Origin of the sequence: Acetoanaerobium noterae, assembly GCF_900168025.1 — a bacterium.
Classification (GTDB): domain Bacteria; phylum Bacillota; class Clostridia; order Peptostreptococcales; family Filifactoraceae; genus Acetoanaerobium; species Acetoanaerobium noterae.
In genome coordinates this window covers 150343-265685 of record NZ_FUYN01000002.1, presented here as the reverse complement: position 1 = coordinate 265685, position 115343 = coordinate 150343, and the positions used below count along the sequence as shown (strand labels likewise).

Sequence of the window (115343 nt, the reverse complement as noted above, 5' to 3'; positions counted from 1 at the left end):
TCTGCTGGAGCTGCTGATGTATTCTGATGCCTTCCTGCATTCTAGCTGGCGAAAAGCTACTGCTCGCTCCCAAATCTCCGCTTCTAAGTACAAACTCCACCAAAGAGCGCACAGAAATTTCAATTCTACTAGGCATACTATCCCACGCCCTATCCAATAAATACTGTATCGTCTATGATAAAAAGGTCCTCGCACTTTCTGTCTTCTTCTATTTCATACATATCCACTATCTTTAGAAAGCTCCCTGAAAATTTATCCTTGCTCTTAATTACCCCTATCACTAGGTATCTATGGTTGAATAAATCGTAGAAATATTCCTTTGCCTCTATATCAGATACATCCTTTTCATACTCAAAAGAGAAGCTGTCTCCTCTTGAGGATGCTATTTTAACCTTTTCATCGTCCTCTTCTATCTCATATACAGTTTCATCCTCAAATGCAAGCAGGCTCTTATCTCCTAGCTCCATTATCTTTGAAATGTTGAGAGTTTCTTTATCTATAGAGAAAATTTCTTCTTTGCCCTTTAGTCTTCTCTCATTAAAATCACGGCTTGATTTCAGAACATGCTCATGCTTGTTTTTCTTATAGTAAAGCATGTTTGGAGTTTCTCCCACTATTCTGATTACCCCATCCATAAATATGCTATCTAGCACCTTGTATTCATAATATCTGCTACCTGATTTTACTAGGTTTAAAAAGTTTTGAAACGGCAATATTCTAAGGCTGTTTTTGAATACAAAATCCTCAGTCATCTCTTCTGGTATATCTATAGCAAGCTCTACATCATCTGATAAAAGAAGCTCTAGCTCCTCTTCCTCTGATAGATAGACCTCTTCAACCAGCAGGTATTTTACTTCCTTGCCTATTACTTCTCTTTTTCCAGCTGTGAGCTTAAATAACAGGTCGTGAATCTCATAAATTCTTCTTTCATCTACATCCACTAGGTATACCTTGTCATATTGGTTGCTTTCAAAAGGCGTCTTGGCATCTGAAAGCGTAAATATAAAATAGCCCTCAGTCAATATCTCAAGTCCCTTATAAACATATTCATCCTTTGAAAAGCTAAAGTTCAGTATATCATCTTGGGTATCTGCCTCAAGATTAAGCCTAAAGAAATTCAGTATCTGCTCTTTCTCAGCTTCAGAAGATACACAGTAGTAGATATAATCCATATCCTTTATCGCCAGTACATCTTCATATGAGCCTGGCACCTCTATATCATACATGGACGGATTATTTGAATGCTCTCCTGTATCCACCCTTGTCAGCTTTTGCTCAGCTATATCATATCTGTATATACCTTCCGTCCACTGCTCCTCTAAAGTGCCCTGAACCTTTTCAAAATATATTCTATCTTCTAGAGACTTAACAGGTCTGTATGCTATTTTAGGCACATCCTGACCTTTTATTATCCCTTTCATATCTATAATTCTCAAATATTTGTCCTCCATTTAAACTTCATAATAAATCATCTCATTAGATTATGACATAACGCGGCTAATTTTTAAAGAAAGATTGGATAATTATCTTTCTCTTCTTTAAATAGTGTATAATAAAATTATCTATTTACAAAAAGGTGATGAAAAATGAGTAGAAAAGAAAAGCTTGAAAAAATCAAAAAAAAGCTAACCAAACGAAGAATTTCCTTCATAATAATAGTTATGTTTGTGATTTACAGCTTGGCAATGTACGGCAATATTCAGCTTCAAAAAGATAAAAAGGATGAGGTTTCATATATTCCATACACTCAGTTTCAGCAGATGATTGAAAAAAATCAAGTAGAATATGTATTTCTAAGCTCAAGCAACAGCAATATGCAATTTCTCCCTACTTTAGAATATCTAAATTCTCAAAAGATAACTCCTGATGAGGATTACAAAATTCTGCTTGAGGACCTTGATAAAACCAAAGAAACTTCTGTGGATGCTAAAATACTTCCTAAGGATGGGAAATTTAAGTTCATAACAGAAAATCCTGCCTATCCAGAGTTTCGCTCAGAGCTTCTTGCAAAGGGCATAAGAGTATTTAGCTTTAATCCTCCAAATGATTTGGTTTATTTTCTTTTATCCACCTTCCAGATTATGCTCCCAGTAGCTTTAATTATGGGCTTTTTAGTATTTTATCAAAGAGGTATGGACCCAAAAGAAAATGAAATCACAACCAAGGTGCCTGATACGAATTTTAGCAATATAGCAGGCTATAGCTCACTTAAAAACGATTCAAAATACATTTTGGACTTCTTAGAAAATCCAAAAAAATATAACGATATAGGCGCACGGCTTCCTAATGGGGTAATTTTTTACGGTCCTCCAGGAACAGGTAAAACTTTAATGGCAAAAGCTATAGCCGGAGAAGCTGGAGTTCCATTCTTCAAGGTTAACGGTTCAGACTTTGTGGAGCTATACGTAGGTCTAGGTGCTCGAAGGGTTAGAAAGCTTTACAAGACAGCTAGAAAAAATGCACCCTGCATAGTGTTTATAGACGAGATAGACTCAGTAGGTGGTGCTAGAGGTCAAAACAGAGGAACCTCTGAGGATGACAAAACTCTAACCGCACTGCTAAATGAGCTCGACGGTTTTAGTGGCAAGGAAGCTGTAATTACTATAGCAGCTACTAATAGACTTCAAGATTTAGACCCTGCTCTTACCCGTCCAGGTAGATTTGACAGACAGCTTGCTGTTCCTCTTCCTGATAGAAATGAGCGTATGAGTATACTTGAGCTTTATGTAAAAAGTAAAAAAATATCTGAAAGTGTAATAATAGAAAACCTCGCTAAAAAAACCATAGGTTTTAGTCCTTCTGAGCTTGAAAATCTCATGAATGAGGCCGCTATAAAGGCTGTAATTAACGGCCATGAGGTAATCGAGCAGACTGATATCGATGAAGCCTACCTTAGAATCCTAATCAAGGGAGATAAAAAAGACAAGCCTTTAGAATCAGATAGCCAGCGTAAAATCGTAGCCTATCATGAGGCAGGTCATGCCATAGTGGGTCACCTTCTAGGACAGCCTGTACTCGAAGTCAGTATCATACCTACTACTTCAGGTGCTGGAGGCTATACTCTAAATGAACCTAAAGAAGGTCTAGCTAGCAAAGCCGATATGAAAAACAGAGTAAAAATGCTATATGGCGGAAGAGCCGCAGAGACTATCATTGCTAAGAGCGAAGACGATATAACAACTGGCGCAGTAAACGACATCGAACAAGCCACTATGATTATATCCTCAATAATTAAGTCTTGGGGAATGCACGATAGCGTTATAAATCTAGATGTGCTAGGCATGTCTAGACCAAATGATGATTATATAAAGGACGCTAAAGCATTAGCTGAGGAGCTGTTTAATGAAACCAAGCAGATGCTAAATAAAAATAGAGAAAAGCTTGACCTTATAGCCGAAACTCTCCTTGAGGTGTCAATAATAGATGGGGAGCACTTTATTAAAATAATGCACGAGAATAAAATAGAACATGAAAAAATCACAATAGAAGAAGAGACTATTGAATTTAATATCTCAGAAGCTTAAAATAGTAACCGTATACAATAGAGAACTTTTGTTTTACCCACAATTATACTATTAATAAAAGAGTCAGTACGAATGTTCCTCCAACTAATTTTTTGTGGAGATATCATTCATACTGACTCTTTTTAAACTTTTTTAATTTCATCATTTTATTTTAAACTCTTATCACTAACTTAAAATATCTAGTTTGAATGTGACTTTCTTCCATGGCTATTTATTATTACAGCAAGCAGTACAAATATTGCCACTCCTGCCACATAACCTACTGGCATAAGATTTCCATCCAAATATCTGGCATATACTATTCCTGCTAGTGCCCAGATTCCCACGAATCCAAACGCCTTATCTTTTCTCATAGTTATGAAGAACAGATTTACAAGCACAGCCACTGCTATTCCTATAGATACCCATAGAGCCTCAGGAAGATTAAACAGGTTCCAGTTCATATACTTAACAAAGGCCGCAAAGTTTGCTATTGTTGCAACTGAAATCCACCCTGTATATAGAGAAAACGGAAGTAAAAATCCTTTTTTCTCGTCATTGTAAAGATAGGCTTCTACTGTATATACTCTAAAGTAGATGAGATAAAGCACTAAAAGCAAAGCTATCATAGCTATCATACTAAGACCTATCATATCAAAAGCCCAGAAAAACAACCACAGTCCGTTCAATATACAAGATACTATAAACCAGAGACCTATTTTTTCAGTTGCTTCTTTTCTAGCTCCATATCCGTTTTTCCCTAGCTGATAAAGCACAAAATAGCCTAGCATAATATATATAACGCCCCAAATGGCAAAGGTTATGCCTGCTGGAGTAAATAGATTGCTGTATTTTGCTGATATTTCTTCAGTAGTAGCTTGCCCGAATATATTTGTGTTTGCTAAGGCATTGGCTCCTATCATCAATAAATAAAATAATAAATTAAGGATTTTTAGACCTTTTTTTTCTCTGGAATAGTGCTGCATGTGATCCTCCTTGCAATTATTTGGAAAATTTCTTATATATTAAATATACCCCACCTTCTATTAATATGCAATAAAGAAGCCACACTTTTCTGATAACTATACCAGTTTAGTTTAGTATTTTACTTTCTTTCCTTCCTCTAGCTGAGCATCATTAGGATCTAATATTATAAGGTCGCCCTCACTTAAGCCCTGAGTTATTTCGTAGTCAAAATCAGATTCATAACCAGTTTCTACCTCTTGTTTTTTTAGAGTTTGCTCATCTATTTTCCATACGTATTTTTTGTCATCTATTTCAAAAACAGTAGTTTTCGGAAGAGCTATGACAGAATTTTTTCTCATAGTTTCTATAGTTAGGCTCAAATCATATCCCAAAAACAGCTTCTCTTCGCTTTGAAAAGCCACATCTACCTCTACCCTTTGTTCTTCAAGTCCAAGTGGAGACTGCATGGTATTTGCATAGTCGCTTATTTTTACTATAGTTCCAGGATAATGCTTTTCTTCATTTCTAATTTTTTGAGTCACTGTGACATTTTGACCTAGTTTTAGAGCAGCTGCATCTTGAACCAAAACATTTGCCCTAGCAACAGTTTGTGTGGCTGAGGAAAGCTCGATTATAGGAGTCATAGTGGATACAAAAGCCCCTGATTTTGCATTTGATTTTGTAATTACTCCACTAGCAGGTGCATAGATTTTTGTTTTAGCTAGCTTTTCATCGATTGAACGTATCTGAGCTTGTAGTGCTTCCTTTTGTCCTGAATAATAAGTGCTTGTTCCTGGCTTTTCTACCGCTGATTCATATATGAGGGCTAGCTCGCTTTCTTTTAGCTTCACTTGATTTTTTGCATCGTGAAGAGCATTTTCAGCAGCTTCAAACTCCACCTTCGGTATAGCTCCACTGTCATAAAGCGCCTTTGCTCTTTCATAGCTCGTCTCTAGCCTTGCTATTTGGTCTTTTCCCATTGCTATAGCTATATTTAGACTCTCAACTTGAGAATCATAGACTGGAGATTTTGACATTGCCTGCTGACCACCTACAGATTTTAGCTGGGCGCTGAGCTGACTTTTCTGATTTTTTAAATCAACATCATCCATACTCGCAATAAGCTCTCCTGCATTCACATTCATGCCTTGCTCTACTATGAAGGTGAGCTTTGCATCATATGGTGGACTTATCGTATAGCTATCCTCAGATACTACTATAGCATCCTCTTTGAAATCACTGATTAAATCAGCCTTTTCAACTTTAGTAGCTTTCACCTCTAATGGCTTTGTCATTGAGTAAACTGTATAGCCTATAGCTAGCACTGCTATTATGCCTATTAGTATAAATTTAATGGATTTTTTCATAAGTCACCTCGTTATTCATTGGATTTTAGAGCATCTACTATATTCAAATGCTTAATTTTTCTAGATGCCATGACCTGAGCGAGTACTATGGCAATAATAGTTACTACAAATGCTATAATTAAAGAGTTTAGGTCCAGCTTCACAGCTAGAGAAAACATATCCGTACTAGCTGATTTTCCCATGGCAGTTACAGCACTTTGTGATAATGGTATTCCAAACAGCATCGCAAATATAGCTATGAACCACTGCTCAAAAGTAACTATAGAAAGCACTTCCTTTTCACTCATCCCAAGCACCATAAGCGAGGAAAGCTCTCTTTTTCTCTCTGATAATATTATTACATAGGAGTTGTAAATTATCGCCACTCCCATAACTATAGCTATAAGAGCTACATAATACATACTGCCCATAAAGCTGCCCATAAATTTTTTCAGCTTTTCAATCATTTCATTTGCGTCATTTATGCCTGTAATTTTAGGGCTCTCTTCATAAATATCTTTTAGCACAGCCGCTGTATTTGGCTTTGCTCTTAATAAAACTGAATTTGCCGCAGGTGAGTAGCCTAAAACCGCTGATAGATACTCAATATCCATATAGCCGTTTATTCCTACATTTTGCTTTACAGTGGATATCACCCTCACGCTTTCCTTCTTATCCTTGTCTCTCATGTAAGGGCTTTCCATGGTGAGATAGTCTCCTGTTTTTACTCTTAGCTTGTCTGCTAGTCGTTCTGATAGGACTACTCCACCTTTATATATATTTACTGGATTTTTATCGTCATCTATCACTGTATATAAATTGCTGTTTTCTCTTAGCCCTATAACCGATACCGGCTCTTTGATATGCTCATTTGTAAAAAAAACTGGAATCTCGAGCATTCCTTCTGCCCTGTAAACTTCGTTATGTCTAGTAAGCTCTGTTTCTACGCTCTCCAAAGCATTTAAATCAGACAAAGCTACCTTTACATCGTATTTTTCCACATCGTCATAACGCTCAAAAAGCATGGAATCGACTTGCCCCATAAAGGTCCACGGAATAACTGAAAGCGTAAAAGTAAATGCTATCCCTACAAATACAAAAAAGCTTCTTGCTGGATTTCTAGATATATTTCTAAGAGCCATTTTGCCCTTTGTCGTCAAAGCCTTATATAATAGAGGTATTTTTTCAAATAACGAGCGACTTCCAAGCACAGGCTCTTTCTCTCTCATAGCCTCACTAGGTGATAAAAGCAGAGCCTGAGTACTCCCTCTATAACCAGCAAATATAGCAAATACAACTGAAATAGCTATACTTCTAAACAAATAAGAAACTAATATCTGTCCCTCTAAGATAGGCATATTAAAAAACATCATGTAAAGAGACATCAGTGGCTGATAAAATATTAGGCCAAACAGTCCTCCAATTATACCTCCTAGTAGTCCTATCACTATGCAGTAGCTAGTATAGTGCATCCTAATGCTAAGTGAAGAATATCCAAAGGCCTTTAATATTCCTATCTGTCCTCTTTGCTGCTCAACTATCCTCTTTATCATGATATACAAAATCATAGAGGAAACACTTAGAAATACTAGAGGAAGCATAGTTGATGAGACCTCAAGCTGTTTCATTTCATTTGTAAGAAGCAGATTGCTTTCTTGATCCTTCTTTTCTACTATAGATATAAATCCATAGGGTCTTAGCTCTCTTTCTATCGTTCTTTTTATATAGTCAAAATCTGCATCGTCCTTTATAGTAAACACTACATTTGTATAGTGTCCTTTTCCTGTTAATTTTTCTAAGGACGTGATATCCATAAATCCTACCCCAAATATTATTGGATCTGGATAAATTTCTGATGAATTCCTAAGTGCATAGACATTTTCTGCGCTTCTTCCTATAGCACTGATAGTTAAGTCTACATTTTTTCCATAGGCGATAACTGGAATCTTGTCTCCCACCTTTAAATCATTTGCATCTGCAAACATAGGGTCAACTACAGTTTCCATATAGCCTAGTCTAGGAGCTTTTCCTTCTTCTATTATATAGGTTCCTACAGAGGTATTTGAACTCACTAGCCTTAAATACTTGGTTTCAGTTGAAAAAGTACCAAAATTATCAGCTATTCTTATATCCTCTCTTAGCCTTCCTTCAGCCTGATTGATTCCTTCTATATCCTTGATATCAGCTATCTTGGATTTTGGCATAGTAAGCACAGTCACAAATCCATCAGGAAATTTACTATCTGAATAGAATTTATCTATAGAAAGCTCTAGAGTCTGCATTACCATAGCAAAAGCAGCGTACATCATCAGTCCTATAGCTATTACCACTATAGCCGCTAGATTAGCGCCCTTATGCTCCATCAAATCCCTAAATAGCTTTTTGTATAGAGTCATAGCACTATCTCCTCTACAGGTATAGGATTTTCATTTACCTCCACCTTTTCTATCTTTCCATCCTTTATATACATAACCCTATCAGCCGTCTGAGCTATGGATGCATTGTGAGTGATAACTATAACTGTTTTTTCAAAGCTTCTGGAAAATTCCTTAAGTATGCGAATGACCTCTCTGCTAGAAACTGAATCAAGAGCTCCTGTAGGCTCATCACAAAGCAAGATTTCAGGATTCTTTGCTAGAGCCCTCGCTATAGCAACTCTTTGCTGCTGCCCGCCTGATAACTGAGATGGAAAATGGTCTTTTCTATCCAGTAACCCTACTTTTTCAAGCATATCCTTTGCATCTAGTGGACTTGAGGAAATCTCTCTTGCAAGATCTACATTCTCAAGCGCAGTTAAGTTTGGCATGAGGTTATAGAACTGAAATACAAATCCAACTGCATCTCTTCTATACTCAGTAAGAAGCTTCTTGCCTCCGTTGTGAATAGGCTTTCCTTTGTAATACAGCTCTCCTGAAGTAAGAGAGTCCATTCCTCCTACGATATTCAGTAATGTACTTTTTCCCGAACCAGAGGGTCCAAGCAGAACGAGAAATTCACAGTCATAAATTTCAAAATCAATTTCTGACAGCGCCCTTATATCCACTTCTCCCATTTTATAAATCTTAGAGACATTTACACCCTTGATAAGCGTATTCATAGCCTCACCCCATTTCAAATTAATCCTTATCAATATATATGCTATTTAAATAAGCTTAAAACAATATATACATAGTAATATTATTTAATTTTACTCTCCACTAGTATATGTGACTATATAGTCATATTATACTTTGTGCTTTAAGCCGTCAATATAAAATTATATATTTTAATATATTTACCCCTTTTCAAATAGGTTTATAACTATAAACAGAGGGTATGTAAAGTATATGGGATATTTTTCTAAATTATCTCATAATTAAGCTACAGGAGGTAACATTTATGGAAGTAATGAAAATTCAAGACCTGCGTTATCTACTTGAAAATGCCGAGCACCCTAGTATAACAATTTACTTACCTACCATACCTGGAGACAAGGATACCAATAGAATCCTAATTAAGAATTCGATTTCAAAAGCTAGGGATGCAATTAAAGAAAAAGATTACGATGCAAGAGATATAGAGGAGAATTTAAAAGCCTTCACCCTGATGGGAGAAGATTTAAGTTTCTTGAATGCGCAAAAAGAAGGCCTAGCTGTATTTATAAACAAGCACGAGCTAAAAACCTACAGACTTCCTCATGCATTTGAAGAAACAGTTATTGCTGATAATATCTTCCATATCAAGCCACTGCTTCCAGTTCTTACAGAAAATATAGACTACTATATACTAGCTATCAGCAAAAATACCCTTGCGCTTTACAGTGCAAATAGATTTGAAATAAATCCTATAGACATCCCTGATATGCCAAAAAATATGGATGAGGCTCTTCAGTATGATATAGATGAATCTCATCTAGGCAGAAGACCTGCAAAGGTAAGTGGTGGAAGTCTAGGCGCTGCTACTCATGGCGAAAATATAGGAGATGAAACAGAAAAGGAATTTGTTCTTAGATATTGCCAGATAGTAGAAAAATATATATCAACATTTTTAAATAGCAAAAATAAAACCTTAGTTCTAGCTGGGGTTGATTATATTTCTTCTATATATAAGGAAGCTAGCTCATACAAAAATATAAGCGAAAAAACCATCTCAGGAAATCCTGAGACTATGACTGCTTCTTCTCTAAGAGACCATGCATGGCATATAGTAAAGCCTCAGCTTCTCATTGATTCTGAAAAGGCTGTAGCTCAATATGGAAATCTTTCAAATACAGATAGAACTGTAGACTCCATAAGCCAAATAGTAAAAGCATCTCATGTGCAAAGAATAGATACTCTGTTCTTGTCAAAATCAGCTGAGCCTATTCCTGGAGTGTATGACAAGGAAAACGATAGAGTAAACACTGACTACGCTGACCCTCATGAAGTTCAGGATCTAATAGGCATAAGTGTAAGACAGACCTTGCTTGCTGGTGGAAAGATTTATTATCTAGACCATGCTCATATGCCAGAGCATAAACCTATAGCAGCTATACTTCGCTATTAGATTTAATTGAATTGTAATTTTATTTATCAATTTGCATGATACAATTAAAATATTAGTAAAGCGCCAAAAGCACTCAGCTTTATGGCGCTTTTTTAAATTAATTTAATGCTTCTTCTATTTATGACGAAATACTTATATGAGCTAGAAATAGCAGATTGTTTTTTACAAAAGGAGGTAATTATTATAAAAAAGCTATTAACCCTTTCACTTATCATGACTCTAGCTATGGGAAGCTTAGCATTTTCAAATCCCATCACAGAAGATGAATACAGCTATCTAAGAGAAGTTCTATTATCTCTTAATGATACACAAGCTACTAATCCTATAGCTGAGGCTCCTGCTCAAAACGTAGTGCCTTACTATCAGACAGTGCTTGGAAATGAAAGACTTCTCAGTGAATACTCCCATCTAATAGATGGCAAACGTGTAGGTATAGTCACAAATCATACAGGCGTGAACTCAAAGCTAGAAAGAACTGTAGATGTACTAAGTGCCTATCCAAAGATTAGCCTTACTTCCATCTACTCACCAGAACACGGCTTAGATGGCACTGTAGCCGCTGGCAAGTACGTAGAGTCATATACGGATACAAAATTAAACCTTCCTGTATATAGCCTCTATGGCAAAACTAGAAAGCCTAGCCCTGAAATGCTTACTAATGTAGATGTGCTAGTATTTGATATGCAAGACATCGGTTCTAGAACCTATACTTACATGTCTACACTTAATTACTGCATGATAGCAGCTAAGGAAAACAATAAAACCCTAATAGTACTCGACAGACCTAACCCAGTTGGTGGACTTAATGTCGAAGGCTATGTGCTAGAAGATAAATACAAAACCTTTGTAGGTGTCGACAATATGCCTATGGCTCATGGAATGACTGCCGCAGAGCTAGCTCAGTTTTTCAACAGAAACATTGGCTGCAAGCTAGAAATAGTGCCTATGAAAAATTACACTAGAGCTATGGTATGGCAAGATACTGGACTTCCGTTTGTACAGACCTCACCAAACATCCCGAATATAGAATCAGCTTTTGCCTACATGGCTACAGGCATAGGAGATGGAACTGGGCTCGGTCAAGGCGATAAATTTACCTGGGTAGGTGGCAAGGGCTTTAATAGTCAGACTCTAGCAAATGCACTGAATGCTTATAAGCTTCCAGGAATAGTATTTGTTCCAGAAGATAAAGGCGATAAAGGCGGAGTAAATCTGCAGGTAACTGATTACCATAGCTTCAATCCAGCAAAAACTGGAGTATATATCCTAGCAACTGCAAACCTTCAAAAGAAACTGACTGTTCCAGTAGAAAAAAATGGAGTTATACCTATGTTTGAAAAAAATATGGGTGGAAGTAGATTTGGGCAGGATCTACTAAACAATAGAACTCCTGACCAGATAGTAAAAAGCTATTCTAACGAAGTTGAGAACTTTAAAAATCTAAGAAAACAATATCTAATTTATAACTAAATTTAATATTTCATTAAACCGAGTAGTGCTGATTGTAAAATCGGCACTATTTTTTTCGAAAAAAGTTACAACTTGTATCCAATGAAGAATGTGCATTTCATGGGATTTACAGGGAAATGTTGTAAATATTCTGTTACTTCTTTGTAACTTTTTTGCTCAAAAAGGTTGATAAACTGTTTTCTTTGCACTATAATAAACAAATACTTGGCTAAGCAATTTAGAAATAATAAAAAATAGAGGAGTGAAAGAATGAGAAAGCTTATCGTAGTTTTCGCTTTCATCCTAGCATTGTTAGGTTCAAATCTTACATATGCAGAAGTACAGGATGATAGCATCAAAAGTGACGACGCCCTAAAAACTTTCATGTCGAGCAAAAATTCTAAGCTTAGCGACCAGGCATTAAACAATCTTATGAAATCGATAAACAAGGCAAGTGCTAATTACAACGTAGATAAAGAGCTAATTGCTGCAGTAATATGGCAAGAAAGTAACTTCAACCCAAGCCTTACTTACAACAGATGTATCGGCGCAATGCAAATCCATGTCAACACAGGAAAAGCATACGGCTATACTAGCGAAGACTTATACAACTCAGATATAAATATCGATTTTGGTACGCGTTATCTTAGCGGACATATTCAGTCATATGGTGGAGATGTGCTTAAAGCACTTAGCGCATACAACCAAGGTACAACTAGAGTAAACAAAGGAAACTACTCTACGAAATACCAAAGCCAAGTATCTGCAAAAATGGAAACCATAAAAACTTATGTTGCAACTTATGTAGCAAGTCACTAAAAATCGTGTAAAAAGTTTTTTGTTTTTAATTGATTGTTTTAATTTTTAAAGGGCAAAAAAAGACGCTGTGGATTCAGCGTCTTTTTTAATTTAAGCGTAAAATACAGCACCTATATAACAAAGTTCAACTATAGTCGGAAGCCCTCGGTACTCTAGGCATGGAGTATACCCTACAAAAAAATAATATCAATATTTATTCGATTATAATCGAAAAACTTTTAAATAATTTATTTTTTAAGATTATAAAAGACGATGCATCGGCATCGTCTTTATTTATACCTCTAAATAATTATTTATAGTTCTTCTACTCGCTATATTCAGATGCTTCTTCTTCTCCTTTAAGCACCCTTTGTATTCCCATAGCAAGGGACTCCATTTCATTTTCTCCAGGCATTATCTCAACTGGAGCAATAAACTCTACTCTTTTTTTAATCAAAGCTGTGATTCTCTTAGAATAAGCGATTCCTCCTGTAAGTACAATAGCATCGACTTTACCTTCAACAACTGTCGAAAGGTCACCAATACCTTTTGCAACTTGATAAGCCATCGCTTCTAAAACAAGCTTTGCCTTTTCATCATTTCTTTCAATCATTTCTTCAACTTCTCTTACATCAACTGTATTTAGATAAGCTTTAAGTCCGCCATTTCCTCTTAATTTTTTGTTCATAGTTTTTTTATCAAATTCCCCTGAGTAACATAAATCTATTAGCTCTTTACAGGGCACTCTTCCTGCACGTTCAGGCGAAAATGGGCCTTCGTCATCTGCTAAAATATCCACCATTCTTCCTTTTTCATGAACACTTACAGATATTCCTCCACCAAGATGAGCAACTACAAAATTCATATCAGAATATTTCTTGCCATTCATTTTAGCTACTTTCATAGCCATGGCTCTTGAATTTAAAGCATGACTTGTACTTGTTCTAGGAATTTCAGGCATACCAGAAATTCTTGCGACATCCTTAAGCTCATCCACCCTGACAGAATCGTATATATAAGCAGAAATATTGACCTCATTTGCAATTTCATAAGCTATTAAAGCTCCTAAATTCGATGCATGTTCTATGACAGGATTAAACTTAAGTCTATCCACCATAGTTTCATTGACTTTATAGGCTCCAGATTTTACTTTCGGAACCATGCCCCCTCTTCCGACTACTGCAGATAAGCTTTTAATGTCATATCCTTTCTCAAGGAGAGAAGAAATTACTAGATTTTTTCTCATTTCAAATTGATCTTGTATTTTATCGTACTTCTCAATTTCCTCTGCAGAATGCTCCAAGGTATTACAAAAAATTTCTTTATCATTCTCATACAAAGCTAACTTTGTAGATGTTGAACCAGGGTTTATAGCTAAAATATTATACTTCATTATGACTCTCCTTTTTCGCAAAAGCAAGCAACAAGCCAAGAGCTATTGATAAAAATGCTGATACAATAACTCTATAATGTGATGGAAGTAAAAAAACTATAGTATGAGCAGGTATCCAAAAGAACGGACAGGTTTTAAGCCAACTAAATTCAACTAAAGAATTCCAATCATTCTTTTCAATAAGCTCTCTCATAGTAACTTTAGCTTCTTTATTATCGCATTTGCTATCTATATACATATCTGTGAACCTGTGAAATACCATCATCATAGGGCCAAAAGTGACATTCATAATACTGCTTCCAAAAAAAGCCTGTGCCAAAATTGAACCATTAAAAGGCAATTTTCCTGATGCTTGAGCTGCTGCAGCTCCACCCATAAAAACTGTAAACACAAGAGTTACCATTAATCCAATAATTCCCCATACCAAGGCTTTATACATAAGGCCTTTCGGAGCAGTCCACTCACCCTTTATAACTCTAATTCCCAGCATGTCTCCCATGCTTGCTAAGATAGCAAACTTTATAAATCCTCCTGCATAAGGATGAGCATCAGTTACACTTATAAACAAAGCTCTAGAGGAAGGTACTACTAAAATAAGCACCCAAACCAATAAAGCTGCTATCCATACAAAATCACCTTTTTTCATCTTTCACCTCTTATAATAAATTCATTCCTACTTCAATTGCTTTTAAATTTACTTCTACAAATTGAGGCTTCACATTATCTCTAACTATCTTTTCCCAATTTATAGCTTCAAGCTCCATAGCTTTAATTATGCTTCCAAGCAAAATTACATTCATTACCTTTGAATTTCCAAGTTGCAGAGCATATTTTTGAGCATCTATAACTATAGTCGAAGCTCTACTTGAAATTTCATCTATTATTCCTTGAGAATACTCTTCTTTTCCTGAAAGAATAGGCATAGAGTCAATTTCATAATCATTTACAATTACTTTTCCATTTGGTTTTAAATATTTAAACCATCTCAAGGCTTCCATCTTTTCAAATGACACAAGTATATCTGCTCCTCCAATTTCTATCACTGGTGACTGAATCTCATCTCCATATCTAACCTGAGAGGATACAGAGCCTCCCCTTTGTGACATACCATGAATTTCGCTCATTTTCACATCATAGCCTGCTTCCATAAGTCCAGTAGTCAGTAATTTACTCGCAAGAATTGTGCCTTGGCCACCTACTCCTACCAACAAAATGCTCTTTACCATTTTATGCTTCCACCTTTCCAATAGCTTTAACTGGGCATACTTGAAGACATACCTCGCATCCTACACAAGAATCTGGGCTTATGCTGGATTTCTTTTTATCCTTGTCAAATGATATAGCTGGACACCCAGTTCTGATACACGCTTTACATCCAATGCATTTATCTGTATCTACTTTGCACTTGCTCTTAAAAACTCCCTCAAATTCTTTTTCATCTTCAATTGAAAGCTTTTTGAGTACACATGGCCATCTTGTAATAATTACTGAAGGCTCATCTAAGCTAAGCGCCCAATCAAGAGCATTTTTGACTGCCGTTAAATCATTAGGATTTATCACTACTACATTTTCCATACCAAATGCTCTTACTACCTTTTCTATATCAACTTCTTTAGTCTTTTTACCTTGTAAGGTATAGCCTGTTCCAGGATTCTCCTGATGCCCAGTCATTCCAGTAATTCTATTATCTAGTATTACATTGACAGTGTTGCTAGAATTATAAACTACATCCAAAAGCGAATTCATTCCTGTGTGAAAGAATGTTGAATCTCCAAGCATTGAAACAACTCTAGTATTTGAGTTTTCTTTCATATTGAAAACTTGCTGTGCTCCGTGACCCATGCTTAGGCTTGCTCCCATAGCTATGCACCAGTCTCCTACATTATATGGGTCAGCATGGCCTAGACCATAGCAACCTATATCTCCTGACACTACAACATTTTTCTTCTTTTTTAGTTCTAAGAAGAAACCTCTATGAGGACATCCTGCACATAGTGTAGGTGGTCTTGGAACTACCTTGGCACTATCGTAATCTAAAGTATCATTTGTCTTGCCATAAACAGTATTTCTGATTACATCTGGAGTCATCTCGCCTGTATATGGAAAGAAATTATTTCCTAAGCAATCAAAGCCTAATATTCTAACTTGGTCCTCTATATATGAATCATTTTCCTCAATAACATATATTTTTTCTACTTCACTGCAAAATTCTACAAGCTTTTCGTTAGGAAGAGGATTTGTAAAGCCCAATTTCAAATAAGAAACTGAATCCCCAAAAACTTCCTTTGCATATCTATAGCAAGCTCCTGATGCAATTACTCCAATCTTTTTATTATTCCACTCAATAAAGTTAAGCTTTGTATTATTCGAATAATCTTGTAGCTTTGTCAGTCTTTCTTCTACTCTTTTTCTCATCCCGCCAACATTTGATGGTACTGGATATCTATTTAAATCCTTAGAATATTCCTTTATTCCTGCTTCTTGTCTATCACTACACTTAACTATGCTCTTTGAATGACATACTCTAGTAGTTACTCTAAGCATAACAGGAGTGTTATAATCTTCACTTATCTCAAAAGCCAGCTTCATCATATCTTTTGATTCTTGACTATCTGATGGCTCTAGCATAGGAATTTTTGCAAATTTTGCATAGTTTCTATTGTCTTGTTCATTTTGAGAAGAATGATAACCTGGTTCATCAGCAGAAATTAAAACCATCCCTCCATTTACTCCTGTATAGGAAAATGTAAACAATGGATCTGCTGCTACATTCACTCCCACATGCTTCATAGCGGCAAAAGTTCTTGCTCCAGCAAAAGATGCTCCTATCACTGCTTCTAGTGCGACTTTTTCATTTGGTGCCCATTCAGCTAAAATATCTTCTTTATATAATGCTGTATTTTCAAGTATTTCTGTACTTGGAGTTCCTGGATATGCAGATGCAAATTTCACTCCAGCTTCCCAGGCTCCACGAGCAATAGCTTCATTTCCTGTTAGTAATTTTTTCATATATCTCTACCTTTCCTTCCATCTTATTTTACTGCTGATGCAGATAGTGCTAGTGACAAGTATTTTTCCTCTGAAGTAGAACCTCTCGAGGTTAAAACTATTGGAACCTTTGCTCCAACTATAAAGCCTGCCATTTTTGCTCCAGCAGAATACACTAAAGACTTTCCTAGAATATTTCCTACTGTTATATTTGGAACCATAATAATATCAGCTTCACCAGTTACAGGGCTCACAAAGCCTTTAATACTTGCTGATTCCTTGCTCATTGTCAAGTCATAGGATATCGGTCCTTCTACTATGCAGTTTATTATTTCACCTTTTATATTCATTTTTTTAAGCAGATCTGCATCCACAGATTCTTGCATTTTAGGATTCACAGTTTCAACAGCTGCCAATACAGCTACTTTGGGATTTTCATAACCAAGTGCTAAAAATGTACTTACAGCGTTTTCTAAAATCTGCTTTTTCTCATCAAGGTTTGGATACATCATCATTCCACCATCTGTGACTGCAAGAAGCTTGTGATATGTAGGAATTTCATGAATAACTATATGTGACATAACCTTTCCAGTTCTTAGTCCATTTTCTTTATTTACAACTGCTCTTAATAAATCCGCTGTTTGAATTTTACCCTTCATAATAAAATCAGCTTTATTTTCATTTATCAGCTCTACTGCTTTTTCTGCCGCTTCTGAATCACTTTCTACATTTATAATAGATTCCTCTAGCACACTTTCATGTAACCTACTTAGAATCTCTATTATTTTTTTCTTGTTTCCTATTAGAATAGGCTCTACTATATTATCTTTTTTAGCCTTAAAAACTGCTTCTAAAGTGTGTTCATCTTGAGCTGAAACTACTGCTACTTTTTTCTTTGATCCTAAGTTTTGAACTTTTTTAATTAAGTCATCAAAGCTTTTATATTCCATTTATATTTTTACCCTCCATAAAAAAGACGGTTATGTTCCAAATTTTATATTCTAGAACATAACCTTCTTATCATTTTTAATTTAAGAAATCATTTTTGAATCTGACTTATTTTCCTTTGACAGATAAATCATAAATCCAATAAATGCTGCTAGAAAACCACTTATTAAGCCGCTTATTAAATTACCAAATCCATTTTGCAGTGCGTTTTGTGGTACAGGTACTAGAAAATAGTTAATAACAAAAGATATTATCCCACCGATAGCTCCACCGATTATTCCGTTAGTAATAGATATTTTTAGCTTCATAATATCGTACCCCCATATAATATTTATTTAGCGCATAGTAATATAACCACGGTACTGACTATAATTGTCACTTTCTGCAATATCAGTTAAAAATAAGCTTGCAATTTCAAACTTCGGTTTTAAATATGGAAAAACATCATATTTTGCCCATGAAGGTTTTTTGATTTCTTTTGCTTTTTCTACAGCTGATCTATACCAAGCTGATGGACAGTTAAACCACATCTCAACCACTCTATGGTATGGACATCCATTTACTTGCTGAATGATTTTACTTGATAAAATCCTAAGTACATCTGGCATATCTTTGAACTTAGGAATCATTTCCTCATAAAACCACTTATCTCCTTCTTTCATAGTAACTCCCTCTGGATATTTCATAACAAACTGCCAACGGTAATTTGGACCATCTTCTACAGTTCGCTGAGAGCCTTTAAAATCTTCTTCCCAGCAAATAGGTACAAATGCAAAGATAAATGGAGGGCAACCATTGTCACCACCGCTTGCTCTAGCATCATCGCCTTCTAGTTTGACTACTTCTTCTCCTTCCAAAGCCGCCACCTTGCTGTCATCAGGAATATTGCCTTGCCATTTTAAAATGTCTATAGGAAAAAACTCTGTAAAGGCCTTATTTTTAAAGTTACTAGTAAATGGATTGACCGTCCAGTAATGCTCTGTTAGCTGCATTCTTATAGTTCCAAATCTGTCACCCTCTGGTGGAGTTGGAAGTGCTGGATAAAATGCATACTTCGTTACATAGGGCCCAAATTGCGAAATGCTATCTGGAATATGATGACGATATAACCAATGCTTTAACATGTGCCTATAGTCTTCTTTTACTACATCTACATAAATAAGACTCCTCATAGGATTAAATTCAATTGACATAAGTGCACTCTCTCTTTCTATTTTTGATTTAACTTATAGGTCTTGAAGGAGTTAAATAGGTTTTATATTTTTCTAACCTTTGAGGTAGTTCATGCACATTTGGTGCTGGTTTTAGTGAAACATTTTTTAGTTCATCGCAATGCACAAATTTACCAGAAAGTCTAATATGTGAATGAGCTTTGTCTTCCTCTTTAACTTCAAACTTAACCTTATTATCAACAACGCTAAGTGTTCCTTTAACTCCACAAATTCCACATATAATAGGATAATTACTATCCCCATTTCTAACTTCTAGTAATTTTGAATGACAAAGTGGACATATACCTTCTTCACCTATATATTCAGCTTCCTCTATAGGCTTCATCAAGCTGTGTGCAACATGACGTCCAGATTTTCTAGCTCTTGCTAGCTCATCATCCTTAAGCGCTACCATACCTGGAAGAGCTACCCAGTTTACTAGCATCTTGTCTACAACTTCCATTTGCATTGATAAAGTAAACAAATGAAGCATTGGCAAGGCTAAATTATCCCATTCACTTCCTCCCACTGCTATTAGAGATGCAGCTCTAGTTTTAAAAGATCTTTCGTCTGGACCATTTCCTGTAGTTATATTTTTTTGTTCACGGATTTTTTTAGCTATCATTCTCATAGCCACATCGTGAGAAGGTCCCATTCTGTCATTTAATATTTTCAACTGTCCACTTGGAGTTTTTTCATATATTGGCGAGCCAACAATTATTCCGTCACAATCCATAATTTTTTCATCTATGAACTTGAAATCATCATCTCTTATGATACAATCTCCTGTTCCACCTTTCTCCATAAGGCTTACTACACAGGCATTACATCCTGTACAAGGTTTGAGCTTTAAATCCTGTAGACGTACAAACTCTACTTCTGCGCCTAACTCTTCTGCGCCCATCAAGGCTTCTTTTACAAGAATCTCGGTATTACTCATTTTTCTTCCACAGCTTATTCCTAATATCTTCATATGAATCCTCCTATGTAAATTTCTAATTTCTTATAGTTTGTATAAAGCAACTTATATGCCAAACTGTTAAAGTTTTATCTACAAATTCTAAGCCTCTGTATTTTCCTTGAAATTACAATACAAACAAAAAATTACTTATTAAATAAAAAAAATCGCAACTCTGTAAACCATACAGAATTGCGATTTAAAATGCAAAAACGCATTAAAAAAATGCATCTTTGCATTACCATTCAGTTATTCCTAACGCCTTTGCTTTTCTTACTACCGTAGACTGAGTTATTCCTAATATTTTGGCAGCCTTATACGTGCTTCCGCAACTTTTTAGAGTCTTTTCTAGAATATTTCTTTCAAATTTATCAACTGCTTCTTTCAAAGTACCATCAATAGTTTCAGTGGATGCCTCGTAAAATTTATCCTGACCTAGTACACTCAAAATAGTATTTCTAGTTATAAGGTGTTCATCCCCTATTACAACCAATCTTTCAATTGAGTTTTCTAACTCTCTTACATTTCCTGGCCAACTGTAGTTTTCCAAAATTTCTAAAGCAGTAATATCAAAGTCTTTAGTTTTGCCATAGGCTTTATTGAATTTCCCTAAAAAATTATAAACTAACAAGGATATATCTTCTTTTCTTTCCCTAAGTGGAGGAAGCTCGATGGGAATTACATTGAGTCTATAATATAAATCCTCCCTAAAATTGCCTTTTTTAACTTCATCTTCTAAATTCAAATTTGTGGCAGCTATTACACGCACATCTATTTTTATATTGCTTGTCCCACCTATGCGCTTTATTTCTCTCTCTTGAAGTACTCTTAGCAGTTTGGGTTGAAGCTTAACAGGAATTTCTCCTATTTCATCAAGCAAAATAGTTCCATTGTTTGCCATTTCAAAAAGTCCTAGCTTCCCATTTTGAGAAGCTCCTGTAAATGAACCTTTTTCATAACCAAATAACTCTGATTCCAATAGATTTTCTGGTATAGCGGCACAATTCACTCTAATGTAGGGACCATTTGCTCTCTTGCTGTTTTTAAAAATGGTTCTAGCTACCACTTCTTTTCCTACTCCAGTTTCTCCAGTAATCAGTATGGTTGCATCCGTTTTGGATACATTTTCTATTAGCTTTATCACCTTGTCCATAGAGCTACTTTTAGAAATCAAATCTTTATACAATTGTCTTTCCTTGATATCTTTCTTCAGATTCTTTATTTCACTAAGGTATTTAGCTTTTTCCTTTTCGACCTCTTCTAGCTTTTCTCTCAAAACGAACAGCTCCGTCAAATCCTTTATAATAGTAAGCACTTGAACTACATTTTTGTCTTCATCTAAAAATGGCGTGCCTGTAATTAACACTCTTTTATTCATTCTATCTATAGTGGTCAAAACAGAAATGGGCTTTTTCTCTTTCAAAACCAGTAAAGCTATAGAGCATGGCTTCCTAGTTTTCAAAGTCTTTTTCTTTCCGTTATTAAACATATCAAATGCATTCGCTTTGTCTTCTGGCTTAATTTCTATAAAAGCAGGATCTGAATTTAAAACTACGTTATTCCACACCTGCTGCATATTCTTGCCTACAATATCTGCAGCCTTGATTCCCGTAATTTCTGTAAAAGCTTTATTAATAGCTGTTACTACTCCATTTTTATCTGTTATATAAATTCCGTCTGAAATTGAGTCAGCTATAGCAAGAGCATCTGCTTCTCTTTTCTTAAACAAATCCTGTTCATCTGACTTATAACCGATTTCATTCATATTTACATTATCCATATGCTTCCCCTAACTTTAACTTATAACGAATTATTGATTAGTATTTTAAGCACAATTATAACATATACTTCTGTACACATAGCAAAAAAGACTGATAAAATCACCAGCCTTTTTTATTAGTTCATATTACTCTGCTATTTTATATACTTATAGTTCAAATCTTTACCTTTGCCTTCAACGGTTAGGTCTGCATACAAATTATAATCTGTGTTTGTAACAACTTGATATAAGTTGTATAGCTGAGGCAAAAATTCTCCCCAGTTTCCAATTTCTTCAGCACAATGCTCAGACCAAGTAATCCCTTGCTCAGGAGTTTCCTTCTTTTTCATACCTATAGCTGAAGATTTCCCTACAACACCATAGTCAGTTTTTTCCCACTGGTGTATGCGATACCCCATAACCTCTTCTACTTCTAGGCTCTCTGGTCCAAATCCCAGTCCTGCAACAACAACGCAGTGCTCATAAACAATATATTCCTTTACATTGGCTGGCACTGTAGCTAAATCCTCAAATCTTATATAAAGATTTTGGCGTGTTCCATCATTCCAGGTTTGTGGCGCTATATGTACAGACCCTATGGGATTGCCATGTTTAGGTGCTACAGCCCACTCTAAAGTTTCATGTTGAGATGGATGCCATAAAATAAAACCTTTTTCCATATTGCTCCAAAACCAGTCTATCATCTTTGGAGTAATTCCCTCATGTTTCCAATCTAAATGCGTTCCCATTGAGTCTTGCGTTACTTTCATTTCCATAACATTTTCCTCCGAATTATATTTAAGTCTATTTCAATCCCAATATCTGTCTAGCTTCATCTGGAGAAGCAATTTCCTTATTAAGCTCTTTAACTATTCTCTTAGTTCTTTCTACAAACTCTACATTGGATTTTGCCAGTACTCCCTTAGAATAAAAAACATTGTCTTCCATTCCTACTCTGACATGTCCTCCTAATGCAAGAGCTGCATACATTATAGGAAGATGTCCTTTTCCTATACCAAGTGCACCCCAGGTACAGTTTTCAGGCAGAAGACTTTTTAAAAATACAAGATTTTCAACAGTAGCATCCATTCCACCTGCAGCTCCTAGCACAAATTGAAAATGTAGAGGAGCTTTTAATATGCCTTTTTTAAGATAATAAAGAGCATTGTAAATCATTCCTGCATCAAAAATTTCTATTTCGGGCTTCACATTATTTTCCTGCATAGCAAGTCCTAGCTTTTCTAAAAATCTAGGGCTGTTTTCAAATACTGAACTGTGCATCCAGTTCATTGAGCCACAATCATAAGAAGCAATATCTGGTTTTAGCTCTATTACATGCTTCATTCTTGCTTCATCATCTAAACCTAGCTGTCCTGATGTGGTAAGATTTATAACTATATCACAATCAGTTTCTCTTATATATCTAACAGTCTCTTCAAACTTTTCAAAGCTCATTGAGGATTTATCTTCATCATCCCTAACATGTATATGAGCTATAGATGCTCCAGCTTTCCAGCAAGCATAGATTTCATCTGCTATTTCTCTAGGCTGTAGTGGCACGTATGGAGTTTCTTTTTTTGTCGGCCAAGCTCCAGTAGGAGCAACAGTTAAGATAACCTTATTGTCTAAATTACTCATTATTTTCTTCCTTTCAATATCGTATATTAGAATCCACCATAGTTGTATACTCTGTCTGGAACATCATTTACATCGTCTTCATCAATTTCCGCTACGCAGCGAACCATTGAACCATCACCTAGCCACCAGCGAATAGGAAATGCCATGAACTTAAATCTTTTATTAACTACCTTGTCCAAATCTCCACCTAGGTTCTCAACCCCTACAATACCATTGCCCATCATAAGCTTGTGGCAAGGCTCCCAGGTTCCTTCTAATCCATGATTTTCTAACATTCCGTAAGCTTCCATATATTTATCTTTTCCAAATACATCTATAAATGTATCCTTATTAAACTCCGCGTAAGCCTCAATGCCAAATTTTTCTATATATTCATCTGTTATTGGCTTTCCAGAGTTTCCAATAAGATTCATTCCTACATATCCACCGTTTTTACCCATAGTAGTATGAAGAGGATGGTCTAGAGCTTGCATATCCATAGCTACACATTTAGGCTTGTACTTTGCAAACCATTCTCCAGCTTCTCTTCCTGTTCCACAAGAATAGTGATAGTACTCTCTAGTATCATCAAACTTAAGATGCATACCTGTTCTAAGGCATATAACCATTCCTTCTAATTCCTCTGGCTTGATATTTGCACGCTTACACGCATCATAAAGATGGTCTGCCGTGATAAGCCCCCATCTATCTACCTTGATATCTAGGCAAACAGCATCACCATAATAAGCATCTAGTGGCATTTCATGAGTATATCTTGCACGCTTTCCATCGAACTCATACTCCATGACATGACGAGGAGCATCGGCATGAGTACCACAGTGCATTACTACATCAATTTTCTGAGTCAAAACTCCACTTTTTGCTAAATTGTGCATAGTGTCAATCTTCGGCTTTGCAAAATAAGGCCATACTGGAATATCTGCATGAAACGGATGTGTCAAATCAACTAATACTTTCTTTGCCATTATAAAAACCTCCTAAGTTTTATCCAAATTATTTATTATAAAGTACCTTAATCAAGTATTCAGACAGTCTTTCTCTAGAGCTGTTTGCTTCTTCTTTAGTCCAGCTTTGAAAGCCTTGACCTGTCTTGAAGCCTAGTTCTTCTTTTTCCACTAGCTCCTTTAAAAGCTTTGATGGCTCATGGGAATCTTCCAAGTATTTCAATATATAGCTATGAATAGATAAGGTAAGATCTAATCCCACCATGTCAGCATTTTCTATAGGTGCAAGTATCGGCAGTCTAAGTCCAGGTCCAAACTTCAAAGCCTCATCTACTGTCTTAGCATCTGCTATTCCTCTTTCTACAATAGATATAGATTCTCTCCATAAAGCGTGCTGTAGTCTATTTGCTACAAATCCAGGCACATCCTTGTTTACATATATAGGATGCTTTCCAGCTTTTTTTAGTAGCTTCATGGTGAGGTCCATAGTTTCCTCTGATGTTTCATCACCTTTTACAACTTCTACTAGAGGAATCAGATATGGTGGATTCCAAAAATGAGCACCTACCACCCTATCTTTCTTCTTAGTTTTCATTGCAATCTCAGAAATACTCATCACTGAGGTATTTGTAGCTAATATAGTATCTTCGCTACAATAGCTCTCAAGCTCTTCAAATAAATTTTGCTTTAGCTCCATGTTTTCTGGTATGCATTCGATAATAAAATCTGCATTCTTTGCAGATGCTTCCCTATCATCGCTTATTCTTACTCTAGATATAAGATTAATGGCATAATCCTCAATGTAAATACCTTTATCTATAAATGGCTTTAGATTTTGGCTCATGCTGTCATGAATTTTTGAATTAGCTATATTTCTAGTGCAAATAGTAACATTTAGATTTTCATCAGATGCAAATACTTGAGCCAAACCACTTCCCATAAGTCCAGAACCATAAATAGTAATGTTTTTAATCTCTTTTTTAACTTTTTCTTTTATTTCTTCGCTCATGCTTTCTCACCTTTCTAGGATTTAGCCTGCTGTACAGCCACCATCTACATAAATTATCTGGCCAGTTATAAAATCTGATGCTGCAGATGAAAGATATACAGTAGTTCCTACCATGTCTTGAACTAGCGCTGCTCTTCCCATAGGAATTCTATCTAAAAATATTTTCTTAAGCTTTTCATCTTCTAATACCTCTTGAGTAAGTGGTGTCCAGAAAATAGTAGGAGCTACTGAATTTACATTAATATTGTATTTAGCCCACTCTGTAGCAAGCTGCTTTGTAAGTAGTGCTACTGCTCCCTTGCTAGTTCCATAAGCAGCATATCCTCCAGGATGCCCTGCAAAAGCTCTTACCGAAGATACGGTAATTATCTTTCCATGTCCTTGCTCCTTCATCACATTTCCTATTACCTTACAAGGAATAAAAGTCCCAGTAACGTTAATATCCATCACCTGCTCAAAAGCTTCTACTGGAAATTCTTCAGCCGGAAATCTCTTTGCTATACCTGCAACAGTTACTAAAATATCTATTTTGCCAAATGCATCCACAGCTTGCTTTGCCATAGCCTTTACTTGGTCTTCATTTGTAACATCACAAGCTATAGCAAGTGCTCTTTTACCTAGTTCCTCAACTTTTTTCACTGTACTTTGAAGCGTTTCTATTGTTCTTCCTGTAACTACTACATCTGCACCATGAAGTGCTAAGCCTGTAGCTACCCCTTCACCTAGTGAGCCTGCTCCACCAGTTACTACTGCTACCTTGCCTTCAAGACTAAACATATTCTTCATCTCTTGATTACTCATTTCCTTCATATACTTTCCCTCCTTATGCTTCTGGATAATTGACAACCACAAGCATAGTGGCTGGCATGTTAGTTTTATTAATTATTTCTCTGCCTTCATTAGGTCCTATAAATATAGAGTCCATCTTCTTAAGTAAAAATTCCTCAGTTTTTGACTTAACTAGCACCTCCCCTTCCAAAACTATGTATACTTTTTCAGTAGGAGAATCTTCATATGCATACTCAGCCCCTCCACCTGGAAGAAAGTGAGTAACTCCCATCCAAAACTTAGATGCTCCAGTTTCTTCTAGTCCTTGAAGCTTAAGAGTCGCACAATCAAAATGAAGCGGTGCTTTGTAAGGCATAACATCTTTAAAATCAACTTTTTTCATTTCATACACCTCCATTTAACTTATTGAGTTTCCAAAATCCTTAAATCATAAATTATTATCAATTCTTTAGCTGTAAATCCTCTTATGTCTTAAAAATATTTTTTGATGTTAATTTCTTAACCAATGCAATTCTATACAGCAAGTCTCATGCCAAATCTAAAATTAAAATTATTTTTCAGCATTTCCATTGATATTTCAGGCTTTTTCTCAGTATTTTCATACTTCTAAATCTTCTAGAAAAATAAAAAAAGTATAAATTTAAGTCATTTTTGACTTACATATAAATCAAAAAAAGAAAAAAAGTGCAGACTGCACTCTTTACTTCTCGATTCAAATATAAATCATGGGATTTAATTGTGAATTATATAAACATATCAAAAAAGACGATGCATCGGCATCGTCTTTTCCCTAATCTACTTCATAATATGCTACTTTTAATTCATCAAAAGATAGCTTTGCATTTTTTGTACTAGTATCAGAATTATCTCTTACAAATACATTTTTAACTGTAAGTGGATAAGTAATACTTTCTGGAAGCACTCCTCTTAGCTCTTTTTGATTTGTCCAGTCGATTTTATTAGCTAAAAATACTCTGTAGTCCATACCTTTGGCGTCAGTAACAATAAGTCCGAGTATATTATCTAGCTTTTTATCAGCATTTACAAATAAAGAAAGGTACTGAGGTTGCTTATCTATAGTTAGTTTTTTACTTTGTAAATCAAGATATACTTCTGTTTCAGCTTCTTCACCGTCAAAGGTGTAAGTAATGCTATAAAGATTTTCTTCAGACTCTAAATCCTTCTCTAGCTTGCCTGAAATAGTATTTCCTTTATCTAAAGCAAATGTCTTTAGAATCTTATCTTCAAAGCTGTAAAGTAGCTTTTCATCAAATATATTAAGAGCTAACGGAATAGGATTCTGTGCCCCTAGCTCCATAGTCTTTTCCATACTTATAGGATCTTCCTTTGTTTGCTCAGGAAGATAATACATGCCTAGCTCACTAGGTCCCACTATTATTCCTTGCTGACTAACTGGAGATGTATAAACACCAGGAATTGTAGTAATCTTGTATGACCATGAATACGCTTCAAAAGGATTGTCTTTTGATGAACGAGGAATAAAGTTATATTCCAAAATACTTGGATCTTGAGGAACATATTTATCAACGCTGTCTATACAATAAAAGTTCATAAATATAGTACCTGTAAGAGGCTTTCCTTGTTCGGATTTAAGTTGCATAGAATATGAAGAAATACGTTTATAATAGCTTCCTACCTCAACTAAATAATCCATAAGTTTATCATAATTGCCCTCAAATTCTACTTCTGCAGCCCTAGCTGTAATGTTGTCTGGTTCAACTGTCTCTTCTTTAGCAGGTTCACCTTCTGATGTAGCTTCGGCTGGTTTTTCTGCTGGTTTGTTTTCTTGATTTTTAGAAGCTACACTTTCTTTTAGCTCAGTCAAACTCTTTGCAATAGGCTCTACAAATCTGATACCTTTGATATCCAAATCAGCTTTTTGAGCAAAGTCATCTAAAATAACTATAGTTTCTTCCTGGTCTATATCTCCAAAATAAGTTCTAGCTACAGGAAGAAGCTCGTTTTTTATAGTTTCTATTTCTAAATCCAAATTACCTTCAGAATTTATAAGTGCTTGCATCTGAGCATACTCGTTTTGTTTAGCTTGCTCTTGTTGCTTTAGGGTTTCTAGCTTTTCAGTCTGAGGCGTATATACAAAGGTAAAGAACAAATATCCACCTACAGCTATAAAAAGGAGAAGTAAGAGATTTTTCTCTCTGTTACTAATTTTCATCAGTCTCATCCCCCTTTGCCTCAAGCATGATGCTAAAATTATAATATGCTTCTTCTTTAACCATTTCAGATACGAAAAGGTTATCAAATTCTTCTGTCTGTCTTAGATTGTGCTGAAACTGTGCTACAGCAACTTTGTTGTACGACTTGCCTTTAATGTCTATCTTGTCTTCAACTATAGATAAATCTGTAAGGTGAAGATTATCAGGTACCTGCTCAGCTATGAGTCTAACTGCAGCTTCATTTACCTTGTTTTGCTTATCCATAACTATATCTAGAGCTTCAAAGAAAACTTGGTCAGTTTTTAAAGAATTAAGCTCAGCTTGCTTTGCCTGAACATTTGCAACCTTTGCTTTAAAATCTGGCTCATTCATCTTCGAATCTAGATTGGTAATAGACTTTTCAAGAGACATAAGGGTCATGGTATTAAATATCACTAAAGCCAAGCATAAAGCAAGTAATCCAGCTGCCACTATCATAAGGACATTACTGCCTGAAGCTTTTTTCTTAGGCTCCTGCTCATAGGGTGCAAAAAAGTTAAAATCTCTCATATTATGTCCACCCCCTACAGCCTGATAATCGCACTAATAGCATTTAAGCTCTGTGCCAAAGTATATTCATTGCCAGCTACTATCTCTACGTTATCTATGGATTTGATTAGCTCTACAGGGATATTTACTCTTTCATGGATATATGTATCTAAGCCCTCCATCACAGAAATCCCTCCATAGATAAAAATCTTATCTATAGTATTATCTACGCTTCTACTAGTGTAGTACTTAAATACCTTGTCGATTTCCTCTATCCATCTGTCTACTACATCAAGATGCTGAGAAATCTCATCGATAGTTTTGAACTCAAACTCAGTAGTAAGCTGTTCAAAATCTCTTGTTCCATTTTTTATAAGTCTATTAAACTTATATTGGCCTTTTTCAACTATAATAACGTTGATATTTTCATGGCCTAAATCCAAAAATGCTGCTGTATTTTCTTTGATACTAGCTTCGTTAAATAGTTCATACTCAGCTGCTATCTTGTCAACTGCATTTGAGTGAATATCAAGTGCATATGGATCTAATCCCATCTCGATAAGCATAGAGTAAATGTTGTGAACTATTTCTTTTGGAAGGGCAGCTACAAGGAGTTCATATTTCTTTACATTTTCCTCCTCAAACTCTCTCACAATCTTGTACTGCAGTACATAGCTATTGATATCAATAGGCAGGTACTGACCGATTTCATAGCTTACCATCTCTGATAAGTCTTCAGCTGCAACAGCAGGAACTACTAGCTCTCTTTTGATTGCATCTGTAGATTCAAGGGTGCAAATAACGTCTTTTAGCTTTACAGAATTTGCATTTAATGCACCTTGAATTATGGATTTCATTTCTTGGATATTGTGCATATGTCCATTTTCATATACACCAGCTGGCAGTCTTGCTTTAAATGTCTTGTCAACCTTAAGGCGCCTGCCCATCTTTTGTCCTACAGCAAACTTTATATAGCTGCTTCCTATATCAATGGACAGGCATTTAACATCTTTTTTCTTGGATGATAAGCCTAGCTTACTCTTGTTTTGCTTCAAATAAGCCCTCCCCCTTTGCTAGATTATTGTTTTTTATAGAAACCTTTGTCAAACACGAAATCAGTTACAGTGTTTCCAAAAGAGTCTTTCCTATAAGAATATAGCTACATTAACTTGAAAAAATTAATTAACTACCAATTTATATGTTTCTGTTTTTTCATTTGGAGCTAAAACTCCACCTATCTCAATATGGCTGTCCTTTACTGTCACAATAATATCATATTCTTCTTGTATATTTAGTTCTGAGCTAGTATATGGAATTGTCCCACTAAGTAGCCCGTCTTCTGTTAGCGTTACTCCTACAGGTAGCTGTGATGAAGTTGTGAACTTGTATCCTGGGTTACCTCCTGTTACAAGTATCTGATGACTAAATGGTTGATTAAAGTTCACATACATTGCACTTGGGTATATTGGCTCATTAATATCAAAATTCAATTCTTTTAACTTTTCAACTTTCACTTTAAATGGAGTTAAAGTAGCTGATTCAACTCCAAACTTAACTGTTGGAGTTAAATTTACAATAACATCGTTATCAAGAAAACCTGGCCTATATACTTTACCCGTACTGTCAATATTCCCTGGCGAGTTTGACCAAGTTATAGTTGAACCATTAAGCCCTTTTGTTGGGAGAGTAATTTGATTAGGAGCTGATGTTGGCTCTTTTAAAACCATATTGTTAGGATCACCTAAAAATTTATTTACATCGTATAAATCTAATAATAAACTATCCAGTCTAACTATCTCTTTAGCATCGGCTATTGGATTTGAGTATCTTATAGCTACATATGTTCCTGTAGCTATGTCTGGCTTTATCTGATCAGTAGAAATAATGTTAAGGGCTTCAACTCCTGAATCAATTTGATATTGATTTTCTTTGACTTTCATGTCTATTGTAAAATTGACCCCAGTTCTTCCTTCTTTTGAAAAAATCAAACTTAAATCATAGACATCATCAGAATGAAATAGCTCTCTTATAACATTATTAGAATCTCTATACATAATTTTATTTCCATCAATATATATATAATTAAATTTATCTCCCGAACTTATAGGCAGTGATGGTTTTGTTGTTAATAATTCAGCAGTTTTCGCGGTTCTTAGTTCTTCACTTATCTGTATGGAAGCGAGTCTCGCACTGGCTTGGACATCTGCTCTATTGCCGCCTTTTGAAAATATCTTAGTTCCAAAAGAAAAATAAGATGATGCTATCGATAATACTACTCCTAGAATCGCTATTACTATAACTAGTTCCATCAAAGTAAATCCAGATTTATTTTTGTTATCAATCATGTCATCACCACCTATGGGTTTGGAATTGCAATAAATGTTGTTATTTCTGTCTTGTATTTAGTATCTCCATTATAATTTTCTGTGATTACTATCTCTCTTCCCAATCTTTGAATTGTTCTTGTAGTTCCAGGAAAAGTTATTGTTGGACTATTCTTTTGTGTTACTACAGGATTATCAATTATTTCTTTCTCAACTAGTTGCTGAGCCTTGTATGCAGTTTTAGTGTGTTTCCCTCCTGATACAATTCCAATATATCCTGAGCCAAACACATTCAAAAATGTTACTCCTATTATTGCTAGAATTGCCATTGCAATAATAATTTCTATAAGGGTCATTCCTTTATTATTTTTTTTTCTTTTACTAATTTTCATATACATCGCTCCAAATTTTATGACTCATTAAAAATTATTACTATACATTATAATTATAATTTTAATCTAGCCAATTCACTGTTTTGTAGATTTGTACAGGCAAATCTCCAAGGTCGATTCCTCCGACTGATGAAGTTTCATCAGTTAATTGAAAATTTCCATTCACTGAGAATGTTTTAATAATTACTCCTCCAGAAATATTTTCTCCCCCATTAATATTGAGTGTCGCTCCAGGTCCATATATAAATCCCTCAAAAGAATTATTTCCTTGCCCAAATTGAAGCGATGCTCCATCAGCCATGAATAAGAAGAGTTTATTGGAAGACCCTGGAGAATTTACGACACTTAATGTAGCTTCTTTCTTTACATAAATATATAAAGGATTCGTTCCATTAACAATAATCTCTGATTTAGGAAAATTTAATGTTCCTACCACTAGAACAGCAGGTTTTGCTGGATTGTTCGAACCTGTATTTATTGTTAATTCAGTATTCTGTCCTGCAGATAATTCATTATATGTTCTAATTTTATTAACACTCATATTATAGCTTACATTAGAATTATTCCCATAAGATTGATTTGAAGCAGTATCTGGATCTGTAGGGAATACAGGTGGCGGATACTGTTTATTTAAATTAGAATCAGTATCTCCATTAAATCTATTCTGTCCATTACTTTGGCCTATGCTCCCATTTGACCCAGTATCTCCAGCAATATTGGCACTACCACTTAAATAGATATTTCCCATAGCAAATAATCCATATTCAAACGCTGGACCTCCAGGAACTCCCTGGATATTCACTTCTAAAGTCGCATTTTCGGATACTCCATTTACAGTTCCTGTGCCTTTTACGATAATGGAATGGCTACCTGCAGTTGGGTCTTTTATTAATTCTACATTAAAAGTACCTTTTCCGTAAGAAATCTCATCAGATTTTTTGTCAACTATTTGATTTATATCTGCCTCTGGTGTAGCATTATCTATTAGATAAGCAGCTGTTGTTTCTACTCCAGCTCTAGCAAGATAATATGCCTCGATTCTATTTTTATCTCTTATTGCCATTTTATTTTCTGCTAAACTTATTTGAAGAAGAGTAGTACCTAGTATCGTCATAATGAGCATTACAAGTAGTGTAAATACTAATGCTCCACCTTTACGTTTTTTTAGGTTAAGTTTTTTCATAACATTCCCTTCTTTCTACAAAACATAATAAAATTCAAATATAAAACAAAACTAATTACATTTATATATTTTGCATCAAATTTATTGATGCCATTGCATAATGAATTTATAAATTGATAAAAAATATATAAACATAAGCTCTAATTAAAAATTACAATAGTTTACATTATAATTTCATAAAGATATACGAAAAAAGAATGTTAATATTCTTTTAAAGTCTGTACCTACCTAAAACAGTTAATAACTAACTTAGTATTGCTAACGGCCATTCCTAAAAAAATAAAATAGTAGGGTGAAGTGTAAAACATTGTATTCCCAAAAAAAGATGAAAATAGATATGTTGCCACTACTAAATTCAAAGATATTAATTCTATATCAAAATGTTTTATATTTTTAGTAACTAGTCTAAAATGTTTGTATAATGCAGTTATATAAAAAAATAAAGCTGGAATTCCTAAGCTAGCTGCTATTTGAATAAACTCGTTATGAGGTCTATCTTGCTGTATTTTATCCATAGCATATCTATAACCAAGATTATCAGGCCCATATCCAAAAATAGGTTTTTCAAGCATATATTTTATTCCATTTTTCCAAAGAATCCATCTACCAGAACCAGCTTGCTCTGATAAATTATCATTTGTTACTATCTCTTGAACATCTCCAAAAAGCTTTAATACCTCTACTATTAGAAAACTGGAGAACATATTTATAACTAAAGATATAACTAAAAATAGTATAAAAATAAGTGACATATCTTTAAAATAATCTCTAAAATTATAGTAAATAATGACTAACTGTACAGATAAACCAACTAAAGTTGCTAAATAAGGTCCAAATGAGTTATTTTTTACTAATACAGCTACCAATAGGACATAGCATAAAAGATATTTATGCTTATTTTTTTTATTTGATTTATTTGTTAGAACCAGAAATACAGAACTTATTACAGCCATGCATAAATAATAGCCATAATGATTAATATTGTAAAAAATTGCACTATTCGTGTTGAAACTAAAAATATTATTTAAATAGTTTATATCTAGAAGTACTAATCCAGCTACAATTGTAGATGATAAAACAAATATACTAATAATTTTCTTTATACTTGATTTCGTATTTATATAGTACCCACAAGTAAAAAAACCAGCATAAGTAATATAAGTGTTTAGTCCATCGTGTCTATACGATGTCCCAGTAAAAGAAAGATTCATGTCACTAGATACAAGTGTTGAAATTATTGACCATACAAGCATAAATATTAGTAATATTTCTACTTGGTTAATTTTAATGAGATTTTTATAATTAAACTTATGGATCTTCAAATCATTATAATTTTTAATTATAACAAAAATAAAAATTATAAATGCAATATATCCTAATTGTTGCAAAAATACATACCATATAATATCAATTTCTACTCGTTTCATAAAAGAGCTTAAATTTTTAAATTTATTACTTAATAAAGAGCTATTTATAATTATCCATATTGGCGAAATAACCCATGCTAATAATATACACAATGAAATTTTGGTAAAAAAAGATGATGATAAATATTCTGTAAAATCTCCTAATGATTTCAAGCTTTTTAAATCTTGTCTAACTCTAACTATTTTATAAAAAAACTCTTTATATACTCGCATTTTTCACCTTATTACTATTTTAGTAAAATTACCTATTAATGATTATTTCTAAGAGGCATTATAAAATTATCACCTCTTAGAAACATCACAAATATTGTCCTATTTTTAATTAGATGTAGTCCATTAAGACCCAGTAATTCCAGTAATTTCACTATTTACAACTGTAGCAGTTCTGCCACCTATTGTATAAGTAAAAGAAACTCCTCCATTAGCGGCTATTGTTACTGTGCCTAATGTGCCATCCAAATTACCTGTTAGCGCTTCGATTTGAGTTTCAGTCGGTGTACTAGCAACATTATTATCTGCATAAATGGTAGATGCAGCTGTTATTATAGTTCTTGCATCTGCTTCAGCCTTAGACGCATTAGCTCTGCCAGTGAATCCACTTAGCCTTGGTATTGCTATCGCTGCCAAAATACCAATAATAACGATTACAACAACAAGTTCAACAAGTGTAAATCCTTTTTTCTTTTTGTTTCTCATTTTTTCCATCATGTAAATCTTCCTCCTTTAAAATATAAGTATAATATTGCAATATATTCTAACGCTACTTCCTATTTACTGCACTGTAGATGATAAATCAAATATAGGCAGCATCATGGAAATAACGATAAAACCAACTATTCCTCCCATAACTATGATTAGGGCTGGTTCTAATAAAGCTAACATTCTTTGAATCGAAGCATCTAGTTCTTCATCATAGTAATCCGCAGTTTTTGAAAGCATATCTTCTAGGGAACCTGATTCTTCTCCTATTCCTACCATGGATATAACCATAGGTGGGAAGAAGTGCATGGTCTTTAGAAGATAGCTGATACTTAGACCTTTTTTTACATCTTCTACTACTTTTTTCATACCATCTATTACTATCTGGTTATTTGTTACATTTGCCGCAGCTTCCATAGCTGGTACTATCGGAATCCCACTAGCCATAAGAGTTGATAATGTCCTAGTAAATCTAGATGTTGCTATCTTAGTAACTGAGGATCCTACTACAGGAATTCTAAGCTTGAGATTATCAAACTGTCTTTTTCCTGTTTCTGTTTTTCCATATCTATTTATAGAAAATATTATGGTTCCTATGACTGCTATAAATATATACCAATAGTTCTTTATAGCATCACTGATGCCCATAAGTATCCTAGTAGGAAGCGGTAGCTCTACCCCTGAGGATGTAAACATCCCTGTAAATGTCGGCATGATGAAAGTAAGTAGAAATATTACTACTGCTACAGCTGCCACGCTCAGCACAGCTGGGTATACCATAGCACCTTTTATCTTTGAGTTTATTTTGTTTTCTTTTTCATAGTGCTCTGACATTTTTGCAAGCACGTTATCTAGATTACCTGTCATCTCTCCTGCTTCCACCATAGTTATGAGAAGATTCGGAAAGATTTTTTTGTGCTTTTTCATAGCCTGAGATAGTACTGCTCCTGTTTGTACCTGAGAGTAGACATCTTTGGTCGTAAGTCTTAGAACTTTATTTTCAGTCTGGTCTGCAAGTACATCAAGTGCATTTGAAAGTGGCATACCTGCGTTTAGCATAGTGTAGAGCTGTTTACAAAACACAGAGATATCCTTGATTTTCACTTTCTTTTGGAATAGCCCTATATCACCTACGTCTTTTGACTTTTGCTCCTGAAGTTCTATTTTTACAGGTGTATAGCCTTTTTCTCTAAGCATAGACAATACTTCATCTTTGGTATTTGCATGAAATTCTGCCTCTATAGGTCGTCCTGTGTTATCTATGGCTTTGTATTTATAGACAGCAACCAATATACTTCCCCCCTTAGTAGTAGCCTACCTGCTTGTTTATCATATCTATATCAACTGCGTATTTTCTAAGGTTTTCATTGTCTATTACACCATCTCTATATAGCTTGATAAGGGCTGCGTCCATGGTGTTCATTCCAAATTTCGAACCAGTTTCTAGAGATGTCATAAGCTGATGGGTTTTACCCTCTCTGATTAAGTTTCTAACAGCTGGCGTAGCTATGAGTAGTTCAAATGCCGCTACCCTTCCATGTCCGTCTGCTCTAGGAATAATCTGCTGAGATATGATTCCTTCTAATACTGATGCTAGCTGAGTACGTATCTGCTGTTGCTGATATGGTGGAAATACGTCGATGATACGGTCAGTGGTTTTTGTTGCTCCTACTGTATGTAGAGTCGATAATACCAAGTGACCTGTTTCTGCAGCAGTTATAGCTGTAGATATGGTCTCTAGGTCTCTCATCTCACCTACTAGGATTACATCTGGGTCTTGTCTTAGAGCTGCTCTTAGTGCATTTGAAAATGTTCTTGTATCATTTCCTATTTCTCTTTGATTTATCATGCATTTGTTATGCTTATGAAGGTACTCTATCGGATCTTCTATAGTTATTACATGAGAATTTCTATTTTGGTTCATGTGGTTTATCATAGCTGCTAATGTAGTTGATTTACCACTTCCTGTAGGTCCAGTAACTAGGATTAATCCTCTTTGCTTCATGGATAAATCCTTTAGTATAGGCGGAAGGTTAAGACCATCTATCGTAGGCACATACATAGGAACTACCCTAAGTGCTACTCCATAGCTTCCTCTTTGCTTGTATATATTTGCCCTGAATCTACCTATGCTTTGCTCTGAGAAAGAAAAGTCAATTTCCCCTTTTTCTTCTAATTCATCTCTTTGCTTGGTTTTTAGCATTTGATTGACAATTTCTAGACTGTCTTTTGGACTGCAGATTTTTTCAGAAATCTTTATTAATGCTCCATCTACTCTCATAACAGGTGGAAGCCCTACTGTAATATGGATGTCTGATGCATTCTGCTGTATAGCTTTGTCCAATAATTCTAAAATATTCACAATTTATCCCCTCTTTTTTTGTCTCTAGTAATTTTTACAACCCATTAACCTTAACTCTATATAAATATATTAACTAATACCCACCCAATATAAATCTTAACTACTATATTTGTTTATTTCTTGAATACTTTTGTATTCTATATATCGACACTATAGGTAATTTTGATTAGCTGCTCCATAGTGGTGATTCCAGAAAGCACTAGCTCTCTACAGGATTCGTTTAAGGTTTTTAGTCCCTTGCTTCTAGCTTTATCCTTTATTTCATCTACGCTCTTCTTTTCATTGATTAGATTTCTTATTTCTCTATCCATTACTAACACTTCGTGAATGGCGGTTCTTCCTGAGTATCCAGTACCCGAGCAAGCATTGCATCCTCTTCCTTTATGAAGAGTTACTTTTTCATTTATTCCTAGAAAATGGAGTTCTTCATCTGTTGCCTCATAGGATTCCTTACATTTAGTACAGATTTTTTTTACTAGTCTTTGAGCTATGATTCCCATAACTGATGAGGATACCATGTAGGTTTCTATCCCCATGTCTATCAGTCTTGATATAGAGCTAGCTGTGTCATTGGTATGCAAAGTAGAAAGTACTAGATGCCCTGTTATAGCTGCTCTAGTAGCTATTTGTGCAGTCTCCGCATCTCTTATCTCTCCTACCATTACTATATCTGGATCCTGTCTTAAGATAGATCTAAGACCTGATGCAAAGGTAAGTCCTGCTTTTATGTTGACCTGTACTTGATTTACTCCATTTAGTCTATATTCTACTGGGTCTTCCACTGTTATGATGTTTTTGTTTATTTGGTTTAGTTCCTTTAATATGGTATAAAGGGTAGTGGTTTTACCGCTTCCTGTAGGTCCTGTAAGTAATATAATTCCTTCTGGAGCTTTGATTATCTTGTCAAAAAGCTCTAGGTTATGAGCTGTAAATCCTAGCTCCTCTTTTCCAACTATGATTGCATTTCTATCTAGAAGTCTTATTACTATTTTTTCTCCATAAACTGTAGGTAGTACAGATATTCTCATATCTATTGCATGGTTTTCGATTATGGTCTCTACTCTCCCGTCCTGTGGGATACGCTTTTCCGAGATGTCCATTTTTCCCATGATTTTTATTCTAGTAACTAGAGCTGAGTGTGTAGATTTTGCTGGAGCCATTACTTCTTTTAGCTCTCCATCTACTCTGTATCTTATTCTTACGTTTTTTTCAAACGGCTCTATGTGTATGTCACTTGCTTTTGAACGCACTGCTTGACTTATAATGGTGTTTACCAGTCTAACCATAGGTGCATTTACTATGTCTTCATCCTCTACATCATCTTCTACCTCTTGGATGTTTGACTGAGATTTAAACTCCTCTACTGCTCTTTCTGCTAGTTCTGTAGAGTCGTAATATATATTTATGGCTTTTTTGATATCATTTTTAGAACTGATTACTAAATCCAGCTCAAGCCCAGTAGTTATACGGATATCATCTGTAGCTATCATATCCAGTGGATCTGACATGGCTAGCATAAGCTTTCCTCTATTCATTCCTATAGGTATGAGGTTGTGTTTTTTTGCTAGTGACTCTGTTATTATCTTTGGTGCTTTTGGGTCTATATAATATTTATTTAAATCCACATATGGAATTCCTAGCTGATATTCAAGTACTCCTAGAATCTGCTCTTCAGTAAGTATTTTTTCATCTATTAAAAGCTCTCCGAGCTTTTTGTTTTTTTGTTTTTGAAGTACTAGAGCATCCTCTAGCTGGTCAAAAGTTATTATTCCAGCCTCTATTAAAATATCTCCTAGTCTCATTTTTTTATTGGGCATATTGTCCTCCTTGCTGATTTTAAATCAGTTAATTAACAAGAATTAATTTATAGTTTTTTAGTGTTTAATTATAAAGATTTTGATAAAACTTATTAATTAGGCATAAAAAAAACCGTACTGATTTATAATTCAGCCGGTTACGCCACTACATCCCTATAGCGTAAGGCGTCCATATCTAGCTATAGTTCATCTGTTCTTGTTATGGATATAAGGCTAAAGCCCTATATTCTAGTTTTGATGTCTTTATTATATTATAAAATTGTCAAAGAATAAAGAATTAAATATAAATTTTATATTATTATTTTTTGGTATAATAATTCTATCACTTAAAAAACGAGGTAGATTCAATGAAAAAAAGATTATTTTTGTTTGTATTATTATTTGTTTTTTCTATACTAGCAACAGGATGCCAAATGAAACCCGAGCAAAAGCTCATATCTACTGGTCCTAATTTCTTTCTCAATTCTGTTCTAGATATAAAGATTTTGGATGAAGGAAAGGATATAGAGAAGATAAACGAAGAGATAACAATGAGAGTTCAGAGCCTTGAAAATGCTCTTACTTCAAAAACTTCAAGCAGTGAGGTTTCTAAAATAAATCAAAACGCTGGCATCGCTCCTGTTTCCGTATCAGATGAAACTTTTTTAGTTATATCAGAGGGTATCAAGTATAGCGTGCTATCTCATGGAAGCTTTGACATCACTGTAGGTCCACTTGCTAACCTCTGGGGTATAGGAACTGAGGCTGCAAAGGTTCCAACTGAAGATGAATTAAAAAATGCCCTTTCACTTGTTGGATATGAAAAGGTAGTTTTGGATAAAAATGCAAAAACTGTATACCTGACAGAAAAAGGTATGGCTCTTGATGTAGGCGCTATAGCAAAGGGCTATGTAACTGATGAAATAAATAGTACCTTGGCAAAATATAAGGTGAAATCTGCGATTATCAATCTAGGCGGCAATATCTATGCTAGAGGAGATAAAAACGGCAGTCCATTTAGTATAGGTATTCAGAACCCTTACTCTGAGCACGGAGATTATTTAGGTATCTACAGAGATACTGATTTTTCTATGGTTACGTCTGGAACCTATGAGAGATATTTCGAGCAGGATGGTAAAAAATATCACCATATTCTATCCACTGCTGACGGCTACCCTGTGGAGAATGAAATAGCCGCTGTTACAATAATTTCTAAAAACTCCATGATGGCAGATGCATTATCGACTTCTGTTTTTGCTTTAGGAATAGAAAAAGGCTTTGAGCTTATCGACTCTCTGCCTGATTCAGATGCTATAGTTATAACCAAGGATAAGAAAATAATTCTTTCAAAATCAATGGCTGATTCATTTGAATTAAAAAATACTGAGTTTACTATAGAGTATAGGGACTAATCTTCAACCAGAGAGCCTTCTTCTTCAAAACCATGATAATCTAGCACTGGAAGTACAAACATAAAGCCTTTGCCTGTTTCACTTTCTAAATGAAGCTCAGTTTTTATCATGGCAACTGCTTCATCTAGTACGTTCTTTGTTCTTATCACACTAAAAACTGTTTTGTTATATGGTCTGTTGCCCTCTACCATTTGCTGGATGGTTCCAAAAAATGGAATCTTAATATCTGACTCTAAGAGAAATTTTCCCATTCCCATACTGTCTACCGAGGTCGCACCTATACCCATATCAAACAGTTTTTTTAATATCGTTTCATATTTTGCTATATCATTTATCACTAGTACCATGCAATATGCACTATTCATAACGATTCCCTCCTTTAAAAAAGCAGCAAGGCTATCCCTGCTGCTTTTAATTATACACCCTTTTTATTTAGTTTGACCATACTGCGCATAGCCACATATATTTCAATTAATATCATAATAGCTTTTTATAATTACAATATTCCAAGTGCTCCTATAGCAAGTGCAACCACAGTTATAAGGAAGATTATAACCATGAATTTTCCTACAAATTTCAGCCACTTATCATACGGCACTCTTCCTATAGCAAGACCACCCATAACAACAGCACTAGTAGGAGTAATGAGGTTTACTATACCAGATGCTGACTGATAAGCTGTTATTACTACATCTCTTGCTACTCCTGCAAAGTCTCCTAAAGGAGCCATGATAGGCATAGAAAGTGTAGCAAGTCCTGAAGTCGATGGAATAAGGAATGACATAGGAATATAGAATAAATATGTCAATATAGTAAAGGCTACGCTTCCTGTGCTAGCAAGAGTTCTTTCCCCTAGATTAAGCACTGTAGCAGTCATATTCCCTGCGTTCATAACTACTGTGATACCTCTTGATAGACCAACTATAAGAGCAACTCCTAGTAAATCTCTAGAGCCATCTACAAAAGCTCCAATCAATTCCTTTTCACTTAGTCCAGCTACTAGCCCTATAATTATAGACATAATTAAGAATAATGAAGCTAGCTCAGTAAACCACCACCAAAGAGTAGGAATCGCTGTGATTCCCATATCTTCAAACGGAATAACTCCGTAAATCATAATTGCAAAAGTGAGAGCAAATAATCCAAGAATCAGTTTACGTTTTCCTGTAAGCTCTGGGAAAGAAGCTCCTTCTTGCTGAGCTCCAAAATGCTTTATATCTTCTTCTCTAGTAGCATAAGTTATAGATTTGGTTGGATCTTTTCTTACTTTTTCTGCATATCTCATAACATAAAGTATAGCCGCTATTTCTCCTACTACTAGAATTAATAATCTAAGAACTATACCCTGCCCTAGAGAAACTCCTGCAAATCCAGATGCTATACCTGTAGCAAAAGGGTTTACTGTAGAGCCTAAAACTCCAACACCTGCTCCAAGAAGTATTACAGCAACTGCAGTCACTGTATCATAACCTGCCGCTACAAACACTGGTATAAGTAGCGGATAAAAGGCTATGGTTTCCTCTGCCATACCATAGGAAGTACCACCAACTCCAAAGAGGACCATCAATATAGGAATCATGATTTTCTCTTTACCTTTTAGCTTGTTTGTAACCTGAGCAATTCCTGCATCGATAGCTCCAGTTTTCATTACTACTCCTAGGAATCCTCCTATGATTAGAATAAATAATGCAACGTCAACAGCATCCTGATAACCTTTTGCTGGAGACGTTATTATGTCAAATATACCTTGAGGCGTTCTTTCCACCTGCTGATATGTTCCTGGTACTGGTACTTCTTTGCCGTTTAGCTCTGTCATTTCGTACTGTCCAGCCGGCACTATCCATGTTAAGATGGCTACAACTACAATAATTGCAAATAAAATAGTGTAGGCTGAAGGCATAGAAAATTTCTTCTTATTTTGTTCCATACGTCTTACCTCCTTTAAAATAAAAACGATTTCACACATATAGCAATAAGACCACTCATAGGCATTTTAAATAAATTAAAAGCTCACCTCATAATAATTACCCATAACAAAACACTAACCACATCAGTAGTCATTAAAGCTACATAATAATTATACCTCTCTTAACTGGTCTATAAAACTTTTTTTGCATAAATTGATATATTTTAACTTTTGCAAATATTTCCAATTTTATGTTAATTTATATTAATTTCATATATTTCTTTGTTTTAAATTAAAGCTTAATAAATTTAATTTAAAAGCTTAATTGTAAAATACAAAAGAGACTATCTAAAAAGAAGAATATAATATGTTTAAATTTGCAATAGACAAACCAACATATTATATTAAATTTTCTTTTCGTAATAGTCTCTTTATTTTTTTACTTTTTTTATTTTAGAAAATAGCTTTTTTAAAATTTAAGCAATTTCTTTTTTAATAATTAGCTAATACCTTATTTAATCATTATATTCTATCTAATTTAACTTTAAGATAGAATTCAATTTTTCGTTTTTATGAGCTTTTACTGAAGCTCATAAACTGCATTACTAATCCATCTATACAGATATTGAGTATGAAGTCTATTTGTTAGGTTTCCAGCATATAGAACTGTTTTTTGTCCATTCACCATTCCTACTGCTGACATAACCTTGCCTTTAACCTGTTCATGTCCTGGCCACCATCCTGCTACGAAGTAATCTCCCGTATTTTTAACAGTTGATAATGCTGTAAAGCCTGCTGGTAATTTTTCTATCCATGTTCCAGAAGAGCTGTACATAGTATCATCTGAAGCATAACCTAAGCTATACATACTAGAAGCGTTATTTGTAGATTTTAGTAGACCTTCGTGATAGAAATCTGTAGTTTTAACTTCTAAGCCTGCTATCTTTCCACTTTCACCTATAGCTGCCATAGCAGAGCCACCGATAGCTACCATCGGCTTTGTTCCGATTAATTCAGGATCTAATGAGCCTGAATCTGTAACTAAAACATCAGCCTTGCTTGCATCAGTTACTACATCAAAGCCCATAGCCTCTAGAGCAAAATAAGCTGTACTCATAGCTGGTGCATATACTGTTTTTGAAGTTATTTCTTTGCCTTCAGGCATTTTATCAAGTGCTTCAAATTTAAGTGCATGCTTATCAACTAGCATCTCTAGGCAAGCTTTATCAACTGCAAAGCCTTCTTTTCCCTGTCCTAAATCTGCTCTTACAACTTTATGTCCCATTTCAATTGCATGGTTTACAGCCTTTACTGTTTCCAGTGAATTGTTGTGAATCAAGTAAAACTTAGCATCTGTAATACTGCTTGATGGAGCTTTACTAATAGTTACATCTCCTAGTTTTCCTGTAAATAAATTTGCATCTCTAACTTCCATCACATCAAAGCCTCTTTGCGCAGGGAAATTAGTTACTATTTCTGCATACATCTCAGCCCATTCTGATTCATCTACTCCAGAATAAAGCACATGATTTGCATAGCCACGTTTAGCTTGAGCCATATCTATTACTATGTCGCCTTTTTTGTAAGCTCCAGCATCTGATTTTAGCTCATGAACCTTAACTCCATTTCTTTCAAGATATGCTACCATATCAAATGCAGCTACTGCATTTTTCTGAGCATCTAATCCCATAGGAATTACATAGTAATCCGGGAAGAAGCTTTCGTTATTTCCTCTTGGACGACCTTTTATTTCGTTTTGAGCATTAACGATTGCTTTATCAGCTTCTCTTGAATCTAGTTTTTCTACTCCACGCTTATAGTATTCTAATTTATTTAGCATAAGCATGTCTTTGTTATTAATTGCATAATCTGCCGCTGCATATCCTGTATGGATAGCTGCTTTAAAGGAATCCTCATTCATTTCTGGAACTTCTATAGTATGTCCTAGAGCTCCATGATGCATAGCGTAAGTTGCTGTATAGGCTGAAGTTGCATCATCCCATCCAGTTCCATAGTCTATCATAGGGATAAGATAATCTTCGTATTTAGAGTTTTCAACTCCTGCTCTACCCATGATATGAGCAAGCTCTAGCATAGTAGAGTAAAGTAAATCTGTCTCATAGTTAGGATCATGAGGAGGTGTGCAAGGCTCAATTAAAAACTCCTGTACAAATCCGTGATAGTCTAGGAATATTAGAGGATTGTACTTAGAAATCTGCGCTGCCATAGCCTGAGTTTCCGGTTGAGTTTGGAAGCCATTATCTCTATTTAAATCCAAGTTATTAGCATTTGTACGAGTATTTGCTACTCTACCATCTGGATTTTGAGTAAAGCTAAATACAAGTATAAAATCCTCAAGTAATTTATCTACGTTTATTCTCTTATTTACTTTCTTACCATTTTCGTCAGTAGTTGCATAATCAATGAAATCTTCCTTAGCATAGTCGTTAAATAGCTTCACCACTGCATCTACTCCAGGCTGCTCGTCTGGGTGGATATTGTTCATAAAGATAACTGTTTTGTAATCAGCTTTATTTGCTTTGATATCAGCTATCATTTTTTCAGGGTTTTCAAGCATCATAGGTGTAGTTTCATTAAGATACTCATCTACAGCTTCTTTATCTTTTGCTATAATACCTAAATCCATAGGTCTTCCCTGAACAGTAGTACCATAAACTTCTAGATTTACAAATCTATCTGCTTTAGCAGAATTTTTTATATCAGCTACAGCCGCTTTCATCTGGTCATAGCTCATATAGCTTTCATAAGGAACTAGGGAAACATCGAGTTTCGCTTGCTGCTGTCCTGTTTCATTTACAGCTTTAAGCTCGTAGGTTCCTATGAACTCAGGATATTTAAGTCTGATGTTATATGGTCTTCTTTGACTTAAATCCGTAGTGTCAAATAATCTGTCAAAGCTAATAGTTGCCTTAAGTAAACCATTCTCAATAACTGGCTCTTTAGTAAATGTAATAAATGGTCCTGCTGTGAAATCACCAGTTTCCATACTCCATTTCTTCCAAGCTGACAGCTCCTTGTCTCCAAAATACCATTTTAAATCTGAAACCTTTGTATCTGCTGACATTCTTGCCTCAAAAACCACTTCCTTTGGCTCAGTCATAGAAACTACAGGTCCAGATGCCGTCTTGGTATCCTGTGCAAATGCAGGAACTGCAAGAGATACTACCATAAGTAATGCTACGATAAGTGCTACAGCTTTTCCAAGCTTACCAACCTTCTTACTCTTCATGTTCTACCTCCTTGTTATTTAAATATTGCCGTGAATATCACGGCGAGTTACCATAATTGTAACCCAAAATATTCCAATATAAAAGATATTCTGAATAATTAGTCAATCTTTTATGAATATTTTGAATTATAGAAGCGGAATTTAAGTAAGTACACCACTTAGCTTCCACATTTCCTCTTCCTTCACAAATAATATATTTGCAAAGCTCTCATGGTCAGATTTCGACTCCTGCTTCACTCTTAGCATCATTTTTTCATCGCTCGCTTCATATATATGCACAAGGCAAAGGGGTAAACTCAAATTAAGCCTATATTTTTCAAGTCTTAAATAATGGTCCATGCCTACTCTAGATTTAAAATCATGAGTCATAAGGTCATATATAGCTTTTCTATCGTCCTGTTTTAATAGGTCTTCTAAATGATGTAGTACTTTTAAGGCTTCACTGTTTTCCATAGCTTACTATTATGATTAACCTCTCGGCTAAGTCATACTCTCCTTTCTCCTTATTTTTAGATTTCTAATATAATTTGGCAAGGTTGCCTTTTATTTTTATATCCCAGTTATGATTTTCGAACCAAAAATTGTATAATTAAAGAAAGAAGTCTGCTAATTAACGTAGTGAATATTACTTATCAAGTCCAAAGACCTTGATATAATAAACAACGATGTACTAAATTATGCATTAAATATACTAGCAAATAAAAAAATAATTTATTGGAGAATAACTATATGAAAAAAAGAAAAAGAAGAAAGAAAAAACTTCCTAAAAACTTTTATCTTTTTTTAAGATTTGCATCTACAGGCTTAATCACCATATCTATAATGATGATAATTATATTTGCAGGAAGAGAAATCGCGAGCCTTCCTGAAAAAAAACGTATCCACGACGATGCGATAAGAAAAGAGAATTTTATTGAGGCTATGCTTCCCTATGCTGAGGAAAATGAGGAGAAGTACAAAATATTTCCTAGCATAACCATAGCTCAAGCAATACTAGAAAGCAATTGGGGGGAATCTACTCTTTCGAAGGACTACAGTAACTATTTTGGAATAAAAAGCATCAGAGAAACTGATCAGAGGGTTGTATTTCAAACGAACGAGTATATCGACGGAAAATTAGTTCAAATACCAGGTGCCTTTAGAGCCTATGATAATCTTGCCGCATCCATGGCTCATCATGGACTGCTAGTTGGAACTGCTGATAGGTATAAACCTGTAGTTGAATCCCTCACTTATCAAGAAGCGGCGAAAGCTCTTTATGCTTGTGGCTACTCCACAGACCCAAATTATCCCGATAAGCTCATAGAGCTTATCGAGAAGTATAAATTATATGAGTATGATAGCTAATTTACTTAGCTATCTCATGTATTTTTTGAGATGATTTTTTATTTCTCCAGCTGTTTCTAACGCCATTACCTCCTCGGATATGGTCTTTAGAAGCTTCAGTTGGAACTCTCCTACTTTTTTTCTAAGAGGCAGAATTTCTCCTGCGCTCATACTTAAGCTATTTATTCCCATAGCAAGAAATAGAGGAAGAAGAGCTTCCTCTGAGGCTGCTTCTCCACATATAGATACAGGTATATTATTTTTGCGAGCATTTTCAGCTGTTAGCTTTATCAGTCTAAGTACAGCAGGATCATAAGGGCTATATAGATTCAAAAGCTGTTCATTCATTCTGTCAACTGCTACCGTGTACTGAATCAGGTCATTTGTTCCTATACTGAAAAAATCCGTATGCTTTGCAAGTATATCTGAATTTATAGCCGCAGATGGAACTTCCACCATCATACCTACCTTTATGTTTCTCTTATATGGTATGTTCTCTTCATCTAGCTCTAGCATGCATTCTTCGAGAATATAATTTGCAGTTTGAAGCTCTTCTAACGACGAAATCATAGGATACATAATTTTCATTTCCCCATGCATACTCGCTCTTAGAAGCGCTCTTAAATGAGTTTTGAACATTTCCTTGTTCGCAAGACACAGCCTTATGCCTCTTAATCCTAAAAAAGGATTGTCCTCTTTTGGGATATCTATGTAATCTAGCTGCTTGTCAGCTCCGATATCAACCGTTCTTATTACTACCTCCTTACCTTTCATGAGCTTTAAAACCGATTTGTAAATTTCATACTGGTAGTTTTCACTAGGAAGCTCTGATTGGTTTAGATAAATAAACTCTGTCCTAAAAAGCCCTATCCCTTCAGCTTTATTTTCAGCCGCATATTTTGCATCCTCTATGCTTCCTATGTTTGCATATAGACCTATGTGGTGGCTATCTTTTGTTGCCGTGACATCAGGTAGCATCCTAAGCAGCTCTCTTTGAAGCCTCATAGCTTCCATCTGCTTTTCAAAGTCAGTTATCAGGGCTTCATTTGGATTTACATAAACCATGCCCTTTGCTCCGTCTATCGCTAGCATATCATCGGTTTTTAGCTGAGTAACCACATCCTTAAGCCCTATTATCATAGGCTTTTGCATGCTTCTAGCTATTATAGAGCTATGCGAATTCACTCCACCCTTGCTAGAAATAAAACCAACTACTTTTGTCTGATCGAGCTGGGTCATATACGATGGCAATATTTCATCAGCCACTATGATACAGTCGTGGTCTAGCTCAATTGCATCCATTCTAGTTCGCCTAGTCATAGTAAGCAGAACTCTAGTTTTTATATCCTTTATATCCACAGCTCTTTGGCTCATGTACTCATCTGGCATCTGCTCAAACATAGCTATATACACATCCAAAATCTTATCTATAGCTGATTCTGCATTTACAGAGTTTTCTTTAATATAATTATCTATTTCCTTCAAAAGCTCTGGGTCTTCTAGCATCATAAGCTGAGTGTTTATTATGTTTTTCTCTTCTTCGTTTGTAAGTGTGCTTATAAACTCTTCTATTTCCAGCTTGGCTTTATGAAAAGCCAAGGTCACTCTTTGCGATTCAGATTTTATATCTTCTACCTCGTAGGTTTTTACTGATATTTCTTGATTGGATATAACCAGTGCTCTTGCTATAGCAAGCCCTCTAGAGACTCCAGTTCCTTTGTACATATCCATCCTCCAATCAGAGCATTAATGTTAAGCTTATGTTACTAATGATAAAATAAAAAATATAGTATTGTAAATACATATATTCACTAATATAATGGAATTTGTGATATTTTTTTTACTTAACAATATATAAAAATAAAAAGTAAATGGGGGATGATTTTGAAAAGTATAAAAAATAGAATAATAGCAATAATGCTAGGGTTAGTAATTGTTTCTTTAGTATCAGCTCTTACGCTGAGCCTGCTAAGTAGCTTCAAGGTGACCGAAGACATAATAAATTCTCAGTTTGAAGAAAAGCTTCTTGCTGCAGACACTATGCTCGAGATATATCTCAAGGAGCAATTTGGAGAATTAAAGACAAGTTCAAATGGAAATCTCGTAGACAGTAGTGGACTTCCTATAGCTGGAAAATACGATTATATAGATGAATTGTCCGATGGCATGAGCATAGTTGCTACAGTGTTCGAAAAGCAAGGAAATGAATATGTAAGAGTTTTGACCACTGTTAAAGATGAGGCTGGAAAGCGCGCTGTAGGAACTACCCTAGATTCAAATGGCAAAGCGTATGAAGCCATTTCAAAGGGCGAATCTTACTTTGGAGAAGCTGATATTCTAGGTGTTCAGTATATGACCCATTATTCACCTATTTTAGGCGAAAATAAAGAAGTAATAGGCATATATTTTACTGGAAAAACAATAGCTGATGTTGAAAAAATTGCACAAGACGGCAAAATGGATACAATAAAATCTGTAGCTATGATAGTCGCACTTATTCTGCTTATAATAGCTGCTCTTAGCTACTACATAGGTAATTCTATTTCAAAGCCTATAATAGCTTTGACTACGGCTCTTGACACTCAGGCTGAGCTAGATTTTAGGTCAAATGAAAATAATCAGCTTAATAAATTTACAGCTAGAAGAGACGAGCTAGGAAAAATGTGTAAAGCTCTCCTAGTAATGCAAGAAAATGTGGCTGAATTCATCAGAAAAACCTCTGAATCTGCCCAAAGCGTAGCTTCAGCTTCCGATGATATGACTGCAAAAACTCAGCAAGCTGCCACAACCTCTGAGGAAATAGCAAATACTATAGAGCAAATAGCTAGAGGAGCTAGCGACCAAGCTAAAGATACAGAAATAACTGCTCAAAATATCGACGATTTAGGAAACCTTTTAGATGAAGATAGTCGTAAGCTTATGCAGCTTAACGATGCAGCAAAAAGTATAGAAGCTCAAAAAGAAGAAGGCTTTGTAATAATCCATGAGCTAATAGACAAGACCATGCAAAACAATGAAGCTACTGAAACAGTTTATAGCATCATAATGAGCAATAATGAAAGTGCCCAGAAAATCCAAGAAGCAAGCGAAATGATTCAAAGCATAGCTGACCAAACCAATCTTCTAGCTCTAAACGCAGCTATAGAGGCTGCTAGAGCTGGAGAGGCAGGACGAGGCTTTGCCGTGGTAGCTGATGAAATACGAAAGCTCGCTGAGCAATCAAATTCCTTCACAAATGATATCAAGCTCGTAATAGAAGAGCTACGTTCTAAATCTCAAGCTGCTGTTACTACTATGCAGGGAGTAAGGGTAATGTTTGATGAGCAGTCTAAAAGCGTAAATCAAACTGGTGATAAGTTCGAAATGATAGCAAAAGCTATAGACTCCATAAAGCTTATAATAGATAGCTTAAATGAATCATCAATGCAAATGACTGATAACAAAAACTCTATTATAGATTTGGTCTCTAATCTTTCTGCTATTTCCGAAGAAAATGCAGCTGGCACTCAGGAGGTCGCAGCCTCTACTCAGCAACAAGCCGCAACTATAGCAGAGCTAGCAAATGCTGGCGATAGCTTGGCAAGCGTTGCGGAAGAGCTAAGAGCTTTAGTTTACAAATTCAAAGTATAAATCATGGCAAGTTTAAAATAAATAAATCCCTGTCAGAAATAATGTTTTTTTATAAATAGCTTTTAAAATTTAGAAATCCTAGATTACTCAATGCTTACATCAATGTATGCATTTTAAGTAATCTAGGATTTTTTAGTATTAATGCTTATTGTTTAATATAGTTTTTTTAATAACGTTTCTTTAATATCCTTTCTTTAATCTCTTATTATTTACCTATTCTTTAATCTAATGTCCTTTTGGATTTTCTTGAGAGCTTTTTTCGAGCCCCTTTTTATGTCATGCTCTAGCTTTCTAGCAGAATAATCAGTAAAAAGAGTGTCTAAGTCATAGTCATTTGGATAAAGGTTTTGGGCTTTTTCCATAAGTGAAAGTCTTTTTCTTAAGACTTTTTTATAATTATTTGAAAGGTAGACAGTGACATTGTCGTTTTTATCTGCCTCTTCATAAACTAGCCCTATCTCGTCTGTATCTAGAAGTCTTACTCTATCACCCTTTGAGTAGTCTACTTTTCTTTCTTTTATGCTACTTAGTCTTTCTTCTTTTAGGATCTGCTTTTCAAGCTGTCTTTGTTTGTTTTTTTCAAATTCACTCTGCAGTTTTTCCTTGTCTTTTTCAGTAATATAGGATGCCGCTTTATTTTTTTCATTTGTCATAAGGTAGCGCTTTGCGTTATTAATTACTCCAGATGGAAATGCAAATTTTTCCACTATCCAAAAGGCATTGCTCTCTCCACTTTCACCCATAATAAGCTCATACAAGGGTGACAGAGTTTCTTTATCAAATAGTACAGATGCATTTCTAAACAGAGGATGCCTCACAGCAAATTCCTTTATTTCTCCATAGTGAGTAGTTGCTATGGTAAGGCTTCCTTTTCTGCTGAGCTCTTCAAGTATAGCCGCCGCTATAGCCGCTCCCTCTGCCGGATCTGTTCCTGTTCCTATTTCATCTATTAGAACCAAGGTGTTGTTTGATGATTTTTTGAGTATGATTCCGAGATTTTGCATATGGGATGAAAAAGTACTAAGGGCATTTTCTATGCTTTGATTGTCTCCTATGTCTACTAGCACATCATCTAAAACTGGTATCTGACTACTCTCATCTGCTGGTATAAATAATCCGCACTGAGTCATGAGGATAAGAAGGCCAACTGTTTTTAGCGTCACTGTCTTTCCTCCTGCGTTTGGTCCTGTTATCACTAGGGTATTAAAATCAGGTCCTACCTCTATATTAAGCGGCACCACTCTTCCCTCTAGCAGAGGATGTCTTCCATTTACTATTTTTATATGCCTTTTTAGATTTATTTCAGGCATTGCTGCATTTATGCTGATTGCATATCTCGCCTTTGCAAATATTAAATCATAAGTCGCCATAAGCTCCATGTTTTGCTTGATACTGCTTATATTTTCATATATAAGTCCAGTGAGCCCTGCTAGTATCTGATACTGCTCTGCCAATTCTTCGGCTTCCAGCATCTGCATCTCTCCTGAGAGCTTTGCTATTGCTTTTGGCTCTATAAACACTGTAGAGCCTGTAGATGAGGTCTCAATTATGCTCCCCTCTACATGATTTTTATATGCTGATTTTATAGGTATGGTGTAATGACCATTTTTTTCGCTTATAAAAAACTCCTGAATAAGAGATTTGTTTGAGTTAGATGATAAAAATGCCTGAAGGGTCTTTTCAATCTTCTCTTTTTGATTTTCCTTTAGCCTTCTTATTCTTCCTAGGTTTTTGGACGCTTGAGAGAGAACTATTGCTCCGCTTACACTGTAGGAAATCTCCTCTTCTATATCCTTATAGCTTTTCATAGAAAGTATATACTCAGATATGAGGGGTATCAGCTCTTTATGCTTATTCATAAATTGCTCTAGGTTTCTGCAGGCTCTTAGAAAATCATTGATGGCAGTTAGCTCACTAGCCTCTAATATCATGCCTTTTTCAGTTTTTTCAAGTAGCATGGATATATTGCTGAGCCCTCCAAGAGGTGGTATCATTCCAGCTTTTAGAAGCCTCACTGCTTCTTTTGTTTCTTTGAGTCTAGTTTCTACTGCTTTTATATTTACAGCAGGATATAGGTTATCTACTAGCTGCTTACCTAATGAGCTTTGGCAAAATTCACTTAGTCGTTCTTTTATTTTATTAAATTCTAATGTTTGTATCGCTTTATTCATGTTAATCTCCTCAAAAATAAAATTATGGGTTATTTCAAAAACAAAAAAACTGCAGACTAAATAGCTGCAGTTAATAACCATCTAAAAGTAAAGGCAATGTAGCCTTTTGCTTTACAAGGTTCATACAGTTAGTATCGTCTTTTATCAGTGAAATCCAAGCAAGTCAAATAGACATATAGCAAATGCTCATATGACCTCGTACCTGTTAGATTTTATTTAATTCACTATAAAAGAACAATCACACTCATAAAACACCTCATAATTTTATCCTGAGTATCTATAGTAACTCTAGTTTTATCTGAAAATATTATATACCAATTTTCCAATTTATTCAAGAACCTGATTTTTCTTATTGCGAATGCAATAAGATCCCAGCAATTTATAAGCAGTCTTTATCCCTCTAATTAGCTTAGTACCTACTTCAATGAAATTACCAATGTAGAATATCCACTGAGCTGAACCTTGCTGAGATTTTTGTCCATGACATCATGATTTGATGTGGAATGAATTATATTCTTTTCATCATAGGATTTAAGCTCTCTTATATAGGCTGACTGAGTATCATCAGAAAGATTATGTATCACTAAAAGATTCTCTTTTTCTTTTGAATCGTATCTGATATACGAAAGTACATGTACATTGTCATCTGAGGTTTCAATTAGACTTCCTGTTTTTAATGCAGGATGAAGCTGTCTTAGCCTTATCAAATCAGTGTAGTGATTGTATATAGTAGAGTCTGGGTTTTGGATTTTTTCATCATTCATTCCTAGCTCATCGCCATAGTAGATAAATGGATTTCCAGGTAGCGTCATCATTATGCTAGCTGCCAGCTTAGATTTTTTAGCATGATTTCCTACCTTGCTCATTATAGTTCCTGATTCATCAGATAAGTAAATTCCGTCTATAGGATTTTTGCCATATTTTTTATATGACGAGCTTATATTATCCATCTGCTTTGCAAACATACCATTATCTGCTGACATATCCTTGCCAGATTTAATCATGTATGGAATAGCTCTTTCACCTGCGAAGACATTCATAACTGTGTTAAATTCTTTGAAATATGGCGCTATAACTGCAGCTCTATCATTTACATCAGCTATTAAATAAACATCTGGGTCTACTTCTTTACAAGCTAATCTAAAGGACTGCCACCAGTCCAAATTTTTCTCCAGTCTAGAATCTTCATTAGGCTCTTCATAATAGGTATAGATGTTGTTGGCATTTTTCAGCTTAAGTCCATTTAGTCCAGTTTCAAGGTAAAATATAGCTATTTCCTTGATATCATTTCTAAGTTCAGCACTTTCATAATTTAAATCAGCTGTCATATAATCTTTGTAGCTAAAGTACTTTAAGCCGTTTAATCTGTGCCATAGAGACTCTTCATTGACAAGCCTTGACTCAGTTCTAGGCTGATAATCTAAGCCTTTTAGATTGTAATAGCTTCTAAATGGGCTTTTTGCGCTTGATAAAGCCTGCCTAAACCACTCATGATCTATGCTAGTATGGTTAAACTCCATTTCCATGATGACCTTCATACCACGCTTATTCGCCTCTGAAATAAGCTCTTCTAGATCGATTAGGTTCCCATATTCAGGGTCGATTTTATAATAATCTAAAGGCTCGCTTTTATTTGGACCTTTTGCTAGGTATACTGGGCTAATTACTATTCCATTTACACCAAGGTCCGTACTGGTATTTGGATTGGAATCATTTAGGCTGTCTAGGTTTCTGATTATTCCTTGGATATCTCCTACTCCATCTCCATTTGAATCAATGTAATCTCCTACAGGTATGTAGTAGTACACGCCCTCTTTACTAAGAAGCTTTTCAGGGCGCGTATATCCAAATATTCCAACAAGTACAGCAAGAGCTACCATTCCTATGCTAATAAAACGAGCTTTTTTTTCATTCATGGCTTTTTACTATACTTACCTGTGCATTTAGCATGATTGCTGATATTGAGTCTTTATCCAGAATCTCTTTACGCAAGTATAGCTCCGATATTTCATCTTCAATATATCTTTGTATCACTCGTCTTAGAGGTCTTGCTCCATATTTGTCATCATAGCCTTTTTCTAGTAAGAATTCTTTTACTTCATCGCTCACATGAAGACTGATTCCTTTTTCTGCTAGCTCAGTTTGAACTTCCTTTATCATAAGGTCTACTATTTCTCTTAGCTGAGGCTTTGAAAGTCTAGTAAACACAACTATATCGTCTACACGATTTAAAAATTCAGGTCTGAAGACTTCCTTAAGGGCATCCTTGATATGCTCGCTCTCTTCTAGAGTGTTTGCATTTCCAAAGCCCATGCTCTTACTTTTATATGAAGTTCCAGCATTTGAGGTCATAACTATAATGGTATTTTCAAAGAATACTGTTCTGCCTTGTGCATCAGTAAGTCTTCCATCCTCTAAAATCTGAAGCAGCATGTTAAATACATCTGCATGAGCTTTTTCTATCTCATCAAATAAAATTACAGAGTAAGGTCTTCTTCTTACTTTTTCTGTCAGCTGTCCACCCTCATCATAGCCTACATATCCAGGAGGTGAGCCTATGAGCTTTGATACTGTATGTCTTTCCATATACTCACTCATATCGATTCTTATCATATCATCTTCGCTTCCAAACATCTCTTTTGCTAAAGCTCTTACTACCTCTGTCTTTCCTACTCCTGTAGGGCCTACAAATATAAAGGATGCTGGCTTTCTTCTTTTTCTAAAGCCAGAACGATTTCTTCTTACTGTTCTTGAGATGCTAGATATAGCTTCATCTTGACCTATTACTCTTTGGTGAAGTCTTTGCTCTAGATTCAGAAGCTTTATAGCCTCTTCCTCGGTTATGGATTTAAGAGGAATCTTAGTCCATGCTTCTATGATATGAGCTACATCTTCTATCGTAAGAGGTGTCTTTGAACTCTTTTCAAGCAGTTCAATTTTTTGAGTAAGACGAATTTCTTCAGCCTTGTAATAAGCTGCTCCTTCAAAATCACCTTTTTCTGAAGCTTGATCTTTTAGGTAGGTGCTTTGCATCAGCTGAGTTTTGTAATCCTCGATGCTAGTTAGCACTTCATTTACAAGATTGGCTCTAGAGCCTGCCTCATCTATTACATCTATGGCTTTATCAGGCAAAAATCTATCTGTGATATATCTATTAGACATCTTTACAGCCGCTTCTATTACTTCATCAGAAATACTCACTTGATGATAATCCTCGTAGTAGACTTTTATTCCTTTTAGTATTTCTATGCTTTCTTCTTCACTAGGTTCATCTACGATTACAGGTTGAAAGCGTCTTTCAAGCGCAGAGTCCTTTTCGATATGCTTTCTATACTCTGATAAAGTAGTTGCTCCGATGATTTGGACATCTCCTCTTGCAAGAGCTGGCTTTAGGATATTGGCAGCATTCATAGTTCCACCATGAACCTCTCCTGCACCCATGATATTGTGAAGCTCATCTATTACTAAAATGATATTGCCGTAGCTTTGAGCTTCAGTGATTATAGACTTCATTCTTCCCTCGAACTGGCCTCTAAACTGAGTTCCAGCAACAACAGCAGTCATATCCAGCAGATATACCTCTGCGTTTAGTAGCTTTGATGGCACTTGCTTTTCAGCTATCCTAACAGCTAGTCCTTCTGCAATAGCAGTTTTTCCTACTCCTGGCTCTCCTACTAGTACTGGATTGTTTTTTGCTCTTCTATTTAATATCTGTATTACCCTTTGAATTTCTTTATCTCTTCCTATAACCTTATCTATTTGATTTTTTGAAGCTTTGTCAGTAAGGTTAGTTCCAAAGGTATCTAGGTATTTCTTTTTCTTCTTCTTTTTCTTAGACGGCTCTTTATCTTCTACTTCATCTTGATGAGCCTCAGCTTCTTCATTTTCTTCTATTTGAACCTCGTCTTCCTTATCAGCATCCTTAAAATTTGATAAAAAATCCATCTCGCTATCCTCATCAAACATACTCATAGAATCATTCATCTGGTCAGTGATTGCAGATAGCTCTTCCTCTGACATACCTGTCTGCTTTATAAGATCATCTATCCCTGGGATATTCATCTTCTTAGCACAGTTAAGGCATAGCCCTTTCATTTCTGGTTTACCATTTTCATATGTCGAAGCAAAAAGCATAGCTATATTCTTCTTACATACTGAACATTTTTTCATCAAGTTTCATCTCCATTGTTTCATATCAATTTATAAATTTTTAACTGAATATATTTTATACCCATAAATTCCTCATTCAACTCTAGATTATACCATTTTTGGATATTTTTTAAAATTTTTTTAAAAACCTATTGCTATTTTTTTAACCAGTGATATAATAAATTCAAATTGTAATCAATACTGTTTTAGTATACTTTTTAATTTTAAAATATAATCATTTTTAACTTTAGTTTTAACTAATTTTAATTCTTAATTGTTTTTAATTTGAGAGGAGAGTTAACATGAACAAAATCGTAATCGTAGGTGCTAATCACGCTGGAACTGCTGCTGCTAACACTATTATGGGGAACTACAAGGATGCCAAGGTAACTATATTTGATGCCAATTCAAATATAAGCTTTTTAGGTTGTGGTATGGCTCTTTGGATAGGCGAGCAGATAGCTGGAGCTGAAGGCTTATTTTATTCAAACAAAGAAAAGTTAGAAGCTCAAGGTGCTGTAGTTCACATGGAAGCTCCAGTTGAAAGCATCGACTTTGATAAAAAAATAGTTTACGCTACCCTAAAAGACGGCTCTAAGGTAGAAGAAAGCTACGATAAAATTATCTTAGCAACTGGTTCTATGCCTATCATCCCAGATATCCCTGGCAGAGATTTAGAAAATGTTCAAAAAGTAAAGCTGTACCAACACGCTGACGAGGTAATCCAAAAACTTAAAACAGAAGATATAAAGGATGTCGTAGTAGTAGGCGCTGGATATATAGGCGTAGAGCTTGCTGAAGCTTTTGAAAGACATGGAAAAAATGTTACTCTAATAGATATCGCAGATACTTGTCTTCCTGCATATTACGATGAAGAATTTACTGAGCTTATGAAGCAGAACCTAAAAGACCACGGTATTAAACTTGCTTTTGGAGAAAAAGTGCTTGAGCTAAAGGGCGATACAAAGGTTAAAGAGGTAGTTACTGATAAAGGCACTCATAAAGCAGATATGGTAGTTCTTTCTATAGGCTTTAGACCAAATAACGAGCTAGGAAAAGACAAGCTTGAGCTATTTAGAAATGGTGCCTATGTTGTAAATAAAAATCAAGAAACAAGCATCAAGGACGTTTACGCTATAGGTGACTGCGCTACTGTTTACGACAACAGCATCCAAGATACTAACTATATAGCTCTAGCAACAAATGCTGTACGTTCAGGTATAGTTGCTGCTCACAATGCAGGAGGCACTGCTTTAGAATCTGCTGGTGTTCAAGGCTCAAACGGCATATGCATCTACGATTTAAAAATGGTATCTACTGGACTTACTCTTGCAAAAGCAAAGTCACTAGGAATCGATGCTCTAGCTACTGATTACGATGACCTTCAAAAACCAGAGTTTATAGAGTCAGAAAATCCATCAGTAAAAATCAGAATAGTATATGATAAAAACACAAGAGTTATAATAGGTGCTCAGATGGCATCAACTTATGATATGTCTATGGGTATCCATATGTTCTCACTTGCTATTCAGGAAAAAGTGACTATCGATAAGCTTGCTCTTACTGACATTTTCTTCCTTCCTCACTTTAACAAGCCATATAACTATATAACTATGGCAGCTATATCAGCAAAATAATAAAATCAACTTTAGTAATCAAATAAAGCTTTAGCTTGGTTTTATAATCTAAAGTTTTACCATTATCTTATAAGGGATTGTCTTTAAAATACGAGACAATCTCTTTTTTGATTGAAAAAACTTTAGGAAATTGTATTTCTAATTATTTTGAATATTCTAATCTTTAGGCAAACGTTTTTTCTATGCTATAATATATTTAATGATATTAAATTTGAAGGAGGGATAATCTATGCAAATTGAGAACATAGATTGGGGCAAACTAGGTTTTAGCTACATGAAAACTGACTTTAGCTACATATCATACTACAAGGACGGCCAATGGGACGAGGGTAAGCTTATAGAAGAAAATACTCTAACTATCAGCCAGTCTGCTGCAGCATTACATTACGGACAGCAAACATTTGAAGGCTTAAAAGCATATAGAACAAAAAACGGTGAGATTCAATTATTCAGACCAGACGAAAATGCTAAGCGTATGATTAAAAGCTGTAATCGTATCATGATGCCTGAGTTTCCTGTAGAGAGATTCGTAGATGCCTGTAAAAAGGTTGTAAAGGCTAATGAAAGATTTATGCCTCCATACGGAAGCGGCGCTACTATGTATCTACGTCCTTTCCTAATCGGTGTAGGCGACAACATAGGTGTTAAGCCAGCTCCAGAATATATCTTCTGTATTTTCTGTATGCCAGTTGGTCCATACTTCAAGGGTGGAATGACTCCTGTAAACTTTATTACTTCTGAGTATGACCGTGCAGCTCCTTATGGAACTGGCGCAGCAAAAGTTGGTGGAAACTATGCAGGAAGCCTTTATCCTCATGAACTAGCTGTAAAAGCAGGCTTTGCTGACTGTATCTACCTAGATCCAGCTACTCATACTAAAATAGAAGAGGTAGGCGCTGCTAACTTCTTTGGTATAACTAAAGACGATAAGTTTGTAACTCCTATATCTCCATCTATTCTTCCAAGTATCACTAAATATTCTCTGCTACACATTGCTAAGGAATATCTAGGTATGGAAGTAGAAGAAAGAGATTGCTTAATCGACAATATAGATGAGTTCAAAGAGGCTGGTGCTTGTGGTACTGCAGCTGTTATCACTCCAATCGGAGGCATCTCACACAATGGCAAGCTTCATGTATTCCACAGTGAAACTGAAGTAGGTCCTGTGACTAAAAAATTATATGATACTCTTTACGGCATCCAATTCGGAGACGTTGAGGGCCCAGAAGGCTGGGTAGTAAAGGTTGACTAAATAAATGCATTTAAAAAGCGAGCCAAACGGCTCGCTTTAGTTTTGTACATAATATAAGATTTCTAAATTCCAAGAGCAATCCGCATTACTCTAGTGGATTAGTTTATTATTTTACTATTACTCTACTAGAGGTACTTCTGCTGCTTCACCCTCTACAGGCTCTGCTTCTACTCTAGGATGAGCTATAGATGCAACCAGCATATCCATATCCTCTAAAACATCTACATAATCTGGCACTTTAACATCTGATACCTTAAGAGTATCCCCATCTTTAAAATCAGCAATATCGACCTCTATAGACTCAAGTCCTTTTCCTACTTGGTATTTTACATCTATATCATTTAAACTCTGCTGGACAATCAGCCCTTGTCTTTCGATATTCTCTCTTCCTAAAAGAACTATCGGCAATCTGGTATGGATTTTGTCAGATGCTGATACTTTTAAAAGATCAAAGTGAGTAATTTTTTCTGGATTAAGTACATCTCTTTGAACATCTTTGATATACACTTGATGAGGACTTTGATCTATCTCACAATTGAAGGTTTTTGTCTGTCTGAATTTCTCATAGGATTTTACAAACTCTTTCCTTGGAACTTTAACGCTAATTGCATCGATTCCATGTCCATAAACTACCCCTGGTATCATATCCTGTTTTCTCAGTGCACCAGCTTTTTCGTCTCTTTTCATTAGTTTCATTTGTATTGCTCCTTTCAAAATTTTAGACTCCTATATATTACTACCCATTAGTTTCTAAAATTTAACATTTTTAATTTTTATTATATTAATCTTTGTGGTGGGTGATTGTTTCTTGGGGTATAATTTAGGTATGTGAAAAACACATTATATGTATTACTTATATTATTAGGAGGGGAAACTATGGATATTAGAATTTCCAAGCACGGCGAATCCACTGTACTTTGTGATACAGCTATAATCCCATTTACTGAGGGAATAGAAATATCAGAAGGTCTGCTCTATTTAGATTCAGATGTCGAGGCTATGATTAGCTATCTAGTTAAGGACAAGATATTTACAGGAAAAAAAGAACAGATAGAATCCTTTAGACTTGCAAGAGAAGAAAACCCTCGAAACATAATTTTGGTAGGCCTTGGCGATGACCAGTGCATAGACCAAGAAACAGTAAAGCTAGCTATAAGCTCAGCTATAAGAAAAGCTAAACAATTAAAATCAAAGGTTATAGAAATTCACCAGATTTTCAATTCCTGCAGTACCTCTTCTAAGGAAATGGTGAGCCTAGTTGCCAAGTACACCATACTTTCAAATTATGACTTTGGAGACTACAAAGCTCCTAAAGAAGACAGTGTAGATATACTAGAAGTAAATATTCTAGTTGGTCCTGATGAGGATATGAGTATTTTAGAAAAAGCTCTAGACGAAGGTGTAATGGAAGGTCAAAGCATCTGTGTGGCAAGAGCTCTAGTAAATGAACCTGCCAATATCATGACTCCTACTATGCTTGCTGAAGAAGCTCAAAAATACGGCAAGGAATATGGATTTGATGTTAAGGTGATGGACGAAGCAGATATAAAGGCGCTGGATATGCAAGCCTTTCTTTCTGTTGGCAAAGGCTCAGCTGCGCCAATGAAGCTCATCACTATGAAGTACCACGGCAACCCTAACGACCCTGAAATCTACGGTCTTATAGGCAAGGGTCTGACTTATGACAGTGGTGGTTACTCAATCAAGCCTACTGATGGAATGCACACTATGAAATCAGATATGGGCGGAGCTGCTGCAGTTATAGGTGCTATGATAATGGTAGCTTCTCAGAAATTAAAAATTAACGTTACAGCAGTAGTTGCAAGCTGTGAAAATATGATTTCTGGTCATGCATACAAACCAGGAGACATAATAGGCTCTATGGCTGGAAAATATATAGAAATCACTAATACAGATGCAGAAGGAAGACTTACTCTTGCTGATGCATTGACTTATGCTGTAAAAGAGGAAAAAGCGACTAAGCTCATAGACATAGCTACGCTTACGGGAGCAGCTATAGTTGCACTTGGAGAAAAAGTAATAGCTACACTTTCTTCTGATGACGATATGTTTGCCCAGTTTGACACCGCATCAAAGCTAGCAAGCGAAAAAATCTGGAGACTTCCTCTTGAAAAGGAATACAAAAAAATGCTTAAATCTGAAGTTGCTGACCTTAAAAACTCTCCTGGAAGACCAGCTGGTACTATTACAGCTTCCCTATTTTTAGAAGAGTTTACAAGTGGGCTTCCTTGGGTTCACTTAGATATAGCAGGGCCTTCATGGACAGACAAAGCAAGTAGCCTATGCCCATACGGTGGAACTGGTGCTGGGGTTTCTCTCCTTTATCATTTCTTCAAAAAATCTAGCTATTAATTAAAAGCTATCTATTACTAATTAAAGCATTTATAGCTTAAATATAGTAAATTCAAGCTTAATAGTGTTATATTCTATATATTAGAAAAGATGGGCTAAGCCCATCTTTTTTAATATATACTACTTCCTCTATCCGAAAGCAAGGTATAGCGTTCATTTAAAGTTTTTAGCTTGAGCGATAGCTTCGCATTTAGCATCTGAAGTATTCTAATACCTAGCATTGGCTGAGACTCTATGAGGCTCACAAGGTCCGCATGCTCTATTTCTATAAGCTCGCAATCCTCTTCAGCTATTATATCCACATAGGAAGTGAAGTTCTTATCAAAGCTCTCTCCAAAATAATCTCCCTTTTCAAGTATAGCAAGGTCTACAGAATCTCCTGACAAGGTTTCCTTCTGAATCCTAACCACACCTTTATATATTATTCTCATTCTGACAACTTTTTCATTGGCCTTGCCTATGAAAGTATTTTCAGGATATTCCTTCATTTTTGCTATTGCCGCAAGGGTATCTATTTCATCTTCTTCTAAATTATTAAAGAAATCCATGGATTTAAGAATAATTTCCATCTCATCTCTAGACATAGATACCAGCTCAGATTTTTTATCGTATTTTTTGACATAACCAAACTCTGCCATATCCATAATAGCTCTTATATCAATCATGTACTGCTTTGTAAAACTCAACAGACTTTTCCAGTCTTTTTGAAGTTCTATAAAGGCATCAAAAACATTGAATTTTGGCATAGCATCGTATTTTGAAAGATAGATATTGTTCATAGTTTGCTTTGCTGATTCTATATCTCCATTGCTAAGATAATCCATAGCCAACATGATATTTGCTTTAAATATCATATCCTCTAGTTCATTTGTAAGGAAATTTCCTGGATATGGGTCAAAATCGTGACTCGTTACCTTGTTCATATTCGGAAGGTCTCTTTGTGAATCTATCTTGGCTTTTTCATAGAGGAATCTGTATATGTCCTCTCTAAATCTCTTCCAAACTGGATGAGTTTTCTTAGGTGGCAAATGCTTGATAGAAAGCTCTCTATCTAAGAAAAAGTGAAAGCCAAACATCTTTGCATTTATAAGATAATCTATATCCTCTCCTCTAGTTACATTCGGATCAAATGGCACTGTTTTAAAAAGATTTCTATGAATTATCATTGCTCCACCAAATGCAAACGGAGTAAGCTTTATTCTAGGCTCTTGCCCGATTATTTTATCAAAGGCTTTTCCTTTAAAACCAAATCTATCCCAGTAAGTCATCCATGGCTCTATATCTACATCATCATAGTAATTGCCATATTTGTTGAGATAGTATCCAGCTACTCCATCTATAGTCTTTCCGTAAAGCCTTCCACCTATATACTGAGATGCCAAATCCACAAAATCCTCTTTTTCAAATAGCTCATCGTCATCAATGAGCATAGCCATTTCTGCGCCTAGTATATATGCAGTATAAATGCACATGTTTCTAACATTTGCATACCCTCTTATATTCATAAGCTTAATAACGCTCTGGTCTACATCTTGCTCTGCCGCTAGAGCTTTAATTTTTTCAAGCTCTGCAGGAGTAAAGATAAAAGTCTGAATGTCTAGATTCACTTCAGATAGAATTTTGTTTACTTTCTCCTTTGCTCTATCTGTAAGCTCTTCACTTGTAGGCGAAACTAATATCACCAGCTGAAAATCTTGATTTTTAATGATTCTAATACTTTCTAAGGTCCGCTTTAAGGTACCATCTTCATCTATAGGTGTGGGGTGGTCATATACCGAGTCTCCGTCTTGATGCCCTTCTGATTTAGGTCTAGAATAATAAACAGGTATCACCATTACTCGTCTCATAGAAGTTCTCCTTTCGCAAAATTCTACTATCCTTTTATAGCCTTCTCATATACGTCAATCACTTCATCTATGACTCTGTTCCATGAAAACTCTTTCATAGCAAACTCATGAGCTCGTTTTCTTTTGGCTTTTTTGTCAGGGTTTTTTATTTCTGAAATTATGGATTTTGCTAGAGCTTCATAGTCCTCTTCATCTATTACGCTTCCTATAGTATCATCTACAAAATCCACTAGTCCGCCTCCATTTGTAACTACGACTGGAGTTCCGCAGGCTAATGCCTCTATAGCCACAAGTCCAAAAGGTTCCTTTCTAGAAGGGACTGTCGATACATCAGCTATGTTATAGATATCAGCTACCTTTTCTTGATGCTGATGCCCTAGCATATATACGTGTTTTAGCCCTAGGCTTCTTCTTAAATTATTAAGCTCATCATAAAGCTCTCCATGACCTACAATAAGTGTCATTACATCTTCCACTTCTTCCTCGTAAATCTTTGCGGCTTTTAGAAGTAGGTCTACCCCTTTGAAATGAGCTAGCTTGCCTACAAAAGAAACTACATGCCTTGCATCAGGCAGTCCAAAGCTAGCAAGAACTTCTTTTCTGCTTACAGGCTTTAGATTGAATATGCTCTCATCAAATCCATTTAAAATCAGTCTTCTAAGAGAATCAGGGACTGAGTATTTTTCGCCTACCTCATAATCCACTTGCTTGGAGATAGTTATTATTTTTTTAGATTTTTGAGCTCCTTCAAGGGCATAAGGCACATATCTTGAGTCGAGTACAAGACCTTTTAAATCTGTCCCGTGAGCTGTAGCTACATAGGGAACTCCTGTCTTGCTAGCGCAATAAGGCGCTATCCACAGATGCTGACAATGTATGATATCGGGCTTAAAGATAGCTACAGCTTCATCTATAGCTATCTGCATCAAATCTATATAATGGTGCATCTGCTCATCTGTAAGCTGATAAAAGGTGTTATTGCTTTTAGGATGCGTCGTAAAGCAAGGGAAATTGAACTCTGCATCTACCTTTTCACCTTTATTTGCTTCGCTTCGAAACAGTATGCTCTTGGTTATATAAGGCTTACTGATATTTGTATGTTCTGGAAGAATCACCATTACCTCATGACCTAGCTCAGTAAGTTTAGAAGCTATATTCTTGGTATAAATACCACTTCCTGAACCCTCAAGAGGAAAATGATTTACAAGTAATACCTTCATTTTTAGAATCCTCCTTTTTAAATAAGCTTCATTTTGATGTGATCAAAGCCTTCCATAGAAAGCTCATATTCATCTAATACCCTGTTAAAGCTTTTCATAGCACTGTCTATTGCAGTTGGCATAATCAAAAACCTTCTGTCCTTTAGGTATCTAGCTGTATGGACACTACTTTTTACAAGGAATTCTTTTTGTTTTTCATAAAGAGCCTTGTAGTCATTTCCATTTATATAGTTCATAAATGGATTCCTGCCTATCCAGCCTAGAGATGCATAATAGAATCTATCCTTTATAGCCACACTGTTTACAATGTCAGGCACTTTCGGAAAATCCGAATAGGTGTTGTGAAATATCAAAGTATCTATATCCACAGCTTTTAGCTGATTGTTTTTTGCAAATGTTCCCATAAGGGTATCCTCGCCTCTAGTTAGTACAAGCTCATCTCCTGCCATATAGGTAGTGGAGAAAAATGGCGGAAGCTCCTTAAATGCTTTGAGCTTTATTGCCATATTTCCACCTAAGAACTTATCTGTGCTATATGGCTTTTCTTCCTTAGAAGCAAAATTTATGCAGCCAGTTCCACTACAGCTCTTTACAAAATCTATAGCCGATTCCTTTTGAAGTCCTCCTAGATACTCATCTAGATATGAATACTCCATAGGTGGAATGATGTAATAGCCCGAGTAGTCGCTAGTTGTGACCATTACATCGTTTTGATTCAGATATTTAAAATGTCTTTCGAAGAAATCAATTTCTTCAAGTTCATAGTCTTCGAGTTCTTTGGTATCTTTTAGTGATATATAATCTGGAAGATTTGACTTTCTATGACTTGGTTTTAAAAGCAGGGGATAAACGTCCGTATCTACGAAGAATAATGCGTCCATTTCTAAGAGCATTGCTTTGATTAGAACTGTATTTCTATATGTGCTATATGGCAAAAGTCCATAGTTTTCCAAGGTTTCTGCATAGATAAGAGGCATAAAATCCTTGGCTCTTATTCCTCTTTTTCTAAGGTCTCTTTCCATATCATAGCTATGGTTTACCTTGATTAAATGGGTCTTTGGAAATTCTCTTTCTAGTTTTTCAACAAAGGGTCTGTCATACCCATGAGAATAGCAGATAATAAGAGCATCGATTTCATGCCCAAATTTATTGGCGTTCTTAACAAAGTCTAAAATAGAAATGTCGGCATTTATATATTTTGTAATTAATCCTAATGCTACTTTCATACTTTCTCCTTTCCACTAAAAAAACTTCTATCGCTCTTGATAGAAGTTTTTACCCAAAATTAACAAAAATTAACATATTATGTTTTGATTTAAAGTTGGATGGAGTCTAGACTTGGCTAAGTAGCCTCTTCATAACATCAGGAAGTTTTCTTCTTCCATTTGAAATATGCATGATTCCGCTTACAAGGAGGATTTCGTTTTTTACCTCATCGTACGTATAGGCATAGCTTTTTTGAACTGCAAATTTAAGCCCTAAATTTTCCATTTGAGAGTTGCTCATCTCGTCTGCAAGTACCATTAGATGATTGATTTCTGTATCGTCCTCAATATAATCCTTTGCTGTAGGATCTAATTTTTTCACTGGTATGCTCAGCTTAAATGCAAGTGCATCATCGCGCTTTGTTCTCTTGCTCATATCTTCTCTTACTGTAAAGCTAGTGTACTGCTCAATCTTCTTTGCTATATCCTGGCTGTCATAGACTTCATCGCCTAAAATTTGATACATAGCTTATACCTCCTTTTCACAAAATATATTTAAATAACTGTTTTATAATGGTATTATACACTATATATCAGTAGTTTTGAAAATTAGGTTTAGATTTTATTTAAAATGGCTATTTGTAGTAGGTTTGGAGGAAATAATATGGTAGTACGTTCAAGCTTAATCAGAAGTTTTGATATAAAAGAAAAATCCAGCAAATGGCTTATAGGCATTTTGATAGCTTCTCTAATAAGCTTTTATATTTGGAGTATATATAGTGGAAATGGTATTCTTGAGGCTGTAAAACACAGCCTAGTAAAAACTATGGGATTTTATCTTAGCTGGTGCTTTGCAAGAGAGCTAGACCCTGATGCAAAAGTGGAAGCTTTTTATGGACTTGCTCCTCTTTTTATAATATTTATTTTTGTAGATGAGGTTCTCATACTGCCAGGAATATTTTTTTTGCTTCTCACTAGAATTCTAACTAGAAGCTCAGGAAGTATGGTCACAAATTTTGATTTGATTTTCGTCTTGTTTTTTTCAGTGTATCTCTATTTTTTTTATAGCTTTATTTTTCCTCTTAGCGCCTCTATATTTATATTTGCTGATTACAAGCTAAAGGGAGGTCAAAAAAGAAATATTCCTTATGCTAGCTTCATGCTTATTATTTCATTGCTTTCTTTTTTGAATCTGTATACTATAGAAAAAACAGAAACCTCTATAATAGATATACTTATGGTGTCTTTAATCACACCTATGTTTGCATTTAGACTATCTACTTTAAAAAATATCCTCTCTACCTCTGATAGAGATAAGTATTTTCTAAGTCCAAAAAGAATAAAGCTAGCAGGAATACTGCTACTTATGTCATCGACTGCACTAGCTATTAATTACGGCTATATATTTCAGATGGGCTTCTTGTGGATGGCAATGCTTGGAATATCTATCCCTCATATCAAAAACTTAAAAACCCTCCAAAAACCATTGGAGGGCTAAGTTAACTTTATTTTGGCTTTGCAAATATCATACGACCTGCTGCTGTCTGAAGAACTGAGGTAACAAGAACTTGGAAAGTCTGGCCGATGAGCTTTCTAGCTCCTTCAACTACTATCATCGTTCCATCATCTAGATATGCTATACCTTGATTTTGCTCTTTACCTTCTTTTACAATAGTAACTAGCATCTCTTCTCCAGGAATTACAAGTGGCTTGATAGAGTTTGCCAGCTCATTGATATTTAGAACCTTTACGCCTTGAAATTGAGCTACTTTATTTAGGTTATAATCGTTTGTAAGTACCTTTCCATCTAGTACCTGTCCTAATTTTAAAAGCTTCATATCGACTTCAGCTATATCGTCAAAATCCATTTCACAAATTTCTACATCTAGCTTAAGCTCTGTCTGCATCATGTTTAATATATCGAGGCCTCTACGTCCTCTAGCTCTTTTTAAATCATCTGCAGAGTCAGCTATATGTCTTAGCTCCTCTAAAACGAAAGTCGGTACCACTAGCTTGCCTTCTACAAATCCCGTTTGAGCAATATCAGCTATTCTTCCATCGATTACCACGCTAGTATCTAAAATCTTAGGTGGTATAGCATGACTGCTTTTCTTGCTGCTACCTTTTTCTTTGCCCCCAATTGGTTTAACTGCATTTATTAAATTGGCTAAATCCTCTTTTCTTCTGCTTGCTATATTATAGCCTATATATCCGAAGAATATATAAATAAGAGTGGCTATAGGAGTTCCAACAAGTGGAATATTAATAACCAAACCGCTTATAAAATACGCTATTATAAGTCCTATTATAAGTCCTATACTCGAGGTTAGAATTTCACCCGTGGGCATTGATGAAACCTCATTCTCAATTTTGTTTGCTGCTTTTTGGCCTAGATTCATGATATAAGGAGAGAAAAAATAAAATATAAGTCCGAATGAAAGTGAAATAATAGAGGCTAATCCTATTTTTAATACTAAACTTTCAGGCGCATATTGTGGAACAATACGTTCCAAATAAATATAAAATGCTGCACCTATAGTTACTCCAACTAAAGATACGATTATTCTTAAAATCTTCTTTACCATGTGTTCACCTACCTTTCTAATTTTTTTGCCTAGACCCTAGTACATTATAGCACAATTTAATCCAATCTTCGCAGTTGACCTTTTACAGCATCTTTAAGTATAATAATATATAAATACAAGGAGGTAAAAAGATGGAGCTAAATGAATTTACCCAAAAAGTTGAAGAGGTTCTAATAAGACATAAAAGTATACTCGACATAATGACAAAGCTTCAAGAAACTGATGCCAGAACAACTAGAGCTGTAGCAAAAGCCGTTACAGAGTGTGGCTGTATCAGTATCAAGGCCTCCAAACAGCAACTATCTACAGAAGTGGATTACTCTGAGCTTGATAAATTTACAAGTAATCATATAGATGGAGAGCTTTGCCCTAGATGCAAAGAACAGCTAGTTCATGAAATAGGCGATCATATTTTTTATATATCTGCACTGTGCAACACATTGAATTTAAGCCCTGGCGATATCTTAAGCAAAAAACATGACGAAATAACAACCCTAGGCAAGTTCAGTCTTTTTTAAACATCTTCACAGTACTATTTTACAATATATTAACCCTGTTATGATTTACAAATGACTTACAATACTGTGGAAATTCTGAGGAAAATAATATGTAAATTTAGGTAAAAGTCTATTTTAACTAGACTTTTACCTTTTTTATTGTAAATAAATGAAGATTTCTAGAGCTTATTACAATTCATATTTAAATTATTGATAATCCTTTTATTTAAATGCTTCAGCAAGAGCCATCTTTACATCTTTCACTCCTGTAATCTTAATTGAATTTATATTTTTTAGGTCCTTTGCAGTGCTATAAGGCACTATAACCTCTTCAAATCCAAGCTTTAAGGCTTCATTAATACGCTTTTCTCCAAAGCTCACTGAGCGAATCTCACCTGTTAAGCCTATCTCTCCAAAAAATGCCACATTGTTTTTGATTTCTCTGTTTGAAAAGCTCGATGCCACTGCACAGGCTATCCCTAAATCAAGTGAAGGCTCGTAAATTTTTATGCCTCCAGTCAAATTCACATAAACATCCTGACTCTGAATTCTAAGCCCAGCTCTTCTTTCTAATACAGCCAGAAGCATGTTTAGCCTATTAAAATCAATCCCTGTAGCTGTTCTTCTAGGCACTGCAAATGTAGTTGGAGCAACAAGAGCTTGGATTTCCACTAGCATAGGTCTTGTGCCTTCCATAGTACAAACTATAGCAGTTCCTGGAGCTCCCACACTGTGCTCAGATAATAGAATTTTGGATGGATTGCTTACCTCTATCAAGCCTTTATCCGTCATTTCAAAAACTCCAAGCTCATTTGTAGAGCCAAAACGATTTTTTACAGCTCTTATCATTCTATAGGTATTGAATCTCTCGCCTTCAAAATAAAGCACAGTATCCACTAGATGCTCTAGAACTCTAGGTCCTGCAATAGCTCCTTCTTTTGTTACATGGCCTACTAGAAAACAGCTGATGTTATTTGCCTTTGCTATATTCATAAGCCTTCCAGTTGCTTCTCTAACCTGAGAAACACTTCCTGGAAGAGATGTAAGCTCTGGCGATGATACCGTCTGAACAGAGTCTATTACTACTACGTCAGGCATAACTGCAAGTATCTCTCCTTCTATAGTATCTAGATTCGTCTCTGCCAGTATGAGCATATTCATATCACCAGAAAAAAGGCGAGAAGCCCTTAGCTTAATCTGCTGAGCTGACTCCTCACCTGAGATATACAGCACCTTTTTTTCCTTTGAAATATGGTGGGCTAATTGAAGCAGCAAAGTGGACTTTCCTATTCCTGGATCTCCTCCTATAAGAACAAGAGAGCCTCTTACTATACCTCCACCAAGCACTCTGTCAAATTCAGAAATATGAGTAGTGAATCTATCAGCCTCAGTTCCCTCTACAGATTTTAAATCCACAGATTTTTGCAAATGTGAGCTTTGTTTTTTTGCTCTAGCAGTTTCCTTTTGGGTATAAGCTTCCTCTACCATAGAGCCCCCACTATTGCACTCTGGACAGATCCCCCACCATTTTGCGGATTCATAGCCGCACTGCTGACAGATATATTTGGTCTTTACCTTTGCCATATTTTAACCCTAGCCTTTCATTCTAAACTGTTTTTGTCTTTACTACGAAATCTAGCTTGTCATCCACTGCTGTAACTTTTATATTGTCAGAATCATTTATTTCTCCTCTTAAAAGCTTTTCAGAGATTTCATCTTCAAGCAGTCTTTGAATAGCTCTCTTTAGAGGTCTTGCTCCAAACTCTAAATCATAGCCATTTTTAGTGATGAGCTTCATTGCAGCCTCATCTAGCTCTATAGTAATATTTTTATCCATAAGACGTTTTTCCAGATTTGATATCATTAGATATACGATTTTTTCAAGCTCTCTATCTGTAAGCGCATGGAATACTATAATATCGTCTACACGATTTAGAAACTCTGGTTTAAAGCTTCTCTTAAGCTCAACCATAACATTGTCCTTCATCTTTTCGTAAGCCGCTTTTTCTTTCTTTTCCTCATCTGTTACAGTGCTAAATCCAAGAGTCTTTTGCTTTTGGATAGTAGTTGCACCTACGTTTGAAGTCATGATGAGCACTGTATTTTTGAAATCGACAGTACGTCCTTTAGAATCTGTAAGTCTTCCATCGTCTAGAATCTGAAGCAGCATATTAAATACATCTGGATGAGCTTTTTCTATCTCATCAAATAATACCACAGAATATGGCTTTCTTCTGATTTTTTCTGTAAGCTGTCCGCCTTCATCATAGCCTACATATCCTGGAGGAGAGCCTATGAGTTTTGATACAGAATGCTTTTCCATATACTCACTCATATCTATTCTAACTATAGAATCCTCATCTTCAAACATTGCTTCTGCTAAAGCCTTTGAAAGCTCAGTTTTTCCTACTCCTGTAGGTCCTAGGAATATAAATGAGCCTATAGGTCTCTTTGGATCCTTCAAACCTGTTCTAGCTCTTCTTATGGCTCTAGATATAGCTTCTACTGCTTCCTCTTGCCCTATAACTCTTTTGTGAAGTATGTTTTCTAAATCTAAAAGCTTAGTAGATTCTTCCATTTGAAGTCTAGTAACTGGAACACCTGTCCATGAAGATACTATTTCTGCTATATCCTTTTCTAATACTACCTCAGTGCTAGTATAATTTTTCTTAGTCCACTGCTCTTTATTTTCGCCTAGCTGTTCTTTGATTTGCTTTTCTTCATCTCTAATTTTAGCAGCCTTTTCAAAATCCTGAGTAGCTATTGCTTCTTCTTTTTCCATAGAAAGCTTAGATAGTTTATCCTCTAGCTCCTTGATATTATCAGGCTCCATATATTTTCTAAGCATTACTCTAGAAGCCGCTTCATCTATTAAATCTATAGCTTTGTCAGGCAAAAATCTATCTGTGATATATCTATGTGATAAATCAACGGCCGCCTTTATTGCTTCATCAGTAATCTTTACCTTATGGTGAGCTTCATATCTATCTCTAAGGCCGTGAAGTATTTTTATAGAATCCTCAGTGTTAGGCTCATCTACCATTACTGTCTGGAATCTTCTCTCTAGAGCAGAATCCTTTTCTATATGCTTTCTGTATTCATCTATAGTAGTAGCTCCCATAACCTGGATTTCTCCTCTAGCTAGTGCAGGCTTCATGATATTTGATGCATCTATAGCGCCTTCAGCTCCACCAGCTCCTGCTAAATTATGGATTTCATCTATAAATATAATCACATCTTTGTTTGCTTTCAATTCCTCGACTATTTTTTTAACTCTCTCTTCAAACTCTCCTCTGTACTTAGCTCCTGCCAAAAGAGTCCCCATCTCTAGAGTCATAATACGCTTATTTTTAAGAGTAGATGGTATATCTCCTGAGTTTATTTTTTGAGCTAGCCCTTCTATTATAGCTGTCTTTCCTACACCAGGGTCGCCTATAAGCACAGGGTTGTTTTTAGTTCTTCTGCTTAGGATTTGAATTATTCTTTCTATTTCCTTGCTTCTACCTATTACAGGGTCAAGTCTGTTTTCGTCAGCTTCTTTGGTCAAATCCACACCGTACTGATTAAGTGTTGGTGTATTTGGATTTTGGCTATTCATAGAGCTTGTATTTCCAGCTTGATTAGGCTCTTTGCCTGCACTGCTTCCTCCAAGAAGATTTATAATCTCTTTAAATACCAGATTATAGTCTATACCTTTTTCCATAAGAAGCCTGCATCCTATGCACTCTTTTTCCTTTAGTAAGGCTAGAAGTAAATGCTCAGTACCTATATAGCTATGGCCTAGCATCTTTGCTTCCATTATACTCAGCTCAAAAATCCCCTTGGTTCTAGGGCTAAAGCCTTGAAAATGAGTATTTGGAAGTCCAATACCCTCTAAATCTATTATTTCTCTTACTAGCGATTCTAAGGTAAGACCAAATTTATATAGTACTTGATAAGCTATTCCTTGACCTTCAGCCATCAGTCCTAAAAGAATATGCTCACTGCCAGCAATATTATGGCCTAGCTTGCTAGCTTCCCTCTTTGCAAGCTCTATGGCTTGCTTTGCTCTTTCTGTAAAATTTTCCATCATTTTTGTAATCCTCCTTATCCTACAAAGTCAACATCTTTAAAAATCGTCCTGAGCAGATTTGCTCTACCTGTATCTATTTGTTCTTGGCTTTTTGCTTTGTAATCTATGATTTGATTTCCTGGCTGTACCTTTATCATGAGTCTGTTTATTTCTTCATCTGATATTCCTGTAATCCAGCCTAATCGTATTCCTAGCTTGATTTTAGAAAGATAGTTCATAGATTCATTTATCTTCATGACCCTGCTAGTCGCTAATATCCCAAGGCATCTAGAAATTCTGTCTTGTAATCCTATACCCAGCTTTGAAACTAATATTCGTTCTGCCTCTATTTCCTTTTCAATTATTTGCCTAGTTATACCCATGATGCTGTTTACTATTTCTTCTTCCTTGAAGCCTAAAGTAAGCTGATTTGAAACCTGAAAAAGCGAACCTATAAACTTTGTTCCCTCTCCATAAAGCCCTCTAACTGCAAGGCCTATCTGAGTAGCATTTTCAAGTATTGGAGTTATAAAGCCCATCTCAACTAGCGCTGGCAGATGAACCATTACAGAGGCTCTCATTCCTGTGCCTAGATTTGTAGGACAAGAAGTCAAATACCCTAGGTTCTCCCTAAATGCGTATCTTAAGTTTTTTTCCAGTAAATCATCCAGTTTATCGCACATCTCATAAGCATTATCCATATGGAGTCCTGGAAGAAGAGCTTGAATTCTCAGATGGTCTTCTTCATTTACCATTATCGACAGGGTATTTTGCTCATTTATAAATACTGCTCCTTTTGCTTCTTCTGACATTTCCTTGCTTATCAAATGATTTTCAAGCAGATATTCCTTGTAAAGCATATCTGCCTCAGCCATTATTACAGCGTCAAAGTTTATATCATAGCCATCCAGGCTTTTTTTCACCTTTGAGATAATGTCCTTTGCTTCGTTTGTTTCTAATTTATTTGGAAAATTATAGTCCTCCAAATTTCTAGCTAGTCTTACTCTAGAGCTCACAACTATGCTTTTTCTCATGTCCTCAAGCTTGCTTGCTTCTACATTTTCGTTCATTATCCCACCTCTTTCTCAAGGAGCTTGATTTTATCTCTTAGCTCAGCTGCTTTTTCAAATTCTTCTGCCTGTATAGCATGAGAGAGCTCCGTTTTGAGCTTAGTGATTTCTCTTTTTCGCTTTATGTCAAAGGCCGCATGCTCAGGTATTTTTCCTATATGCTCTCCTTTTATTTGCACTCTTCTTATTAGAGGACTCAGCTCATCCTTAAAGGTTTCATAGCAAGCTTCACAGCCCACTTTTCCAAGAGATTGAAATCTGCTGTAGGTAGAGCGGCATTTTGGGCAGGCCTTTTCTTTTTCAGCCTCATAGGTACTGCTCTTGTCCATATCCATTAGACTTGCAAACAAATCCTTGACTGAAAAAGGTATATTTATATCTATAGGCTTTATTTTTTTCTCCTTTGCACAGTCTTCACACAGCGATACCTTTGTAACTGCACCATTTATAACCTGCATATATGAAATAGATGCTTCGTTTTGCTTACAATTTTGACAAAGCATGAAATCGCCTCACTTTCTATCCTAATTATTGCCTATTTTTTCATTTCTAAACTGGCTTGCTAAGTTTTTTTGAATTCAAAAGAGTGCCCCCATATTTTTATATGAGGACACCCTGGTATTTTACCCTATTGATTTATCTCTTATCTGTTTTGAGGCAATATCTCTAGCCAATAATTGTCTGGGTCTGCTATAAAATAAATACCCATTGATGGATTTTCAAATACTATGCAGTCCATCTGCTTGTGATGCTCATGAGCCTTTTCATAATCATCCACAGTAAAGGCTATATGAAACTCATTGTCTCCAAGATTATAAGGTCTGTCCCAGTCTCTAAGCCAAGTAAGCTCTAGCTGATGAGCTGAGCTTCCATCTCCTAGATATACGAGTATAAAGCTTCCGTCAGAAGCTTCCTTTCTTCTTACTTCTTTAAGCCCTAGTGCTTTTTCATAAAAAGCCATGCTTTTTTCTAAATCTAGTACGTTTATATTGTTATGTGCAAATTTAAATTCCATTGTGCCCTCCTTATATTTATGTTTACAACCGGATTAGTTCTAAATTGTCTGTTTTGAATCTGTTTTGAAATTGTTGGCTTTTAACAATCCTCATAAATATTATATACCACAAAAAAACTTATTCAAAAAAATTTTTTTAAAAAGATGTTTAAACTTATTTTAATTGGCTATAATTGTATTATAGACAACTTTGAAATGATTACAATTTAGTTTAATTAAATCATTTTTGGGTAAACTAATTAATATGATAAAAATAAATTTTATATAATTTTAAGGAGGAATTTTATTATGGCTAACAAGAAAAACGCTAACACTGTAACTCAGTTTCTAAATGTTCATCTATCAGATCTTCACGTTATGTATACTAAGCTTCACAACTATCACTGGAACGTAGAAGGAAGAGGTTTCTTCCAGCTACATGCAAAACTAGAGGAGCTATATGATGGCGTAGCAGGAGAGCTTGATGAAGTTGCTGAAAGAATCCTACAGTTAGGTGAGCGTCCATTTGCAACTATGAAGGACTATCTAGCAAATGCAAAAATTAAGGAAGTTGAAAGCAAAGGCATAAGCCCAGACGAAGTGCTATCTGCTCTTCAAAAGGATTATGAGTATGTAATAGAATCTCTTAAAAACGGTATTGATATAGCTGGAGAAGCAGATGACCCTGTAACAGAAGATATGCTGACAGGAATGCTAGCTGGCTATGAAAAGAATTTATGGATGATTAAAGCGTATCTAGCATAAATAAATTCTAAGCTAATAAATAATCAAACCCTCCTTGAAGTTTAAGAATCAGCTTAAGCTTCAAGGAGGGTTTTTTAATTGCTTATATAGATTTTTTTATTTCGTCTAAATATCTAAACACCTCGGCTGAGTGCTTATCCATTTCCTCTAGATAATTATTTGCAAGCTTTAGATCTCCTCTAGTATATGCATCCGCAGCCTTTGAAGCAGCTTCATGCAAAGCTATATGTGGCTTTTCTAGAGATTTAAAGGCAGAAATGTGTTCTAAATCCTTGCATTCTATACCATAATACCATTGACCTAGCCTGCATCCTTTGTAGCTTGCTACTTTTTCTTTATCCACCACCTCATAGTGAAGAATCATGTTATATACCTTCCATCTCCAAATCAAGTGGTCTACCTTGTAGATTTCTATCTTTTCTCTATTGTCTAGACATGAACTTTCTGCAACCATTTCAATCCTAAGCTTGTCTATATCCTTACTAACTTCAAAGATTTTTTCCCCTACCTGATTACAGCTATTCACTATGTCATCAGAACGCCCTGCTATTTCGCTAGTCCCACTTGCAAAGGTATCAATAGCCGCTGTTTGCTCCTGAGTATTGGCAGCAACTTGAGTCACTATATCACTTAAGTTTCCAACAGCTGAGCCTATTTGCCCCATGGATTCTAGAGATTCATCTACTAGCTTTGAGCCTGAATGAAGCTGCGCTGTAGTATTATTTATACTTACAACAGAAGAATCTATAGATACCTGAAGCTCTCCAACATTTTTTTGGATATCATCTACAGAGTTTTTAGTATGCTCTGCAAGCTTTCTAACCTCATCAGCAACTACTGCGAATCCTCTTCCTGATTCTCCTGCTCTAGCTGCTTCTATAGCTGCGTTTAGAGCTAAAAGGTTCGTCTGATCTGCTATTCCCTTTACTATATCTACTATTTGATTTATCGTTTCTGTTTTCTTCTTTACTTCGCTCATCATTAGGTTTACTGATTCAATATCTTCGAATGAAGTTTTTACAAAATCCATTGCCTTTGATATATTTTCAGAGCCTTTTTGTGAGGTATCATAAAGCTCTGACGCCATTTCTGATGCCTTAAGAGTCATCTGGGCTACATCCTCAACAGAAGCTGAAAGCTGCTCACTGCTAGCTGACATAGACTGAAGGGTGTCTGACTGAGTTTCTATACCTTCGACCATGGTTTTTACTTCTACCATCTTTACTACTTCATTTAATATTGAGTTAAGATGTAGAATCTCATCTTTTTTCGATATATTTCTGCTCATAATAGTGTTCAAAAGCTCAGCAATCTCTTTGTCCTTAATCTCATCTGCCGATACTTTGCACAGCTCTCCAATGGATATTCTTCTAAGTACCTCTTTAATCGCACCTATATCAGCTTTTTGCTCTATAGTGCTATGTTCTTTTACTTGCTTTTGCCCTGAAGAAAATAAACCCATAATCATCTTCCTTCCTAAGATATTAATCCAATATCGCTCTTCCATGAGTATAGCCTTTAACTTCAAAGTCCTTTGAGAGCCTTTCTAAAAGCTCCTGATATCCTGAGTAGCGTCTTCTAAGACAACTCGAAAGATGAACTGCTTCAACTTTATTTTTCTTTAATTTTTCTATTTTATGCTCCAAATCTCCGCCCACATGAGTAAAGCCTAGAATCTGAGCCTCTGGTCCATAGTCTGAAAACGAATCAAGCCTATTGAAAAACGCATTGAAGCAACCTTTTCCTGTACATCTTTTCATAGTATCTTCATTTACTAATATAGCTATTTTCATTTATTACCCTCCAGATGATTTGATAATCTCGTATTAAATAATTAAGTCCAATCAGGTTAATAGGCGATTGGACTTTGAACCTTAATATATTCACAGTAAAGAAATTAAGCTGATTCGTCTGTGATTTTTATCAAGGCTTAATATATAATTGCGAAATTATTCTCTCATCTACTGTGATATTTCTCTCTTAATCATCTTCACAGGTGGCTTGTTCATTGCTCCTATAGACACCAGTATTATGGCTACACCTATAAGATTGCCCAGTCTTACAGGTTCTTTTAAGAATACTGCAGCTATTGCAATCGATACTATTAGCTCAACAGATGCAATAACTCCTAGCTTTGAAACCTGTACATTGTGAAGTGACGGTATGTAAAGGCAGTAAGGCATAGCTGCTACAAATATACTAAAGGCTATAAGCAATACTACAAGTCTTAAATCTTGAAGCATATATAGCTCGTTCATCGGCTTTGCAAATGGAAGCAGCATAAGGCTTCCAAACATAAAGCTGTAGATTATAATAGTAAAAGGATTATACGAGGATGCTGTTTTCTTGCTAAGTGCTGGCATAAGTGAATAGCTAAGAGATGCAATAAGTCCTAGAGCTATTCCAGGAAAATCTGCTTTCAGTGCTGAAAAGTCTCCACCAGTTACTCCAAATATACAGCCTGCAAAACATATCAGCACTGAAATTATTTTTCTTTTATCAGCTTTTTCCTTGTACATAAAGGTTCCTAGCAAAAACATAAACACAGGTGAAAAATAAAGCAAAACTACCGCTGTAAAGGTTCCTACTCTTTGAATAGACGCAAAATAAGTAAGATTAAATAATCCCTGCGAAATCACACCTATAACGCAAGCAGAAATCAGTCCTTTTAGGTCTATTTTTAAAATGCTCGGATCTTTTATTAAAAACCATACTGCAAGCAAAGCAAATCCCAGAAAAACTCTAGAAAATGCTACAAATTCTGCACTTAATCCAAATCCTCTAAGTGTCTGAACGAAAATACCAATCATGCCCCATAAACTGCCTGCTAGGGCAATCTTTAAATAGCTTTTTGTCTCTTTGTCCATTTTGACTACCTCATAGACTTTTTATCAAGTCTGTCCTTTGCATGTATTTTAATAAAGCTTTTTGTCTAAAATGTCGGGTTAAGATATTTATACTTATTATTTACAGGCTCTATGGATTTTATAATACTGCTTCCTAAACAGATATCTGCATCATAAAGTACAGCTACCTGTCCTGGAGTAACTGCTTTTACTGGATTGTCATACACTATATGAAGGTTTCCATCTTCCATCTTGTGTACAGTAACAGGAATATCTTGCTGTCTGTATCTGAATTTTGCAGTGCAGTGAATTGGAAATACTGGCTCCTCATCTAAAGTCCACGCTGGAGCTTCTCCTATTAAGGAAGTAGAATAAAGCGCCTCATGCTGCTCTCCTTGAGCTACATATAGAAGATTCTTCTTAAGATCCTTTCCAACTACAAACCATGGCTCTCCGCTTCCTACTCCACCTATTCCTATGCCTTTTCTTTGTCCTAGCGTGTAGTGGTAAAGTCCATGATGCTGGGATATCTTTTTGCCTGTATCTACATTTATCATATCGCCTTTTTTCGAAAGCAGGTATTTGTCAAGGAAGGCATCAAAATCACGCTCACCTATAAAGCAAACTCCTGTAGAGTCTTTTTTCTTTGCAGTGTAAAGCTCATTTTTTTCAGCTATTTCTCTCACTTTAGATTTTTCAAGTTCGCCTATTGGAAAAAGTGATTTAGAAAGAGCTTTTTGGCCTATTCTAGACAAGAAATAGGTCTGGTCTTTATTATTATCAACGCCTCTTAGCAAGTAAAATTTACCATCTCTTTCTTCTACTCTAGCGTAATGTCCCATAGCTATGTAATCAGCGTCAAGCTTAAGCGCGTAATCTAAAAATGCATTAAATTTAATCTCTTGATTGCACATTACATCTGGATTTGGTGTTCTTCCTTTATTGTATTCATCCAGAAAATAGCTGAACACTCTATCCCAGTATTCCTTTTCAAAATTCACTGTATAATATGGGATTCCAAGCTGGTCTGCAACTCTTCTTACATCTTCATAATCCTCTGTAGCTGTACAAACTCCATCTTCATCCTTTTCATCCCAATTTTTCATAAAAATACCGACTACATCGTAGCCAGCTTCTTTTAAAATTACTGCTGATACAGAGGAATCTACTCCTCCGCTCATACCTAAAACAACTCTTTTTTTCATAATATCATCCTTTATTTTATACTTAATAAATTTAATTTAAAATGCAATATATTATTATATCATAGCTATTAATTTGAAAACCAGTATCTTAGCTTCTAGTTTTTCTTAATACCTCTTAATTATATTATCCTCTTATTTTTATAAAACTCAATCCCTTTCACAAAACTAAAGTTTTTATAGTAAATCTTATACGGCTTTTAAGAGGCTCTCTTACAGCTATATCCTTTACTAAAGCTATAGCATTATTAATTATTTATTCGAATCTATATATCAATTGATTTAAATTATCGTTTACATCTCTTAGATTTTATCGTATAATAATAATCGGCTGCTGGACGTAATTTTATTATGTTTAGTATTTTTGAGGAGGAAACATATTGGCAAGACCAATGGGACCTAGATTTAAAGTGGCAAGAAGTCTGGGCGTAAATGTATTTGATCACCCTAAAGCGTTAAATAGAGGGGTAAAGCCACAAAAGAAAATATCAGAATATGGAAAACAGCTAAGAGAAAAACAAAAACTAAAAGCCTATTATGGCGTACTGGAAAAACAATTTAAAATCTATGTGGAAGCTGCTATGCATTCAAAGGGAAACTCTGGTGAAAAGCTAGTTCAAAGACTAGAGCAAAGACTGGACAATATGACATATAGACTGGGCTTTGCATCTACCTTAAGGCAAGCTAGGCAGATGGTAGTTCATGGTCATATCCTAGTGAATGGAAAAAAAGTAGACAGACCATCTTATAAAGTAGAAGTGGAAGATACCATTTCTCTAAAAGAAAAATCAAAAAGCATAGCTATTTTCAAAGATAGCTTTACAAGCACAACAACCAATTTACCTTATCTAGAGAAAAATCTAAATGATTTTTCTGGAAAGCTAATTGCTGAGCCAAAACGAGACCAGGTACCTATAGAGGTGACTGATTCATATATCATAGAGTTTTACTCTAAGTAGTATAATTAATAGCAAAAGCCTAAATCTCACTAAATGGTTTCATTTGAAACTTAGTTGGATTTAGGCTTTTTAAGTTCTATAAAAATTCTACTATTTCTAATTTAGCGTTTTCTTTATTTCCTAAATCTATCAGTTTATCGCCCTGAGTAGTTTTAATAACTGGTCTTGACAACTTATGTACAGATAAGAACACTATCTCACCTATCGTATCATCATTTAGCTTTACAGGATTTCCTATGTAGTTTTCCGCTATTCGCTTCAAGAATTCAGTAAGTATGGTCACGTCTAGCTTATCCATGAAATCTCTTTCCATGATTTTAAGAGCTTCAAAAGGAGTGAGCTTCTCTCTTTGTGGTCTTTTTGAAGTCAGTGCTGTATACACGTCTGCTATAGCTATAATCTTGGCATAGTAAGGTATCTTATCCCCTTTTAATCCCTCTGGGTAGCCCGAACCATCTTCTCTCTCATGATGGTAGCGTATAGCATCCTTAACCTTTTTGCTTATAGGATAATTGTCTAGCATATCATATGAATACTGAACGTGCTTTTTCATTTCACTCAGCTCTTGCTCTGTCAAAAATCCTTTTTTCATAAGGATTTCCTTTGGAACTGAGGCCTTGCCAGCATCAGCTAAAATTGCACTTAAAGTCAATTCCTTTAGCTCTTCTTCAGAAAGCTTAAGCCATTTTCCTATAGCATAGGCGGATAATGATACACTGTAGCAATGTGAATAGGTAACATCATCGCTGTCCTTTACCTTTTGCATCATCTGAAAAATATTCAAGGTAGTTCCTGATTGCATATTAAGACTGGACTCCACAAGATTGTTTAATTTTTCTTCCTCAATTTCACCACTTAATATGCTTGAAATTTCATTTTCTATAGTGCTTACTGTGTCGTGAAACTCCAATTTAAAGTCCACTATTTCCTGCTCAATTTTCTCTTGAGGTGATGGCTGTGCTACTTCCTCAGATAAAGTCAATACTTTTACTTTGTCCACCTTATGCTGCCTTAGAAGATTTTTTAGTATCATAGCATTGGAAACAGAGAAACCCCTGCCTACTATGAGGTTTCCCTGATTACTATATACATCCTCGTCGATAATCATATCCTTTTGAATATCTTCAATCTGAATTCTCATTCCTACTTAAGTCCCCCTCTGTAGTTTTCCATAATCTGCGAGAATAGCTCTCCACTGCTAGGTGGAGTATAGGTTATAGCGTTTGCTCCAGCATTTATAGTTTCAAGTATGCTCTCTGGCGTAGGTCCTCCCGTAGCTATAATTGGCATTTCTGGAAATTCATTTCTTATCTTTGAAACTATGGAAGCAGTTTTAGCTCCTCCAGATACGTTAAATATGGACACTCCAGCTTTTATTCGAGCTGCTATATCTTCTTTTTCAGATACCACAGTTATAACTATTGGTATATCTATACGTTTTTTCATTTCCATAATAAGAGCATTTGGTGTAGGTGCATTAAGTACTACTCCAAAAGCACCGTTTAGCTCTGCATGAAGAGCAATATCTATAGAGCGCTGTCCTGTTGTAAGCCCTCCTCCTACTCCGCAAAATACAGGGCTAGGAGAAACCTCTATTATAGCCTGAGTTATTGATAGCTGAGGTGTAAAAGGGTATACCGCAATAACCCCATCTGCATTTGAATTCTTTATAAGTGCTACATCGGTAGAAAACATAAGCGACTTAATACGTTTGGCAAAAATATTAATCCCACTTGCTTGATATATTTCCTTTGGAACCTCTACTATTTTTTTTCTGAGCTTTGACTCTATAACAGGAACAAACTTTTTATCCTTTGGAACACAATTATTTTCCATAATCTGTCTCCTCTCTTTTTCTTAAATTTCGAATTTATGTCTGGAGTTTTTTTCTAAGATATAGCCTATACACTAAATAGGCATCCACTAAGCCAAGAGCCGCTCCTCCTAGTACATCAGTGAAATAATGCACTCCTAGGTACAGCCTAGAAAAAGCAATTAGAAAGGCTAGAATAAAACAACTAACTCTATATTTCTTTATACCAAATAAAAAGATTCCTAAAACGGTAAATGATGAAGCTGTATGTCCAGAAGGAAATGAATAGCTTATAGGATGATTAATAATCACATCAAAGCTGTGCTTTATAAAAGGTCTATCTCTTTGTACTATATTTTTTATTATTCCTTCTCCTAAAACCAAGGTGAGCAGCAAAGCCATAATTATAGCGATGCCATAGGTCCTTGTTTGTTTGTAATATAGCATTATTAGTGCTAATAAAATCCAAATCAGGCCCTTGTCTCCTAGCTTTGTTATAAAAGGCATGACATTGTCAAATAAAGGATTCGAAATACTATTCATAAATTCTAAAACAAATATATCTATCATTTTTCTTCACAGGCTTTCGCATATAGTATTTTTAATATAACATATTATACCCTTTTAGTGGGAACTAATTTTGGTAAAAAAAATACCCATTAAAGGGTATTTTTAAAGTTTATGAATTCATTTGCAAATTCAATAAATTTATCTTTGGATGCAAAATCTGCTCTTACATCACTGTTTTTATGGAAATCCTCCTCGTACTTAGCAAGGTTCTCCATTCTATTGCTCACTTCTCTTAGTACATTTTCATCTAGAGTAATCCTTCTGCGAGTTCTAAGACAAGCTCTCACACTGCTATCTACCATCTCCATACGGTGAAGAAGTGCTACTGCTTGATATAAAACTCCTGGCTCCTGAAATCTCTGTACAGAGTCTAAAACCTTAGATACAGCTTCACATAAAGCTTTAGGTTCGTTAGGGATTTTAGTTATCGCCTTTATTGCATATTCCGTATGAACTGAACTCTTTAAGTCTTCTAGTAGATTGACTAGACTATAGAATAAGCTTTCGTGGGATAACCACTCTGCAAACCTATAGAGTCTTATTGCCTTCGGATCATTTTTTTCCGACATTTCTTCAAGGTCCTCAAAAAATTCTCCTAGGGTTTCATAGCCTCCTAGATTCCTAAATTCTGCCATCAAAAGTCGTTGATCTTTTTCGTCTTTTTCTGCGATGATGTCTTCCAGGTTCATTTCCATAACATACATATAAATGCGCCCCCTATTAAGTTTTAAAAAATACTAAAAAATTTCTACTATATGTTTATCCTTATACTCAGGGCTTTGAAGGTTGACTACATGTCCATCCTCTAGCTTGATATAAGGCATAGAAACCTCATTTTCTGGCACAAAAACTATCTCTCCTACAGTTCCGTCGCTTAATCTCACAGAGCTTCCTATAAACTTGCTTCCAACTCTGTGTAAAAATACATATAATGACTTTACATCTAGCTTTGTAATATATTCTCTTTCCATTATTCTTACAGCCTCAAAAACTGAAAGCTTTTCTGCAAGCTCTCCTCCAGTTGTAAGGTTTTGGAATACATCTGCAACAGCTATCACCTTTGCATATGGATGAATCTGAGTTCTAGTGAGTCCTTTTGGATAGCCTGAGCCGTCCATTCTCTCTTGAATCTGAAATGCTGCCTTTAATATATCTGCTGATACTGAATTTGCTCCCTTTACACTTGCAGGGTCTTGGTTAAAATCAAAATGAGCATACTCCATTATCTGACTAAGAAGTGCAGTCTCAGAAATTTCCTTAAGTTCTTTTTCGCTAAGATACAGCCACTTTCCAATAGAATATGCAAGAAGTGAAGTTTCTACTATCTGAGCATAATCATCTTGGTTTTCTAGCTTAATTTTTTCTATCATCTGGAATAGAGTAAAAATTGAGTTTTCATACTCATGAGCTAGCTCTAATCCTTTATCTAAATCCTTAATCTCAGATATGTCATTTGTTTCTTCAAAACGTTTTACATCTTCTTTTACTTCATTCATAATCTGAGCAAATTCTTCTTTAAATAGTCTTACTTCATGAGCAATCCTTTGCTTTACATCCTCTGATTCTACTACCTTTACAACTTCAGAAGGCACCTCATTTTTCACTAAAATTTCATCTATTCCATTTCTGTGTAAAACGATTGCAACAAGATCAGGATTCTCTATTTTGAAGCCCTTATATAACAATAATGCTCCTTTTTTACTAAAAATATCGCTGTCAATAATCATGCCTTTTTCTAATTCTTTAATAGATACCTTCATATATTTCCCACTCCCGTCACATACTTTTCCTAATTTATCGGCAACAATAGTATATTTATCCATAGAACTTAAGTATCATATTTATGTTTATGTATCCTTATTATATCTTATAACTACATAAATATTACTACCCTTTTTTTATTATAACTATCAAATCTCATAATTTATCAGAATTATTTTAAATTATTTAATTTTGTTAATATTCTCTTTTTAGCTTGTGTTAAAATTCTTTAACTAATATAATAGTTATTAATACCTATCATATTAAATTTACATTTTGTATAAATTTTCTAATAAGGATGTGAATCAATGCTTAATCTCATGAATTTGAAAATCAGAACAAAAATCCTCGTTATTCCTCTAGCTATCTTAATAATATCAAACATTCTTCTGGCTGGGGTATCTACTTATGTAGCTCAGATGTATCTAAATCAGCAGATGGTCCAAGATGGAGAGCTCTTTGCAAATAATGCTCTTGAAAACTACAGGCGTATGAAATTTGTAAACGACAAGGAAATTAATAAATACCTGAGAGAGATTAGCGAATCAGAATACCTAATATATGCTAGTTTTTCTAGAAGCGATGGCACTATAACCTATCACAGCAACGAAGAAATGCGCGACCAAAAATACACAGACAAAACCATACTAGGATTGATGGAGACAAAAAAAGGTGGCTCTGCTAATTATTATTATCCAGCAATAAAAAAAGAGGTACTAAATATATCTATTCCTCTTAATGCTCAGGCAGGCTCATTTTTTCACATAGGTCTTTCTCTTGATAATGTACATAACAGCGTAAGAACCTTGATGATGGCTTTTTTAGTAGTTACAGCTGCTATACTTGCTGTTTCTTTTATAATTTTACTAACTATTTCTAAAAAAATAATTAGTCCTATACAAAGCTTATCCCTATCGTGCAATGAGCTTGCTAACGGAGATTTAACCAATGAAACTCCTGCCTTTGGAACTGATGAGCTCGGCGAAATGAGTCTAGGCTTTAATACCATGAAAGAAAATCTAAAATCCATGGTAAGAAGCATAGTAGATATATCAAACACAGTAAAGGATTCTTCTTCGCAGATAAATGTATCCTCTGAACAACTGACTCAGACATCTGAGCACATAGCCTCTGCTATAGGTGTTCTAACTGAAGGCTCAGAAAAGCAAGTTGATTTCATGGAAGAAATCATGGAAAATGCAAATGACATAGGACAGCAAGTTGATCAAGTTGATGGAGAAATGCAAAAGCTTTCTAGCAGCTCAAAGATTATGAACAAGGATTTAGATGAGGTTCTTACAAGTATGCAAAGCATGGAAATGCAAATGGATATAATTTCAGACAGCACTGAAAAATCCCTTCATACAATTAAGGATATGGACCTGATATCAAACCAAATCGGAAATATAGTTGAGGTTATAAACGACATTGCTAATCAAACTAACCTTCTTGCTCTAAATGCCGCTATAGAATCAGCTAGAGCTGGAGAAGCAGGAAGAGGCTTTGCCGTTGTTGCCGATGAAATTAGAAAGCTAGCTCAAAAATCCATAGAATCTGCTAACGATATATCCCAGCTTATTAAAACTACTCAGCAGACTATAGGAAAATCTAGAGATTCTATAGCTCAAGGTCAACAAGAAAGCAGTAAAGGTAAAGAAGTAGTACATCAAGTGGCTTCATCAGTAAAAAATGTCCAGTCCACTTTTAAAATGAACATAGATAATATGAGCAATCTCGGAAACAGCTTGCAACTTCTTACTAACAGCAAAGAAAATATCATAAAAAACCTAACAGAAATAAATGCTATAATATCAGACTACGCTGCCTCTGCCGAGCAGGTATCAGCATCTACTGAGGAGCAAACGGCTTCTATGCAAGAAATGAGCTCTCTAGCTGAGGAATTGTTTACAAAGGCTGAAGAGCTAGATGGCCAAATCACAAAATTTAAAATTTAAATTTTTCAGTTTTTCATGCATGCCCAGGTCTTACAAGCATAGCAATTTTCTCCTCTGCACAGTCCTATGCCTTTTGGATAATTCCTAAGCTCAGGAGTAGATGAGATTCCAACTATTGCAGTTATGCTCTTTTGAGGTACAAGCATGGACCCGTTGTAGCTTATAGGGCAGGCATAATCTAGCTTTATAATCCTTTCAGATTCATCTAGAGCAATATCTCCATACCCAGGACTATATCTAAGAGTTAGAAATTTTCTCTTTTTGATATAGTCCTGTTTTAATCTCAAGTAAAGCTTTTCTATCAAAAAATCCACTGCAAATGAAGCTAATTCATCGAGGAGTGTCGCCTTGTATATTTTATCTTCGCTTAGCAAGTCATGAATTTTATCGTCTAGCTCTTTTCCTAGAGTAGCCCACAAAAATATTGCCTCAGTAGAATTTTCAAGACCTTTCGCAAGATAATGTGACTTTATATCATGTCCACCAAGCTCTATCTTGCCATCTATAATAGATACAGGCAAAACCTTGTAACCTAGACTAGGTTTGATTTCCGATGTAAGCTCAGATACCTCTGCTACATCATAGGGTCTATCTATATATTTTAGTAGCTCTTTTGCATCTAGGTTAAGATTTATACGCATTATTTTTCATCCACTTCCGTCAAAGATTTTACTAGACCTATAGCTTTTATAGCGTCTTTAGAATATCCATCAGCTCCTACCTTTCTTGCATAATCTTCAGTTACAACTGCTCCACCTACTATTATTTTTACATTCGGAAGCTCTGATTTAATATACTCTATAGTTGGCTCTAGATTTACCATGGTAGTAGTCATAAGAGCACTGATGCCTATAATATCAGCATTTACTTCCTTTGCTTTTATCGCAAAAGCTTCTTTTGTAACGCTTTTTCCAAGGTCTATAATATTGTAGCCAAAAGGCTTTAGCACTGATTTTACTATATTTTTACCTATATCGTGAATATCCCCATATACCGTTCCAAAAACTAAGGTATGACTAGATTTTGCTTTGTTTTCAAGCCTGTCAAATAATCCCTGAACTTTTTCAACTACCTGCATCATATCTGGCAAAAATATTATCTTTTCATCGTAAAGCCTACCTGCCTTGTCAAGTGCTATTAGCATTGTATTTATGACTTCTTGCTCTGTTTTTTCTGCTAGCAAGCTATCAAATGCAGTTGGCTCTTCTTTATTAATAAGCTGATAGATCAGCTCTCCTTCTATTGTCAATTTATTTATATCCTCTAGCTCTATATAGGTTTTATTTGATAGTTTTTCTTTTCCCATAAGTATCTGGGCTGACTCTATGGTTTCCACTATACCTTTTGAACTAGCACTTGCAATTACCATGGAAAGTCCACTTCCTATTAGCATAGAAAGCAAGGTTTGATTTAATCTATCTCTATTTTTCATGCCATAAGAAACATTGCTAAGCCCAAGAGAGGTCTTTATTCCTTTATTTGATAACTGCCTTACAATCTCTACTGTATCAAGTGGCGATATGCTGTAGGTTTTATTTGTAAAAAGCAGTGGGTCTATATAGATATCCTCAGCCTTTATTCCTTCACTTAGGAGTCTGCTCTGAAGCTTTTCTGCTATTTCTACAGTTTCAGCTATGGTAGTTGGCAGGATTTCATTTTCTATGCATAGTCCTATCACACTAGCACCATATTTTTTTGCAAGAAGAAGGATTTCTCTTAATTCCTTTTCGTCCAAAGCAACTGAGTTTATAAGAGCCTTTCCTGCATAATTTTTAAGGGCCTCTTCTATTATTTCAGGCTCCTTTGAATCTATGCAAAGTACAAAATCAGAATTTAACTGTCCACTTATAACTAGCTCCCTTGCTAATGCTTTTTTATCTGCTCCCTCTGCATTGACATTGATATCAATTACATCTGCACCTTTTAAGCACTGCTCTGATATAACGCTTGTAAGTCCTTTTATATCAAACTCTTCCATATACTGCTTTACAGATTTTCTTGCATGAGGATTAATGGCTTCTCCAATTAAAATAAATGCTTCTGAAGAAACTACCTTGCCCTTTGAAGCAAGATATCCATGAGAATTAGTTTTATTCTCCTTATTATTTTTTACTTCTATGCTATCCGCTAACCTTCTTAGCTCTTTAGTAAACTCAGGAGTAGACCCACAGCAAGAGCCTATATATCCCATATTAAGCTCAAAATATGGCTTCATTTGATTTGCAAATTCACTAGCTGACATGCTATAAACTACATCTTCTCCTACAATCTCAGGCATCCCTGCATTTGGCTGAGCAATAAGCTTTACACTGGTATACTTTTCTATCTCTGCAAGTAGCTCAAGTATATCCTTTGGTCCTTTTGAGCAGTTTATTCCTATGGCATCCACTCCTAGAGCATCTAAAATAACTCCTTGGGCAGCTGGTGATACTCCAGTCAAGGTATAGATGCTGTCATAGGTCATAGAGGCGAGTATAGGAATTTTTATAGTGTGCTTCTTAAAAATATCCTTTAAGGCTATTATTCCTGCTCTTAGCTCTGCTATATCACTAAAGGTTTCAAAGATTATATAATCAGGCTGAGATATCGTTATAGCTTCAAGCTGTCTGTAAAATATCTCGTACATTTCTTCAAAGCTCACATCCCCTACAGGCTTTACAAATTCACCTGTAGGTCCTACAGAAAAAGCTGTCTCTTTGCCTGTAGTTTTAGCTAAATTTATTCCTGCAACGTTAATCTCAATTACTTTATCCTCAAGGTCATAGCTTTTTAGCTTAAGAGGATTTGCTCCAAAGGTATTGGTTGTAATTATATCTGCTCCATTATCTGCATATTCTTTATGTATTTGCTTGATTACTTCGGCTTGAGTTAGGTTTAGCTCCTCAGGGCATTCAAAACATATACTTTTGCTAATAAGCTGACTTCCAAATCCACCATCGAATATTTTTATCATTGCTCTCTCCTTCTTTAACTAAATAATAAACTATCCATTAAAGCATTCTAGATTTCTAATGGGGAACCATTGTCATATTCACAATAAAATCTAGCCCATTATTAAGAATATGGATATCTCATAGTTCAATAAAATATTTTTTGCTTTTTAAAAACAAAAAAGCTTTCTCAAAGAGAAAGCCTAAGTTATAAGTTTTCTCTTATCTTCCTGCTACGCAGTTGGATTTAGCACCTTTTCAGTCTGGGCTGAAGGTTGCTGAGACTTCACAGGGCCATATCCCTCCGTCTCTCTCGATAAGAATCATACTATTGAGTTTTTAATTAATGCTTCTTTTTGAAGCTTTGAGAGTTTTTTTATACTGCACTCTCTTTTCATTGCACTGCTTTTTGTATCGTGCCTTTCCACATAAACCAAGCTAACTGGAAGCCTTGCTCTAGTGTACTTTGATGCTGTTCCTTCACAGTGAAGTTTAAACCTCATATCGATATCCACCGTGTATCCAGTGTACAAGCTGTTATCTTTACATCTTAGCATATATACATAAAACTGCCTAATATTTTTTTGTAGTAATTCTTCTTGTTTTTTCATTTAATCCCAGCTTTACTTTTTTTCTGAGTCTGCAAATCTCTTTAAATCAGCTTTGATATCGTCTGCCAGATCATGCCATCTTATCCCTTGTATAGCTCCTTCTAATGCATACAGGGTGTTAATGCAGGCATCTATATCATGCTCTTTTAATATCACATATGCAGATTTTGAACCTAGCTTTCTCAACTCCATAGGAGTAGTTATCCCTGCATTTATTAATCGTTGCTCTAGTGTTGGTCCTATGTTTTCCATATCTGATAGCTTGCTCATATTACTCTCCCCTTTTAATATATACTCTATTCATTCTATATATTTATTAATCTACCAAAATTTAATACCTCATATAATAAATCATCTACTTACTAAAAATATATATAATTTAAATTATATTAAACAAAATTTGCTCAATTGTAAACAAAAACTTTAACTTTTGTAAAAATATTTTAAAAAATTTTTAAGCTTTAGGAAAATGTTTTTCATAATAATTTCATGGTTATTCCCCGATTATTTATATATAAAAATAATTTTTTAAAACATAAAAATATATTTTTTGATGTTGACAAGTAAAAATTAAATCCCTATAATCAGAAAAAAACAAGTATATGCATATCCAGTGATGGGAAAAGTAAGCTAAGAGATGACTCCAGCGAGTCGGCACAGAGTGGAAGGCCGACAGTCTCACCTTAACCGAACAAGGGACCCTGAGGATGCCTTTTGAAATCAAAGTATGAAGGCACGGCTGTCGCCGTTAACGATATCGAGTGAATTGTATTAGTGCACAAATACAATTAATTAGAGTGGTACCGCGGATATAAATCCGTCTCTTTGTAATACGAAGAGGCGGATTTTTTTAATTTCTAAAATAATGGAGGAAAATATAATGAAAACAAATAATATAACTAAAAAAGATAAAATAGTACTTGCTTACTCTGGTGGACTTGACACTTCTATAATCATTCCATGGCTAAAAGAAAACTACAATGCAGATATAATAGCTGCTTGCATAAACGTAGGACAAGATGAAGATATGCAAAAGGTTCAGGAAAAAGCTATAAAATCAGGAGCATCAAAGGTATATATAGCTGATGTAGTGGATGAATTTGTAAAAGACTATGTATATAAATCGATTAAAGCAAATGCTCTTTATGAAGGTAAATATCTTCTAGGAACAGCTCTAGCTAGACCTTTAATAGCTAAGAAGCTAGTAGAAATAGCTCATATAGAAGGCGCTCCTTATATCTGCCACGGATGTACTGGAAAAGGAAATGACCAGGTTCGTTTCGAAGTAGGAATAGCAGCTTTTGACCCAGATATAAAAGTAATTGCTCCATGGAGAATCTGGGACATCAAATCCCGTGAAGATGCAATAGATTATGCAAATGAAAAAGGAATAGAAATCGCTTGTACTAAAGAAAAAATTTACTCAAGAGATCAAAATCTTCTTCATATCAGCCATGAAGGCGGAGATTTGGAAGATACTAAAAACGAACACAAAGCAGATATCCTTTATATGATGACAAAAACTCTAGAAAAGGCTTCAGATGAAGCAGAATATGTAGAGCTTACCTTTGATAAAGGCGAGGCTGTAATGCTAAACGGAGTATCACTTGAGCCACACGAAATGCTAGCTCAGCTTAACCAAATAGGTTCAAATCACGGTATTGGGGTACTAGATATGATAGAAAATCGTCTAGTAGGAATGAAATCAAGAGGTGTATATGAAACTCCTGGTGGAAGTATTTTAGTTCAGGCTCACTGCTTGCTTGAAAGCCTTACTCTAGACAGAAATACAACTCATACTAAAAGCATCCTAGCTCTTGAATATGCAAAGCTAATCTACGATGGCTTATGGTTTAGTCCACTTCGTGAATCGCTAGATGCTTTCTTTGAAAAGACTCAAGAGATGGTAAGTGGCACAGTAAAAATCAAGCTTTACAAAGGCAATATAATGCCAGCATCAATAGACAGTCCTTTCGCACTTTACGATGAAGCTATTTCATCATTTGGAGAGAGCCCTCTTTATGACCACAAGGATGCAGAAGGCTTTATAAATCTATATTCACTGCCTACTAAGATACAAAGCATGATGAAGAAAAAAGTTCAGCAACAAGAAGCTCTTAAAAACAATATAAAAGCAGTAGGATAAGCTAAAAATAGGAGGAAGTATGAAACTTTGGGGCGGCAGATTTAAAACAGAAGAAGACAGTTTTATGGATAAGTTCAACAGCTCGTTTAATATAGACCAAAGACTTTGGGAGCAGGACATAAAGGGCTCTATAGCCCATGTGTCCATGCTCAGCAAGTGTCACATATTAAGTAGTGATGAGGCTGAAAAAATAATAAAGGCACTTGAACAAATACACTCAGAAATTCTAGATGGTAGTCTTTTACTTGAAGGTGAGTTTGAAGATATTCACAGCTTTTTAGAATATCAAGTAACTCAAAAAGCTGGAGCAGTAGGAAAGAAAATGCATACTGCAAGAAGCAGAAACGATCAAGTTGCCCTTGATATGAAGCTATATGTAAAGCTTTCTGGTCAGGAAGTAATAAAAAGCTTAAAAAAGCTCATATCATCTATAGAAAAAAAATCAAATGAATCTAGCTTTCCTATGCCAGGCTACACTCATTTGCAAAGAGCTCAGATAGTTACCTTTAAGTATCATCTTATGGCTTATTACGAAATGCTAACTAGAGATATGAAGCGTATAGAAAACGCCCTATCCATAATGGATACTTGTCCTCTTGGAAGCTGCGCCCTAGCAGGAACTACCTACCCTATAGACAGAGAGTTCACAGCAGCTATGCTCGAATTTGAAGCTGTACAAAAAAACACTATGGACTCAGTAAGCGACAGAGATTATATAATAGAGATGATTTCTGCATTTAGCATCATCATGATGCATCTTAGCAGACTATCAGAGGAATTTATAATTTTTTCAACCAAAGAGTTTGACTTTATAGCTTTATCTGATGCCTACAGTACTGGAAGTAGTATAATGCCTCAAAAGAAAAACCCAGATTCGCTAGAGCTAGTAAGAGGCAAAACCGGCAGACTTTATGGCAATCTCATGGGAATCCTAACTACTATGAAAGCTCTTCCTCTAACCTACAACAAGGACATGCAAGAGGATAAGCAGTATTACTTTGAAAGCCTAGACACAGTTATAGACTGCATAACCATCATAGAAGGAGTAGTAAGTACTCTAACAGTAAAATCTGAAAATATGGAAAAATCTACAAAGGGAGGTTTTTTAAATGCTACAGAGCTTGCAGACTACTTAGTAAAGCAAGGAATAGCATTTAGAGATGCTCATAGCATAGTGGGGCAGGTAGTAAAGCACTGCGAAGCAAAAGCTATGGAAATAGACCAGCTTTCACTTGAAGAATTAAAAGCTTTTAGCCCTCATATAAAGGAAGATGTGTACAGCTATATAGAGCCTTCTTCTATACTAAAGCAAGGCACTAAACCAGATATGCTTTAATTACAATTTCAAAACATCATATAGGACTTCATAAAATCTTGGAATGGTAGGTGATACTATTGCTCCTTGATTTTTTTTACCCAAAATCCGGAAGAAAGGTGTGAACTTATGATAAAAATCGGAATATTAGGCTCAACTGGATATGCAGGAAGTGAACTCGTAAGGCTACTTAGCTCTCACCCTTATGCAGAAATTGTATTTCTGGATTCTAGAAGCTATGAAAATAAATCCTACACAGACATCTATCCACATCTTGAGTCAAAGCTAGATAAAAACTGCTCATCTATAGACCTTATGGATGATTCTCATTTCAAAAACCTAGATCTTTTATTTTGCGCTCTGCCTCATGGGCTGTCCCAAATAGCAGTAAAGCAGGGACTAAAAAATAAAGTTAAAGTGATTGATTTATCCGCTGACTTTCGAATATCTGATATAGCTTCATATGAACATTGGTATCAGGTTGAGCATTTGGCAAAAGAAGAAGTAAAGCTTGCTGTGTACGGTCTATGTGAGATAAATAGAGAAAAAATTAAAGCTGCAAATCTAGTTGCAAACCCTGGGTGCTATCCTACAAGCATTCTGCTGGCTCTTTATCCCCTTCTTAAGGAAAGTGTAATAAAAGCCCAAGGCATAATAGCAGATTCAAAATCCGGCATCTCAGGCGCAGGCAGAAATCTTTCAGATGCCAACCTTTTTTCACAGTGCAATGAAAACATAAGAGCCTATAGCCTCTGCAAGCATAGACACATACCAGAAATAGAAGAGCAGCTAAGCTTATATGCCGATACCTCTCTTGCTTTGCAGTTCACCCCTCATTTGATTCCTATGAATAGAGGTATCCTAAGCACTATATATGCAGATATGAATAAAAATCTTTCCTGCAGTGAGGTTTATGACCTATACAGCACCTACTACTCAGATGAATATTTTGTAAGACTGCTTTCAGGCGGTAAGCTTCCTCAGACAAAAGCTGTATCTGGTTCAAACTACTGCGATATAGGATTTGATATAGATAAAAGAACTGGAAAAATAATAATCGTAAGTGCAATAGATAATTTAATCAAAGGCGCATCTGGACAAGCTGTCCAAAATATGAACCTTATGTTTGGCTTAGGTGAGCATACAGGTATCAATCAGCTTCCTATGTGGCCATAGAAAAGGAGGAGATACCTATGAATAAATATATAGTAATAGATGGAGGAGTAAGCTCTCCAAAAGGCTTTCTTTCCAGCGGAATTCACAGTGGAGTCAAAAAAAGTGGAAAAAACGACCTTAGCCTAGTATATAGCGAGGTTCCTGCATATAGCTGGGCAATGTTTACTACCAATAAAGCCTGCGCCGCTCCTGTAACTTTATCAAAATCTCATATCCAAGACCAAAATATCCAAGCAATAGTAATAAATAGTGGCAATGCAAATGCCTGTACCGGTCAAAAAGGGCTAAGTGATGCCTACGAAATGGCTACGGTGACAGCAAGTGCTCTAAATATTGCTCCTCAAAATGTAATTGTATCTTCAACTGGACTGATTGGCCTACCTCTTGAGATGGATAAAATAAAATCAGGAATAACTAAAGCCGCAGAGGCTCTATCAGCAAACGGAAGCAAGGAAGCTGCCAAAGGCATAATAACTACAGATGCACACCTCAAAACCATAGCTGTGCAAGTAACTATAGACAATAAAGTCGTAACTATAGGTGGCATGGCAAAAGGCTCTAGAATGATACATCCTCAAATGGCAACTATGCTCAGCATAATAACTACAGATGCTAATATAGATAAGGCTTATCTCAAATATCTTCTTAATGACACTACTGAAAAAACCTACAATATGATATCCATAGACGGTGATACAAGCACAAATGATATGGTGGCTGTTATGGCTAATGGCAAGGCTTGTAATAATGAGCTAAATGCAAATCATCCAGAAGTACAAAGCTTTGCAAATGCCTTTGCCTTTGTAAATGAATACCTAGCAAAATCAATAGTTGCTGATGGAGAAGGAGCTACAAAATTTATAGAGGTGCAAGTTGTTAACAGCAACACTCTGGCTTCAGCCAAGCTCGCTGCAAAATCTATTTTGACCTCTAATCTTGTCAAAACTTCACTATTTGGCGAAGAGAGCAATTGGGGCAGAATTCTCTGCAGTATAGGCTACTCAGGAGCTCAGTTTGATGTGGATAAATTAGAAATCAGCCTTGTAGGAGATAATAAAGAAACCATAAAAATAGTAGAAAATGGTCAAAGTACTATATTTTGCAAGGAATCAGCAAAAAAACTTCTCAAAGAGAGAAATATAACTATCCTTGTAGACTTCAAAACAGGCAGTCAAAACTCTATCGCTTGGGGCTGTGACCTATCACATGATTATGTAAAAATAAACTCTAGCCATATAAGTTAGGAGGAAAAATTCATGGTAAATCAGCTTACTCCTCAGCAGAAAGCTCATGTACTGCTTGAGAGTCTATCCTATATCAAAACCTTTCATAAACAGATAGTAGTAATAAAATACGGTGGCAACGCTATGATTAACAATCAGCTCAAGGAATGCGTAATTAGAGATATTGCTCTTCTTAAGTACATAGGAATAAACCCTGTGATAGTGCATGGAGGAGGGCCTGAAATAAATGAACTAATGACTCTTTACAAGAAAAAACCAGAATTTATAAATGGTCTTAGAGTTACAGATGAAGAGACTATGAAAATCACTGAAATGGTACTAACAGGTAAAATAGCACCTGAGATAGTCTCTCTATTTAGCAATCACGACATCAAAGCTCTTGGGCTTAGCGGAAAAGACGGAAATATAATAAAAGCCAAGCAAAAAAGCGAGGAGCTGGGATTAGTCGGCGAAATCACTAGCATCAATCCAGAGCTTATCCTATCTGTGATAGAAAAAGGCTATGTGCCAGTAATTTCACCTATAGGAATAGGTGAAACCGGAGAAAGCTACAATATAAATGCTGATGAAGTCGCAGGGAAAATAGCTATAAGCCTAAATGCTAAAAAACTAATTCTTATAACAGACGTAGCCGGTGTGCTTGAAAACCATCAAGATCCAAACACTGTAATATCTGCACTTAATATCAACGAAGCCTATTCCTACATAAAAAAAGGAATAATCAAAGGTGGAATGATTCCTAAAATGTTCTGCTGTCTCAATGCTGTAAGTAACGGCGTAGAAAAATGCCATATAATCGACGGCAGACAATTTCACTCCATTTTGCTGGAGGTATTCACAGACACTGGTATCGGCACAATGATAACTGCATAAAAAATATAAAAGGAGCTGTATTCATGCAAAATATAATATATGAAGGTCAAAAATATCTAATGTCAAACTACGGCAGATTTCCAATAAGCTTTAGCCATGGGGAAGGCTGCAGAGTATATGACTACAATCAAAGAGAATATATAGATTTTCTTGGAGGAGTAGCTGTAAACATCCTCGGCTATAACAACAAAAAACTAAATGACGCAATAGCTGCCCAAAGTCAGAAGCTGATTCACATATCCAATTATTTCTGGATAGATACTCAAGTCAAGCTAGCAAAACTGCTCGTAGAAAACTCCTTCGATGGCAAAGCTTTTTTCTGTAACTCTGGTGCAGAAGCAAACGAAGGGGCTGTAAAGCTAGCTAGAAAATATGCCTACAGAAAATATGGTATCCAAAAAAATGAAGTCATAGCTATGACAGGCTCATTTCATGGCAGAACCTTAGCGACGCTTAACCTAACAGACAATCCCAAATACAAGGAAGGCTTTGGTCCTCATCCAGAAGGCTTTAAGTTTGCAAAGTTCAATGATATAGATTCATTTAAGCAGGTCCTAACAAAAAATACCTGCGCTGTTATTTTTGAGCCCATCCAAGGTGAAGGCGGAATAACTCCAGTAGATAGCGACTTTATCAAGAATGTATCTGAACTTTGCAAGCAAAATGATGTTCTTCTCATAGCTGATGAAATTCAAACAGGCATGGGCAGAACAGGGAAATTATTTGGCTACCAGCATCACGATATCACCCCAGACATCATGACAGTGGCAAAAGGTCTTGCGGGTGGATGTGCTATAGGAGCTGTAATAGCTAAAGTAGAAGTGGCAGATGCTTTTCAAAGTGGAGACCATGGCAGTACCTTTGGCGGAAATCCTTTAGCTTGCGCCGCAGGTGTTGCCACACTTGAGACAATCCTAGGTGATGAGCTTGCTGAAAATGCTGAAAAAATCGGCGAATATTTTAAATTAAAGCTTCAATATCTGTCTCAAAAATATTCAGTAGTAAAAGCTGTGCGTGGCCACGGTCTTATGCTTGGACTTGAGCTTAGCATACCTGGAGCAGCTGTAGTTCAAAAAGCTTTGTACAAAGGTTTCCTTATAAACTGCACTGCCACAAATGTGCTCAGATTTATTCCACCTCTTATAATAGGAACTAGTGAAATAGATTTGCTCATAGAAACATTGTCCGAAATATTTGAAGAGCTTGAGCTTGCTGCTTAGTAAGCCCTTATGTAATTTTCTTGTCGCTTCCTGACTGTAATTATATGATACAATATTTATGTAAAATACTAAAAGGTCATGGAGGCGATGTATTGTGCAAAACCTACTATTAGAAAACGACATAGTAAGAGTCAGAGCTTCTTTAGAAAGCGATATAGACTACATTATGAAAACAGAGAGCGACCCTAGCAATTCCCCTTATGTATTTCAGTGGACCTATGACCAGCACAAGGCTGCTATGGAAAATCCAGATATCCTTCATCTATTAATAGAAGATAAAGATACAAGTGAGCCTGCTGGCTATATGATAGTGGCAGGAGTTCTCAGTCCTCATAAGAGCATAGAGCTAATGAGAATCGCAGTATCCCAAAAAAATAAAGGCTTCGGCCGTGACAGTATTAAACTGCTACTTGCCTATGCCTTTGATACACTAGGTGCTAATAGAGTATGGCTAGATGTCAAAGAATACAACTACTCTGCTCAAAGCCTTTATAAATACCTTGGCTTTGCTCAGGAGGGTCTTCTAAGAGAAGCTGTATTTCACAATGGAAAATACGACTCTATCTTCATCATGGCAATACTCAAAAAAGATTATTTAAAACAAAAGAAAAATTAGCCTTATCTTTTAGGAGCTCTTCCTTTATGTCTTGAATTTTTCTTTGAATTCTTCTTTAAAAAGTCATCAAATGATGGCTTTTTCTTTGCCTTAGGCTTTGCTTTACTATCCTCATGCTTTACTGCCTTATGCATTTCTATCTTTTTTACATCTGCCTTGATATCCCCTTCTAGCTTTTCAAGTGATGCATTGTGCTTTGGCGTTACAAAGGTCACTGCTGTGCCCTTTTCTCCAGCCCTTCCTGTTCTTCCTATTCTGTGGATGTAGGTGTCAGTATCAAGTACCATATCGTAGTTGTAGATATGAGTGATTCCATCTACATCTATTCCTCTAGCCGCAACATCTGTAGCTATAAGAAGCTGAATCTTGGCGTTTCTAAAATCCTTCATGACCTTTTCACGCTTAGCTTGGCTTAAATCTCCGTGAAGCTGGTCACAGTTATAGCCTTTTTGAGAAAGGTCTTCATAAAGAGCAGTTACTCTTCTTTTAGTACGGCAGAAAACTATTGCCATAAATGGCTGCTGAGTATCAATCATCTCACATAGAGCTTCTTGCTTTTTTCTGTCCGTAGTGTGGACTATAATCTGATCTATCTCGTCAAGCGTTACATTTTGTCCTTTTACACTCACATAATGAGGCTCATTCATATAAGTCCTGGCTAATTTTTTTACTTCTTTATTAAAGGTAGCTGAAAAGCACATCACTTGTTTTTCTGATGGAGTGTAAGAAAATATCGCATCCACTTCATCCAAAAATCCCATGTGAAGCATCTGGTCAGCCTCATCTAGTACCAGCATCTTTAGCTTGCTAAGGTCTAGACTTTCTCTTCTAATTAAATCAAGGATTCTTCCTGGTGTGCCCACAACAAGTGGAATATTTTTCTTTAATTTGTTAAGCTGCTTTTCTACATCCTGTCCACCATAGGCAGATAGGATATTGATGCCTTTTACGGATATCAGCTTTTGAGCCTCTTCACTGATTTGGATTGCAAGCTCTCTAGTTGGCGAAATAATAAGTGCCTGAGTATCCTCTGAGTCCACATCGATTTTTTCCAATATCGGAAGTAAAAAAGCAAGGGTTTTTCCCGTTCCAGTTTGAGCCTGAGCTATTACGTCCCTTCCCTCTAATATATATGGAATGGATTTGACCTGTACCTGAGTAGGCGTATCTATTCTAAGCTGTAAAAGTCTTTCGCTAAGTTCATTTGTAATCCCTAATTCTATAAAATCTTTCTTCATAAATTGTCTCCTTAAAATTAACATAAAATTTATTTTATCATTTATAACAATATATTGCTATATTTTACTTTTAAATTCATATCCACAGAAAAATATAAAATTCTTGTTAAATCAGTGGCTAAAATTGGACTTTTGCACAATGTTATCCACTTATCCACAGATATTATACACTATTTTATCAACATATCCACAACAAAAACTTCCAAAATTGTGGAAAAACTTTCCTATATGGGTGTAAATTTGTTTATTTTATCCATTATATATGTTAAAATGGAATCTGTGTGTAAATTAACGAAGAATAACTGGAGGAATAAATAAATTGATTAGTGTAACTAACTTGGCTCTTCGCTATGGCGATAAAAAATTATTTGAAGATGTTAACCTAAAATTCACACCTGGTAACTGCTACGGTGTAATAGGCGCAAACGGTGCTGGAAAAACTACTTTCCTAAAAATCCTGTCTGGAGAAATAGATGCAAATGCAGGTGAGGTTCATGTAGCTCCTAACGTGCGTATGTCTGTACTAAAGCAGGATCACTACAGATATGACGAGCATAGTGTCCTTGACACAGTAATAATGGGAAATGCCCGCCTATATGAAATCATGAAAGAAAAAGATGCTCTCTATGCTAAGGAAGACTTCACAGATGAAGATGGAATCAAGGCTTCAGAATTAGAAGGCGAATTTGCAGAGATGGACGGCTGGGAAGCTGAATCTGATGCTTCTTCACTGCTTCAAGGTCTAGGCATAGGAACTGACCTTCACTACAGTCTGCTTAAGGATTTAGAGGGTAGCGAAAAAGTAAAGGTCCTGCTTGCTCAGGCTTTATTTGGCAAGCCTGGAATTTTGATTCTGGACGAGCCTACTAACCACCTTGACATCAAAGCTATAAAATGGCTTGAAGAGTTTTTAATCAGCTTTGACGGAACAGTTATAGTAGTATCGCACGACAGACACTTCCTTAACAACGTATGTACTCATATGGCTGATGTGGACTTTGGAAAAATCAAGCTTTATGTAGGAAACTACGATTTCTGGTATGAATCTAGTCAGCTAGCTCTTTCACTTATGAAGGACCAGAACAAGAAAAAAGAAGAAAAAATCAAACAGCTTCAAGACTTTATCGCGCGCTTTAGTGCCAATGCATCAAAGTCAAAGCAAGCTACATCAAGAAAGAAAATGCTTGATAAAATAAATATCGAAGATATCCAGCCTTCAACTAGAAGATACCCATACGTAGGCTTTACTATGGAAAGAGAAGTAGGAAACGACATCTTAATGGTAGAAAACCTATCAAAGAGTATAGATGGAGTAAAAATCCTAGACAATGTATCTTTTACAGTTAGAAAAGGCGATAAAATAGCATTTTTAGGCGAGAGTGAAATAATGGTAACGACTCTATTTCAAATCCTTGCTGGTGAGCTAGAGCCAGACAGCGGTACAGTAAAATGGGGCGTAACTATTACAAAATCATACTTCCCTAAGGATAATGCAAAATATTTTGATGGCATCAAGATAAACCTAGTTGACTGGTTAAGACAATACTCTGTAGAAAAAGCAGAAACTTATATCAGAGGCTTCTTAGGTAGAATGCTGTTTTCTGGAGAGGAAGCTCTAAAAGAAGTAAATGTACTTTCTGGAGGAGAAAAAGTTCGTTGCATGCTGTCTCGTATGATGCTAAGCAGTGCCAATGTACTAATCCTTGACCAGCCTACAAACCACTTAGACCTTGAGTCTATCACAGCTGTGAACAACGGCCTAAAGGATTTCAAGAGCAACGTATTATTTGCTTCTCACGACCACGAGTTCATCCAAACCATCGCAAACAGAATCATCTACTTGACTGAAACTGGAGCTAAGGACTACATGATGACTTACGACGAGTACTTAGACCAGATATAACTGAATTAACTTAAAAAACATAAGTAAAACTTAATACTTAAGAAAATATTCAGTTTTCTAAGTATAAAAAAAGGATTGCCATAGAGAACTATGTTCTTTATTCTGGCAATCCTTTTTTATATTTACAGACCTCTTAAATACTCGGGTTTAAAATCGTCTTCCTTTAGGGCAGTATCTATTTCATTTAACAGTCTTTGTTTATCTGCGCCTAGTGTCCCTGCAAGAGCTACGTAATTAGAGGCATGGTTAGCTCTGAATATGCAGTTTTTAAGATTAGTATTTTGTATAAATAATCTAAGCTCTAAAAGAACTGCTCTAGGCTCAAGAAGTAAAAATTCTCCACTTTGATAATCTTCATAGAGCTTTGTACCTTCCTCTAGCATAAGAGTAAGAAAGGATGCATATTCTGGCTGCATTTCATTTACTATCCTTGCACATCCTATTGCATGAGCTGCCGAGCCTCTAGGGCCGCCTAGTCCTGATATCATAGTGACAGAGAGAATAAGCCCAGCTTCTTTAGCTTTCTTTCCAGCTTCTAGCATGTCGGCGCTGGCTACCCCTTTATCTATCTTTTGCAAAATAGTATCATCGCCTGATTCTATACCCATGTATAGCATTAGCAGACCTTTTTCTTTTAATAGCGCTAGGTCTTCATTACTCTTTCTCATTATGTCCTGCGGAGTTGCATAGGCACTTATCCTCTCGCGCTCAGGGAAAAGCTCATTTATTTTGTCCAAAATAGCAATAAGCTTATCAGTAGGAAGTACCAGAGCGTCTCCATCTGCCAAAAACACCCTTTTTACTTTAGGATAAACTAATCTAGCAGATTCCAAATCCTCAAATACTTCTTCTAGCTCTCTTATTCTAAACTGCTTATCTTTATACATACTGCAAAATGTACATCTATTGTGAGCACATCCTATAGTCACCTGTACGATTAAGCTCCTCGCCTCGCTAGGTGGCCTATATACCGTTCCTTCATATCTCATTTATTATCCCCTAACTATTTATTGATGAATTTTACTGCGGTTCCATAGGCTATGACCTCTGCAGCTCCTTGCATAACTGCACTTGATGCATATCTAATATTAACAACAGCATCAGCCCCCAGATTATATGCTTCTTCTACCATTCTCTTTGTTGCTATAGCTCTAGCTTCATTCATCATTTCAGTATATGAATCCAGCTCTCCACCAACCAAAGTCTTTAAGCTGTTCATTATGTCACTTCCGACATGCTTAGACCTAATGGTAGAGCCCTTTACAAGTGAAAGCATTTCTAGTTCCTTGCCAGTTATATAATCAGTATTTACTAATATCATCGTCCTCTTCCTCCTTAATTTCTCTTAGCCTTCTAAATAAAGCTATAACCATAGCAAACATAACTCCTATGGATATCGCTCCTATAGACAGCATAAATAGCTTTATTCCAAGTGGTTCAGAAAGGCTCATCCCCTTTAATGTCATTACCGCATATACAAATAAATATACGCAAACTACTATCGTTATAACTATAGGTATTATTCTTTTCAAGCTACTCATCTCCTTTAATACCCATTTCAATCATAGCTACATCACAAATTTTCTTTGTTCTAAGCTTATCCTCAAGTGTCATTGAATGCTTATTTTCTAGGGCATTTCTAAAATCTATTATAGTATTTTTCTTAAAGATTGCACTTTCTGTTATTTTATTACTGTACATATTGCTGTCTGAATCAGTAATTATACTGCTTATCTTCTCCTCTGGCTTATATTTTGTAGCATAGCCAAAGGATATGGAAAGGGAGATTCCTTCAACCTTTTTATCCTCTAGACTTGCTCTTATTCTCTCTATCAAAAGTCCAGCAGCCTCAGCACCAGTTTGAGGAAGAACTATTCCAAACTCATCTCCTCCTATTCTAGAGAAAATATCATTTGTTCTTAGCTCTTTTTTTATACTGCTCGCAGCAAGCTTTATTAGCTTGTCTCCAGTTGCGTGGCCTTTTAAATCATTGGCAAGCTTAAGTCCATTTATATCAGCATATATTATGGTAAGTGGAAGATTCTCCTCTTTGTCTAGCTCAATTATCTGTTCATCAAAATATCTTCTGTTATAGATGCCAGTAAGTGGATCATGATAGCTCATATACTCTATCTTTTCCTGTTTTTTCTTCTTCACTGTATAGTCCCTAAACACTATAACCATACCCGTTATTTTGGATTTCGAATCCTTAATAGGCGAAATGCTGTACTCTATTGGAATCTCTGCTCCACTTTGAGTTCTCATTTTGGCATAGTATTCCTTATTGTAATATTGATTTTCGCTCCATGATTTAGGAAGCCCTACAGCCACCTTGCAGTTATCAGTTTCACTATATATGTCGAAAATCTCTTCTATTTTTCTGCCTACAATCCTATCTTCCAATCTATTTATATGTGCCTTTGCTACCGGATTTACAAACTCGACTATCCCTTTTCTATCCGTTGCTATTACTCCATCTGCAACTGAAAATAGTATGGTTTTCAGCTTTTCTTCCTTGTCCTTAACAGCAATGCTTGCTAGCTTTTCAATGTTTTGTGCTATCTCAACTATCTCATGATTTGAATGATAATATTTGAGCTTTTCTAGATTCTCTCCATTTGATATCTTTCTTATTCTGTTTCCTAGCACTATAAGCGGCCTTCCAAGTCTAGTATTTAGAACTCTACTTTGAAAAGCTCCCAACATCAGTGCAATGATAATGCTAATCACAGCTAGAATAAATATAGTCTGATATAGAGGAAGCAGTACCTCGTGCTTGTTTACTATGGTAACTAAATACCATTCGCTGTCTCCTAAAGCGCTGTAAAAAGCCCATGACGGTTCTCCGCCCTCATCAAAGTTGATTTCTCCACTAAGCGACGGCACTTCAGCTCCAAAATATGAAAAAGTCTTTTGAATCATATTTTGATTAGGGTGAACTAAGATTTTCCCATATCCATCTATAATAAAGCTATATTGGCTTTTGTATAGATTTTTTTCATTTATAATACTGCTCATATTTTCAACTGTTCTATCAATAGAAAGCACGCCTACAAACTCTCCGTCCATACCATACAGCGGAGTACTCGAAGAAACAAGCCACTGCTTAGTGCTTGCATCTTGATAAGCTCTTCCTAGAACTACTTTATTTTCTTTTATATCCGTTGCATGTTTGTACCAAGGTCTCTCTCTAGGATCAAACTCTGGTGGTGATGCCCAGTTATCTATGATTATCCTGCCATTTTCGTAGCCAGAGTAAATGTACATTATATTCTTATCTGAATTATAGTAATCTCTATAAAGTGAGCGCACCTTTGAAACTAAAGCTTCGTCATCACTTAAGCCAGCAGTTCTTACATCTGGATTGTTTGAAAGCACCTGAAGTGTATTTGATATGGCTCTGCTTTGATTTTTAGCTATCATAGCCATATGGTAGTTTGAATCGTGAAGTGCTTGCTTTGCATGATTTACTTGCATGTAATAAATGCTCGTGCAAAGTATGCCACCAAACAAAAGTAAGGTAACCAGTGAAAAAACAACGCCAAGATAAAAAACCTCTTGCTTTATAGAAAGCTTTCTTTTACCTAAATTCTTAATCACTGGGCTCCCCCTCCCATTGATGATTTTTCACACAAAACTTAAGGTAATTTTTTAAGCATTTGTTCTAATACATATGCCTTCTGAGGTTTACTGATGTAATACCCCTGAATTTTATCGCAGCCCATGATTTTAAGTTTTTCCATATGCTCTAGTGTCTCTACTCCTTCAGCTGTTATTGCAACGTCCATAGCCTTTGCCATATTTATTATTGTATCTATGATAGTCATCGCATTACTATCCTCTAGCATATCTCTTACAAAGCTCTTGTCTATTTTCAAGGTATCGATAGGAAATTTTGTAAAGTAAGAAAGTGAAGAATAACCCGTTCCAAAATCGTCTATTGAAATCTTTACTCCTAGTCTTTTTAATTTTAACATAGTTGCTAGCTTTTCGTTTACATTTTCCATAGCCGTAGTTTCTGTTATCTCAAGCTCTAAATACTCAGGAGCTAAATTAGAAAGCTCCAGAGCGATTTTTACCTTGTCCACAAAGTCCGGCTTTTCTAGCTGGTGAACTGATATATTTACAGAAATAGCAGTAAGTCCAAGTCCTTCGTCCTGCCAAGCTTTATTTTGCCTACAAGCTTCCTTTAGAATCCAAAATCCTATATCCTCTATATAGCCTTTTCTCTCAGCAAATTCAATAACTACAGGTATAGGAAGTCTGCCATAGCTTTCATTATCCCATCTAAGAAGTGCCTCATTTGATATTATTTCACTTGTTGTTATATCTACTATAGGCTGATAAACAAGGTAGAACTCCTCTTTTTCAAGAGCCTTTGAAATTGCATCATCTAGCTCTTCCTCTTCTTTAATCATCTTGCTGATGGCTTCATTATAAAATTCATATCCGTTTCCACCAGAATTTTTTACCTTTAGCTTTGCCATGGTAGCTTCGTGAATTACCTCATCGTAGCTGCCTTTTTCCATAGACATTATGCTGGTTCCTATACTAGTTTTAAGTCTGAATCTGTGCTGATTCATATCTATAGGAAGACCACATAGCTGCCAGAGCTTGATTATCCTGTTTTCTAAGCTTTCATAATCTGCTTCCCATAAAAATACTATTATCTCGTCGCCAAAATACCTAGCCACCATCTCAGAAGGCATCTTAAAGTTGAGTATTCTCTTCGAAAGAGTTTCAAGTACTTTATTTCCAGTTTGATATCCACTTATACTGTTTATGCGTTTAAAATCATCTATTGATATTATTGAAATAGAAGCTATTCCATACTCCCCTCTTAAGCCTTCCATTTTGTATGGAAGCTCTAGCATAAAGCTGTTAAAATTATAAAGCCCAGTAACTGGATCTCTATATGTGAGATTTTTTATATGAGAGAGCATCGCATTAAAGCTTTTTCCGGCTTCACCTAGCTCATTATTAATTTTTTCATCCGCCTTTACATTTAAATCTCCATTTGCCGCACGTTCAAAAACCTTCTTAAGATTTTCGATAGGCTTTGATAATGTTCTAGCATAAAGATAAAGAATAAAAGCAACAATAATAAAATATACAAGAGTCATACGCTTGAAAAATGCTATGATTGTGCTTATTTCACTAAAGGCTTCTTCATATGGTATGGATACTATAAATGTCCAGCCAGGAGAGCCTTTTATATTTGAAAATGAAGCCATAAATTTATGTCCCTCTGGACAAGTGTAAATCATCGTTCCCTTTTCATCCTTAATAACTTTATCTATATCCTCTTGATTTGGAATTAAATGAGTTGCTTTAGTATGTATGCTAATATCCCTAGAAGGGTGAGCAACTATATTTCCATTGTCATCTAAAATCCATGAAAATCCGCTTTTCCCTACGTCTATACCACCTACTACTTCATCCCAAAAAGCCGTAGAAAAAACTGCATTAATAAGCCCTACCTTTACACCATCTCTTTTTACTACATGAGATACAGTTATGATTGGGATATTTTCCTCTATGTACGGACTGATAAAGGGATCAGAAATCCAGTAATCCTTATCTCCCAAAATAATTTCCTTAAACTGCTCCTGCTCAGAAATATCTAGCTCTACACCTTTGGTGTTCATCCCTTTTCCTTCTATATCAGAAAAGCTCATGTTTCTATATTTGTCCCCAAGATTTACGCTTGTAAGAAAGTCCATCATTTCATCTTTATTCATATCTTGCACTACATTTGACTGGCTTAACATCTTAACTTGCTCGAGGGCTCCAGTAAGCTCCTTGCTTATTTGGTCTGAGCGCGCAGTAGCTATCTCCAGATACTGAGCCTCAACATAAGGGTTCAGTTTCTCAAGTTGTTTGGTGCTAAAATAAGCTAGGCTTGAAAAAATCAAGACTGCTACTAGTACCAGATATATGAGTATTTGAGATTTAATTGACTTCATGAGTTTTCTCCTAAATCGTAGGTTAAAGTGTATTTACCATTTATTATAACTCATTAATAGTACTTTATGTCTAAAATTATACTATTTTTTACAAAAAAAGGCACCTTTTATAAGGTACCTGAAATAACTATATTCATTATTGCATTTTTTTCGCTTCATCCTTTAGAATCTCTGTAGTCGAGCTTAGTTCCTGCATCGATGCATTCGTTTGCTCTATAGAAGCAAACACATTGCTAACTCTTGAGCCTATCTCGGCTACTGAGTCCTTTAGCTTGTGAACCATATCATCAAAGCTCTTAAGAGCTGATTCTATTTTAATATTGTTATTTTGAGCCTGAGACACTGTAAGTGTAGAGCTTTCAGCTAGCTTTCTAACCTCATCGGCAACTACCGCAAATCCCCTTCCGGATTCTCCTGCTCTAGCTGCTTCAATAGAAGCATTAAGTGCCAGTAGATTCGTCTGATTTGCAATGGATACTATATCCTGAGACATATGATAATAGCTTTCAAAAGCTGATATTAACGACTTCATGCTCCCTAGAGAATGCTCCGATGCAACATTTAAGCTGTCAATCTGCTGGCTTATTTCTGCCAAATCCGAGGTGTTGCTATCTGTTGCCTGAGATATTTCAGCTATTACTTGATTTATGTTTGATATATCACTGTTTAGCTTTTCAACAAAGCGCTGTCTTTTATCAGATAGATGACTGATATTTTCGAGCAAATCTTCTGTCTTTTCATGCTCTATTTCAATCAGCTTCTTGTCCTCTTCTAGAACTTTTTTGTTGTACTGGATGCAGTTTTCTTTTACATTATTTCCTCTATCTATAGCAATTGCCATATGCTCACAGGTTTCATAGCCACAGGCAGCACAGTTTAAGGTTATTTCATCCTTTGTTTCCTTTAGCATGCTTTTATATATAGGAGTTAAATCTTTTTGAGAATAGCTTATGTCCTTATGCTTATCCTCATATGTAACCACAAAATCCTCTAGCTTTAATTTTGCATCAAAACTCTTTACTATTTCTGCTGGAGTCAGTTTTTTAAGCATGTTCTTTCTTCTGCTGTGGATTTCTTCCGTCTTAAGATAAAGCATCTTTTCCATTTCATCGACTCTTATATCATGGTCAGTTGCTGTCCCTCCTATACACCCCTCTGAGCAATTTAAAATATCTATAAGCTGAGGCAAGTACCCAGAGTGTTTATTTATGCTTTCTAGATATTCTTGAGTGAGCTTAGGTCCTTCTATCTTCTTAATATGAAAACCTTTTCCATAAACCTGCTCTACGCTTTCTTTCAGCCCTCCAGGTGAAGGATACCAAAATCCAACAAGACTTTCTGGAGAATCAAAATCAGCCTCCTTATGCCCAGCACCTTCCTTTTCATACAGCTTCATGAGCTCTACAAACGTCACATTGTAATCTATGGATTTATCCTTTTCAAACTCATTTGCTTTTCCTATGCACGGCGAAAGTGCTGCAACTTTCCCAGCAAATCTATCGTATTTCTTTAGATAAACAGCTGTACAGTGCATAGGCGAGCCTATAGGACTGAGGTATTTTAGCAAATTAGGATAGTACTGTTCTATGCTTTTCACTATGACTGGACAGGGCTGAGCTATTACTGTAGATAGCTTCTTATCCTTTATAGCTTTCATGTATAAATATGTAGTTATATCTGCTCCAAAGCTAACATCGTATATGAACTTTACTCCTTTTGATTTTAGCCACCCAAACACCTTCTTGTAGATTTTGGGATAATTGAGCATAAAAGCTGGAGCGACAATCATCGCAATGCTAACTCCACTAGCTAAATCCTTCATAAAGCGTTCACTGTCATCTATATAGCCTCTAGCATCATGTTCACATGCTTTGATGCATTCTCCACATACTACGCAGTACTGATTATCAACGACGATTTTTTCGTCAACTACCTTGTTTGCAAGTAACTGGGGACATACCCTGATACACTTGTTGCACCCTATACATTTATCGATATCCGTAGTAATAATTTCCCTTGCCATTCCTACCACACTCCTACTATATGACCTTATTCATATTATAAATAAATATTCGATAAAATCCACTACTATTTGAATATTTATTCAAATTATTTTTTGTTTCTTTATAACTTCAGGATTTATTATTACATATTTGCAAAAGCTCCCTTCTCATTTATAATCTAAATTGCTAGACATACGCTTTGTAAAGCTTTAAAATAAAGGAAAATCAAGTAATATATGCAAAACAGAAAGTTGGTGGTATTGTGGAGGATAAAAATCAAATACTGGAGTTCATCTTAGAAAGTCCATTTGAAACTATATTGGAACAAATAGACGAAATCCATCCCGTAGATTTTCTAGAAGCATTAGGAGAATTTGACGATGATCCACTCATAATACTAGAAAAGCTTCCAGACGAATATGTAGCCTTACTGCTAGATTATGCAGAGGACGATGAAAAATTCAATTTGCTTTCTCTATTTTCTAAAAATAGACAAGCTCAGATTATATCTGAAATGTCTTCAGATGAGCTAGTCGACTTACTTGGAACCCTAGATGAAGATGAGCAAAATGAAATAATCACTAATATGAACACTGAGGAAGTGGAGGAAGTAAAAACCCTTCTATCCTATGACCCCGAGTCTGCCGGCGGTATCATGGCTACAGAGTTCATATCCATAAAAGAAACAGATACAGTAAATGAAACCATAAACTACCTTAGAACTATGGCTCCCGATTCAGAAACTCCATATTATATTTATGTAGTTGATGACCTAGATGTACTAAAAGGGGTAGTGCCTCTAAGACAAATCATAGTATCTACTCCAGACACTCTCATAAAAGATATTATGATAGAAAATATCATAAGTGCTCCTGTAGATATGGATCAGGAAGAAGTCAGCCATATATTTGAAAAATACGGCTTTATGGCTATTCCTGTAGTAGACCATAATGGAGAAATCCTAGGTATAATAACAGTCGATGACGTAATGGAAATAATGAAAGAAGAGTATACAGAGGATATGTTCAGACTTGCTGGACTAGATGAAGAGGAAAAAGTAGCTGGTACCGTCATAGGAGCTATCAAATCTCGTCTCCCATGGCTTTTAGTAAACCTCGTAACAGCTACCCTAGCTGCTAAAACCGTAAGTCTTTTCGAAAATACTATCGCTCAGATAGTAGCTCTTGCTACCTTCATGCCTATGGTTGCAGGTATGGGAGGAAACGCAGGCTCTCAGACACTTACATTAATCATAAGAGGTATTGCCATAGGGGAAATTAGCTATGAAAATCAAGCTGATATCTTAAAAAAAGAAATAGCTATAGGAATCATAAATGGACTTTGTCTTGGATTAGTAGTTGGAGTACTGGGATATTTCTGGGTAGGCAGTCTTGTCTTTGGCTTTGTAATCGGAACTGCAATGCTACTTAACCTCATAGTAGCTACTATATCTGGATACCTAGTTCCAATTCTGCTAAAAAAAGTAGGCATAGACCCTGCTCTAGCCTCTGCTGTATTTGTAACTACTGTAACTGATGTTCTAGGCTTTTTCTTTTTCCTAGGACTTGCAACAATAATGCTTCAATACTTGATATAAAAAAAGCCATAAGAACTAGAAATCAAACAATACATTTCTAATTCTTATGGCTTTTACTATTTATTAGCTTTTATCAAATATTTTTAAAAAAGCAGTCACCACTTCTGGATCAAATTGTGTATTTGAATTTTTCTTTATTTCTTCGATAGCCATCTCCTCAGTTAAAGACTTCCTATATGGTCTTTGAGCTATCATAGCTTCAAAAGCATCTGCTACTGCTATTATCCTAGCTATCAGAGATATTTGACTTCCTTTTATACCCTTTGGATATCCCTTTCCATCAAACCTCTCATGATGTTCGAGGACGCACTGAGCAAGCGATGAATACTCATCAACAGACTTTAGAATATGATATCCACTTTCAGGATGTCTTTTTATCTCGTCATACTCTTCTTCTGTTAATTTGCCAGGCTTATTTAAAATATCTTCTTTAATCGCTATTTTGCCTATATCATGAAGTAGTCCAGCTAGCTCTATCTCCTTTACTTTCTGAACACTTAATCCCATAGATACGCCTATCTCTTTTGCCCACTTTGCAACCTCTACAGAATGTCTTTTTTCTCTCTCGTTCTTCTCACTTAGGGTCTGCATGATTATATTTACAGTTTGATTTCTCATACTTTGGCTTTCAACTATTTTCTTTCTGAACATGTGATTCTCAGCTTTTATAAGAGTGTCTCGTATAGATTGATTTTCATCAGTCCTAACTTGCCATCCAGCTGATATTGATATAACTATATTTTCTAATCTTTCAGCACTTACTAGCCCATATAGTTTATCAACAATATATTCAGCCTCTTTCTCGTCAGTATTTGGAAATACCATTAAAAATTCATCTCCACCTACTCTGCATGCAAAGCCTCCTTTGGAATCACACGATATTAGATTTTTAGCTACTTTTTTTAATAATTCATCTCCAATATGATGTCCAAAAGCATCATTTGTAAGCTTTAGTCCATTGACATCAACCATAATAATAGCAAGAGGCAAAAACTCACTTCCACTTAGCTTTTCAATTTGCTCCTCATAGTACCTTCTATTGTAGAGTCCTGTTAATTGATCCTTGTATGTTAGCTTTAGAATATATTCTTGTTCTTGCTTTTCTGAAGTAATATCTCTTGAAATAGCTAGTACTTCATTATCATTACTTTTTACCATTCTCGCTTCATAGGTTCGCTCTGAGCCATCTATATTAATATTATATTCAAATTTTTGCAGCTGCCCTGTTGCTATAGTTTTAGTAATACTCATTATAGCTTTTTCAGAAATATCAGGAGGCATAACCTCACTTATATTTTTTCCTATAAACAAATCTTTGCTTAAAACAAGTCCAGCTTCATCATTTGTTTGGCAATCAATAAAAACTCCTTTTGAATCATACATGAAGATTATGTCGGGTAGTACATTTATTATAGCAGCATTTCTCTTTTGGCTTTTTTCAAGTAATAGCTTGCTTTCAAGTAAATCACTAAAATAAACCTCAGTCTGAGCAAGCCTTGCATTTACTGCTTTTCTGATATTTTCAAAAGGGTCACGTTTTAACTCTTCCAGTCTATAATTTATATTATCTGTGACAGATATCTGTTTTATGTCATTTTCCAATGTATACGCTGGTTTTATTATGATTTTATTTTGAATAAGGAACATTATAAGCAGTAACCCTACTAGAAATATAACTGAGATAATTAAGATATTTCTCCACTGTGTATCATAATAGTTGTAGCTTTTTATTGGATTGAATACACCTACATATAAATTTGTTCCATCAATTTTGGATATAGAAACATAACCCTTTTCATTATTTAGAGTGGCTTCTGCTACTGAAGTTCCTATGCTTGATATATTGCTTGATATTTTTAAAGAAGTATCTTCAAGAATTGATTTTCCACCATCTTGTGTTCTAGATTTAGCAATGAGTTCAAGCTCTTCATTTAGTATAAAGAACTCCCCATAAGAGTCATCTTGAACTGAAATCATATCTACGATTGAATCCAATGATAAATCAGCCCCTAAAACCCCTATAACTTGACCTTTATTACTATACACAGGTTTTGCAATAGTAATGATATGCTTCTCACTGGTCGCATTTAAAAATACATCTGTAATAACTAATTTTCCATGATTTATCGCTTTTACATACCACGGTCTAGTTCTTAAATCAAAATCCTCTGGCGGAATCCATCCACTTCCATTTACAAGTAAATTATCTGTTGAACCAAAATATATCGATTCAATATTGCTATTTTTATTCAGCATTGCCTTCATGTAATCTAGCAATTCATCATAATCCAGCTGACGTTTCGACTCCATATATGTACTTAAATTATTGATTATTTCAGACTTTTTTTCTAATTGTGAGCTAATACTAGTTTTATAGTATTCGTTTTCTATGGTAAGATTTTTTTCTATCTCCTCAAGTAAACGTGTATCAAAAGTCTTAAATAGACTAAATATTAATCCTATCGCAATAAGAGCGGCTATAATGGTATACAAGTATAGCTTTATAATAAACTTTTTTATGATATATCCTCTCCTTTTCAAAAATTTTAATATACATTTCAAATATATATAGTATTCTAGTTTTATAACTTTATTCTCAAATCGTATCTTTTTTTCAAGTTATTTTTTCATTATAACTTTATATATTATTCACAAGCAAGGAAAATAAAACTTTATACTCAAATAAGCAACAAAAAAAATAGTACTTTATGCCAGTACTATTTTTTTATTGAAGATTTCAAGTATCTTTTAAACATATACAACATAATCTTCAAATCTACCCCCTCACTCATGAGTGGCTTTTCAACACTTCCTTAAATATAGATTTTGAGATTTCAATCTACGCCCCTGCGTAAGGGGCGACGAGGAATAGTTCCTGTAATTCCATCTTCATTATAATTTCAATCCACGCCCCTGCGTGAGGGGCGACA

At 35.5% G+C, this 115343-nt stretch carries 95 protein-coding genes, 2 pseudogenes, 1 riboswitch and 1 other annotated feature (1 of these 99 running past the window's edge); of the genes and pseudogenes, 24 read left to right on the top strand and 73 right to left on the bottom strand.

The window, feature by feature from the left end; genetic code table 11:
* Together B5X47_RS04875 and B5X47_RS04870 are read right to left on the bottom strand one after the other, a co-directional pair.
* On the bottom strand, nucleotides 1–136 hold the beginning of the coding sequence (locus B5X47_RS04875) for a helicase C-terminal domain-containing protein (RefSeq protein WP_079589080.1). 2234 nt of this gene lie to the left of the window's left edge; only the first 136 of its 2370 coding nucleotides appear in the window; its start codon is at nucleotides 134–136; its stop codon lies beyond the left edge, outside the window.
* A 13-nt stretch (nucleotides 137–149) separates the two neighbouring features.
* Nucleotides 150–1436, bottom strand: a complete 1287-nt coding sequence (locus tag B5X47_RS04870) for a hypothetical protein (RefSeq protein ID WP_079589079.1) — start codon at nucleotides 1434–1436, stop codon at nucleotides 150–152.
* 150 nt (nucleotides 1437–1586) lie between these two features.
* Here B5X47_RS04870 and B5X47_RS04865 point away from each other — a divergent pair, with 150 nt between their 5' ends.
* Nucleotides 1587–3524 carry an ATP-dependent metallopeptidase FtsH/Yme1/Tma family protein gene (locus tag B5X47_RS04865; protein ID WP_079589078.1) on the top strand — a complete coding sequence of 646 codons (1938 nt, stop codon included), beginning with the start codon at nucleotides 1587–1589 and terminating at the stop codon, nucleotides 3522–3524.
* A 179-nt stretch (nucleotides 3525–3703) separates the two neighbouring features.
* Here B5X47_RS04865 and B5X47_RS04860 read toward each other — a convergent pair whose 3' ends face one another.
* The 4 genes from B5X47_RS04860 to B5X47_RS04845 form a co-directional block, all read right to left on the bottom strand.
* A complete protein-coding gene (locus tag B5X47_RS04860) occupies nucleotides 3704–4489 on the bottom strand; it encodes a TspO/MBR family protein (RefSeq protein WP_079589077.1) in 786 nt (261 codons plus the stop codon).
* 111 nt (nucleotides 4490–4600) lie between these two features.
* The gene (locus B5X47_RS04855; protein ID WP_079589076.1) at nucleotides 4601–5836 is read right to left on the bottom strand and encodes an efflux RND transporter periplasmic adaptor subunit; all 1236 of its coding nucleotides are present in this window, start codon (nucleotides 5834–5836) and stop codon (nucleotides 4601–4603) included.
* An 11-nt stretch (nucleotides 5837–5847) separates the two neighbouring features.
* The gene (locus tag B5X47_RS04850; protein ID WP_079589075.1) at nucleotides 5848–8211 is read right to left on the bottom strand and encodes an ABC transporter permease; all 2364 of its coding nucleotides are present in this window, start codon (nucleotides 8209–8211) and stop codon (nucleotides 5848–5850) included.
* On the bottom strand, nucleotides 8208–8912 hold the full coding sequence (locus B5X47_RS04845) for an ABC transporter ATP-binding protein (protein WP_079589074.1): 705 nt from the start codon (nucleotides 8910–8912) through the stop codon (nucleotides 8208–8210). Before B5X47_RS04845 ends, B5X47_RS04850 begins: the two co-directional genes overlap by 4 nt.
* Nucleotides 8913–9193: 281 nt before the next feature.
* Here B5X47_RS04845 and B5X47_RS04840 point away from each other — a divergent pair, with 281 nt between their 5' ends.
* The 3 genes from B5X47_RS04840 to B5X47_RS04830 all read left to right on the top strand — a co-directional run bounded on the left by B5X47_RS04840 (nucleotide 9194) and on the right by B5X47_RS04830 (nucleotide 12607).
* Entirely contained in the window at nucleotides 9194–10339 is a 1146-nt protein-coding gene (locus tag B5X47_RS04840) for a baeRF7 domain-containing protein (RefSeq protein WP_079589073.1), read from the top strand.
* A gap of 120 nt (nucleotides 10340–10459) precedes the next feature.
* Entirely contained in the window at nucleotides 10460–11809 is a 1350-nt protein-coding gene (locus B5X47_RS04835) for a DUF1343 domain-containing protein (protein WP_242951004.1), read from the top strand.
* A 249-nt stretch (nucleotides 11810–12058) separates the two neighbouring features.
* The gene (locus B5X47_RS04830; protein WP_079589072.1) at nucleotides 12059–12607 is read left to right on the top strand and encodes a lytic transglycosylase domain-containing protein; all 549 of its coding nucleotides are present in this window, start codon (nucleotides 12059–12061) and stop codon (nucleotides 12605–12607) included.
* A gap of 304 nt (nucleotides 12608–12911) precedes the next feature.
* On the opposite strand, the gene buk is transcribed toward B5X47_RS04830, so the two are convergent.
* The 26 genes from buk to B5X47_RS04700 form a co-directional block, all read right to left on the bottom strand.
* The gene (gene buk, locus B5X47_RS04825) at nucleotides 12912–13979 is read right to left on the bottom strand and encodes a butyrate kinase (RefSeq protein WP_079589071.1); all 1068 of its coding nucleotides are present in this window, start codon (nucleotides 13977–13979) and stop codon (nucleotides 12912–12914) included.
* Nucleotides 13969–14625 carry a hypothetical protein gene (locus B5X47_RS04820; RefSeq protein WP_079589070.1) on the bottom strand — a complete coding sequence of 219 codons (657 nt, stop codon included), beginning with the start codon at nucleotides 14623–14625 and terminating at the stop codon, nucleotides 13969–13971. The genes buk and B5X47_RS04820 overlap by 11 nt, the downstream gene beginning before the upstream one ends.
* A gap of 10 nt (nucleotides 14626–14635) precedes the next feature.
* Nucleotides 14636–15205 (bottom strand): indolepyruvate oxidoreductase subunit beta, encoded by a 570-nt coding sequence (locus B5X47_RS04815; RefSeq protein ID WP_079589069.1) that lies wholly within the window; start codon nucleotides 15203–15205, stop codon nucleotides 14636–14638.
* A 1-nt stretch (nucleotide 15206) separates the two neighbouring features.
* On the bottom strand, nucleotides 15207–16988 hold the full coding sequence (iorA, locus tag B5X47_RS04810) for an indolepyruvate ferredoxin oxidoreductase subunit alpha (RefSeq protein WP_079589068.1): 1782 nt from the start codon (nucleotides 16986–16988) through the stop codon (nucleotides 15207–15209).
* Nucleotides 16989–17011: 23 nt separating this feature from the next.
* Entirely contained in the window at nucleotides 17012–17917 is a 906-nt protein-coding gene (locus B5X47_RS04805) for a bifunctional enoyl-CoA hydratase/phosphate acetyltransferase (protein WP_079589067.1), read from the bottom strand.
* An 81-nt stretch (nucleotides 17918–17998) separates the two neighbouring features.
* The gene (locus B5X47_RS04800; protein WP_013360426.1) at nucleotides 17999–18223 is read right to left on the bottom strand and encodes a hypothetical protein; all 225 of its coding nucleotides are present in this window, start codon (nucleotides 18221–18223) and stop codon (nucleotides 17999–18001) included.
* 27 nt (nucleotides 18224–18250) lie between these two features.
* Complete coding sequence (locus B5X47_RS04795) at nucleotides 18251–19108, bottom strand: acetyl-CoA hydrolase (protein WP_079589066.1); 858 nt, start codon at nucleotides 19106–19108, stop codon at nucleotides 18251–18253.
* Between the two features lie 28 nt (nucleotides 19109–19136).
* Nucleotides 19137–20099, bottom strand: coding sequence for a flavodoxin family protein (locus B5X47_RS04790; protein WP_079589065.1), 963 nt, complete (start codon nucleotides 20097–20099; stop codon nucleotides 19137–19139).
* 223 nt (nucleotides 20100–20322) lie between these two features.
* Nucleotides 20323–21864: a sigma-54 interaction domain-containing protein gene (locus B5X47_RS04785; protein ID WP_079589064.1), complete on the bottom strand. Its 1542-nt coding sequence runs from the start codon at nucleotides 21862–21864 to the stop codon at nucleotides 20323–20325.
* A gap of 134 nt (nucleotides 21865–21998) precedes the next feature.
* Nucleotides 21999–22619, bottom strand: a complete 621-nt coding sequence (locus tag B5X47_RS04780) for a hypothetical protein (protein WP_079589063.1) — start codon at nucleotides 22617–22619, stop codon at nucleotides 21999–22001.
* Nucleotides 22620–22647: 28 nt separating this feature from the next.
* The gene (locus B5X47_RS04775) at nucleotides 22648–23481 is read right to left on the bottom strand and encodes a beta-keto acid cleavage family enzyme (protein ID WP_013360421.1); all 834 of its coding nucleotides are present in this window, start codon (nucleotides 23479–23481) and stop codon (nucleotides 22648–22650) included.
* A 26-nt stretch (nucleotides 23482–23507) separates the two neighbouring features.
* Nucleotides 23508–24446 carry a cyclase family protein gene (locus B5X47_RS04770; protein WP_079589062.1) on the bottom strand — a complete coding sequence of 313 codons (939 nt, stop codon included), beginning with the start codon at nucleotides 24444–24446 and terminating at the stop codon, nucleotides 23508–23510.
* 28 nt (nucleotides 24447–24474) lie between these two features.
* Nucleotides 24475–25434 carry a 3-hydroxyacyl-CoA dehydrogenase family protein gene (locus B5X47_RS04765; protein WP_079589061.1) on the bottom strand — a complete coding sequence of 320 codons (960 nt, stop codon included), beginning with the start codon at nucleotides 25432–25434 and terminating at the stop codon, nucleotides 24475–24477.
* A gap of 21 nt (nucleotides 25435–25455) precedes the next feature.
* Nucleotides 25456–26244, bottom strand: a complete 789-nt coding sequence (locus B5X47_RS04760) for an SDR family NAD(P)-dependent oxidoreductase (protein ID WP_013360418.1) — start codon at nucleotides 26242–26244, stop codon at nucleotides 25456–25458.
* 13 nt (nucleotides 26245–26257) lie between these two features.
* Nucleotides 26258–26605: a cupin domain-containing protein gene (locus tag B5X47_RS04755; protein ID WP_079589060.1), complete on the bottom strand. Its 348-nt coding sequence runs from the start codon at nucleotides 26603–26605 to the stop codon at nucleotides 26258–26260.
* Nucleotides 26606–27013: 408 nt separating this feature from the next.
* Nucleotides 27014–28417: a hypothetical protein gene (locus tag B5X47_RS04750; protein WP_079589059.1), complete on the bottom strand. Its 1404-nt coding sequence runs from the start codon at nucleotides 28415–28417 to the stop codon at nucleotides 27014–27016.
* Nucleotides 28407–28967 (bottom strand): PilN domain-containing protein, encoded by a 561-nt coding sequence (locus B5X47_RS04745; RefSeq protein ID WP_079589058.1) that lies wholly within the window; start codon nucleotides 28965–28967, stop codon nucleotides 28407–28409. Before B5X47_RS04745 ends, B5X47_RS04750 begins: the two co-directional genes overlap by 11 nt.
* Nucleotides 28968–28981: 14 nt before the next feature.
* Complete coding sequence (gene pilM, locus B5X47_RS04740) at nucleotides 28982–30001, bottom strand: type IV pilus biogenesis protein PilM (RefSeq protein WP_079589057.1); 1020 nt, start codon at nucleotides 29999–30001, stop codon at nucleotides 28982–28984.
* Between the two features lie 123 nt (nucleotides 30002–30124).
* On the bottom strand, nucleotides 30125–31291 hold the full coding sequence (locus B5X47_RS04735) for an immunoglobulin-like domain-containing protein (protein ID WP_079589056.1): 1167 nt from the start codon (nucleotides 31289–31291) through the stop codon (nucleotides 30125–30127).
* Nucleotides 31292–31302: 11 nt separating this feature from the next.
* Nucleotides 31303–31662 carry a prepilin-type N-terminal cleavage/methylation domain-containing protein gene (locus B5X47_RS04730; protein ID WP_159446401.1) on the bottom strand — a complete coding sequence of 120 codons (360 nt, stop codon included), beginning with the start codon at nucleotides 31660–31662 and terminating at the stop codon, nucleotides 31303–31305.
* 61 nt (nucleotides 31663–31723) lie between these two features.
* On the bottom strand, nucleotides 31724–32845 hold the full coding sequence (locus B5X47_RS04725; protein ID WP_079589054.1) for a pilus assembly PilX N-terminal domain-containing protein: 1122 nt from the start codon (nucleotides 32843–32845) through the stop codon (nucleotides 31724–31726).
* A gap of 224 nt (nucleotides 32846–33069) precedes the next feature.
* On the bottom strand, nucleotides 33070–34485 hold the full coding sequence (locus B5X47_RS04720) for an O-antigen ligase family protein (protein WP_079589053.1): 1416 nt from the start codon (nucleotides 34483–34485) through the stop codon (nucleotides 33070–33072).
* 123 nt (nucleotides 34486–34608) lie between these two features.
* Complete coding sequence (locus tag B5X47_RS14015; protein WP_079589052.1) at nucleotides 34609–34980, bottom strand: prepilin-type N-terminal cleavage/methylation domain-containing protein; 372 nt, start codon at nucleotides 34978–34980, stop codon at nucleotides 34609–34611.
* Between the two features lie 63 nt (nucleotides 34981–35043).
* Nucleotides 35044–36261, bottom strand: coding sequence for a type II secretion system F family protein (locus B5X47_RS04710; RefSeq protein WP_079589051.1), 1218 nt, complete (start codon nucleotides 36259–36261; stop codon nucleotides 35044–35046).
* A 13-nt stretch (nucleotides 36262–36274) separates the two neighbouring features.
* The gene (locus tag B5X47_RS04705; RefSeq protein WP_079589050.1) at nucleotides 36275–37333 is read right to left on the bottom strand and encodes a type IV pilus twitching motility protein PilT; all 1059 of its coding nucleotides are present in this window, start codon (nucleotides 37331–37333) and stop codon (nucleotides 36275–36277) included.
* A gap of 137 nt (nucleotides 37334–37470) precedes the next feature.
* Nucleotides 37471–39150, bottom strand: coding sequence for a GspE/PulE family protein (locus B5X47_RS04700; RefSeq protein ID WP_079589049.1), 1680 nt, complete (start codon nucleotides 39148–39150; stop codon nucleotides 37471–37473).
* Between the two features lie 347 nt (nucleotides 39151–39497).
* On the opposite strand from B5X47_RS04700, the gene B5X47_RS04695 reads away from it, so the two are divergent.
* Nucleotides 39498–40541, top strand: coding sequence for an FAD:protein FMN transferase (locus B5X47_RS04695; RefSeq protein ID WP_079589048.1), 1044 nt, complete (start codon nucleotides 39498–39500; stop codon nucleotides 40539–40541).
* Here the strand turns inward: B5X47_RS04695 and B5X47_RS04690 are convergent.
* The 4 genes from B5X47_RS04690 to B5X47_RS04675 all read right to left on the bottom strand — a co-directional run bounded on the left by B5X47_RS04690 (nucleotide 40538) and on the right by B5X47_RS04675 (nucleotide 46150).
* Complete coding sequence (locus tag B5X47_RS04690) at nucleotides 40538–40906, bottom strand: hypothetical protein (RefSeq protein WP_079589047.1); 369 nt, start codon at nucleotides 40904–40906, stop codon at nucleotides 40538–40540. The two genes, B5X47_RS04695 and B5X47_RS04690, sit on opposite strands and share 4 nt — an antisense overlap.
* Nucleotides 40907–41037: 131 nt before the next feature.
* The gene (locus B5X47_RS04685; RefSeq protein ID WP_079589046.1) at nucleotides 41038–42468 is read right to left on the bottom strand and encodes a YfcC family protein; all 1431 of its coding nucleotides are present in this window, start codon (nucleotides 42466–42468) and stop codon (nucleotides 41038–41040) included.
* A 559-nt stretch (nucleotides 42469–43027) separates the two neighbouring features.
* A complete protein-coding gene (locus B5X47_RS04680) occupies nucleotides 43028–45697 on the bottom strand; it encodes a M14 family metallopeptidase (RefSeq protein WP_079589045.1) in 2670 nt (889 codons plus the stop codon).
* 141 nt (nucleotides 45698–45838) lie between these two features.
* Entirely contained in the window at nucleotides 45839–46150 is a 312-nt protein-coding gene (locus B5X47_RS04675; protein WP_079589044.1) for a hypothetical protein, read from the bottom strand.
* A gap of 276 nt (nucleotides 46151–46426) precedes the next feature.
* Between B5X47_RS04675 and B5X47_RS04670 the strand changes: the two genes are divergently transcribed.
* A complete protein-coding gene (locus tag B5X47_RS04670) occupies nucleotides 46427–47044 on the top strand; it encodes a glycoside hydrolase family 73 protein (RefSeq protein WP_079589043.1) in 618 nt (205 codons plus the stop codon).
* Between the two features lie 9 nt (nucleotides 47045–47053).
* Here B5X47_RS04670 and ptsP read toward each other — a convergent pair whose 3' ends face one another.
* Entirely contained in the window at nucleotides 47054–48748 is a 1695-nt protein-coding gene (gene ptsP, locus B5X47_RS04665; RefSeq protein WP_159446400.1) for a phosphoenolpyruvate--protein phosphotransferase, read from the bottom strand.
* A 159-nt stretch (nucleotides 48749–48907) separates the two neighbouring features.
* Between ptsP and B5X47_RS04660 the strand changes: the two genes are divergently transcribed.
* A complete protein-coding gene (locus B5X47_RS04660; RefSeq protein WP_159446399.1) occupies nucleotides 48908–50653 on the top strand; it encodes a methyl-accepting chemotaxis protein in 1746 nt (581 codons plus the stop codon).
* A gap of 209 nt (nucleotides 50654–50862) precedes the next feature.
* On the opposite strand, the gene B5X47_RS04655 is transcribed toward B5X47_RS04660, so the two are convergent.
* The 3 genes from B5X47_RS04655 to B5X47_RS04645 all read right to left on the bottom strand — a co-directional run bounded on the left by B5X47_RS04655 (nucleotide 50863) and on the right by B5X47_RS04645 (nucleotide 56994).
* Nucleotides 50863–52824 (bottom strand): endonuclease MutS2, encoded by a 1962-nt coding sequence (locus tag B5X47_RS04655; protein WP_079589040.1) that lies wholly within the window; start codon nucleotides 52822–52824, stop codon nucleotides 50863–50865.
* 416 nt (nucleotides 52825–53240) lie between these two features.
* Nucleotides 53241–54740 (bottom strand): alpha-amylase family glycosyl hydrolase, encoded by a 1500-nt coding sequence (locus B5X47_RS04650; protein ID WP_079589039.1) that lies wholly within the window; start codon nucleotides 54738–54740, stop codon nucleotides 53241–53243.
* Nucleotides 54733–56994, bottom strand: coding sequence for an ATP-dependent Clp protease ATP-binding subunit (locus B5X47_RS04645; RefSeq protein ID WP_079589038.1), 2262 nt, complete (start codon nucleotides 56992–56994; stop codon nucleotides 54733–54735). The genes B5X47_RS04650 and B5X47_RS04645 overlap by 8 nt, the downstream gene beginning before the upstream one ends.
* Nucleotides 56995–57275: 281 nt before the next feature.
* On the opposite strand from B5X47_RS04645, the gene nox reads away from it, so the two are divergent.
* Together nox and B5X47_RS04635 are read left to right on the top strand one after the other, a co-directional pair.
* Nucleotides 57276–58610 carry a H2O-forming NADH oxidase gene (gene nox, locus B5X47_RS04640; RefSeq protein WP_079589037.1) on the top strand — a complete coding sequence of 445 codons (1335 nt, stop codon included), beginning with the start codon at nucleotides 57276–57278 and terminating at the stop codon, nucleotides 58608–58610.
* A gap of 229 nt (nucleotides 58611–58839) precedes the next feature.
* Nucleotides 58840–59862: a branched-chain amino acid aminotransferase gene (locus B5X47_RS04635; RefSeq protein ID WP_079589036.1), complete on the top strand. Its 1023-nt coding sequence runs from the start codon at nucleotides 58840–58842 to the stop codon at nucleotides 59860–59862.
* A gap of 117 nt (nucleotides 59863–59979) precedes the next feature.
* Here B5X47_RS04635 and B5X47_RS04630 read toward each other — a convergent pair whose 3' ends face one another.
* Complete coding sequence (locus B5X47_RS04630; protein ID WP_143215764.1) at nucleotides 59980–60558, bottom strand: 50S ribosomal protein L25; 579 nt, start codon at nucleotides 60556–60558, stop codon at nucleotides 59980–59982.
* Between the two features lie 180 nt (nucleotides 60559–60738).
* Between B5X47_RS04630 and B5X47_RS04625 the strand changes: the two genes are divergently transcribed.
* Nucleotides 60739–62235, top strand: coding sequence for a leucyl aminopeptidase (locus B5X47_RS04625; protein WP_079589034.1), 1497 nt, complete (start codon nucleotides 60739–60741; stop codon nucleotides 62233–62235).
* Nucleotides 62236–62345: 110 nt separating this feature from the next.
* On the opposite strand, the gene B5X47_RS04620 is transcribed toward B5X47_RS04625, so the two are convergent.
* The 4 genes from B5X47_RS04620 to B5X47_RS04605 all read right to left on the bottom strand — a co-directional run bounded on the left by B5X47_RS04620 (nucleotide 62346) and on the right by B5X47_RS04605 (nucleotide 67033).
* Nucleotides 62346–64082: a Crp/Fnr family transcriptional regulator gene (locus tag B5X47_RS04620; RefSeq protein ID WP_143215763.1), complete on the bottom strand. Its 1737-nt coding sequence runs from the start codon at nucleotides 64080–64082 to the stop codon at nucleotides 62346–62348.
* A 26-nt stretch (nucleotides 64083–64108) separates the two neighbouring features.
* On the bottom strand, nucleotides 64109–65302 hold the full coding sequence (locus tag B5X47_RS04615) for a glycosyltransferase family 4 protein (protein WP_079589033.1): 1194 nt from the start codon (nucleotides 65300–65302) through the stop codon (nucleotides 64109–64111).
* 17 nt (nucleotides 65303–65319) lie between these two features.
* On the bottom strand, nucleotides 65320–66528 hold the full coding sequence (locus B5X47_RS04610) for a hypothetical protein (RefSeq protein ID WP_079589032.1): 1209 nt from the start codon (nucleotides 66526–66528) through the stop codon (nucleotides 65320–65322).
* Between the two features lie 106 nt (nucleotides 66529–66634).
* Nucleotides 66635–67033, bottom strand: a complete 399-nt coding sequence (locus B5X47_RS04605) for a hypothetical protein (RefSeq protein ID WP_079589031.1) — start codon at nucleotides 67031–67033, stop codon at nucleotides 66635–66637.
* 138 nt (nucleotides 67034–67171) lie between these two features.
* On the opposite strand from B5X47_RS04605, the gene B5X47_RS04600 reads away from it, so the two are divergent.
* Nucleotides 67172–68005 carry a hypothetical protein gene (locus B5X47_RS04600; protein WP_079589030.1) on the top strand — a complete coding sequence of 278 codons (834 nt, stop codon included), beginning with the start codon at nucleotides 67172–67174 and terminating at the stop codon, nucleotides 68003–68005.
* Nucleotides 68006–68012: 7 nt separating this feature from the next.
* Here the strand turns inward: B5X47_RS04600 and B5X47_RS04595 are convergent, their stop codons facing one another.
* A complete protein-coding gene (locus B5X47_RS04595) occupies nucleotides 68013–69092 on the bottom strand; it encodes a PIN/TRAM domain-containing protein (protein WP_013360386.1) in 1080 nt (359 codons plus the stop codon).
* Between the two features lie 131 nt (nucleotides 69093–69223).
* On the opposite strand from B5X47_RS04595, the gene B5X47_RS04590 reads away from it, so the two are divergent.
* Entirely contained in the window at nucleotides 69224–69610 is a 387-nt protein-coding gene (locus tag B5X47_RS04590) for a nucleoside triphosphate pyrophosphohydrolase family protein (RefSeq protein WP_013360385.1), read from the top strand.
* Nucleotides 69611–69811: 201 nt separating this feature from the next.
* On the opposite strand, the gene radA is transcribed toward B5X47_RS04590, so the two are convergent.
* The 5 genes from radA to B5X47_RS04565 form a co-directional block, all read right to left on the bottom strand.
* Entirely contained in the window at nucleotides 69812–71173 is a 1362-nt protein-coding gene (gene radA / locus B5X47_RS04585; RefSeq protein ID WP_013360384.1) for a DNA repair protein RadA, read from the bottom strand.
* A gap of 22 nt (nucleotides 71174–71195) precedes the next feature.
* Nucleotides 71196–73661, bottom strand: coding sequence for an ATP-dependent Clp protease ATP-binding subunit (locus B5X47_RS04580; RefSeq protein ID WP_079589029.1), 2466 nt, complete (start codon nucleotides 73659–73661; stop codon nucleotides 71196–71198).
* Between the two features lie 14 nt (nucleotides 73662–73675).
* A complete protein-coding gene (locus B5X47_RS04575; protein ID WP_079589028.1) occupies nucleotides 73676–74710 on the bottom strand; it encodes a protein arginine kinase in 1035 nt (344 codons plus the stop codon).
* Nucleotides 74710–75213, bottom strand: a complete 504-nt coding sequence (locus B5X47_RS04570) for a UvrB/UvrC motif-containing protein (RefSeq protein WP_079589027.1) — start codon at nucleotides 75211–75213, stop codon at nucleotides 74710–74712. The genes B5X47_RS04575 and B5X47_RS04570 overlap by 1 nt, the downstream gene beginning before the upstream one ends.
* Before the next feature lie 140 nt (nucleotides 75214–75353).
* Entirely contained in the window at nucleotides 75354–75725 is a 372-nt protein-coding gene (locus B5X47_RS04565; RefSeq protein WP_013360380.1) for a VOC family protein, read from the bottom strand.
* 288 nt (nucleotides 75726–76013) lie between these two features.
* Between B5X47_RS04565 and B5X47_RS04560 the strand changes: the two genes are divergently transcribed.
* Nucleotides 76014–76469 carry a Dps family protein gene (locus B5X47_RS04560; protein WP_079589026.1) on the top strand — a complete coding sequence of 152 codons (456 nt, stop codon included), beginning with the start codon at nucleotides 76014–76016 and terminating at the stop codon, nucleotides 76467–76469.
* An 82-nt stretch (nucleotides 76470–76551) separates the two neighbouring features.
* Here B5X47_RS04560 and B5X47_RS04555 read toward each other — a convergent pair whose 3' ends face one another.
* The 4 genes from B5X47_RS04555 to mnmA form a co-directional block, all read right to left on the bottom strand.
* Nucleotides 76552–77937: a methyl-accepting chemotaxis protein gene (locus B5X47_RS04555; RefSeq protein ID WP_159446398.1), complete on the bottom strand. Its 1386-nt coding sequence runs from the start codon at nucleotides 77935–77937 to the stop codon at nucleotides 76552–76554.
* A gap of 16 nt (nucleotides 77938–77953) precedes the next feature.
* The gene (locus B5X47_RS04550; protein WP_013360378.1) at nucleotides 77954–78262 is read right to left on the bottom strand and encodes a CGGC domain-containing protein; all 309 of its coding nucleotides are present in this window, start codon (nucleotides 78260–78262) and stop codon (nucleotides 77954–77956) included.
* 168 nt (nucleotides 78263–78430) lie between these two features.
* A complete protein-coding gene (locus B5X47_RS04545) occupies nucleotides 78431–79336 on the bottom strand; it encodes a DMT family transporter (RefSeq protein WP_079589024.1) in 906 nt (301 codons plus the stop codon).
* A gap of 65 nt (nucleotides 79337–79401) precedes the next feature.
* Nucleotides 79402–80547: a tRNA 2-thiouridine(34) synthase MnmA gene (gene mnmA / locus B5X47_RS04540; RefSeq protein WP_278278415.1), complete on the bottom strand. Its 1146-nt coding sequence runs from the start codon at nucleotides 80545–80547 to the stop codon at nucleotides 79402–79404.
* Between the two features lie 350 nt (nucleotides 80548–80897).
* Between mnmA and rpsD the strand changes: the two genes are divergently transcribed.
* Nucleotides 80898–81476, top strand: coding sequence for a 30S ribosomal protein S4 (rpsD, locus tag B5X47_RS04535; protein ID WP_013360375.1), 579 nt, complete (start codon nucleotides 80898–80900; stop codon nucleotides 81474–81476).
* A gap of 76 nt (nucleotides 81477–81552) precedes the next feature.
* Here the strand turns inward: rpsD and B5X47_RS04530 are convergent, their stop codons facing one another.
* From B5X47_RS04530 to B5X47_RS04510, 5 genes are all read right to left on the bottom strand, one after another.
* Nucleotides 81553–82617 (bottom strand): HD-GYP domain-containing protein, encoded by a 1065-nt coding sequence (locus B5X47_RS04530; protein ID WP_079589022.1) that lies wholly within the window; start codon nucleotides 82615–82617, stop codon nucleotides 81553–81555.
* Between the two features lie 2 nt (nucleotides 82618–82619).
* The gene (locus tag B5X47_RS04525) at nucleotides 82620–83312 is read right to left on the bottom strand and encodes a beta/alpha barrel domain-containing protein (RefSeq protein ID WP_079589021.1); all 693 of its coding nucleotides are present in this window, start codon (nucleotides 83310–83312) and stop codon (nucleotides 82620–82622) included.
* Between the two features lie 34 nt (nucleotides 83313–83346).
* The gene (locus B5X47_RS04520) at nucleotides 83347–83859 is read right to left on the bottom strand and encodes a phosphatase PAP2 family protein (RefSeq protein ID WP_079589020.1); all 513 of its coding nucleotides are present in this window, start codon (nucleotides 83857–83859) and stop codon (nucleotides 83347–83349) included.
* A gap of 89 nt (nucleotides 83860–83948) precedes the next feature.
* The gene (locus tag B5X47_RS04515) at nucleotides 83949–84554 is read right to left on the bottom strand and encodes a hypothetical protein (protein WP_143215762.1); all 606 of its coding nucleotides are present in this window, start codon (nucleotides 84552–84554) and stop codon (nucleotides 83949–83951) included.
* A gap of 42 nt (nucleotides 84555–84596) precedes the next feature.
* The gene (locus B5X47_RS04510; protein ID WP_242951003.1) at nucleotides 84597–85682 is read right to left on the bottom strand and encodes an HD-GYP domain-containing protein; all 1086 of its coding nucleotides are present in this window, start codon (nucleotides 85680–85682) and stop codon (nucleotides 84597–84599) included.
* Nucleotides 85683–85928: 246 nt separating this feature from the next.
* Here B5X47_RS04510 and B5X47_RS04505 point away from each other — a divergent pair, with 246 nt between their 5' ends.
* Nucleotides 85929–87575 carry a methyl-accepting chemotaxis protein gene (locus tag B5X47_RS04505; RefSeq protein WP_079589018.1) on the top strand — a complete coding sequence of 549 codons (1647 nt, stop codon included), beginning with the start codon at nucleotides 85929–85931 and terminating at the stop codon, nucleotides 87573–87575.
* Between the two features lie 5 nt (nucleotides 87576–87580).
* On the opposite strand, the gene B5X47_RS04500 is transcribed toward B5X47_RS04505, so the two are convergent.
* From B5X47_RS04500 to B5X47_RS04485, 4 genes are all read right to left on the bottom strand, one after another.
* Entirely contained in the window at nucleotides 87581–88216 is a 636-nt protein-coding gene (locus B5X47_RS04500) for a hypothetical protein (protein WP_079589017.1), read from the bottom strand.
* Nucleotides 88216–90528, bottom strand: a complete 2313-nt coding sequence (locus tag B5X47_RS04495; protein ID WP_079589016.1) for a homocysteine S-methyltransferase family protein — start codon at nucleotides 90526–90528, stop codon at nucleotides 88216–88218. Before B5X47_RS04495 ends, B5X47_RS04500 begins: the two co-directional genes overlap by 1 nt.
* Before the next feature lie 196 nt (nucleotides 90529–90724).
* A riboswitch (SAM riboswitch) is annotated at nucleotides 90725–90828 on the bottom strand.
* Nucleotides 90829–91116, bottom strand: a complete 288-nt coding sequence (locus B5X47_RS04490) for a GIY-YIG nuclease family protein (RefSeq protein WP_013360366.1) — start codon at nucleotides 91114–91116, stop codon at nucleotides 90829–90831.
* Nucleotides 91117–91128: 12 nt separating this feature from the next.
* Entirely contained in the window at nucleotides 91129–91386 is a 258-nt protein-coding gene (locus B5X47_RS04485; protein ID WP_079589015.1) for a TfoX/Sxy family protein, read from the bottom strand.
* Nucleotides 91387–91720: 334 nt separating this feature from the next.
* Nucleotides 91721–91944 (top strand) — a binding site (T-box leader).
* 52 nt (nucleotides 91945–91996) lie between these two features.
* On the opposite strand from B5X47_RS04485, the gene B5X47_RS04480 reads away from it, so the two are divergent.
* The 7 genes from B5X47_RS04480 to B5X47_RS04450 all read left to right on the top strand — a co-directional run bounded on the left by B5X47_RS04480 (nucleotide 91997) and on the right by B5X47_RS04450 (nucleotide 99706).
* The gene (locus B5X47_RS04480; RefSeq protein WP_079589014.1) at nucleotides 91997–93262 is read left to right on the top strand and encodes an argininosuccinate synthase; all 1266 of its coding nucleotides are present in this window, start codon (nucleotides 91997–91999) and stop codon (nucleotides 93260–93262) included.
* Nucleotides 93263–93281: 19 nt separating this feature from the next.
* Nucleotides 93282–94598: an argininosuccinate lyase gene (argH, locus tag B5X47_RS04475; RefSeq protein ID WP_079589013.1), complete on the top strand. Its 1317-nt coding sequence runs from the start codon at nucleotides 93282–93284 to the stop codon at nucleotides 94596–94598.
* 108 nt (nucleotides 94599–94706) lie between these two features.
* Nucleotides 94707–95753: an N-acetyl-gamma-glutamyl-phosphate reductase gene (argC, locus tag B5X47_RS04470; RefSeq protein ID WP_079589012.1), complete on the top strand. Its 1047-nt coding sequence runs from the start codon at nucleotides 94707–94709 to the stop codon at nucleotides 95751–95753.
* A gap of 17 nt (nucleotides 95754–95770) precedes the next feature.
* A complete protein-coding gene (gene argJ / locus B5X47_RS04465; protein ID WP_079589011.1) occupies nucleotides 95771–96997 on the top strand; it encodes a bifunctional glutamate N-acetyltransferase/amino-acid acetyltransferase ArgJ in 1227 nt (408 codons plus the stop codon).
* Nucleotides 96998–97009: 12 nt separating this feature from the next.
* Nucleotides 97010–97870 (top strand): acetylglutamate kinase, encoded by an 861-nt coding sequence (argB, locus tag B5X47_RS04460; RefSeq protein ID WP_079589010.1) that lies wholly within the window; start codon nucleotides 97010–97012, stop codon nucleotides 97868–97870.
* 23 nt (nucleotides 97871–97893) lie between these two features.
* Nucleotides 97894–99090, top strand: coding sequence for an aspartate aminotransferase family protein (locus tag B5X47_RS04455; protein ID WP_079589009.1), 1197 nt, complete (start codon nucleotides 97894–97896; stop codon nucleotides 99088–99090).
* Nucleotides 99091–99184: 94 nt separating this feature from the next.
* Nucleotides 99185–99706, top strand: a complete 522-nt coding sequence (locus tag B5X47_RS04450) for a GNAT family N-acetyltransferase (protein ID WP_159446397.1) — start codon at nucleotides 99185–99187, stop codon at nucleotides 99704–99706.
* A gap of 2 nt (nucleotides 99707–99708) precedes the next feature.
* On the opposite strand, the gene B5X47_RS04445 is transcribed toward B5X47_RS04450, so the two are convergent.
* Nucleotides 99709–100944 carry a DEAD/DEAH box helicase gene (locus B5X47_RS04445; protein ID WP_079589007.1) on the bottom strand — a complete coding sequence of 412 codons (1236 nt, stop codon included), beginning with the start codon at nucleotides 100942–100944 and terminating at the stop codon, nucleotides 99709–99711.
* 319 nt (nucleotides 100945–101263) lie between these two features.
* Between B5X47_RS04445 and B5X47_RS04440 the strand changes: the two genes are divergently transcribed.
* Nucleotides 101264–102847, top strand: a complete 1584-nt coding sequence (locus B5X47_RS04440; protein WP_013360356.1) for an ABC-F family ATP-binding cassette domain-containing protein — start codon at nucleotides 101264–101266, stop codon at nucleotides 102845–102847.
* Between the two features lie 122 nt (nucleotides 102848–102969).
* On the opposite strand, the gene B5X47_RS04435 is transcribed toward B5X47_RS04440, so the two are convergent.
* From B5X47_RS04435 to B5X47_RS14085, 7 genes and pseudogenes are all read right to left on the bottom strand, one after another.
* A complete protein-coding gene (locus tag B5X47_RS04435) occupies nucleotides 102970–103836 on the bottom strand; it encodes a radical SAM protein (protein WP_079589006.1) in 867 nt (288 codons plus the stop codon).
* Nucleotides 103837–103850: 14 nt separating this feature from the next.
* Nucleotides 103851–104168 carry a YbjQ family protein gene (locus tag B5X47_RS04430; RefSeq protein ID WP_013360351.1) on the bottom strand — a complete coding sequence of 106 codons (318 nt, stop codon included), beginning with the start codon at nucleotides 104166–104168 and terminating at the stop codon, nucleotides 103851–103853.
* The gene (locus tag B5X47_RS04425; protein ID WP_013360350.1) at nucleotides 104149–104379 is read right to left on the bottom strand and encodes a hypothetical protein; all 231 of its coding nucleotides are present in this window, start codon (nucleotides 104377–104379) and stop codon (nucleotides 104149–104151) included. The genes B5X47_RS04430 and B5X47_RS04425 overlap by 20 nt, the downstream gene beginning before the upstream one ends.
* A gap of 1 nt (nucleotide 104380) precedes the next feature.
* A complete protein-coding gene (locus B5X47_RS04420) occupies nucleotides 104381–106447 on the bottom strand; it encodes a sensor domain-containing diguanylate cyclase (protein WP_079589005.1) in 2067 nt (688 codons plus the stop codon).
* A gap of 38 nt (nucleotides 106448–106485) precedes the next feature.
* Nucleotides 106486–108813, bottom strand: coding sequence for a bifunctional diguanylate cyclase/phosphodiesterase (locus tag B5X47_RS04415; protein ID WP_079589004.1), 2328 nt, complete (start codon nucleotides 108811–108813; stop codon nucleotides 106486–106488).
* Nucleotides 108814–108949: 136 nt separating this feature from the next.
* A pseudogene (locus B5X47_RS14090) lies at nucleotides 108950–109294 on the bottom strand (methyl-accepting chemotaxis protein); the annotation flags it as partial.
* Between the two features lie 669 nt (nucleotides 109295–109963).
* Nucleotides 109964–110836 (bottom strand): annotated as a pseudogene (locus B5X47_RS14085) ([Fe-Fe] hydrogenase large subunit C-terminal domain-containing protein); the annotation flags it as partial.
* Nucleotides 110837–111078: 242 nt separating this feature from the next.
* On the opposite strand from B5X47_RS14085, the gene mgtE reads away from it, so the two are divergent.
* Nucleotides 111079–112413: a magnesium transporter gene (gene mgtE, locus B5X47_RS04405; RefSeq protein ID WP_143215761.1), complete on the top strand. Its 1335-nt coding sequence runs from the start codon at nucleotides 111079–111081 to the stop codon at nucleotides 112411–112413.
* 63 nt (nucleotides 112414–112476) lie between these two features.
* Here mgtE and B5X47_RS04400 read toward each other — a convergent pair whose 3' ends face one another.
* On the bottom strand, nucleotides 112477–114906 hold the full coding sequence (locus tag B5X47_RS04400; protein WP_143215760.1) for an HD domain-containing phosphohydrolase: 2430 nt from the start codon (nucleotides 114904–114906) through the stop codon (nucleotides 112477–112479).
* Nucleotides 114907–115343: the final 437 nt, after the last annotated feature.

Coding starts and splice junctions, on each gene's coding strand:
- B5X47_RS04835 (WP_242951004.1), top strand. CDS start 10,460: ATGACGAAATACTTATATGAGCTAGAAATAGCAGATTGTTTTTTACAA.
- B5X47_RS04865 (WP_079589078.1), top strand. CDS start 1,587: ATGAGTAGAAAAGAAAAGCTTGAAAAAATCAAAAAAAAGCTAACCAAA.
- B5X47_RS04680 (WP_079589045.1), bottom strand. CDS start 45,697: ATGAAGAGTAAGAAGGTTGGTAAGCTTGGAAAAGCTGTAGCACTTATC.
- B5X47_RS04510 (WP_242951003.1), bottom strand. CDS start 85,682: ATGGATAAATATACTATTGTTGCCGATAAATTAGGAAAAGTATGTGAC.
- B5X47_RS04855 (WP_079589076.1), bottom strand. CDS start 5,836: ATGAAAAAATCCATTAAATTTATACTAATAGGCATAATAGCAGTGCTA.
- argJ (WP_079589011.1), top strand. CDS start 95,771: ATGAATAAATATATAGTAATAGATGGAGGAGTAAGCTCTCCAAAAGGC.
- B5X47_RS04780 (WP_079589063.1), bottom strand. CDS start 22,619: ATGGAAATGAAAGTAACGCAAGACTCAATGGGAACGCATTTAGATTGG.
- B5X47_RS04530 (WP_079589022.1), bottom strand. CDS start 82,617: ATGAGAATTCAGATTGAAGATATTCAAAAGGATATGATTATCGACGAG.
- B5X47_RS04840 (WP_079589073.1), top strand. CDS start 9,194: ATGGAAGTAATGAAAATTCAAGACCTGCGTTATCTACTTGAAAATGCC.
- B5X47_RS04500 (WP_079589017.1), bottom strand. CDS start 88,216: ATGCGTATAAATCTTAACCTAGATGCAAAAGAGCTACTAAAATATATA.
- B5X47_RS04860 (WP_079589077.1), bottom strand. CDS start 4,489: ATGCAGCACTATTCCAGAGAAAAAAAAGGTCTAAAAATCCTTAATTTA.
- B5X47_RS14015 (WP_079589052.1), bottom strand. CDS start 34,980: ATGATGGAAAAAATGAGAAACAAAAAGAAAAAAGGATTTACACTTGTT.
- B5X47_RS04775 (WP_013360421.1), bottom strand. CDS start 23,481: ATGAGTAATTTAGACAATAAGGTTATCTTAACTGTTGCTCCTACTGGA.
- B5X47_RS04505 (WP_079589018.1), top strand. CDS start 85,929: ATGCTTAATCTCATGAATTTGAAAATCAGAACAAAAATCCTCGTTATT.
- B5X47_RS04785 (WP_079589064.1), bottom strand. CDS start 21,864: ATGGATAATGTAAATATGAATGAAATCGGTTATAAGTCAGATGAACAG.
- B5X47_RS04445 (WP_079589007.1), bottom strand. CDS start 100,944: ATGAAGAAAGATTTTATAGAATTAGGGATTACAAATGAACTTAGCGAA.
- B5X47_RS04605 (WP_079589031.1), bottom strand. CDS start 67,033: ATGTATCAAATTTTAGGCGATGAAGTCTATGACAGCCAGGATATAGCA.
- B5X47_RS04670 (WP_079589043.1), top strand. CDS start 46,427: ATGAAAAAAAGAAAAAGAAGAAAGAAAAAACTTCCTAAAAACTTTTAT.
- B5X47_RS04555 (WP_159446398.1), bottom strand. CDS start 77,937: ATGATTATGGGTTTATTTTCTTCAGGGCAAAAGCAAGTAAAAGAACAT.
- B5X47_RS04415 (WP_079589004.1), bottom strand. CDS start 108,813: ATGAAGTCAATTAAATCTCAAATACTCATATATCTGGTACTAGTAGCA.
- B5X47_RS04800 (WP_013360426.1), bottom strand. CDS start 18,223: ATGAAGCTAAAAATATCTATTACTAACGGAATAATCGGTGGAGCTATC.
- B5X47_RS04435 (WP_079589006.1), bottom strand. CDS start 103,836: ATGAGATATGAAGGAACGGTATATAGGCCACCTAGCGAGGCGAGGAGC.
- B5X47_RS04550 (WP_013360378.1), bottom strand. CDS start 78,262: ATGAAAATAGCTATATTAGTAAATGAAGATACTATGAAAAGATGTACA.
- B5X47_RS04760 (WP_013360418.1), bottom strand. CDS start 26,244: ATGAAGGAAATGAGTAATCAAGAGATGAAGAATATGTTTAGTCTTGAA.
- B5X47_RS04635 (WP_079589036.1), top strand. CDS start 58,840: ATGCAAATTGAGAACATAGATTGGGGCAAACTAGGTTTTAGCTACATG.
- B5X47_RS04600 (WP_079589030.1), top strand. CDS start 67,172: ATGGTAGTACGTTCAAGCTTAATCAGAAGTTTTGATATAAAAGAAAAA.
- B5X47_RS04525 (WP_079589021.1), bottom strand. CDS start 83,312: ATGGAAAATAATTGTGTTCCAAAGGATAAAAAGTTTGTTCCTGTTATA.
- B5X47_RS04725 (WP_079589054.1), bottom strand. CDS start 32,845: ATGAAAAAACTTAACCTAAAAAAACGTAAAGGTGGAGCATTAGTATTT.
- B5X47_RS04595 (WP_013360386.1), bottom strand. CDS start 69,092: ATGGTAAAGAAGATTTTAAGAATAATCGTATCTTTAGTTGGAGTAACT.
- B5X47_RS04580 (WP_079589029.1), bottom strand. CDS start 73,661: ATGATGGAAAATTTTACAGAAAGAGCAAAGCAAGCCATAGAGCTTGCA.
- B5X47_RS04430 (WP_013360351.1), bottom strand. CDS start 104,168: ATGATATTAGTAAATACTGATTATATAACTGGCAAGGAACTAGAAATG.
- B5X47_RS04685 (WP_079589046.1), bottom strand. CDS start 42,468: ATGGAACAAAATAAGAAGAAATTTTCTATGCCTTCAGCCTACACTATT.
- B5X47_RS04645 (WP_079589038.1), bottom strand. CDS start 56,994: ATGAAAAAATGTTCAGTATGTAAGAAGAATATAGCTATGCTTTTTGCT.
- radA (WP_013360384.1), bottom strand. CDS start 71,173: ATGGCAAAGGTAAAGACCAAATATATCTGTCAGCAGTGCGGCTATGAA.
- B5X47_RS04625 (WP_079589034.1), top strand. CDS start 60,739: ATGGATATTAGAATTTCCAAGCACGGCGAATCCACTGTACTTTGTGAT.
- B5X47_RS04565 (WP_013360380.1), bottom strand. CDS start 75,725: ATGGAATTTAAATTTGCACATAACAATATAAACGTACTAGATTTAGAA.
- B5X47_RS04750 (WP_079589059.1), bottom strand. CDS start 28,417: ATGAAAATTAGTAACAGAGAGAAAAATCTCTTACTTCTCCTTTTTATA.
- B5X47_RS04700 (WP_079589049.1), bottom strand. CDS start 39,150: ATGCCCAATAAAAAAATGAGACTAGGAGATATTTTAATAGAGGCTGGA.
- B5X47_RS04805 (WP_079589067.1), bottom strand. CDS start 17,917: ATGGAATATAAAAGCTTTGATGACTTAATTAAAAAAGTTCAAAACTTA.
- B5X47_RS04830 (WP_079589072.1), top strand. CDS start 12,059: ATGAGAAAGCTTATCGTAGTTTTCGCTTTCATCCTAGCATTGTTAGGT.
- B5X47_RS04745 (WP_079589058.1), bottom strand. CDS start 28,967: ATGAGAGATTTTAACTTTTTTGCACCCTATGAGCAGGAGCCTAAGAAA.
- B5X47_RS04560 (WP_079589026.1), top strand. CDS start 76,014: ATGGCTAACAAGAAAAACGCTAACACTGTAACTCAGTTTCTAAATGTT.
- B5X47_RS04610 (WP_079589032.1), bottom strand. CDS start 66,528: ATGAAAGTAGCATTAGGATTAATTACAAAATATATAAATGCCGACATT.
- iorA (WP_079589068.1), bottom strand. CDS start 16,988: ATGAAAAAATTACTAACAGGAAATGAAGCTATTGCTCGTGGAGCCTGG.
- B5X47_RS04695 (WP_079589048.1), top strand. CDS start 39,498: ATGAAAAAAAGATTATTTTTGTTTGTATTATTATTTGTTTTTTCTATA.
- B5X47_RS04495 (WP_079589016.1), bottom strand. CDS start 90,528: ATGATAAAAATATTCGATGGTGGATTTGGAAGTCAGCTTATTAGCAAA.
- B5X47_RS04575 (WP_079589028.1), bottom strand. CDS start 74,710: ATGAACGAAAATGTAGAAGCAAGCAAGCTTGAGGACATGAGAAAAAGC.
- B5X47_RS04850 (WP_079589075.1), bottom strand. CDS start 8,211: ATGACTCTATACAAAAAGCTATTTAGGGATTTGATGGAGCATAAGGGC.
- B5X47_RS04480 (WP_079589014.1), top strand. CDS start 91,997: ATGAAAACAAATAATATAACTAAAAAAGATAAAATAGTACTTGCTTAC.
- B5X47_RS04845 (WP_079589074.1), bottom strand. CDS start 8,912: ATGAATACGCTTATCAAGGGTGTAAATGTCTCTAAGATTTATAAAATG.
- B5X47_RS04620 (WP_143215763.1), bottom strand. CDS start 64,082: ATGAGACGAGTAATGGTGATACCTGTTTATTATTCTAGACCTAAATCA.
- B5X47_RS04545 (WP_079589024.1), bottom strand. CDS start 79,336: ATGGACAAAGAGACAAAAAGCTATTTAAAGATTGCCCTAGCAGGCAGT.
- B5X47_RS04735 (WP_079589056.1), bottom strand. CDS start 31,291: ATGATTGATAACAAAAATAAATCTGGATTTACTTTGATGGAACTAGTT.
- B5X47_RS04795 (WP_079589066.1), bottom strand. CDS start 19,108: ATGTCAATTGAATTTAATCCTATGAGGAGTCTTATTTATGTAGATGTA.
- B5X47_RS04570 (WP_079589027.1), bottom strand. CDS start 75,213: ATGCTTTGTCAAAATTGTAAGCAAAACGAAGCATCTATTTCATATATG.
- B5X47_RS04770 (WP_079589062.1), bottom strand. CDS start 24,446: ATGGCAAAGAAAGTATTAGTTGATTTGACACATCCGTTTCATGCAGAT.
- argB (WP_079589010.1), top strand. CDS start 97,010: ATGGTAAATCAGCTTACTCCTCAGCAGAAAGCTCATGTACTGCTTGAG.
- B5X47_RS04485 (WP_079589015.1), bottom strand. CDS start 91,386: ATGAGCAAGCTATCAGATATGGAAAACATAGGACCAACACTAGAGCAA.
- B5X47_RS04655 (WP_079589040.1), bottom strand. CDS start 52,824: ATGAATAAAGCGATACAAACATTAGAATTTAATAAAATAAAAGAACGA.
- B5X47_RS04820 (WP_079589070.1), bottom strand. CDS start 14,625: ATGAAAAAAGGTGATTTTGTATGGATAGCAGCTTTATTGGTTTGGGTG.
- B5X47_RS04815 (WP_079589069.1), bottom strand. CDS start 15,205: ATGGTAAAGAGCATTTTGTTGGTAGGAGTAGGTGGCCAAGGCACAATT.
- nox (WP_079589037.1), top strand. CDS start 57,276: ATGAACAAAATCGTAATCGTAGGTGCTAATCACGCTGGAACTGCTGCT.
- B5X47_RS04650 (WP_079589039.1), bottom strand. CDS start 54,740: ATGAATGAAAAAAAAGCTCGTTTTATTAGCATAGGAATGGTAGCTCTT.
- B5X47_RS04765 (WP_079589061.1), bottom strand. CDS start 25,434: ATGAGCGAAGAAATAAAAGAAAAAGTTAAAAAAGAGATTAAAAACATT.
- B5X47_RS04455 (WP_079589009.1), top strand. CDS start 97,894: ATGCAAAATATAATATATGAAGGTCAAAAATATCTAATGTCAAACTAC.
- B5X47_RS04490 (WP_013360366.1), bottom strand. CDS start 91,116: ATGAAAAAACAAGAAGAATTACTACAAAAAAATATTAGGCAGTTTTAT.
- B5X47_RS04730 (WP_159446401.1), bottom strand. CDS start 31,662: ATGAAAATTAGTAAAAGAAAAAAAAATAATAAAGGAATGACCCTTATA.
- ptsP (WP_159446400.1), bottom strand. CDS start 48,748: ATGTACAAAGGAACTGGAGTCTCTAGAGGGCTTGCTATAGCAAGAGCA.
- B5X47_RS04590 (WP_013360385.1), top strand. CDS start 69,224: ATGGAGCTAAATGAATTTACCCAAAAAGTTGAAGAGGTTCTAATAAGA.
- argH (WP_079589013.1), top strand. CDS start 93,282: ATGAAACTTTGGGGCGGCAGATTTAAAACAGAAGAAGACAGTTTTATG.
- argC (WP_079589012.1), top strand. CDS start 94,707: ATGATAAAAATCGGAATATTAGGCTCAACTGGATATGCAGGAAGTGAA.
- B5X47_RS04720 (WP_079589053.1), bottom strand. CDS start 34,485: ATGCGAGTATATAAAGAGTTTTTTTATAAAATAGTTAGAGTTAGACAA.
- B5X47_RS04615 (WP_079589033.1), bottom strand. CDS start 65,302: ATGAAGGTATTACTTGTAAATCATTTTCCTCTTGAGGGTTCAGGAAGT.
- B5X47_RS04790 (WP_079589065.1), bottom strand. CDS start 20,099: ATGAAGATATTAGGAATAAGCTGTGGAAGAAAAATGAGTAATACCGAG.
- B5X47_RS04520 (WP_079589020.1), bottom strand. CDS start 83,859: ATGATAGATATATTTGTTTTAGAATTTATGAATAGTATTTCGAATCCT.
- B5X47_RS04755 (WP_079589060.1), bottom strand. CDS start 26,605: ATGAAAAAAGTTGATTTTAAAGATGTTATGCCTTACAAAGCACCGCTT.
- B5X47_RS04515 (WP_143215762.1), bottom strand. CDS start 84,554: ATGGAAATGAACCTGGAAGACATCATCGCAGAAAAAGACGAAAAAGAT.
- B5X47_RS04675 (WP_079589044.1), bottom strand. CDS start 46,150: ATGGAAAACAGTGAAGCCTTAAAAGTACTACATCATTTAGAAGACCTA.
- B5X47_RS04630 (WP_143215764.1), bottom strand. CDS start 60,558: ATGAAACTAATGAAAAGAGACGAAAAAGCTGGTGCACTGAGAAAACAG.
- B5X47_RS04690 (WP_079589047.1), bottom strand. CDS start 40,906: ATGAATAGTGCATATTGCATGGTACTAGTGATAAATGATATAGCAAAA.
- buk (WP_079589071.1), bottom strand. CDS start 13,979: ATGAAGTATAATATTTTAGCTATAAACCCTGGTTCAACATCTACAAAG.